Genomic DNA, 115,343 nt, shown 5'->3' with positions numbered 1-115,343 from the left:
CTGAACCAGATGCTGGTTGAGATGGACGGCTTCGAAGGTAACGAAGGTATTATCGTTATCGCGGCAACTAACCGTCCGGACGTACTCGACCCTGCGCTGCTGCGTCCAGGCCGTTTTGACCGTCAGGTTGTGGTCGGTCTGCCGGATGTTCGCGGTCGTGAACAGATTCTGAAAGTGCATATGCGACGCGTACCGCTGGCGCCAGATATCGACGCGGCAATCATCGCGCGTGGTACTCCAGGCTTCTCCGGTGCGGATCTGGCTAACCTGGTCAACGAAGCAGCACTGTTTGCCGCTCGCGGTAACAAGCGCGTGGTGTCCATGGTGGAATTCGAGAAAGCGAAAGACAAAATCATGATGGGTGCGGAACGTCGCTCCATGGTGATGACGGAAGCGCAGAAAGAGTCCACGGCATATCACGAAGCGGGCCACGCGATTATCGGTCGTCTGGTGCCGGAACACGATCCCGTACACAAGGTGACGATTATTCCGCGCGGTCGTGCGCTGGGTGTGACCTTCTTCCTGCCTGAAGGCGACGCGATCAGCGCCAGCCGTCAGAAGCTGGAAAGCCAGATTTCAACCCTGTACGGCGGTCGTCTGGCTGAAGAGATTATCTACGGTGCGGAACATGTTTCCACCGGTGCGTCGAACGATATTAAAGTGGCGACAAACCTGGCGCGTAACATGGTGACTCAGTGGGGCTTCTCCGACAAACTCGGTCCGCTGCTGTATGCAGAGGAAGAGGGCGAAGTATTCCTGGGCCGCTCCGTGGCAAAAGCGAAACATATGTCCGATGAAACGGCACGTATCATCGACCAGGAAGTGAAAGCGCTGATTGAACGTAACTACGCTCGCGCCCGTCAGATCCTGAACGACAATATGGACATCCTGCATTCGATGAAAGATGCGCTCATGAAATATGAGACCATCGATGCACCGCAGATTGACGACCTGATGGCGCGCCGCGAAGTGCGTCCGCCGGCAGGCTGGGAAGACCCAGGCGCGTCTAACAATTCTGACAACAATGGCACCCCGCGTGCGCCGCGTCCGGTCGATGAACCGCGTACGCCAAACCCGGGCAACACCATGTCAGAGCAGTTGGGCGACAAGTAAGTCACTGCTGTTGAAGCGTTTGTCTGTATCTCAAACCCTGGAGCTTGCTCCGGGGTTTTTCTTATCTGTTTAACCACATTAATTCCAGAGACTTCACCATGAAACTATTCGCCCAGGACTCGCATCTCGACCTTTCACATCCTCATGTGATGGGGATCCTGAATGTCACGCCTGATTCCTTCTCTGACGGCGGCACGCATAATTCGCTTATCGACGCGGTTAAACACGCGAATTTAATGATCAACGCGGGTGCCACCATCATTGACGTTGGAGGGGAGTCAACGCGGCCTGGTGCGGCGGAGGTTTCGGTGGAGGAAGAGCTGGCGCGCGTGGTGCCGGTGGTGGAGGCTATCGCCCGGCGCTTTGAAGTGTGGATCTCCGTTGATACCTCCAAACCCGAAGTGATCCGTGAAGTGGCGAGAGTTGGCGCTCACATTATCAATGATATCCGCTCGCTGACCGAGCCGGGCGCGATTGAAGCCGCCGCAGAAACCGGGCTACCGGTGTGTCTGATGCATATGCAGGGCCAGCCTAAGACAATGCAGGAGGCGCCAAAATATGACGATGTGTTTGCCGACGTCACCCGCTTCTTTATTGAGCATATCGAACGCTGTGAACGTGCGGGTATCGCAAAAGAGAAATTGCTGCTCGACCCGGGCTTCGGTTTCGGTAAAAATCTCTCACACAATTACGCGTTGCTTGCGCGCTTATCAGAGTTTCATCAGTTCGGCCTGCCACTGCTGGTGGGAATGTCGAGAAAATCGATGATTGGTCAGTTGTTGAATGTCGGGCCGAGCGAACGTCTGAGCGGCAGTCTGGCCTGCGCGGTGATTGCCGCGATGCAAGGTGCACACATCATTCGCGTCCATGACGTAAAAGAAACAGTAGAAGCCATGCGTGTGGTGGAAGCCACACTGGCAGCGAAGGAAAACAAACGCTATGAGTAATCGTAAATATTTTGGTACCGATGGCATCCGTGGGCGTGTAGGCGATGCGCCAATTACCCCTGACTTTGTCCTGAAGCTGGGCTGGGCGGCGGGTAAGGTACTGGCGCGTCATGGTTCCCGTAAGATCATTATTGGGAAAGATACCCGTATTTCGGGTTATATGCTGGAATCCGCGCTGGAAGCCGGGCTGGCGGCGGCGGGGCTTTCAGCTTCCTTTACGGGGCCAATGCCGACCCCTGCTGTTGCCTATCTGACCCGCACCTTCCGTGCGGAAGCGGGCATCGTCATTTCCGCTTCCCATAACCCGTTCTATGACAACGGTATCAAATTCTTCTCCATCGACGGCACCAAACTGCCGGATGACGTAGAAGAGGCGATTGAAGCGGAAATGGAAAAAGAGATCACCTGTGTTGACTCCGCTGAGCTGGGTAAAGCAAACCGTATTGTCGATGCCGCAGGCCGCTACATTGAATTCTGCAAAGGCACTTTCCCGAATGAGCTGAGCCTGGCACACCTCAAAATTGTGGTGGACTGTGCCAACGGTGCGACTTACCACATTGCGCCGAATGTGTTCCGCGAGCTGGGTGCGAAAGTGATCACTATCGGCTGCGAGCCGGACGGTCTGAACATCAACGAAGAAGTCGGCGCGACAGACGTGCGTGCCTTGCAGGCGCGTGTCCTGGCTGAAAAGGCCGATCTGGGTATTGCCCTGGATGGCGATGGTGACCGTGTGATCATGGTTGACCACGAAGGTAACAAGGTCGATGGCGATCAGATCCTCTACATCATTGCCCGTGAAGGCCTGCGTCAGGGGCAATTGCGCGGTGGCGCGGTGGGTACGCTGATGAGCAATATGGGCCTGGAACTGGCGTTGAAACAGCTGGGCATCCCGTTTGTTCGTGCGAAAGTGGGTGACCGCTACGTGCTGGAAAAACTCCAGGAGAAAGGCTGGCGTATTGGCGCGGAAAACTCCGGCCACGTGATCCTGCTCGATAAAACCACCACCGGTGACGGTATTGTGGCGGCGCTTCAGGTTGTTGCCGCGATGGCGCGTAACCATATGAGCCTGCACGATCTGTGCAGCGGCATGAAAATGTTCCCGCAGATTCTGGTCAATGTGCGTTTCACCGCGGGTAAAGGCGACCCGCTGGAAAATGATAACGTGAAAGCGGTGATGGCAGACGTGGAAGCGACTCTTGGCAGCCGTGGGCGCGTCCTGCTGCGTAAGTCGGGTACCGAGCCGCTGATCCGCGTGATGGTGGAAGGCGAAGACGAAGCGCAGGTAACCGAATTTGCGTACCGCATTGCGGATGCAGTCAAAGCTGCATAATCTTTCAGAATAAGTGTTTAAAAAGGCGGCGTTTGCCGCCTTTGTTTTAAGCAATGAATGGCTTTTTGCTGTTTTTTTCCGCAGTTGATACAATGCCTCGAAAATGCCCTTGCGAAGGTGATTCGCTTTGGTTAGTATTCACACCCGCTTCAGTGGGAAACAAAATCCTGCTAATTGGTCGAAGCATTGGTATGCGGCAAATCCGCAAGGAACAGGTTGATTATGTACGAAGCTCTTTTAGTTATTTTCCTTATTGTAGCCATCGCTCTCGTAGCGCTGATTATGCTACAGCAAGGTAAAGGCGCTGATATGGGAGCCTCCTTCGGAGCAGGCGCTTCCGGTACGCTGTTCGGTTCAAGTGGTTCTGCGAACTTCATGACCCGTACGACGGCGATTCTGGCTACGCTGTTCTTCATCATCAGTCTGGTGCTGGGCAATATCAACAGCAACAAGACCAGTAAAGGAAGCGAGTGGGAAAATCTGAGCGCGCCAGCAAAAACTGAGCAAACTCAGCCAGCTGCACCGGCTAAGCCAACCAGCGATATCCCGCAGTAAGTATTCCGTACCGAGGTGGTGGAATTGGTAGACACGCTACCTTGAGGTGGTAGTGCCCTAACGGGCTTGTGGGTTCGAGTCCCATCCTCGGTACCAATATTCCAGAAGAAAGACGTCGCAAGACGTCTTTTTTTTCGTCTGTACATTCTGTGTATCCGATCTTTTGTAGGGCGGGTAAGCGCAGCGCCACCCGCCGTTTTGCCCGGTGGCGCTGCGCTTACCGGGCCTACGAAGACCACAAAAAAGGCGCCCAATGGGCGCCTTTTTTATGACTTGCTGTCGATTATTTCTTATCGCTGTGTTCCAGGTTCTCAACCTGAGGGAGGCCATTACCGGAACTGGCGGAGAGCAGACCATTCTCAACATAGTTGAACAGCTTCTCACGGGTATCGGTGATGTCCAGGTTACGCATGGTCAGCTGGCCAATACGATCGTCCGGAGAGAACACTGACTCACCTTTCTCCATGGTCAGACGCTCTGCTTTATAGGTCAGGTTGTCAGACACGGTATTGAGGATGGAGTAATCATTGCCGCGACGCAGTTCCAGCGTCACTTCGCCGGTGATTGCGCTTGCCACCCAACGTTGCAGGGCGTCACGCAGCATCAGCGCCTGTGGATCAAACCAGCGACCCTGATACAGCAGTTTGCCCAGCTGACGGCCATGAGAGTGATACTGCTCGATGGTGTCTTCGTTGTGAATACCGGTCAGCAGACGCTCGTAAGCGATGTGCAGCAGCGCCATCCCCGGCGCTTCGTAAATGCCACGGCTTTTCGCTTCGATGATACGGTTTTCGATCTGATCGCTCATACCCAGACCGTGACGACCGCCGATGCGGTTTGCTTCCAGCATCAGTTCAACATCGTCGGAGAAGGTTTTACCGTTCAGGGCAACCGGATGACCACGTTCGAAACGCACGGTCACTTCTTCCGCCGGGATCTTCACGTTCTCATCCCAGAACTTCACGCCCATGATCGGGTTAACAATTTTTACGCTGGAGTTCAGGAATTCCAGGTCTTTCGCTTCGTGCGTCGCACCCAGCATGTTGGAGTCGGTTGAGTAGGCTTTCTCAACGGACATCTTGTAGTCAAAGCCGCAGGCAATCATAAACTCAGACATTTCATGACGGCCACCCAGCTCGTCGATGAAGTCGGTATCCAGCCACGGTTTGTAGATCTGCAACTCGGCGTTGGTCAGCAGGCCATAACGATAGAAACGTTCAATATCGTTGCCTTTATAGGTGCTACCGTCCCCCCAGATGTTCACGCCATCTTCTTTCATGGCGGCGACCAGCATAGTGCCGGTGACGGCACGACCCAGCGGGGTGGTATTGAAATAGGTCAGGCCGCCGGTCGTATTATGGAAAGCACCGCACTGGATCGCGGCAATCCCTTCGGCAACCAGCTGCTTACGGCAGTCGATCAGACGTGCGTTCTCTGCGCCATATTCCATGGCACGACGAGGGATCGCGTCATAATCTTCCTCGTCCGGCTGACCCAGGTTCGCAGTATATGCATAAGGAACCGCTCCCTTCTGGCGCATCCACAGCAGTGCAGCGCTGGTATCCAGGCCGCCAGAAAAAGCGATGCCAATACGTTGTCCTACCGGGAGATGCTTGAGAATCGTCGTCATATAATAAAACCCTGCTTGATTGACTGATTAGAGACCGCTTTCGCTCTCGATGCATGTTTATGCAAAATAAGTGAGTATTCATTTAATCATCTTTTATCGACGACCGAAAGAGACGTGTGCGTTTTTTGTAAAAATTTCCCTTTTATTGCCCTGGCTGAAGTTGGGTTGACAGGTGGGGTCAACTATCAATATACTGAACGCCGATTTTACGTCCCGTCTTCGGTACCAAATCCCAGCATTATTTGCAAATTCTGTCCAAAACGCGTAGAATTTGCCACGTTTCAGGCGCGGGGTGGAGCAGCCTGGTAGCTCGTCGGGCTCATAACCCGAAGGTCGTCGGTTCAAATCCGGCCCCCGCAACCACTTTCCCATAAAGTTCTTTTTCAAATATACTGTGAAGACTTAGAGCCTTCGTAGCTGGATTTGAAAAAATGCTTTCGGAGAGTGCTCCAGGCCACAGTTGTGGCTATAGGGTTCAGTTATCTAAAGCCCCGATTTATCGGGGTTTTTTGTTATCTGACTACAGAATAACTGGGCTTTACGCCCTTTTTTTATGTCTTGGGGGTGGGCTTGTCCACATTAGAGCAAAAATTAACAGAGATGATTACTGCGCCGGTCGAAGCACTGGGCTACGAACTGGTCGGCATCGAATTCGTTCGCGGCCGTACATCCACACTGCGCATCTATATTGATAGTGAAGATGGCATCAATGTTGATGATTGTGCTGATGTCAGCCACCAGGTGAGTGCGGTTCTTGATGTTGAAGATCCGATTACCGTTGCGTACAACCTGGAAGTTTCCTCACCTGGCCTCGATCGTCCGATGTTCACGGCCGAGCACTACGTGCGCTTTACCGGTGAAGAAGTGGCTCTCGTTCTGCGTATGGCCGTACAGAACCGCCGTAAATGGCAGGGAATTATCAAAGCCGTTGATGGTGAAATGATCACGGTGACAGTCGAAGGCAAAGATGAAGTGTTCGCGCTGAGTAATATCCAGAAGGCGAACCTGGTTCCCCACTTTTAACAGTCTGGATTGAGGTGAAAAGCCCGCGATGAACAAAGAAATTTTGGCTGTTGTTGAAGCCGTCTCCAACGAGAAATCACTGCCGCGTGAGAAGATTTTCGAAGCGCTGGAAAGTGCACTGGCTACAGCAACCAAGAAAAAATACGAACAAGAGATCGATGTTCGCGTAGAAATCGATCGTAAAAGCGGTGACTTCGATACATTCCGTCGTTGGGTAATCGTTGAAGAAGTGACCCAACCGACCAAAGAGATCACCCTGGAAGCGGCACGTTTTGAAGACGAAAGTCTGAACGTGGGTGACTACGTTGAAGATCAGATTGAATCTGTTACCTTCGACCGTATCACCACCCAGACCGCGAAGCAGGTTATCGTGCAGAAAGTGCGCGAAGCCGAGCGCGCGCTGGTTGTCGATCAGTTCCGCGATCAGGAAGGCGAAATCATCACTGGTGTGGTGAAGAAAGTGAACCGCGACAACATCTCTCTGGAGATCAAATCCGAAGGGCTGCCGGGTAACGCTGAAGCCGTGATCCTGCGTGAAGACATGCTGCCGCGTGAAAACTTCCGCCCAGGCGACCGTATTCGTGGTGTGCTGTATGCCGTACGTCCTGAAGCGCGTGGTGCACAGCTGTTCGTGACGCGTTCTAAACCAGAAATGTTGGTTGAACTGTTCCGTATCGAAGTGCCGGAAATCGGCGAAGAAGTTATCGAAATCAAAGCGGCGGCCCGCGATCCGGGTTCCCGTGCGAAAATTGCGGTGAAAACCAACGACAAGCGTATCGACCCGGTCGGTGCTTGCGTCGGTATGCGTGGCGCACGTGTTCAGGCGGTTTCTACCGAACTGGGCGGCGAGCGCATTGATATCGTTCTGTGGGACGATAACCCGGCGCAGTTCGTGATCAACGCAATGGCACCGGCTGATGTGGCGTCTATCGTTGTTGACGAAGACAAACACACCATGGATATCGCTGTAGAAGCGGGCAACCTGGCGCAGGCGATTGGCCGTAACGGTCAGAACGTACGTCTGGCGTCACAGCTGAGCGGCTGGGAACTCAACGTGATGACCGTTGATGACCTTCAGGCCAAGCATCAGGCTGAAGCCCACGCGGCGATCGATACCTTCACCAAATACCTGGACATTGACGAAGACTTCGCCACTGTGCTGGTTGAAGAAGGTTTCTCTACGCTGGAAGAACTGGCCTACGTGCCAATGAAAGAGCTGCTGGAAATTGACGGTCTGGATGAACCAACCGTTGAAGCCCTGCGTGAACGCGCTAAAAACGCACTGACCACCCTGGCGCTGGCTCAGGAAGAAAGCCTTGGCGATAAGAAGCCGGCTGATGACCTGCTGAATCTGGAAGGTCTTGATCGTGCGATTGCGTTCAAGCTGGCTGCCCGTGGTGTTTGTACGCTGGAAGATCTCGCTGAGCAAGGCGTTGATGACCTGGCCGATATCGAAGGTTTAACCGACGAGAAAGCCGGCGAACTCATCATGGCCGCACGTAATATTTGCTGGTTCGGCGACGAAGCGTAATAAACTGTAGCAGGAAGGAACAGCATGACTGATGTAACTGTAAAATCGCTGGCTGCTGAGATTCAGACCTCCGTGGACCGCCTGGTACAGCAATTTGCTGATGCAGGGATCCCGAAGTCCGCTGATGACTCGGTGACCGCGCAAGAAAAACAAACCTTGTTAGCGCACCTGAACCGTGAACACGGCTCTACGCCTGACAAGTTAACGCTACAGCGTAAAACGCGTAGCACGTTGAACATCCCTGGTACCGGTGGCAAAAGCAAGTCGGTACAAATTGAAGTCCGCAAGACGCGCACCTTTGTAAAACGTGATCCGCAAGAGGCAGAACGCCTTGCCGCGGAAGAGCAGGCACAGCGTGAAGCGGAAGAACAAGCTCAGCGTGAGGCAGAAGCCACTGCCAAACGTGAAGCAGAATTAAAAGCTGAACGTGAGGCCGCAGAAAAAGCGAAACGCGACGCCGGTGAAAAAGCGAAGCGTGACGCTGCGGAAAAAGACAAAGTGAGCAATCAACAGACCGACGAAATGACCAAAACTGCCCAGGCTGAAAAAGCCCGCCGTGAAAATGAAGCTGCCGAGCTGAAGCGTAAAGCGGAAGAAGAAGCCCGCCGCAAGCTTGAAGAAGAAGCTCGCCGCGTCGCCGAAGAAGCGCGTCGCATGGCAGAAGAAAACGAGAAGAACGGTGTGAATACCGCTGAACCAACTGAAGATACCAGCGATTATCACGTCACTACGTCTCAGCATGCGCGTCAGGCAGAAGACGACAACGACCGCGAAGTTGAAGGTGGTCGTGGCCGTACTCGCAGTGCAAAAGCTGCGCGTCCTGCGAAAAAAGGTAACAAACACGCTGAATCAAAAGCTGACCGTGAAGAAGCGCGTGCAGCGGTTCGCGGCGGTAAAGGCGGCAAGCGTAAAGGTTCCGCTCTCCAGCAGGGCTTCCAGAAGCCTGCTCAGGCCGTTAACCGTGACGTTGTGATCGGCGAAACCATCACCGTTGGCGAACTGGCTAACAAGATGGCGGTGAAAGGCTCTCAGGTCATCAAAGCGATGATGAAACTGGGCGCAATGGCCACCATCAACCAGGTCATCGACCAGGAAACCGCACAGCTGGTTGCCGAAGAGATGGGCCACAAAGTTATCCTGCGTCGTGAAAACGAGCTGGAAGAAGCAGTAATGAGCGACCGTGATACGGGCGCAGCGGCTGAACCGCGCGCACCGGTCGTGACCATCATGGGTCACGTTGACCACGGTAAAACCTCTCTGCTTGACTACATTCGTTCTACTAAGGTTGCCTCCGGCGAAGCGGGTGGTATTACCCAGCACATTGGTGCTTACCACGTAGAAACCGAAAACGGCATGATCACCTTCCTGGATACCCCAGGCCACGCAGCGTTTACCTCAATGCGTGCTCGTGGTGCTCAGGCAACGGATATCGTTGTTCTGGTTGTTGCTGCCGACGATGGCGTGATGCCACAGACCATTGAAGCTATCCAGCACGCGAAAGCGGCGCAGGTGCCTCTGGTTGTCGCAGTTAACAAAATCGATAAGCCAGAAGCCGATATGGATCGCGTGAAGAACGAACTGTCCCAGTACGGCGTTATGCCGGAAGAGTGGGGCGGTGAAGCGCAGTTCATCCCTGTATCTGCAAAAGCAGGTACCGGTATCGACGACCTGCTGAATGCTATCCTGCTTCAGGCTGAAGTTCTGGAGCTGAAAGCGGTTCGTAAAGGTATGGCGAGCGGCGCGGTAATCGAATCCTTCCTGGATAAAGGTCGTGGTCCGGTTGCAACCGTTCTGGTTCGCGAAGGTACTCTGCACAAGGGCGACATCGTTCTGTGTGGTTTCGAATACGGTCGCGTTCGTGCGATGCGTAACGAACTGGGTCAGGAAGTGCTGGAAGCGGGTCCGTCCATTCCAGTGGAAATTCTCGGCCTGTCCGGTGTTCCGGCTGCCGGTGACGAAGTCACCGTGGTACGTGACGAGAAGAAAGCGCGTGAAGTCGCTCTGTATCGTCAGGGTAAATTCCGTGAAGTGAAGCTGGCTCGTCAGCAGAAATCTAAACTCGAGAACATGTTCGCCAACATGACCGAAGGCGAAGTTCACGAAGTGAACATCGTTCTGAAAGCGGACGTTCAGGGTTCTGTGGAAGCGATCTCCGACTCCTTGCTGAAACTGTCTACCGACGAAGTGAAAGTGAAGATCATCGGTTCTGGCGTAGGTGGTATCACCGAAACCGACGCAACCCTGGCAGCAGCGTCCAACGCGATCCTGGTTGGCTTCAACGTTCGTGCTGACGCATCTGCGCGTAAAGTGATTGATGCTGAAAGCCTGGATCTGCGTTACTACTCCGTCATCTATAACCTGATTGACGAAGTGAAAGCAGCGATGAGCGGCATGCTGTCTCCTGAGCTGAAACAGCAGATCATCGGTCTGGCTGAAGTACGTGACGTGTTCAAATCACCGAAATTCGGTGCGATCGCGGGCTGTATGGTTACCGAAGGGACCATCAAGCGTCACAACCCAATCCGCGTACTGCGTGACAACGTGGTTATCTACGAAGGTGAGCTGGAATCCCTGCGCCGCTTCAAAGATGACGTTAACGAAGTCCGTAACGGCATGGAATGTGGTATCGGCGTGAAGAACTACAACGACGTTCGCGTTGGCGATATGATCGAAGTGTTCGAGATCATCGAAATTCAGCGTACCATCGCGTAATCTTCGTCAACTGAAGATTAATTAGCGTAGGCCGGGTAAGCGAAGCGCCACCCGGCAGTAATTTTAAAAAGGGGCTTAAGCCCCTTTTTTGTCTGGAGAATTTATTATGGCGAAAGAATTTGGTCGCCCACAGCGCGTCGCGCAGGAGATGCAGAAAGAGATCGCTCTCATTCTGCAACGTGAAATCAAAGATCCACGCGTGGGTATGATGACCACCGTGTCGGGCGTGGAAATGTCCCGCGACCTGGCGTACGCCAAAGTGTTTGTTACTTTCCTGAATGACCAGGATGAAGACGCCGTGAAGAACGGCATTAAAGCGTTGCAGGAAGCCTCTGGTTTCATCCGCTCTCTGCTTGGCAAAGCAATGCGCCTGCGTATCGTGCCAGAGCTGACCTTCTTCTACGACAACTCGCTGGTTGAAGGTATGCGTATGTCCAACCTGGTGACCAGCGTGGTGAAACATGACGATGAGCGTCGTGTTAACCCGGCGGACGACAGCAAGGAGGACTGATGAGTCGTCCTCGTCGTCGCGGTCGTGACGTGCATGGCGTGCTGTTGCTGGATAAACCACAGGGCGCATCCAGCAACGACGTACTGCAAAAAGTGAAGCGTATTTATAACGCCAACCGTGCAGGGCACACTGGCGCGCTGGATCCGCTGGCAACCGGCATGCTGCCGATCTGCCTGGGGGAAGCGACAAAGTTTTCCCAGTACCTGCTGGATTCGGATAAGCGCTACCGCGTGATTGCCAAACTGGGCCAGCGCACGGATACCTCTGATGCAGATGGCCTGGTGGTGGAAGAGCGCCCGGTGACCTTCAGCGCGGAGCAACTTGATGCGGCGCTGGACAGCTTCCGTGGTGATACGCTACAGGTGCCGTCGATGTATTCGGCGCTGAAATATCAGGGCAAAAAGCTCTACGAATATGCGCGTCAGGGCATTGAGGTTCCGCGTGAAGCTCGTCCGATTACCGTGTATGAGTTGCTGTTCATTCGCCACGAAGGTGATGAACTCGAGCTGGAAGTACACTGTTCGAAAGGGACCTATATCCGCACCATCATTGATGACCTCGGTGAAAAGCTGGGCTGCGGCGCGCATGTGATTTATCTGCGTCGTCTGGCGGTCAGCAAATATCCGGTCGAACGCATGGTGACGCTTGAGCATCTGCACGCCCTGGTTGAGCAGGCGCAAGCGCAGGGCGTTGCGCCAGCCGATCTGCTGGACCCGCTGCTGATGCCAATGGACAGTCCGGCAGTGGACTTCCCGGTTGTTAATCTTCCTTTAACATCGTCCGTTTACTTTAAGAACGGAAACCCGGTTCGCACATCGGGGGCGCCGCTTGAGGGCCTGGTACGCGTGACGGAAGGTGACGAAGGGAAATTCATCGGTATGGGCGAAATGGACGGCGAAGGGCGTGTGGCGCCGCGTCGTCTGGTCGTCGAATATCCGGTCGAAGCGTGACGGTGATAACGCCTCACCTTGCGATAAGCAGGGGAGACGAGTAGAATATCGCCGCTTAACGCCTGGTAAATTGTTTAACAATCTGCGGGGCGTACATGGGATAGCTGAATTAGAGATCGGCATCCTTACATTCTTTATACTTTGGAGTTTGAAAATGTCTCTAAGCGTTGAAGCTAAAGCTAAAATCGTTTCTGAGTTTGGTCGTGGTACTAACGACAGCGGTTCTACCGAAGTTCAGGTTGCACTGCTGACTGCACAGATTAACCACCTGCAAGGTCACTTTGCAGAGCACAAAAAAGATCACCACAGCCGTCGTGGTCTGCTGCGTATGGTTTCTCAGCGTCGTAAACTGCTCGACTACCTGAAGCGTAAAGATGTTGCACGCTACACCGCGCTGATCGAGCGTCTGGGCCTGCGTCGCTAATTCTTGCGAGTTTCAGAAAAGGGGGCCTGATGGCCCCTTTTTTCAACCAGACGGCAGCAATTCAATGGAAACTATTGTATTGTTGCTATAAATGATCTTCATTGCAGAGGTTCGCGCGGCTAATGAGAGGCTTCACCCATGAGGGTGTCGGTTGTCATTAGTCGCGAGGATGCGAAGAAGGTCGGGTTAAATCGTCAGCACACCTGAGGTGTGCTTTCAAACATTTAAGAAAGGACAGAATTTTGCTGAATCCGATCGTTCGTAAATTCCAGTATGGTCAGCATACCGTCACGCTGGAAACCGGCATGATGGCGCGTCAGGCTACTGCTGCCGTTATGGTAAGCATGGATGACACCGCTGTATTCGTTACCGTAGTTGGCCAGAAAAAAGCTAAACCAGGTCAGGACTTCTTCCCACTGACCGTTAACTACCAGGAGCGTACCTACGCTGCCGGTAAAATCCCGGGTGGCTTCTTCCGTCGTGAAGGCCGTCCAAGCGAAGGCGAAACCCTGATCGCGCGTCTGATTGACCGCCCGGTTCGTCCGCTGTTCCCGGAAGGCTTCGTAAACGAAGTTCAGGTTATTGCGACCGTTGTTTCCGTTAACCCACAGGTTAACCCGGACATCGTTGCTATGATCGGCGCATCTGCGGCCCTGTCACTGTCTGGTATTCCATTCAATGGCCCAATCGGTTCCGCGCGCGTTGGCTACATCAACGACCAGTACGTACTGAACCCAACTCAGGAAGAGCTGAAAGAGAGTAAGCTGGACCTGGTTGTTGCCGGTACTGAAGCAGCGGTTCTGATGGTTGAATCCGAAGCTGAACTGCTGAGCGAAGATCAGATGCTGGGCGCTGTGGTATTTGGCCACGAGCAGCAGCAGATCGTTATTCAGAACATCAACGACCTGGTGAAAGAAGCCGGTAAACCACGTTGGGACTGGCAGCCAGAAGCGGTGAACGAGGCGCTGAACGCACGCGTTGCTGCACTGGCAGAATCTCGTCTGAGCGACGCATACCGCATCACCGACAAACAGGAGCGCTATGCTCAGGTTGATGTGATCAAATCTGAAGTGACCGCGACCCTGGTTGCCGAAGACGAAACGCTGGACGCTAACGAGATTGGCGAAATCCTGCACGCCATCGAGAAAAACGTTGTTCGTAGCCGCGTCCTGGCAGGCGAGCCGCGTATCGATGGCCGTGAAAAAGACATGATCCGTGGTCTGGACGTGCGTACTGGCGTACTGCCACGTACTCACGGTTCTGCGCTGTTCACCCGTGGTGAAACGCAGGCGCTGGTAACCGCGACCCTGGGTACCGCACGTGACGCACAGATCATCGACGAACTGATGGGCGAGCGTACTGACAGCTTCCTGTTCCACTACAACTTCCCTCCGTACTCTGTGGGCGAAACCGGTATGGTTGGCTCACCGAAGCGTCGTGAAATTGGTCACGGTCGTCTGGCGAAGCGCGGCGTGCTGGCAGTGATGCCAGAAGCAGACAAATTCCCGTACACCGTACGTGTGGTGTCTGAAATCACCGAATCCAACGGTTCCTCTTCTATGGCTTCCGTGTGTGGTGCCTCTCTGGCGCTGATGGATGCAGGCGTGCCAATTAAAGCCGCCGTTGCGGGTATCGCAATGGGTCTGGTGAAAGAGGGCGACAACTACGTTGTTCTGTCTGACATTCTGGGCGACGAAGACCACCTGGGCGATATGGACTTCAAAGTAGCGGGTTCCCGTGACGGTATCTCTGCCTTGCAGATGGATATCAAAATTGAAGGTATCACCAAAGAGATCATGCAGGTTGCTCTGAACCAGGCTAAAGGTGCGCGTCTGCACATCCTGGGCGTGATGGAACAGGCGATTAATGCGCCGCGTGGCGACATTTCTCAGTTCGCTCCACGTATCCACACCATCAAGATCAATCCAGACAAGATCAAAGATGTTATCGGTAAGGGCGGTTCTGTTATCCGTGCACTGACCGAAGAAACGGGCACCACCATCGAAATCGAAGATGACGGTACTGTGAAGATCGCAGCAACCGACGGCGAGAAAGCGAAATACGCTATCCGTCGTATCGAAGAGATCACGGCAGAAATCGAAGTGGGCCGTATCTACAATGGTAAAGTGACCCGTATCGTTGACTTTGGCGCATTCGTTGCCATCGGTGGCGGTAAAGAAGGTCTGGTACACATCTCTCAGATCGCTGACAAGCGCGTTGAGAAAGTGACCGATTACCTGCAAATGGGTCAGGAAGTACCGGTGAAAGTTCTGGAAGTTGACCGCCAGGGCCGTATCCGTCTGAGCATTAAAGAAGCAACCGAGCAGTCTCAGCCTGCTGCGGCGCCGGAAGCTCCGGCTGCTGAACAGCAAGGCGAGTAAGGTTGCCATTTGCCCTCCGCGCAGGCGGAGGGCTTATTATCAGGCAGGACGCCTTGTTAAGCCGCCGGGGGACAGGACGTTCATCCAATAGTTGTCTTCGGGAGTGGGAAATGAAGCCTTTTTTGCGCTGGTGTTTCGTTGCGACAGCTTTAACGCTGGCAGGATGCAGCAACTCTGCCTGGCGTAAGAGCGAAGTCCTCGCAGTGCCATTGCAACCGACTTTGCAGCAGGAAGTCATTCTGGCACGCATGGAACAAATACTTGCCAGTCGGGCTTTAACCGATGACGAACGCGCACAGCTTTTATATGAGCGCGGAGTGTTGTATGATAGTCTCGGTCTGAGGGCACTGGCGCGAAATGATTTTTCACAAGCGCTGGCGATTCGACCTGATATGCCTGAAGTATTCAATTACTTAGGCATTTATTTAACGCAGGCAGGCAATTTTGATGCTGCCTATGAAGCGTTTGATTCTGTACTTGAGCTTGATCCAACTTACAACTACGCGCACTTGAATCGCGGTATCGCATTGTATTACGGCGGTCGTGATAAGTTAGCGCAAGATGATCTGCTGGCGTTTTATCAAGACGATCCTAATGATCCTTTCCGCAGCCTGTGGCTTTACATCGTTGAGCAGAAGCTCGATGAGAAGCAGGCCAAAGAAGCACTGAAACAGCGCTTCGATAAATCGGACAAGGAACAGTGGGGATGGAACATTGTCGAGTTCTACCTGGGCAACATTAGCGAAGCAACGCTGATGGAACGCCTCAAGGCGGACGCAACGGATAACACCTCGCTCGCTGAGCATCTCAGTGAAACCAACTTCTATTTAGGTAAGTACTACCTAAGTCTGGGGGATATGGACAGCGCTACGGCACTGTTCAAATTAGCGGTTGCTAACAACGTACATAACTTCGTTGAGCACCGTTATGCATTGTTGGAATTATCGCTCTTGGGCCAGGAGCAAGACGACCTGGCAGAATCGGACCAGCAATAGCTGACGACATAAACATCAGCCCGTAATCTTTTGATTGCCATCACCTTCACTGGTGAGGGCGTTGTTGTTCGTCAATACACCTAATTTGAGCCGGTTCACACTTTTCAATGAAAATTGCTAATCATTTTCACGATGAGCTAAGTAGACTGGCCGCCATTAATATCGAGGCACTTGTACTACATGGCTGAATTCGAAACCACTTTTGCAGATCTGGGCCTGAAGGCTCCTATCCTTGAAGCCCTTAACGATCTGGGTTACGAAAAACCATCTCCGATCCAGGCTGAGTGTATCCCACACCTGCTTTCTGGTCGTGACGTGCTGGGCATGGCCCAGACTGGTAGCGGTAAAACCGCAGCATTCTCGCTGCCGCTGCTGAACAACATTGATCCGGACCTGCGCGCGCCGCAGATCCTCGTCCTGGCTCCAACCCGTGAACTGGCTGTTCAGGTTGCTGAAGCCATGACGGAATTCTCTAAACATATGCGCGGCGTAAACGTGGTAGCCCTGTACGGCGGCCAGCGTTATGACGTGCAGTTACGCGCCCTGCGCCAGGGTCCACAGATTGTTGTCGGTACGCCGGGCCGTCTGCTGGATCACCTGAAGCGCGGTACCCTGGACCTCTCTAAACTGAGCGGTCTGGTACTGGACGAAGCCGATGAAATGCTGCGTATGGGCTTCATCGAAGACGTAGAAACCATCATGGCGCAGATCCCGGAAGGTCATCAGACCGCTCTGTTCTCTGCAACTATGCCAGAAGCGATCCGTCGCATTACCCGCCGCTTCATGAAAGAGCCGCAGGAAGTGCGTATTCAGTCCAGCGTGACCACTCGCCCGGACATCAGCCAGAGCTACTGGTCTGTATACGGCATGCGCAAAAACGAAGCGCTGGTGCGTTTCCTGGAAGCGGAAGATTTTGATGCGGCGATTATTTTCGTTCGTACCAAAAACGCGACCCTGGAAGTGGCTGAAGCCCTGGAGCGTAGCGGTTACAACAGCGCAGCGCTGAACGGCGACATGAACCAGGCCCTGCGTGAGCAGACTCTGGAGCGTCTGAAAGACGGTCGTCTGGATATCCTGATTGCAACCGACGTGGCAGCACGTGGCCTGGACGTTGAGCGTATCAGCTTGGTTGTAAACTACGATATCCCAATGGACTCCGAGTCTTACGTTCACCGTATCGGCCGTACCGGTCGTGCGGGTCGTGCAGGCCGTGCGCTGTTGTTCGTTGAGAACCGCGAGCGTCGTCTGCTGCGTAACATTGAACGCACCATGAAGCTGACCATTCCAGAAGCCGAGCTGCCAAACGCAGAACTGCTGGGCAAACGCCGTCTGGAAAAATTCGCCGCGAAAGTACAGCAGCAGCTGGAAAGCAGCGATCTGGATCAGTACCGTGCGCTGCTGTCCCAGATCCAGCCTGTCGCTGAAGGCGAAGAGCTGGACATGGAAACCCTGGCCGCAGCACTGCTGAAAATGGCGCAGGGCGAACGTAGCCTGATCGTGCCACCTGATGCGCCGATGCGTCCTAAGCGTGAGTTCCGTGACCGTGACGATCGTTTCGAACGTCGTGGCGACCGTAACGACCGTGGTCCACGCGGTGACCGTCCAGAGCGTGGTGGTGAAGACCGTCCACGTCGCGAGCGTCGTGACGCTGGCGAAATGGAACTGTATCGCATTGAAGTGGGCCGTGATGATGGTGTTGAAGTTCGTCACATCGTTGGCGCGATCGCTAACGAAGGCGACATCAGCAGCCGTTACATCGGTAACATCAAGCTGTTCGGTTCCCACTCCACCATCGAGCTGCCAAAAGGCATGCCGGGCGAAGTACTGCAACACTTTACTCGCACCCGCATCCTGAACAAGCCGATGAACATGCAGCTGCTGGGCGATGCACAGCCACGTCCTGACCGTGGCGGCGAACGTCGTGGCGGTGGTCGCGGTTTCGGTGGCGAGCGTCGTGAAGGCGGTCGCAGCGAAGGTCGCGGTGGTGAAGGCCGTCGTTTCTCCGGTGAGCGCCGCGAAAACCGTGGTCCACGCCGTGAAGAAGGCGCCAGCCGTCGTCGTTTCGGTGACGCGTAAGCCTTTCGCTTCTGACGTAAAGTAAAATATACAGCCCCGATAGTTGCTATCGGGGCTTTTTTTATTCCTTTTGTACTCTTGTACTGGTACAGTGCAACACACTAAAATGCAGAACCACATTTTTCACTGGAGATAAGGCCGCATGGCAACACTAACCACCACCCAAACGTCACCTTCGCTGCTTGGCGGCGTGGTGATCATCGGCGGAACCATCATTGGTGCCGGGATGTTTTCCCTGCCTGTGGTCATGTCCGGTGCGTGGTTCTTCTGGTCGCTGGCGGCGCTGGTTTTCACCTGGTTCTGCATGCTCCATTCCGGGCTGATGATCCTTGAAGCAAACCTGAACTACCGCATTGGCTCCAGCTTCGACACGATCACCCGGGATCTGTTGGGCAAGGGCTGGAACCTGGTGAACGGGCTGTCCATCGCGTTTGTTCTCTATATCCTGACCTACGCGTACATTTCAGCGAGCGGGTCGATTCTGCATCACACCTTCTCAGAGATGTCGCTGAACGTTCCGGCGCGTCTGGCGGGTCTCTGCTTCGCGCTGGGCGTGGCGTTTATCGTCTGGATGAGCACCAAAGCGGTCAGCCGCATGACAGCAATCGTGCTGGGCGCAAAGGTCATCACCTTCTTTCTGACCTTCGGCAGCCTGCTGGGGCACGTCACGCCGGCCACGCTGTTTAACGATGCGGAAGTGAACACCTCCTACACGCCGTACCTGCTGATGACGCTGCCATTCTGTCTGGCGTCGTTCGGCTACCACGGCAACGTACCGAGCCTGATGAAATACTACGGCAAGGATCCGCGCACCATCGTGAAATGCCTGGTTTACGGCACGCTGCTGGCGCTAGGGCTGTATGTGATCTGGCTGCTGGGGACGATGGGTAACATCCCGCGTCCGGAATTTATCGGCATTGCGCAGAAGGGCGGTAACATTGATGTGCTGGTACAGGCGCTGAGCGGCGTGCTGAACAGCCGCAGCCTGGATCTGCTTCTGGTGGTCTTCTCTAACTTTGCGGTGGCGAGCTCATTCCTCGGCGTGACGCTGGGCCTGTTTGACTACCTGGCGGATCTGTTTGGTTTTGATGACTCTGCGATGGGGCGCTTCAAAACGGCGCTGTTGACCTTCCTGCCACCGATTGTGGGCGGCCTGCTGTGGCCGAACGGTTTCCTGTACGCCATCGGCTATGCGGGACTGGCGGCCACCATCTGGGCGGCGATTGTACCGGCGCTGCTGGCGCGCAAATCACGTAAGCGCTTCGGCAGCCCGAAATTCCGCGTCTGGGGCGGAAAACCGATGATTGCGCTGATTCTGGTATTTGGTATCGGCAACGCGGTGGTCCACGTGCTGTCGAGTTTTAATCTGTTGCCTGTGTATCAGTAAAACGTGCGGTCTGAACCCCTCACCCCGGCCCTCTCCCCATGGGAGAGGGAGAAAAGAATGTAGGCCCGGTAAGCGAAGCGCCACCGGGCAAAGCAAAAAACTACCCCACCAACTCCTCTTTCACCTGCATCGCCAAATCAAACGAATGCAGACGCGCCTGGTGATCGAAAATCTGGCCGTTAACCATAATCTCATCCGCCTGGGTTTCACGCAGCACCGCCTCCAGCCCGTGACGCACTTTCGCCTTATCACCCACCAGCGACATACTCAGAGCCTGCTGCACGCCATACTGCTCGGAGGCCGACCACAGCTGATGCATATTCTCTACCGGCGGCGGCAACTGGCCCGTCTCGCCGCGACGCAGCTTCACAAACGCCTGCTGCATAGAGGTAAACAGGAATTCCGCGTCGCGGTTGCTGTCGGCGGCAATGATATTGATACACACCATCGCATACGGCTTCTCCAGACGTTCAGACGGTTTGAAGTGCGTACGATAAAGATGCAGTGCCTGATGCAGCATATCCGGTGCGAAGTGGGAAGCGAACGCGAACGGCAGCCCCAGCTGAGCGGCGAGCTGTGCGCTGTACAGGCTTGAGCCTAACAGCCATACCGGGATCTTTTCCCCGTACCCCGGCACAGGTCGCACGTGTGGGTTCGGATCCCGCGCGTCAAACCAGTCCACCAGCTCGGCCACATCGCGCGGGAAGTTATCGATATCGCCGCTCATATGGCGACGCAGGGCGCGCATGGTCGGCTGGTCGCTGCCCGGCGCGCGGCCAAGCCCTAGATCAATACGGCCCGGATAAAGGGTATTCAGCGTCCCGAACTGCTCGGCAATCACCAGCGGGGCGTGGTTCGGCAGCATCACACCGCCGGAGCCCAGGTGCAGAGTGGTGGTATTCGCCGCCAGATAGCCAATCAGCACCGAGGTGGCGGCGCTGGCGATGCCCACCATATTGTGGTGCTCCGCCAGCCAGTAGCGGTGATAGCCGCGCTTTTCGGCAAGCTGAGCAAGATCGAGAGAGTGCGTGAAGGCTTCTCTGGCCGAGGAGCCTTGTGGAATCGGCGCCAGATCCAGCACCGAAAACGGAATGGTTTTGTCAGTCATAACAGCTCACTTTGTCGACGGTCAATCTTTAATACTGCATTAAAAAATGATAACCGTTGTTAACAAAGTGAGCCTTTTTTACGCCTGCAATTCCAGCCCGGCGAGACGTCGCCAGTAACCGTTGCAGTCGCTGTTTGCCGTCAACGGCAGCGGTGAGGCGCCGTTTTCGTTGGCGCGGAAGGCGCCCAGCATCGCGAAAACGCCGGTATCAAGCGGCGAAAGACGCACCATATCCACCAGCCCGTGCATTGACGCCAGTTCGTTGCCGAGGTTATAGACGTAACCGCTCATGGTCTGAATGCCGTTGAGGACAAACACCTGCTGGTTCTCCTGCGACAGCATACTGCGGCCGTTCGGGTACTTAATGCAGCAGGTTTCGCACTCGTCTTTCGGGCGATCTTCGGAACGTGCGGTGAAGCAGCGGGCAGAGTAGGCCAGCGGCAGATGCCCATAGCTCAGGACTTCCACTTCAAACTTGTTGCGAATGCCCAGCTCTTCGCACTGTGTGAGCAGGTTGGCCAGCCAGTCGCGGGAGAGCTCTACTGGCATGCACCAGCGGGTCATCCCCTGTTTGAGCAACAGGCGCAGGGTCACCGCGTTATAGCAGTTCAGCGCATGTCCGGCGACAAACGGCAGCTTACGCTCGGCACACAGGTTTACCACGCCCAGGTCGCTCGCCTCCAGCAGGAACTCACCGTTTTCGACGTAGCGCTTCAGCTCGCCCAGTTCAGAGGACGCCTGCACCAGCGCCAGCGTCGAGAGCACCACCTGCTTGCCGCTGCCGGCCAGGTTTTTCGCCATATCCAGCCAGTCGCCCACTTTGGTGGCGCGGCGCTTGCTGCACACCGCTTCGCCGAGGTAAATCACATCGGCGCTGCTGTTAGCCGCCTGCTGGTAAAAATCTTCCAGCGTCTCTTTTGGCCAGTAGTAAAGCACCGGCCCTAATGAATATTTCATGATTATCTCACTGCCATTTACGGTGGTACGCGCCGAGCGTAGTTTGGGTGCCTTCAGACATCGCGCCGAGCGTCTCCATCCAAGCCGCTTGCGGGGCGTAGTTTTGCGGGTCCGCCATGCAGCGGTCGATGGCCTGACGCCACACCTTCGCCACCTGGCTCACGTAGGCCGGGCTGCGCTGGCGGCCTTCGATTTTCACCGAGGCAATGTTGGCGGCCAGCAGTTCCGGCAGCAATTCCAGCGTGTTGAGGCTGGTAGGCTCCTCCAGCGCGTGGTAGCGCTCGCCGTCTACCAGATAGCGGCCTTTGCACAGCGTCGGGTAGCCCGCGTTTTCACCGTCCTGATAGCGGTCGATTAACACATCATTCAGACGCGACTCCAGTCCCTGCGGCGTTTGCTGCCAGCGAACGAAGCGGGCAGGCGAGCAGGCACCGACGGTATTGGGCGATTCCCCGGTGAGATAGGAAGAAAGATAGCAGCGGCCTTCGGCCATGATGCACAGGCTGCCGAAGGCAAAAACCTCCAGCGGCACTGGCGTGACGCGCGCCAGTTGCTTAACCTGATGAATAGAGAGCACGCGCGGCAGCACCACGCGGGCTACGTCAAAGTGTCGATGATAAAAACGCACGGCCTCTTCATTGGTGGCCGATGCCTGAACAGAGACGTGGCGCTCAATATGCGGATAACGTTCTGCCGCATACTCAAGCATGGCGAGGTCGGCCAGGATCAGCGCATCGGCGCCCAGCTGTGCTGCCATATCCACGGCGCGCTGCCAGCGGGCATAGCCATCAGGATGGGCAAAGGTATTGATGGCGATGTGCAGTTTGCGCCGGTGCTGGTGAACGAAGTTAACGGCTTCCTGAAGCTTTTTCTCCGTAAAGTTAAGACCCGCAAAATGGCGGGCGTTGGTATCATCTTTCAGCCCGATATAGACCGCATCGGCCCCATTTTCGATGGCCGCCTTAAGCGCCGGAAGGTTTCCGGCAGGGCAGAGCAGCTCCATAATTTATCCCGATGTTGTCGATCGCAGGGATCGTAAAAAATGTTAACGAGCTGGGATTTTAATTAACCCATACGCGACAATTTTTGATTTAAGGCAGCTAATGGCGTATTGATGGCACCAATAATGAGGTATACCGGACAACGGTTTGTTGATTTACGCCGCTATCTTCTTGTCGGGATATGGCAAAATAGCAGGACTATAGCTATCAGGGAGTAAAGCTCGTGCTGGATAAACTGCGTTCACGTCTCGTACAATTTGGTCCATCAATGCTGAGCGTGCCGGTAAAACTGGCGCCGTTCGCGCTTAAACGCCAGGTGCTGGAACAGGTACTGAGCTGGCAGTTCCGCCAGGCGCTACAGGACGGTGAGCTGGAGTTTCTGGAAGGCCGCTGGTTAAAGATTGAAGTGCGCGATATCGGGTTGCGCTGGTTTACTTCCGTTGAGAACGATCGGCTGATCGTCCGTGAAACCGCCGAGGCGGATGTCAGCTTTAGCGCGGATGCCAGCGATCTGCTGATGATCGCCGCGCGCAAACAGGATCCGGACACCCTCTTCTTCCAGCGTCGTCTGGTGATTGAAGGCGACACGGAGCTCGGTCTGTACGTCAAAAATTTAATGGATGCCATTGAGCTGGAGCAGATGCCTAAAGCGCTGCGTATGATGTTGATGCAAATGGCAGATTTCGTTGAGGCGGGGCTAAAAACCCCGCCGGACAGTAAACACACTTCAGTAGGTGAGCCATGCTGATTCGAGTCGAAATTGGGATTGATGCGCCGGGTATCGATGCGTTGTTACGCCGCTCTTTTGCAGGCGACGCCGAAGCCCAACTGGTTCACGATCTTCGCGAAGATGGCCTGATTACGCTGGGCCTGGTTGCCACCGACGATGAAGGGCAGGTGGTCGGCTACGTGGCCTTCAGCCCGGTGATTGTGCAGGGTGAAGAGTTACAGTGGGTCGGCATGGCGCCGCTGGCGGTGGATGAAAACTACCGTGGCCAGGGCCTGGCTCGCCAGCTGGTCTATGAAGGGCTGGATTCACTGAATGAATTTGGCTATGCCGCTGTCGTCGTTCTGGGCGATCCGGCGTTCTACGAACGTTTAGGTTTTAAGCCAGCGTCCAGATACGATCTGCGCTGCCACTGGCCGGGCACGGAAACGTCTTTCCTGGTGCATCCTCTGGCGGATGATGCACTCGACGGCGTTACCGGTCTGGTGGAGTACCACGATCATTTCAATCGTTTTTAAGCAGGCTTTCGCGTAGCGCCTCGAAAGAGCCGTCCCCGTTGACGAGACGCTCTTTCTGGCGCTTCGTCAGCTGCTTGATGCGGTATTCCAGCCTGAGCGCCAGGGATCTGTCGCCCACGGCGGCTGAAAACGCTAACTGAAGTTCACCTTTCCCCCGCAGCGCCTTCGCCCCTTTCCCCGTTTGATGTTGTAAAAAACGCCGTGCCACATCGGTAGTGATCCCGGTGTAGAGTGCGTTATCAGCGGTTCGGACAAGATAGAGAAACCAGCACACGGTAAACAGATTCAGTATGTTAAGGTGAACGCACCATAGCATGAGAGAGAGCGAAAATGGAAACACTGGCCGCCATTAACCGCTGGCTGGCAAAGCAGCATGTCGTGACCTGGTGCGTCTGTAAAGACGAGGAGATGTGGTGCGCAAATGCCTTTTATTACTACGATCCCGAGCGCGTGGCCTTTTACGTGATGAGCGAAGATAAAACGCGGCATGCGCAGATGACGGGCCAGCGGGCAAAAGTGGCGGGCACGGTAAACGGTCAGCCTAAAACCGTTGCGCTGATCCGCGGGGTCCAGTTTAAAGGCGAAATTCGTCGCCTGGAAGGTGAGGAGAGCGACGCGCAACGTAAACGCTATACGCGCCGCTTCCCGGTGGCCGCGGCGCTAAAAGCCCCGGTGTGGGAAATCCGCCTTGATGAGCTGAAATTTACCGACAACACCCTGGGCTTTGGCAAGAAGCTGCACTGGTTACGCGCCGAGCAGGCGTAGCGCTTCACGGTTAAACGCTGGCAGATCGTCCGGTGTACGGCTGGTGATCAGCTGATCGTTATCGTTCACCACTTCCTGATCGTAGAACTCGGCTCCCGCGTTTTTCAGATCGATAACGATCGGCTTCACCGCGGTGAGCTTACGCCCGCGTACGACCTCGGCGCTGATCAGCAGCTGCGGACCGTGGCAAATGGCAAATACCGGTTTACCGGTGCCGACGAAGTCACGGGTAAAGGTGACGAAACGCTCGTCTCCGCGCAGGGAATCCGGTGAATGACCGCCCGGTAACAGCAGGGCGTCGAAATCCGACGGGCTGACGTTATCAATGGATTCGTCAATGGTCACGCTGGCTTCGCCCTTATGGCCCTTCACGGTTTTACCCGCTTCTTTCTCGATGGTGACCACCTCGTGGCCCGCCTTGCGGAATGCCTCTGCTGGCGACGTAAATTCTGAATCTTCAAACTCGTCGGTAATCAAGACTGCGATCTTTTTACCCATGCTTCCTCCGTTGTTTTCGCTTCAGACTGTTTTTTTCCCGTTTGTGGTAAATACTTACCGGTAACAGACTTTTAAGTGTGGTAGAGCAGGCTCAGAACGCAAACGGACAATTCTGTAAAGGGGATAAGATGAGTCAGGTACTGATTACCGGCGCAACCGGGCTGGTGGGTGGACATCTGCTGCGGCTGCTGATCCAGGATCGGCATATCAATTATATCGCCGCCCCGACGCGTCGCCCGCTGTTGGATATCACCGGCGTCTATAACCCGCACGATCCACAGCTCACCGACGCGCTGGCGCAGGTGCAGGATCCCATTGATATCGCCTTTTGCTGCCTTGGCACCACCCGACGGGAAGCGGGCAGTAAAGAAGCTTTTGTCCATGCGGATTACACACTGGTGGTGGATACCGCCCTGACGGCGAAAAAGCTGGGCGCAAAACATTTCCTGGTGGTCAGCGCGCACGGCGCGAACGCAGGCTCGCCGTTTTTTTACAACCAGGTGAAGGGCAAAATGGAAGAGGCGTTAATCGCGCAGAAATGGGAGCGCCTGACCATCGCGCGGCCTTCCATGCTGATGGGGCACCGTGACGAACGTCGTTTTAACGAGTCTATTTTCGCTCCGCTGTTTCGTATCCTGCCGGGTAACTGGAAGTCCATCGAGGCACGGGATGTCGCGCTGGCGATGCTAAAAGAGGCGCTGGCTCCGTCGCAGGAGGGGGTTAATATTATCCCTTCGGCAAAACTGCGTGAAATCGCGCAGGGCGAGGCGTAAACTTCCCCGGCTTATTAAATAACACCTTCCGGGGAATGGTATGACTGGTCAGTCTTCATCTCAGGCGGCAACACCTGTTCAGTGGTGGAAGCCCGCACTCTTCTTTCTCGTGGTCATCATTGGCCTCTGGTATGTGAAATGGCAGCCGTACTACGGTAAAGCCTTCACCGCCGCCGACACCCACAGCATCGGTAAATCGATTCTCGCGCAGGCCGATTCCAGCCCGCTACGCGCGGCGTGGGATTACGCCATGGTCTATTTTCTTGCCGTCTGGAAAGCGGCGGTATTGGGCGTATTGCTGGGCTCGCTGATTCAGGTACTTATCCCGCGTAACTGGCTGGTGAAAACCCTGGGACAGCCGCGCTTGCAGGGCACGCTGCTGGGGACGATTTTCTCCCTGCCGGGCATGATGTGCTCCTGCTGCGCCGCACCGGTGGCGGCGGGTATGCGCCGACAGCGCGTGTCGATGGGCGGCGCGCTTGCCTTCTGGATGGGTAACCCCCTGCTGAACCCGGCAACGCTGGTGTTTATGGGCTTCGTTCTCGGCTGGCATTTCGCGTTTATCCGTCTGGCGGCTGGCCTGCTGACGGTGGTGCTTGTCGCTACGCTGGTGCAGCACCTGGTGAAAGACAACGAGGCCGGGCCTGCCTCCGTTGAGCTGGACGTCAGCGAGCCGCAGGGCAGTTTCTTTGCTCGCTGGGGCAAAGCGCTGTGGCAGCTTTTCTGGAGCACCATTCCGGTCTATATCCTGGCCGTACTGGTGCTGGGGGCGGCGCGCGTCTGGCTGTTCCCGCATGCGGATGGCGCTATCGACAACACGCTGATGTGGGTGATTGCGATGGCGGTGGCCGGGTGCCTGTTTGTGATCCCAACCGCGGCGGAGATCCCGATTATTCAGACCATGATGATGGCTGGTATGGGGACCGCACCGGCGCTGGCGCTGCTCATCACGCTGCCGGCGGTGAGCCTGCCGTCGCTTATCATGCTGCGTAAGTCATTCCCGGCGAAAGCGCTGTGGCTGACTGCGGGGCTGGTGGCGTTGAGCGGAGTGATTGTGGGGAGTATGGCGCTTGTGTGAAAAAAAGCCCGGTGGCGCTAGCGCTTACCGGGCCTGTAGCCAGGTGGGAATTACTTAATGTAAGTAAAGGCGGTGGTGACGTGTTTCACGCCGCTCACCCGGCTGGCGATATCCGCTGCCGCTTTCCCTTCACGTTCCGTCACCAGACCCAGCAGGAACACTTCGCCGTTCTCCGTGGTCACTTTCACGTTTGAGGATTTCACCTGGTCGGTACCCAGCAGCTGGGAACGCACTTTGGTGGTGATCCAGGTATCAGATGACGCGGTGCCGAGACCAATCGGCTGGCCCTGGCGGATCTCGTTAAACACTTCCGCCGTACCTTCCACACCCATCGCAATCTGTTTGGCACGCGAGGCGAGTTCAGGATTTGGCGCCTGGCCTGCCAGCAGCACTTTGCCCTGATAAGCCGTCACGTTGATGCGTGCTTCCTTCTTGATCTGCTCGTCTTTCGACAGCGCACTGTTTACGCGCAGCTCAAGCGTACCGTCATCCACCTGCGTCCCAACGGTGCGCGGATCGGTCGCTGCTTTGGTGCCGACCGCTGCGGTGCCGACTACAGCGGCAGCGATGCATCCCTGAAGCAGTAATGCAGACATCACGACTGCAAGGGCCGATAAAACCTTCATGAGAACTCCTTAATCATCCTGGTGAGGGAAAAGCGTGTTATCGATCAGATCGCATAAGCAGTTCACCGTGAGCATATGCATCTCCTGGATGCGGGCGCTACGGTGCGAAGGAATGCGGATCTCCACATCCTGCGGCCCCAGCAGGCCAGCCAGCTCACCGCCGTCGTAACCGGTCAGGGCGACAATCGTCATATCCCGGGTCACGGCCGCTTCAACCGCCTTAACGATATCCCGGCTGTTACCGCGCGTGGAGATCGCCAGCAGCACGTCTCCGGCATGGCCTAAGGCGCGCACCTGCTTGGCGTAGATTTCGTCATGCAGACGATCGTTGGCAATCGCAGTTAAGACCACGTTATCGGTGTTTAGTGCAATGGCAGGTAAACTCGGGCGCTCGGTTTCGAAGCGATTAATCATGCTGGCAGCAAAATGCTGTGCGTTGGCGGCGGACGTGCCATTGCCACAACAGAGGATTTTGTTGCCGTTGAGCAGCGACTGAACCAGCGTCATCGCTGCACGCGAGATCGCGTCCGGAAGGGCTTCCGCCGCGGCAATCTGCGTTTGAATGCTTTCTGTGAAGCACACTTTAATTCGTTCGAGCACGGTATCCCTTTAAAATCTTATTTATGCGTCTTCGCCAAACGCGTTTTTAAGCCAGTCGATCGCATTTCCGGTGAAGGCTACCACATCGAAACGGCAATCCACAGTATCAAAACTCCCATTATGGCGGGCAAGCCACAAGTGGGCAGTCTGTAATAATTTTTGTTGTTTGGCGAGCGTCACGCTGGCGGCAGCACCGCCAAAACGGGACGACTGTCGGTAGCGAACTTCAACAAACACGATGGTCTGACCGTCTTTCATGATCAGGTCAATCTCGCCGCCGCGCCCGCGAACGTTGGCGGCGACAAAGCGCAGTCCTTTGCCTTCAAGCCAGCGACGCGCCTTTAACTCCCACGCGTCGCCGGTCTGTTTACGGCTTAACTGGCCGGGACAATCTGCCCCTGCTGGTATTTGAGCCATGATAACTTCCTGTTAATCACACAATCCTGATCGGCGGTCAGATCGCCGGTATTCCCGTTAAGCTCGAAGCCCGGTACCTGACGCATCTGGGTGAAGTGGTTTGCCAGCGCCCAGGCATCGACGCCCATCGCGTACAGACGCGCCAGGGAATAGTCATTGCGCACCGCGCCCAGCGCCTGCTGCATCAACTGCGGGTTGCTGCCTGCCAGCATGGGGATCTCGCTGTATTGCAGTCCTTCCATTTCCAGACGGAAATCCGGGCCTGCGGTACCCTGTGCGCTGCGTGAGCTGGCGTAGAGCGTTGCACCGCTCTGGCTGCCGTTACGCATGGCGATCATCGGTTTGATAAAGGCGATCTCTTCCGGCGTAGCGACGATGTACGCCGAATCCACTTTACCGCCGCCGCTGATTTGCGCGTCGGTAGGTGGTGCCGGGATCGTCAGACCGCCGATGGTGACGCTCTGCTGCTGCGGCAGGCTGGCGGATACCGGGCTACCGTTGAGGGCAATACCTGCCCCGCCGTTCACGCCCGCTCTCAGTTCGGAAGCTGAGCCAAATTTCTGCTGCAACACCACGCCACCGCCAAGGGTCTGCCACTCTTGCGCAAACGCGTTGGCAACGCGATCGCCCAGCGTGCTGCGTGGGATCAGCAGCAGCGGCGCCTGCTTGCCCTGCTCGTGAATATGGCGGGCCGCATCGCGGGCTTCATCCTCCGGAGAGAGGGCGAAGTAACAGATATTGGCGCGGTTCTGAACCTGCTCAGGCTGGTTAAGCGCCAGCACGTTCAGCGTGGTGTTGCTCTTCATCAGCGCTTCCACGTTGTTTTTCAACAGCGGGCCGACAACGATGCTGGCCCCGTCCTGCTGAACCTGCGCCAGCACCTGGTCAAGCGGCTGGGCGCTGGTGTCGTAGATTTTCAACTCTGCACCAGGATTAGCGCTGGTGGTGGCCACAGCCTGCGGCTGGGTTGCTGGCTGCTGTTCCGGCTGCGCGGTTTGCGGCTGAGGTTGTTCTGCCGTCGCGGGCGCCGGTGTTTCAGCCGGGGCCTGTGTTGCCGCAGGCGCTGGGGTAGCAGGCTGCGTCGTTGGGGCGGTAACCGGATTCTGCATGGTGCCCTGCGCAGGGGTTTGCGCGGTGGTCAGGTCGCTGGTTTCGGCGGCGGACGGGCTGACAACGTCATTCACATTCGCCGCCTGTGCAGCCTGCACCGGAACCGCGCTGCCGCTGACGGCGGTAGTGCCGTTTTTCGCGGCTTCAAAACCTTGCTGAATGGCGCGACCAAATACCGCTGCCTGGCCGTTTAACGGCAGCAGCAGGGCGATTTTGCTGGTGGAGGCGGGCTTAAAGTTTTGCACGTTCACCAGCTGCGTTGGCAGCATTTTCGCTCCCGGATTTTGCGGGTAACGCTTTTGCCAGTCGGTAATGCCGGCTTTCAGCATGTTCGGATCGCTGCGGTTGTTGAACCACATCTGTTGCAGATCCAGCCAGCCTTGCAGGACATTTTCATCGGCGTTGATGACCAGCGCTTTGGCCTGATCCTGGGTCATGGAGGCGAGCGCCTGCCAGGTTGCGTCAATATTTTTCTGCTTGTCCGCACCCGCGAGCAGAGGCTCCTGGGCAATCAGCGCGCGGAGTAGCGTCAGGGAAGGGCGACCCTGCTCAGCGGTGATACCGGCCTGCCAGAAACGGGCCTGCTGGTTTTTATCCAGCGCGCTGAGATCGATGGTGCCGAGGATCTTCTTCGCGCCGTCGTAATCTTTTTGCGCGACCTTCAGTTCTGCCGACAGCAGCGTCTGCTCATGGCGCTGAGTGTCGTTAAGATCCTGCGGCAGCTGGCTGAACAGCTCGGCGGCCTGCTGGGTTTTCCCTTCTTTCAGCAGTGCACGAATGGCGAGTAATTGCCAGTTGATCCTGGTATCATTTGTACTCTGCGACATTTGTTGCAGATAAAAGCCAGAATCAGCCTGAGCGGATCCCTGCATATGAGCAGTGCTCTGGTCAGGTGCCTGGGTGCCGCAGCCGGTAAAGATCAGGGCTGCCAGCAGGAGGGGCACGCTGTGCGCGGCTTTTTTTCGAAGAAACGTTAACGGTACCATACTGTATCCAGTGATTTTTTTACGCAATGCTCAATATTAAATCGGCAATACGGACGAAACAATGAAACAACACGAAACGGCAGATAATTCTCAAGGCCAGCTTTATATTGTACCTACTCCTATCGGGAATTTGTCTGATATTACCCAACGTGCGCTCATCGTATTGCAAGCTGTTGATTTAATTGCGGCTGAAGACACCCGTCATACCGGTTTACTGCTACAACACTTTGCCATCAACGCCCGTTTGTTTGCCCTGCACGATCACAATGAGCAACAAAAAGCCGAAACGCTGGTGGCGAAGCTTAAAGAAGGGCAGAACATCGCGCTGGTCTCCGATGCGGGAACGCCGCTGATCAACGATCCGGGCTACCATCTGGTACGCACCTGCCGGGAAGCAGGCATCCGCGTTGTGCCGCTGCCGGGGCCGTGCGCGGCGATTGCGGCGTTAAGCGCTGCGGGTCTGCCGTCCGATCGTTTCTGCTACGAAGGCTTCCTGCCTGCTAAATCCAAAGGCCGTCGCGATGTGTTAAAGGATCTGGAAGCTGAACCGCGTACGTTGATCTTCTACGAATCAACCCACCGTCTGCTGGAAAGCCTGGAAGATATGGTGACCGTCTGGGGCGAAGCCCGCTATGTGGTGCTGGCGCGCGAGCTGACCAAAACGTGGGAAACTATTCACGGTGCGCCGGTTGGCGAACTGCTGGCGTGGGTGAAAGAGGATGAAAACCGCCGCAAGGGCGAAATGGTGCTGATTGTTGAAGGCCACAAAGCGCAGGAAGACGCTCTGCCTGCCGATGCGCTGCGTACGCTGGTCCTGCTACAGGCTGAACTCCCCCTGAAAAAAGCGGCGGCGCTGGCGGCGGAGATCCACGGCGTGAAGAAAAATGCGCTGTATAAATATGCGCTGGAGCAGCAGGGGGAGTAAGACCCTGCCGCCTGTTTTGCCGGGTGGCGGCTTCGCCTTACCCGGCCTACACCGTGTCAAAGCCTCACTATTTCTCCGGCATCGCCTCAAACACCAGCGTTTCCAGCGGTTGCAGCGTAATCACCACAGCGTTTTTATACTCCTCTGGTACGGTCGAATTACTGCCGTACACGGCTTTCAGGGTAAACTGGGAACGCTCTCCTGCCGGGATCTCAAAATCTTTGGTTAAATCCAGGAAGTAACGTTGCGGCTTATCCGATGGGTTGCGTAAGCCAAAAATCGCTTTGTCTTTACTCCATGAGGCCCAGCCGTAAACCTCAAGCGAAGTTGGGTCACCGCCAATCCAGTGAGTATCCACCAGCACGCTGGCATTCTCACGCGACCATTTCGCCGCCTGCGCCAGGGTATCCCACTTCGCCTTATTCAGCATGGACGGCGTAATGTACAGCTCCTGAAGCTGAGTTCCGGTTGCGAAGTAGCTCCAGATCTGATCGGCAAAATCGCTGTCTGTCTGCACTTTTTCGAGTCCATAGTAAGCGTTCTCTGCGCTGACGATCCCGTGGTACATCAGTGAGTTCAGCGGGAACAGCGGACCTTTACGCACGATGGATCGCCAGGTTTCGGCATCGCGGTAGGTCATCCACTGCTGCACTGGCGTGCCGGGGCCGTACAGGTTGATATCATCGCCCTGACGCCAGATTGAATCAGCATAGAACAGCCAGGACGGGCTGGCGTCGGTGCCGGTGGTCAGGTTGATAAACAGGTTCGGATTTGCGCTGCGCATGTTGTGCAGCAGGGCAATGGACGCGTCAAAATCCGATGCAAATGGGCTGCCCTTGATATGCGAATTGGCGTTACCCATTCCGTCGAGCTTGAACGAGGTAATGTGCTCGTTTTTGATCAGCTTAATGATCTGATCGTTAAAGTTTTTAAAGTAGTTCGGCCCCGACAGCGCCAGCTTGCCGTCTACGGTTTCGAAACCATACTCTTTTGCATGCGAGACGCGAATATCGCGCGGCTTGTTGTAACCGCCCCACGGTGAAAGCCACAGCCCAACCGAGCTATGCAGGCTGTCGGCTTTTTCCCTGACTTTGCCAAAACCGTTGCTGAATGCCGGGCCAAACAGCCAGCGTCCGGTGCGATCGTCCCAGCCATCGTCCAGCAGGAACGCGTCCAGCGCCACCCCGCGTCCGGCAATAAATTCTTTATTCCATTCGTCCATCCGCCCAATGACATCCTGCTCGGAGTAAGGGGTAAAGAAGCCGATGTCCATCCAGCTGTTGTAGTGCAGGTAAGGCTTATAAGGCCGTGGACGCACGGCATCGATAAACTGGTTTACGCTGCGGCGCAGCTGATTAGTTTCCGGGAAAGTGCCGAACCAGGTGGTAAAACTAACCGGTGTCTCAGGCAGAATTGGCGTTTTTAGCTCCACGTTGAGGTTCGTGGTGGCTTCATAAGCGTAAGTATTCACAATCGGTTTGTCTGGCAGGATGAAGAACGAGTCGGCCACGATTGGCGAGCTGTTAATCGCCCCGTCAACGTAAGGTGCCTGAGACTGCTTCTTCGTCGGGAAGAAGGTAATTTTCGCTACGTCCCGCGGCTGCCCGACGGCGGCGATGGTGTAGCCGATGCTGGCGTATTTTCCCTTCACCAGGTTCAGTTTCACCGTTACGTTAAAATCCGGATGCGTAAAGTCGATGACTATCGCATTGTCCTGCTTTTCGACGTGCTTGATTTTGAAATCAGCGGTGTGGATTTTTGTTTCATCCGGTAGCGTCAGAAAGAACAACTCCTGGGGCGTGAGCGGATGGTTAGCTTTGCTGTCCGTTACCACTACCGTTGCGTTTGCATCATCAAACGAAAGGGCAATATTGTCGTTACTGAGCGCGTAGTTTGCTGCCGCCGCACCATGAGAAACACAGAGAGTCAGCAGCGAGAGAGTGAGCATTTTTTTCATCGGGGTAAGATCCTTATCAGTAATGCTTCAGCATTCGGTTGATGGACTGTTCCAGCCAGTAGCGCTGGGTGCCGAAGTTAATACGCAGGTAGTTTTCGCCGTTTTGTACGTAGTGGCTGCCATCTTCAATGACCACGCCAGCCTGTTTTGCGAAATGTTGAGTTAGCGCCGTCGCACTGCGATCGTCCGCACTGACGTCTATCCAGGCGAGATACGACGACTCCGGGTTCATCATCTTCCATGCAGGGAAATGGGTCTGGATGGCATCCGCAAGGTAGCGGGCATTGCCGCGCAGATAACCATTCAGCGCGTCGAGCCATGGCAGACCTTGCTGATAAGCCAGAATAATTCCCCACACGCCGAAGATATTGGGCGAGGTAATGGAGTTCTTCTCCAGCTGCTGGCGGAAACGCTGGCGCAGCGAATCGTCTGGAATCATTGAGTAGGATGTTTTTAGCCCGCCAAGGTTGAAGGCTTTATTGGGGGAGGTCAGCACAATCAGGTTGTCCTGGGCGGCACAGCCCGAAGTCAGACAACTGACGAATGTACCGTCCAGAATGTGCTCGGCGTGAACCTCATCAACCACCAGAATCGTGCCGTAGCGCTTACAGAGATCGGACACCTGACGTATCTCATCCGCGCGCCAGATTCGGCCCGAGGGGTTATGCGGCGAGCAGAAGAACCACAGTTTTGGACGGTGAGTTTTGAGCTGAACTTCAATCAGATTAAAATCCAGCTGATAGCGGTTTTCCTTCACGCTCAGCGGATTTGCAAGCACCCGCACGCCCTGTCGCTGTGTCGCCATCGCAAACGGGTCATACACCGGGGTATTCATCATCACGCAGTCGCCGGGTTTGCAGAACGCCTGAACCGTATAGTGCAGCGTGGAAACGGTGCCGTAGGTCAGGGTGATCCATGACTTATGCACCTCAACCTGATGACGGGTGCGCTGGAAGGCGATGACCGCATCGTAGAATTCGTCGAAGCACCAGGTGTAACCGAAGGTGCCATGCTCCACGATGCGCTGGAAGCCTTCAATCACGGCGGGTGGCGAGGTGAAATCCATGTCTGCTATCCACAGCGGGATAAATCCCTCCGGGACATCACCGAAACGCGAGCACACAAACGTATGATCCCATTTACGGCATTTATCGCTTTTACGCTCAATGATTCTGTCGAAATCAAACACAACGTCCCCCTGTTAAATTAAGGCTTCAATGCCGGATTTGACGCTCTGCACCTGCGGACCGATGATCACCTGAACGCTGTGGGCATCAAGCACCACTACTGACAAGGCGCCCGCGGCCTTCAGCGCCTGCTGGTCGATAAGCCCCATATCTTTTACCACCAGACGTAAGCGGGTAATGCAGTTGTCGAGCGACTCAATATTCTCTTTACCGCCAAGCGCGCGAAGAATAAGCCCATGATCGTATTTCGATTTTCCACGTGCCCGGGTATTGGCTTCCACCGCCTGGAGCGCACCCTGCGCGTCAACCTCACGGCCCGGCGTTTTAATATCGTGCCTGAGGATGTACCAGCGGAAGACGAAGAAGTAGATAGCAAACCAGGCGATACCCACCGGGAACAGCAGATACCATTTGGTCGACATCCCCTGCATGACGCCGAAGATCAGCAGATCCAGAATGCCGCCGTCGGTGTTGCCGATGGTGACGCCGAGCAGCGCCATCACCATCAGCGCCAGGCCAGACATAACGATATGAAACGCGTAAAGCACAGGGGCAATAAACAGGAACAGGAACTCAATCGGCTCTGAAATACCCGTGACAACTGAAACCAGCACGCCTGAAAGCAGCAGCCCTTTAATCACCGGACGGTTTTCCGGGCGCGCGGTGCGGTAGATAGCGTAAGCCACGGCAGGCAGGCCGAAGATAAATGTCGGCATAAACCCTTGCGATAAAAATGCCGTAACGTGCGGGCTAAACGGCAGGCCAGCTTTCAGCTCGGCGTAGAAAATGTTCAGCGCACCGGCCACTTCCTGGCCGTTAACCATCTCAATGCCGCCCGCCGGGGTGAAGCGCACCATCGCCAGCAGGATGTGGTGCAGGCCAAAAGGTTTGAGCAGCAGTACGCCTACGCCATACAGGAATGGCCCAAAGACGCTGGTGCTCTGGATGATATGACCAATCCCGGCAATGCCCATTGCCACATATTCCCACAGCAGGGGGATAAACAAGCCGACCAGCGACAGGGTGAGGGCGGTAATGATGGGCACAAAACGAATGCCGCTAAAGAAGGCAAACGCGTCGTGCAGCACCGTGTCCTGGAAACGTTCGTGCAGGAAGTAGGTGATCACCCCTACCACAATGCCGCCGAGCACGCCCATCTCCAGCGTTTGAATGCCAAGCACAATGGATTGTCCCACCTGTCTCATGGTGGCGGCATCCGCAAGCTGGTGGGTGGCGGTCAGGTAGTAGTTGATGCTCATGTTCATCAGCATGTAGCCAACGAATCCGGCAAAAGCGCCCACCGCTTTATTACGTCTGGCAAGGCCCATCGGGATCGCCATGGCAAACATCAGCGGCAGATAGGTAAAAGCAAAGCCGCCGACCATGGCGATAAAACCAAAGGTGAGCTGCGTTAACTCGCCGCCCAGAAAGGGAAAACTTTTGATGGTGGAAGGGCTGGTGACAGAACTACCGATACCTAACAACAACCCCATAAAGGCCAACAGTGAGACCGGGAACATAAACGTCTTTCCCAGGCTCTGGAAAAACTCCCACGCTTTCGATTTAAACGACTTTTCCTGTGTCATGTAGGGACTCCTCGGTTTTTTAGGATAATGGAAGGCGCTGTCCGGCTTAAGGACGCGCCTTCATATTTGCGAGGCTTATAGTTATTTTTTTAGGTACTAACGTTATGCGCGATGGGTTCAGGCTTCAGCCGCAAGCAGCAGCCGGTTCGCCGAGCCGCAAACGGTGATTTTGCTTCTGACCACCTCTTTCATGGCATCCATGCCGACGCGCATGTAGAAGCGCGGATCGTTGCCCTGTGGGTTCTCGGCAAACCAGGCTTTGACTGCGTCAGAGAAGGCGATTTTCAGCTCTGTTGCGACGTTAACTTTGCAGACGCCCAGCTCAATGGTGCGGCGCACATCCTCATCCGGCACATCACTCGCACCGTGCAGCACCAGCGGCACTGTCACTACCTCGCGGATCTCGGCCAGCCGCTGGAAGTCGATTTTTGGGCGTTTGGTATAAAGACCGTGCGCGGTACCGATGGCAACGGCGAGGCTGTCCACGCCTGTCATTTCGACAAAGCGTTTTGCTTCCTGCGGGTCGGTCAGGAACGCGCTTTCGGCGTCGACGCTCATGTCATCTTCCACTCCGCCCAGTCGGCCCAGTTCGGCCTCGACGCTACAGTCGTTGAGGTGGCAGAAATCGACGACCGATTTCACCAGCTTGACGTTTTGTTCGAAGGGGTAATGGCTACCGTCGATCATTGCGCTACGTACGCCGGCATGGACTTTGCGGCGAATGTCGTCCAGCGATTCGTGGTGATCGAGGTGTAGCGCCAGCGGCATGTCATAAGTAAGGGAATATGCGCTGCACAAGGCGTAGATCTCTTCCAGCGCAATATGTTTAAACGTCCCCGGCGTACCCGCGAGGATCACCGGCGATCGCATTTCGCTACAGACTTCGAGGATCGCCTGGATCGTCTCGGCGTTATGGATGTTAAAGGCCGGAACGGCATAGCCCTTCGCCTGTGCGTCCTGCAAAAGATATTTGGTAGAAATAATACTCATGAGCCTGTCCTCTTAAGCCTGCCACGGATGAATAACGACGCCCTGGACCACACGGTTAACCGTACCGCTGGCGGATGGCGTATCCGGCGTATTGCCAACGTGCAGAGACTGGGTCAGTGCGAAGACCTGGGCGTACATCAGGAAGCAGAACGCCTGCTCCATATCGTTAAATGAACGGGAAGGCGGCAGCAGGATATGCGGGCCAGCTTCAATGACCGGATCCGTTTCGGCTGCAATGGCTACCACGCGCATAGCCTGACGATCGCGTCGCAGCTCGGCGAGCAGATCCCGATCGTACTGACGCGTATACGGATGGCTGGAGACAAACACGACGACCAGCGTTTCGTTGTCTACCAGCGACTTAGGCCCGTGACGGAAACCCGTTGGCGAATCGTAGAATGCCGCCAGCTTGCCGGCGGTCAGCTCCAGCACCTTCAGCGCAGACTCCCGTGCGGCGCCCTGTAATCCACCGCTGCCCAGATAAACAATGCGTTTCCACGGTTCGTTACCAAAGACGCCGGGACTGAAATCGCCAAGCGATGTGAGGATCGCCTGACAGCGATCGGACACGTCGCGGAACGTTTTGCTGTTGATCGTTTCCGGTGCGAATACCGCCAGGCAGCTCGCCATCATGGTGGTGATGCTGCTTGTCATCGCGAACCCGCGATCGTGCGTTTCGGCTGGCATGAGTAGAGCGCAGGCGTTATCGCTGTCGACGGCATTCTGGTACAGGCTGCCTGCTTCATTACAGGTGATCGACAGGTGGTAGCACTCCGGTACAAACTGATTCGCCAGCTCAACGGCGGCGACGCTCTCCGGGCTATTGCCAGAACGGGCGAAAGAGACCAGCAGCAGCGGGTGCGAAGGGCTGAAATAATCCATCGGGTTGGTGACCAGATCGGTCGTAGGTATCGCGGTGATGTTTTTCCCCGTGTGGCTGGCAAGCCATGGCGCAATGATGTCGCCAATAAAAGCGGACGTGCCCGCGCCGGTCAGAACGATCCGCAGATCGGGCTTGCGCAACAGTGGCGTCAGAAAACTGTCGATCGACGCGCGCAGATTATCAATATTGTTGAGCGAGCGAAGCCAGCTGGCTGGCTGCTGGCGGATCTCTTTTTCGGTCCAGGTGCCGGTGGTGGCGATAGTGGTTTGTGGCATAACTCAGTCCTTAGTCGTGTGAATTCCACATCAGACGCTGGCAAATGTGTCGCTATCTTTCGTTTCGTTTCACTTGTTCACTTTAGCAGTTAAATAAAATTTATAGAAAAGAAATCGAAAGTTCAATGGCGAAAAAGAAATAAAACGAAAAGTGTGATCGCGAAAGGAAAGGCGAAAATCAAGGAAAGGAAAAGAAAGGCCTTACGATCGTCTTCCGTAAGGCCAACAGGGCACACTGTGAAGGGGCTACAGGGAAAGAGCCTGACCCTGGATCCAGATCTGCCGGAGGTGTAAACCCGCATCCAGCGCAAGAACATTGGCGCGTTTGCCTGGCGCTAACGTTCCCAGCAGGTGATCCATACCGAGCAGACGAGCAGGATGCAGCGAGGCCATATGGATTGCGTTTTCTGGGGCGATCCCCGTATGCTCCACCATATTTCGCACGGCGGCATCCAGCGCGAGCGTGCTGCCCGCCAGCCCGCCTGAGGCCGTGCGGACAACGCCGCCCTGCATCTCGACATTTTCACCACACAACGTATAGCGCCCATCAGGCATACCCGCCGCCTGCATGGCATCGGTAATCAGCACCGTACGATCCTTCGCGCAGCAACAACATAGCCGCATGGCTCCAGGATGAACGTGATGCCCGTCGGCAATAAGCTCCAGCCACGCGCGTGGGTCCGTAAGCCCGGCGCCAACCATGCCGGGCTCCCGGTGGTGTAACCCCGTCATGCCGTTGTAGCAGTGCACCAGCCCGGCTGCGCCTGCATCAAATGCGGCGAGGGTTTGCGCGTATATAGCGGCACTGTGGCCCAGCATGACGCGTATCCCTTTTTGCTTGAGGTGATGGATCGCCTTCAGGGCATCCACTTTTTCCGGAGCAAGCGCCACCACCCGCAGCGTGTTCTGCGAAACCGCAATCAGCTCATCAAGTTCCGCGAGATCCAGTTCGCGAAACAGTTCTGGCGGGTGCGCCCCTTTGTTCTGCGGCGTAAAGTACGGGCCTTCCAGATAGCTGCCCAGGATCTGCGCGCCGGGACCACCGGTATGACAGCGCCGGGCAATGCGCCGTAACGCGCCATGGATCGCCTCCAGCGGAGCGGTGACGGTGGTAGGCAGAAACGCCCCCACGCCTTCACGCGCTTTGTGCATGGCTAACCGGTCCAGCACGTCGGGCGCATCATCCATCACATCCACACCCGCGCCGCCGTGGACGTGGATATCAATGTATGCCGGGCAAAGCAGGTCTGCCTCACGGGTGTTAACCCCTGCCGGAATCGGCTCGATGGCGGTGATGACGCCTCTATCCATACGCAGCTGATGGTCATCCAGCCAGCCCTGCCCGGTAAGCAGACGACGCGCGCGCAGCAGCTGGCTCATATCCCTTCCTCGGCGGGCGCTTCCTCGCGACAGCGTGCAAGTTCATCCACCAGGCTGGTCAGGCCGCGATGGCCGCACTCCAGCGCCTGCAAACGAAAGGCTTCACTGCTTAATCCGTCGCGCTCCAGAACCATCTCCAGCAAAAGCTGGAGATTGGTGCCGGTGATCACTTCGCTGCCGGGGCGCTGCATCGCGAGGGTAGAGGCCACACGAAACGGCGTACCGCCGAGAAGATCGGTGAGAAACACGATATCGTGCTCTGCATCCAGTTCATTCACTGCCTGCTCAAGCTGCGCGGTCAGCCGCGCAGTGGTGGAGCTTTCCGGAAAATCGATGGCGATAAACTGCGGCTGTTCGCCGAGGATTTGCTTCATCGCCTGTTCCAGCCCGCTGGCAAAACCGCCGTGACCCGTCAAAATAATGCCTAACATCGCAACCTCTTTGCTTATTACAGGAAGTGACAGAATTTACCGACAACGCCCAGCACCACGGGGATACCAATCAGGCGCAGCGGGCTCCAGCCACGGCGTACCAGCCAGAACATGGTCAGGGTGTAGACCAGCGGCAGAAAGGCGGGCATCAGTTTGTCGATCACATCGGTTTGCAGTTTGACGACTGCATCCCCGGCTTTAATCTCGAGTGTGGTATTCAGGCGCACATAGGTTGCCACCAGCGCACCAATCACTGTCATGCCGACAATGGACGCAGCATGACCAACCTTTTTGGTGTTGGCCTTGATCAGCGGGATCGCGGCGACACCCATTCGATAGGCATAGTGCGCCAGACCAAAACGCAGGCCGAGATGCACCACGTTAAACAGCACGATAAAGACCACCGCGCCAAGAATGGAGCCTTGTAGCGCCAGGCTGGCGCCAATCCCCCCGCAGATGGGCAGCAGGGTCAGCCAGAACATGGCGTCACCAATGCCACCGAGCGGTGCGCCGACGGCAATTTTAGTGCTCTGGATGCTGTTCACATCCTGCTTGGAACGCTCCATTGCCAGAATAATGCCGATGACGAAGGTCACCAGGAACGGGTGGGTGTTAAAGAAACCCATATGGCCTTTCATGGCGCGCGCCAGGTCCCGCTTATTGGTGTGGATCTTTTTCAGCGCGGGCAGTAGCCCATACAGCCAGCCGGAGGCCTGCATACGCTCGTAGTTAAACGAGGCCTGTAGCAGCATGGAACGCCAGGCGACACGGTTAATATCCTTTTTCGTTAGCTCAGCGCCAATACTCTGGTCTTCGTAGACGTTTTCATTCACGCCGGTCAGCAGTGTCTCTTCACTTTCAGACACGCCCGGCAGGGTGGTGTGATTAGATGCCATCTTCAAATTCCTCTTTCTGGGCGGCAGGCGCCGTGGGTTCAGGCGATTTGCGCAGCAGGTCGATCAGCGCCATCGCCAGCGCAGCCGCGGCAATCGCCAGCACCGGGAGTTTCAGCCAGGCCGCGGCGACAAAGCCGATAATGAAGTAAGGGATGTAAACGTTTTTCATCATGATCTTCAGCAGCACGGCGAAGCCGATCGCTGGCATGATGCCGCCCGCGACGCCGAGACCGTCGATCAGACGTTCCGGCAGCACGTCAATGGCGGTTTTCGCATGTTCAGCCCCGAAGTAGATGGGCAGAAACGCGCACAGGAAGTAGAAGACGCCGAGCGCCAGCAGTGCCAGATAGTTGACCCGTTCAATACCACGGGTGTCTGCGTTAGCCGCCATGCGATCGCAGCGGGACATCACGCCGGACATCACCGAGAAGAGGAAGGTGATCCCCATCTGAACCGCCACGGCAAACGGCACGGCGACCCCAACGGCGACATCCGGCTTCACGCCTGTAGTAATGGCAAATGTGGTGCCAACGATGGTGCCGATAATCACGTTTGGCGGCTGCGCGCCCGCCAGCGGCGCGAGTCCCATCCAGACCAGTTCTAACGTACCGCCGGTCAGAATTCCGGTGTGCAGATCGCCCAGAATCAAGCCAACCAGTGGCCCGAGCACCACCGGACGGTGCATGTGTGTTAAGCCGTTAAACATATCCAGGCCCGCTATAAAGGCGAGAAGCCCCAGCGCGAAAGCCTGCAACAGACTGATTTCCATTGTGAATCCCTCAGAGCAGTTTAAAGAGATCCAAAGCAGTCTCTGTTGGAACGCCCTGAACGAAGCATTCCACTCCGGCCGCCTTCAGGCCGTTAAACGCGGCGATATCGTTCGCGTCTACAGATACCGTTTTGGCAATTTGCTGTTTGCCACTGGCGTAATGCATATTTCCGACGTTAATACGGGTGATGGGCACGCCGCCCTCGACCAGCGTTAAAAAATCAGCCGGTGTTTTACAGACCAGCAGAATTTTCTGCCGGTCGGCGGCGCGATGAATGTTGTCGATCACTTTTTGCAGGGACCAGAAACGCACGGCGATGCCTTCCGCCAGCACCATCTCCATCAGGTTTTGCTGAACCGGATCGTCTGCAACCTCGTCATTTGCCACCAGCACCAGGTTCGCCCCCGCAAACCCCACCCACTGTACGCCCACCTGACCGTGGATCAGGCGTTCATCAATGCGGCATAAGACAATGTTTGGCATAGCGTTTTCCTCTTTTTAATTATGCGTGTTGAGTCGTTACGCCTTCGCAGGCGGCATGGTACTGCTGGAGTATGTCCTGAATGTGGTCGAGGATGAGTTCCCGTGGTGTGGACCTGAGAGCGCCATCGCGAACTTTGCTGTACTGCAACGGCAGATACTGGCTGATCAGCGGCAGCGGGATCGGTTCATCCGCCAGGTTGCGTACCAGCCGCTCAAAGGCGTCGTCAATCTGGCTGTCTGGCCAGTAATAGCGCACGCGGTCGGAATAGCTGTAACCGCGCGCCAGGCGACGGGCATTGCCGTCGCCGTGATAGTGGCTTTGCCAGTATTCCGGGCGATCGAGCATCACGTTTTCCAGGACGTGACGCAGCCCTGAGCAGGCTTTTGCCGGCAGCAGCTCTTCTTCAATTGCTGCCAGTGAGAACAGCGCTTCGCGCAGCGCGAAGGTTAGCGCAGGGCCGACTTTCAGAATGGCGAAGTGATCTTTCACCAACTGGCGCAGCGCCTGCGGCGTCTGGTAATCGGTAGAGTGTGCTTCAAATACAAGCGTGTCGTAGGCTTCAACCATCTCGCTCAGCGCGACGGCTTTATGCGGTTGATAGTCACAAACCTGCGCATGGTCGAACTCAACGCCAGGCTGAACGACCAGGCCAATAATGCGCGGCCAGATGTCGCTTAACCCTTCCTTCTCGAATGCGTGGCGGTGTGCCTCAAGCGTGGCGCGTGCCGCCTCTGGCGTGGTGACCTCAAGCTCGGTCAGCGTCTCGTGTGCCCCACCGGGAACCGGAACTTCCGTGCCGATAACGTAGACCAGATCGGCTACGCCAAATTGCTCGAGACAGGTGGTTTCGGCAATTTTAGCCAGCCGAGCGGCACGCCCGGCAACGATTGCATCGGTTAACGGAACCGGGTCGTCTTCGCAGGACATGCTGCAATCGAGGTGAATTTTTTTAAATCCGGCCGCCACGTAGCTTCTGATCAGATTGTCGGCGTTCGCCATCGCCTGCGAAGCCGGCAGGTTTTGCCAGCGGTTTGGACCTAAATGATCGCCGCCAAGGATCAACTGCGAGGTGGGGAAACCAAGAGATCCCGCCAGCTTGCAGACAAACCCATAAAAATCGGCGGGCGTCATACCGGTATAACCGCCAAATTGATCCACCTGGTTTGAGGTGGCTTCAATCAGCAGAGGCGTCTGTTGTGAATGGGCGTAGCGTAGTGCAGCTTCAAGTACCAGTGGATGTGCGGAACAGACGGCATAAATCCCGTTTGTATTCCCCCGTTTATGTTGTTCCACCATTTCTGTCAGATGTTTCACTTTCCTCTCCATTTCGGATGGTGTTGGTATTCATCTTTCGTTTTGTTTCATTTGATACTGCATTATGGTGGGGTAAAAATAAAACGAAAGATAATAGTTTTCCGATCTGTTTCACAAAAGAAACATAATGAAAGGTTTCAGCGGCGGTAAAGCTTGCGTCTGCCCACCATACAGGGCTTGCATTCCCTCAAAAGAAAGGCGTTAATAAGCAAAACGAAATGAAACGAAAGTGTATTTACTAAGGAGCTCGTATGAGCAGCACCGATTCATCCGCAGAGAAGCGCATCACCGGCACCAGTGAAAGGCGAGAGCAGATCATTCAGCGGTTGCGGGCGCAGGGAAGCGTGCAGGTTAACGATCTTTCTCTTTTATACGGCGTGTCGACGGTGACGATCCGTAACGATCTGGCCTTTCTGGAAAAGCAGGGGATTGCCGTTCGCGCTTACGGCGGCGCGCTGATTTGCGAAGGCAATGCCCCCGGCGTGGAGCCGTCCGTTGAGGACAAAAGTTCCCTTAATACGGCAGTAAAGCGCAGCATCGCGCAGGCGGCGGCTGAACTGGTGAAGCCGGGTCATCGCATTATTCTGGACTCCGGCACCACGACCTTTGAAATTGCCCGCATGCTGCGCCAGCACACCGATGTCATTGCCATGACCAACGGGATGAATGTGGCAAACGCGCTGCTGGAAGCGGAGGGCGTAGAGCTGCTAATGACCGGCGGGCATTTGCGCCGTCAGTCGCAGTCCTTCTATGGCGACCAGGCGGAGCAGTCCTTACAGAATTACCATTTTGACCTGCTGTTCCTGGGCGTCGATGCCATCGATCTCGACCGGGGGGTGAGTACGCACAACGAGGATGAAGCCCGTCTGAACCGCAAAATGTGCGAGGTGGCGGAGCGTATTATCGTTGTCACGGACTCCAGCAAGTTTAACCGTTCAAGCCTGCATAAAATTATTGATACCCAGCGGATCGACATGATTATCGTTGATGAAGGCATTCCGGCGGAAAGCCTGGAAGGATTACGCAAAAGCGGGATCGATGTGGTGCTGGTCTAAAGGGGCTTTTCCCCTCACCCTAACCCTCTCCCCATAGGGAGAGGGTTCCCCAGTAATTTGAAAGCAAAAGCGATAACGTTGCCTCAGAATAACTGAGGGCTTTCAGCGATGCCTCGGTCCGGCTGTAAATCGCTGAGGCGTTTCCTGTAGGCCGGGGCGAGGCGCAGGGATGCGCCGAGAGGGCGGGCTTTACAGGGATGTTACCTCCGCCCGTCCCCGATAAGCCGGAAGGAATAAGCCGAAGGCACCGCGAAGCGGCGATTTTCCGCCGGAAGCCCGGGTCGCCAGGGTGGTGGCGACTGAGCCACCCTGGCACGTTCACCGGTCATGTCGTGACAGAGTAGCAAGGAACATAAAGTGAACGGAATGACCACCAGAGCCGTATGTTCCCCCTCACCCAGCCCTCTCCCCTGTGGGGAGAAGGCAGGATGAGGGGCCATCAGGTCACCGGCGCCGGGTTAAACACCGCCAGCGAGTTATGCAATCCCCATTGATCGGAGAAGGTTTTCTTCCGCCCGCTTGCCACATCCAGAATGAAGTGGAACAGCTTCCAGCCCACTTCTTCAATACTCTCTTCCCCGGTGGCGATGGTGCCCGCGTTGATATCCATTAAGTCATACCAGCGGTTTGCCAGCTCGGTGCGGGTCGCCATTTTGATCACCGGTACCGCCATCAGGCCGTACGGCGTGCCGCGCCCGGTGGTAAAGACCTGTACCGTAATGCCGGACGCCACCTGCTGGGTACCGCACACGAAATCACTGGCAGGCGTTGCCGCGTAGATCAGACCGCGTTTGGTTGGTCGCTGGCCAGGGGAGAGCACTTCCACAATCGCGCTCTGGCCGGATTTGGCAATCGACCCGAGGGCCTTTTCCACCACGTTGGCCAGGCCGCCTTTCTTGTTACCTGGAGACGGGTTGGCGCTGCGGTCGGTTTTGCCCATGTCGAGATAGTTATCGTACCAGGCCATCTCCTCCAGCAGGCGTTTGCCCACCTCTTCGTTGACGGCGCGCGGCGTGAGCAGGTGGATAGCATCACGTACTTCAGTGACTTCGGAGAACATCACCGTGGCGCCGCAGCGCACGAACAGATCGGAGGCATAACCGACTGCCGGGTTGGCGGTGACGCCGGAAAACGCATCGCTGCCGCCACACTGTGTCCCAACGACCAGTTCAGAGGCCGGGCAGGTTTCACGCTGGCGTTTGTTCAGCTTCTCCAGATGGTGCTCTGCCACCTGTAAAATGTCGTCGACCATCGATCTGAAGCCGACATGGTGTTCATCCTGAAGTCGCACAACACTGGCATCGTCAACCGGAATGGCTTTCACATCTTCCGTACCCTGCAACAGGCGTTCTGGCTGCAATTTTTCACAGCCGAGACCAATCACCATGACCTCACCGCCAAAGTTTGGGTTAAGGGCGATATTGTGAATCGTGCGGATCGGCACGACCGCTGCGGGCGCGTTGATCGCCACGCCGCAGCCGTACAGGTGGTTAAGACCCACCACGCCGTCAACGTTGGGGTATTTCGGCAACAGATCGCGCTCAATAATTTTCACCACATAATCCACTACGCCCGCCACGCAATGCACGCTGGTGGTGATGCCAAGCAGGTTTTTGGTTCCCACGCTGCCATCCGCGTTGCGGTAACCCTCGAAGGTATAACCCTCCAGCGGAGGCAACGGCTCAGGGACGCGGGTAGCCAGCGGCAACGACTCCAGCGGCGGGGCGGTGGGCAGCTCAACCAGCGACTCCTCAATCCAGCTACCCTGCGGGATAGCGCGCACCGCATAGCCGATGACTTCGCCGTAGCGCACGATTTCGCCCTGCGCCGGGATATCGACCAGTGCGACTTTATGCCCCTGCGGAATGTGCTCAATCAGCTCCAGGCCATCCGGAAAGCGGGTGCCAGCTTTTAAGCCATTGTCGTTGACAATAATCGCCACGTTATCGGTATCGTGCACTTTTATATAGAACGCCGTCGGCGACGCCTGTCGAATTTCAATATCGGCCATTGTTCACTCTTCTCCAGCAAAATATCTGATACTAAATATAGCCAGATGGTTAATTGTTTCTTATTGAGGAAATAAAGAATGCCAGGAGAGGAAAGGTGAGAATGTGATCGCGATCGCTCCCGAACCACTAATCGTTGATTCTGTGCATCAGCGCCCACTGTGTTGGGCATATGCTCAAAATAGCGTGCTACTCCCATTGGATAATTGAGCATTGAGACAATGTGCTGCCGGGTGGTGACGATTATACTGAATGACGATTTTATAACGCCAAAATTCAGTCAGGAAAATAAATATAATGCTGACGCTGAGTCGGAATAAATAAGAAAAGCTACTGGCTAAAACTGCGGAATTAAAAAAGGTATAAGTAATGAGTAACGACATCTTCCCGAATAAATTTAAAGCGGCCCTCGCGGCGCACCAGATTCAGATTGGCTGCTGGTCTGCGCTGGCCAACCCCATCAGCACCGAAGTGCTGGGCCTGGCCGGGTTCGACTGGCTGGTGCTGGACGGCGAACATGCGCCAAACGATATCAACACGTTTATTCCGCAGCTGATGGCGCTGAAAGGCAGCCACAGCGCGCCGGTGGTGCGTGTGCCCACCAACGAGCCGGTGATCATCAAGCGTCTGCTGGATATCGGCTTCTACAACTTCCTGATCCCGTTTGTTGAAACGGAAGAAGAAGCGGTGCTGGCCGTGGCGGCGACCCGCTATCCACCGGAAGGGATCCGCGGCGTGTCCGTCTCGCACCGCGCCAACATGTTTGGCACCGTGCCGGACTATTTCGCTCAGTCCAACAAGAACATCACCATTCTGGTTCAGATCGAGAGCCAGCAGGGGGTCGATAACGTCGACGCTATTGCCGCGACGGAGGGGGTAGACGGCATTTTCGTCGGCCCGAGCGATCTGGCGGCCGCCTTTGGTCATCTGGGCAACGCCAGCCATCCGGACGTGCAGCGCGCAATTCAGCACATTTTTGCCCGTGCCAAAGCGCACGGTAAACCGTGCGGCATTCTGGCGCCAGTGGAAGCCGATGCCCGCCGCTACCTGGAGTGGGGCGCAACGTTTGTCGCCGTGGGCAGCGATCTCGGCGTATTCCGCGCCGCCACGCAGAAATTAGCGGACGCTTTTAAAAAATAACCATCATTGAGGAAACAGATTATGACGCTGAAAGTGGGTTTTATTGGCCTGGGTATCATGGGCAAACCAATGAGCAAAAACCTCATCAAAGCAGGTTACTCACTGGTGGTTTTAGATCGTAATTCAGACGCGGTGGCAGAGGTGATTGCGGCTGGGGCAGAAACGGCGACAACCGCAAAAGCGATTGCTGAGCAGTGCGACGTGATTATCACCATGCTGCCAAACTCCCCGCACGTGAAAGAGGTGGCGCTGGGTGAGAACGGCATTATCGACGGCGCGAAGCCGGGTCTGGTGGTGATCGACATGAGTTCTATCGCACCGCTGGCAAGCCGCGAAATCAGCGAGGCGCTGAAAGTGAAAGGCGTGGAAATGCTGGATGCGCCGGTCAGCGGCGGCGAACCGAAAGCCATCGACGGCACCCTGTCGGTGATGGTGGGGGGCGATAAAGCTGTGTTCGACAAATACTACGACCTGATGAAAGCCATGGCTGGCTCCGTGGTGCACACCGGTGAAATTGGCGCAGGCAACGTCACCAAGCTGGCAAACCAGGTGATTGTGGCGTTGAACATCGCGGCCATGTCCGAAGCGCTGACGCTGGCCACCAAAGCGGGCGTTAATCCGGATCTGGTCTATCAGGCCATTCGCGGTGGTCTGGCGGGCAGCACCGTGCTGGATGCCAAGGCGCCGATGGTGATGGATCGTAACTTCAGGCCGGGCTTCCGCATCGATCTGCACATTAAGGATCTGGCGAATGCGCTGGATACCTCCCACGGCGTGGGCGCGCAGCTGCCGCTGACTGCCGCCGTCATGGAGATGATGCAGGCGCTGCGTGCGGACGGTCTGGGCACCGCCGATCACAGCGCGTTAGCGTGCTATTACGAAAAACTGGCGAAGGTTGAAATTGCTCGCTAATGACGTCCTGCCCGGTGGCGTTACGCTTACCGGGCCTACGGCTCAGGCATACAACTATGAAAATCGTAATCGCGCCAGACTCTTATAAAGAAAGCCTGTCTGCCACCGAGGTGGCGCAGGCGATAGAAAAAGGATTTCGGGAAATTTTCCCCGACGCTCATTACGTGTCTGTTCCCGTTGCTGACGGCGGAGAAGGTACAGTTGAAGCGATGATCGCTGCGACGCAGGGCACCTGGCAGCAGGCTGTCGTCACCGGCCCGTTAGGGGAAAAGGTGAAGGCCAGTTGGGGGATCTCGGGCGACGGTACCACCGCGTTTATCGAGATGGCCGCCGCCAGCGGCCTGGTGCTTGTTCCTCCCGCGCAGCGTAACCCGCTGGTCACGACGTCGCGCGGGACGGGGGAGCTGATCCTCAGCGCGCTGGATAAAGGCGCGCGCAACATCATTATCGGTATCGGCGGGAGCGCAACCAACGATGGGGGCGCAGGCATGATGCAGGCGCTGGGCGCGAAGTTTACGGATGCGAACGGGACGGAGATCGGCTACGGCGGCGGCAGCCTGATGGCGCTTAACCGGATTGATATTTCCGATCTCGATCCGCGTCTTCAGGGATGCGCAATCCGCGTCGCCTGTGACGTGACGAATCCGCTGGTCGGTGAAAGCGGCGCGTCGCGTATCTTTGGCCCGCAAAAAGGCGCCACGGAGGAGATGATCCTCGAACTCGACGCCAATCTTAGCCACTACGCCGGGGTGATCAAAAAATCGCTGCGCATTGACGTCAACCGGGTTCCGGGGGCTGGCGCCGCGGGCGGCATGGGCGCAGCGCTGATGGCCTTCCTGGGCGCTGAGCTGAAAAGCGGCATCGAGATTGTCACTCAGGCGCTCAATCTTGAAGAACATATTCACGACTGCACGTGGGTGCTGACCGGGGAAGGGCGCATCGACAGCCAGAGCATTAATGGCAAAGTGCCCGTCGGTGTGGCGAGCGTCGCCAAAAAATACCATAAGCCGGTGATCGGGATTGCCGGAAGTCTGACGCAGGATGTGGGTGTGGTGCATCAGTACGGCATCGACGCGGTGTTCAGCGTACTGACCCGCATCGGTTCACTGGAAGAGGCGTTCCAGGGAGCGTATGACAACATTTACCGCACCTCGCGGAATATCGCGGCCACATTGCAGGTAGGCATGCGTAGCCAGGGGTGACAGCGGCGCGCAAACCCTCTATACTGCGCGCCGAAGCTGACCAGACAGTCGCCGCTTCGTTGTCGTCCCTTTCGGGGGAGACGGGCGGAGGGGAGGAAAGTCCGGGCTCCACAGGGCAGGGTGCCAGGTAACGCCTGGGGGGGAAACCCACGACCAGTGCAACAGAGAGCAAACCGCCGATGGCCCGCGCAAGCGGGATCAGGTAAGGGTGAAAGGGTGCGGTAAGAGCGCACCGCGCGGCTGGTAACAGTCCGTGGCACGGTAAACTCCACCCGGAGCAAGGCCAAATAGGGGTTCACATGGTACGGCCCGTACTGAACCCGGGTAGGCTGCTTGAGCCAGTGAGCGATTGCTGGCCTAGATGAATGACTGTCCACGACAGAACCCGGCTTATCGGTCAGCTTCAACTTCTTACGAAACCCCGCTTCGGCGGGGTTTTTGCTTTCAGAAGGTTGCAGGCCGGGTAAGCGAAGCGCCAAACGACATCAATTCTCAATTTTGCGACGCTAAGCACATTTCACTATTTGCCTGACTGTGTGTTCCTCTCATCTGCTGCGCATGATCGTAATCACAAAATTTAACGCTATAAAATTAGAAAATTTTAGTGTTGAACAGATGTTGTGAATGTTGAATCAGTGATGCTGAATGTTATTCATTTGATAATTTAATATTGAATCTAAAAACATTCTTCTGGTGAATGTGTGATATATCCCACTCTTTAACCGGAAAGTGAATAAATATTCCTGGTAAAGTTGATAAACCACAAAAATGTTTTAAAGGAATAATGGTGTTTTATTAACCTTTAATTGCCTGAAAGATAGCCTTTATTAATATTTTTAAAGCAAAAAAATTCACGCTGGTTATTGCCATAAAATAAATTTATTACCGCGTTTTTTATTGATCGATATCAGCGTAAATGCGTATTTTTATTGTAATAACCATTTGATTTATAAAGACATAAATAGATTTCGGGTGCGATTGAAAACAGAGCGTCCTGGCAAATTGTGAGTAACAGCACATACCCCCTGAAACAATATTGGGTAGAATCCGCTGCGTCATAGGGAAATAAGCGCAGAATATTATGAATACTATTATTCTACCGAAAACACAGCACCTCGTGGTATTTCAGGAAGTCATCAAAAGTGGCTCCATAGGTTCTGCTGCAAGACAACTGGGGCTGACGCAACCTGCCGTCAGCAAAATCATCAGCGACATCGAATCCTACTTTGGGGTGGAAGTGATGGTGCGTAAGAACACCGGCGTAAAACTCACTGCCGCCGGTCAGGTGCTGCTGTCCTACGCTGAGTCGATCACCCGCGAAATGAAAAACATGGTGAGCGAGATTAACAGCCTCAGTTTCAGTACCGTCATGGACGTCTCTTTTGGCTATCCGTCGCTGATTGGCTTCACCTTCCTGTCCGGGATGATCAAAAAATTCAAGGAAGTGTTCCCGAAAGCGCGCGTCTCAATGTATGAAGCGCAGCTCTCTTCATTCCTGCCCGCCATTCGCGATGGCCGGCTGGATTTCGCCATCGGCACGCTGAGCGACGGGATGCAGCTTCAGGATCTTCACGTTGAGCCACTGTTTGAATCCGAGTTTGTGCTGGTGGCGAGTAAATCACGAACGTGCACCGGCCCGACCAGACTGGCATCGCTCACGCACGAGCAGTGGGTGATGCCGCAAACCGATATGGGCTACTACAACGAACTCCTGACCACCCTGCAAGACAACCACATCAGCATTGAAAACATCGTCCAGACCGATTCCGTCGTCACCATCTATAACCTTGTCCTCAATGCCGATTACCTGACGGTGATCCCCCGTGACATGATTGCGCCATTCGGCTCGGACCAGTTTATTGTTCTGCCGGTGGAAGATGAATTACCCGTGGCGCGTTATGCCGCCGTGTGGTCAAAAAATTACAGTATTAAAAAATCGGCGTCAGTATTAGTTGAACTGGCAAAACAATATTCGTCGATGAATATCGAAAAACGACGATAGAAATAATGATGATTTAAAACACCCGGAGCGACGCTTTTTAACGCTCTGATACCCTGACTTTGCCTGAAAACAATGAATTATTATAACGAGGATATTATGCACATTACATACGATCTCCCGGTGACCATTGAAGATATTCAGGACGCCAGAAAAAGACTGGCGGGAAAGATCTATAAAACCGGTATGCCGCGCTCGAATTATCTGAGCGAACGGTGTAAGGGTGAGATATTCCTGAAATTTGAAAATATGCAGCGTACCGGTTCGTTTAAAATACGTGGGGCTTTTAATAAATTAAGCTCGCTGACCGATGCGGAAAAACGCAAGGGCGTGGTGGCCTGTTCCGCAGGGAACCACGCGCAGGGGGTCTCTCTCTCCTGCGCCATGCTCGGCATCGACGGCAAAGTGGTCATGCCGATGGGCGCGCCGAAATCCAAGGTTGCCGCCACGCGTGACTACTCTGCCGAAGTGGTGCTGCACGGCGAGAACTTTAACGACACCATCGCCAAAGTGAGCGAAATCGTCGAGATGGAAGGGCGCATTTTTATCCCGCCTTACGACGATCCGAAAGTCATTGCCGGCCAGGGCACCATCGGCCTGGAAATCCTCGAAGATTTATATGACGTGGATAACGTGATTGTCCCCATCGGCGGCGGCGGTTTAATTGCCGGTATTGCGACAGCAATTAAATCCATCAACCCAACTATCAATATTATCGGCGTGCAGTCTGAAAATGTGCACGGAATGGCGGCATCGTATCAGGCCGGAGAAATAACCAGTCATCGTATTACCGGCACATTAGCTGACGGCTGCGACGTGTCTCGCCCAGGTAATTTAACCTTCGAAATTGTTCGTGAATTAGTCGATGACATTGTGCTGGTCAGCGAAGACGAGATTCGCAACAGCATGATCGCGCTTATTCAGCGAAATAAGGTGGTCACGGAAGGTGCCGGTGCGCTGGCGTGCGCGGCGTTATTAAGCGGCAAGCTGGACCACTATATTCAGGGCCGAAAAACCGTCTGCATTATTTCCGGCGGCAATATCGATCTCTCCCGTGTTTCCCAAATTACCGGCTTCGTTGACGCATAAAGGATGACTTATGAGCAACACAGAAAGCATTATCGTTGGCCAGACAAAAACGTCCACCTGGCGTAAATCGGATACTACCTGGACGCTCGGCCTGTTTGGTACCGCCATTGGCGCAGGCGTGCTGTTCTTCCCTATCCGCGCAGGCTTTGGCGGCCTGATCCCTATCCTGCTGATGCTGGTACTCGCGTTCCCGATTGCCTTTTACTGCCACCGCGCGCTGGCGCGTCTGTGTTTGTCCGGCAGTAACGTCTCCGGCAACATCACCGAAACGGTGGAGGAGCATTTTGGTAAGACCGGAGGGGTGGTGATCACCTTCCTCTACTTCTTTGCCATTTGCCCGCTGCTGTGGATTTACGGCGTCACCATTACCAACACCTTTATGACCTTCTGGGAAAACCAGCTCCAGATGCCCGCCCTGAACCGCGGCGTGGTGGCGCTGTTCCTGCTGCTGCTGATGGCTTTTGTTATCTGGTTCGGTAAAGACCTGATGGTGAAAGTGATGAGCTACCTTGTGTTCCCGTTCATCGCCAGCCTGGTGTTGATTTCTCTCTCGCTGATCCCGTACTGGAACTCGGCGGTGATCGACCAGGTTAACCTGAGCGATATCGCCTTCACCGGTCATGACGGCATTCTGGTCACGGTGTGGCTGGGGATCTCCATCATGGTCTTCTCCTTCAACTTCTCGCCTATCGTCTCCTCGTTTGTGGTCTCCAAACGCGAAGAGTACGAACCAGAGTTCGGGAAAGAGTTTACCGAGCAGAAATGTTCCAAAATCATTGGTCGCGCCAGCCTGCTGATGGTTGCCGTGGTGATGTTCTTTGCCTTTAGCTGCCTGTTTACGCTCTCTCCGCAGAACATGGCGGACGCCAAAGCGCAGAACATTCCGGTGCTCTCTTACCTGGCGAACCACTTCGCGTCGATGTCAGGCAGTAAATCCACGTTCGCCACGGTGCTGGAATACGGCGCCTCCATCATCGCGCTGGTCGCTATCTTTAAATCCTTCTTCGGCCACTATCTGGGCACGCTGGAGGGGCTGAACGGTCTGATCCTCAAGTTCGGTTACAAGGGCGACAAGAAGAAAGTCTCCGTGGGCAAGCTGAACACCATCAGCATGGTCTTCATCATGGGCTCCACCTGGATTGTGGCCTACGCCAACCCGAACATCCTGGACCTTATTGAAGCCATGGGTGCGCCAATTATCGCCTCTCTGCTGTGCCTGCTGCCGATGTACGCCATCCGCAAGGCGCCTGCGCTGGCGAAATATAAAGGCCGGACCGAGAACATCTTCGTAACCGTGGTCGGCCTGCTGACCATTCTGAACATCGTGTACAAACTGTTTTAAACCAAAGCTCAGGAAGAGCGGAGCCATACCATGATTGAGTTTCCGGTAGTACTGGTCATTAACTGCGGATCGTCCTCTGTTAAGTTCTCGGTGCTGGACGCCGCAGGCTGCGATGCCCTGATGACGGGCATTGCGGACGGCATCAACACAGAAAAAGCCTTTATTTCCGTGAATGGGGGTGAGCCGGTCAGACTGGCTCACCAGGACTACGAAGGGGCGCTGGCCGCCATCGCCCTGGAGCTGGAGAAACGCAACCTGATGGGCAGCGTGGCCTTGATTGGCCATCGCATTGCCCACGGCGGCGACCTCTTCAGCGAGTCGACCCTGATCACGGAAGAGGTGATGGCGCAGATCCGCGAGGTCTCCCCGCTGGCGCCGCTGCATAACTACGCCAACCTGAGCGGCGTGGAAGCCGCCGGGCGCCTGTTCCCCGGCGTGCAGCAGGTGGCGGTATTTGATACCAGCTTCCACCAGACCATGGCGCCGCAGGCGTATCTGTACGGCTTGCCGTACCGCTATTTTGAAGAGCTGGGCGTGCGCCGCTACGGTTTCCACGGCACCTCTCACCGCTACGTGTCGGCGCAGGCGCACGCGCTGCTCGGGCTCTCTCCCGATGACAGCGGCCTGGTGATTGCCCATCTCGGCAACGGGGCGTCCATCTGCGCGGTGCGTAACGGCGTAAGCGTGGACACGTCCATGGGGATGACGCCGCTTGAAGGACTGGTGATGGGCACGCGCTGCGGCGACGTGGATTTTGGCGCGATGGCGTGGATTGCCCGGCAGACCGGCCAGTCGTTCGAGGATCTGGAGCGCGTGGTCAACAAAGAGTCCGGGCTGCTGGGGATCTCTGGCATCTCCTCCGATTTGCGCGCGCTGGAGAAAGCCTGGCATGACGGCAACGAGCGGGCGCGGCTGGCAATAAAGACCTTCGTCCACCGGATTGCGCGACATATCGCCGGTCATGCCGCGTCCCTGCACCGTCTGGATGGCGTGGTGTTTACCGGCGGGATCGGTGAGAACTCCGTGCTTATCCGCGCGCTGGTGGTGGACCACCTGAAGGTGTTTGGCATCATCCTCGACGAGTCCAAAAATGCCCTGCCGGGCAGCGCGGGCGAGCGCGTGATCTCTACCGAGTCGTCCCGCGCGGCCTGCGCGGTGATCCCTACCAATGAAGAAAAAATGATCGCGCTGGACGCCCTCCGTCTTGGGAAGGTTACTCCGGCTGCGGCTTACGCCTGATAAAGCGAGAATCTGATGAAAGTAACAATCGATACGGGCGTCGCGCCTTACAGCGACGCATGGGCCGGGTTTCGCGGTGAAGAATGGAAAAACGCCATTAACGTGCGCGATTTTATTCAGCATAACTACACCCCTTATGAAGGCGATGAAGCTTTCCTCGCGCAGGCGACGCCAGCAACGACGGCGCTGTGGCAGAAGGTGATGGTCGGCATTCGTCAGGAGAATGCTACTCACGCCCCGGTGGATTTTGACACCAACATCGCCACTACTATTACCGCGCACGGGCCGGGCTATATTGATCAGGAGCTGGAGACGATCGTTGGCCTGCAAACCGACAAGCCGCTCAAGCGCGCCCTGCATCCGTACGGCGGGATCAACATGATCCGCAGTTCGTTCGAAGCTTACGGTCGCGAGATGGATCCGCAGTTTGAATATCTCTTCACAGACCTGCGCAAAACCCACAACCAGGGCGTGTTTGACGTTTACTCCCCGGAGATGATGCGCTGCCGCAAATCGGGGGTGCTGACCGGTCTGCCGGACGGCTACGGGCGCGGACGCATCATCGGCGACTACCGTCGCGTGGCGCTGTACGGCATCAGCTATCTGGTGCGCGAGCGTGAACTTCAGTTCGCCGATCTCCAGGGGAAACTGGAGCGCGGAGAAGATCTGGAGGCCACGATCCGCCTGCGCGAGGAGCTGGCGGAGCATAAACGTGCGTTGCTCCAGATCCAGCAGATGGCGGCGAACTATGGCTTTGATATTTCACGTCCGGCGATGAATGCGCAGGAAGCGGTGCAGTGGGTCTACTTTGCCTACCTTGCCGCAGTGAAATCCCAGAACGGCGGGGCGATGTCGCTGGGGCGCACGGCCTCGTTCCTTGATATCTACATTGAACGCGACATGCAGGCAGGAAGGCTGAATGAGGTGCAGGCCCAGGAGCTGATCGACCACTTCATCATGAAGATCCGCATGGTACGCTTCCTGCGCACGCCGGAGTTCGACACGCTCTTCTCCGGCGATCCGATCTGGGCCACGGAAGTGATTGGCGGCATGGGGCTGGATGGCCGTACGCTGGTGACCAAAAACAGCTTCCGCTACCTGCATACCCTGCACACCATGGGGCCTGCGCCGGAGCCAAACCTGACGATCCTCTGGTCCGAACAACTGCCGATCGCGTTCAAGAAATACGCCGCGCAGGTGTCGATCGTCACCTCCTCGCTGCAATACGAGAACGACGATCTGATGCGCGCCGACTTCAACAGCGACGACTACGCCATTGCCTGCTGCGTCAGCCCGATGGTGATCGGCAAGCAGATGCAGTTCTTCGGCGCACGCGCCAACCTGGCGAAAACGCTGCTGTATGCAATCAACGGCGGGGTGGATGAGAAGCTGAAGATCCAGGTGGGGCCGAAAACCGAGCCGCTGCTGGATGAGGTACTGGATTACGACACCGTAATGGCGAGCCTCGATCACTTCATGGACTGGCTGGCGGTACAGTACATCAGCGCGCTGAATCTCATTCACTATATGCATGATAAATACAGCTACGAAGCCTCGCTGATGGCGCTGCACGACCGGGACGTCTACCGCACCATGGCCTGCGGCATTGCCGGGCTGTCGGTGGCGGCGGATTCCCTGTCGGCCATCAAATACGCCACGGTAAAACCGGTGCGCGACCACACCGGTCTGGCGGTCGATTTCGTCATCGAAGGCGACTATCCGCAGTACGGCAACAACGACGATCGCGTGGACAGTATCGCCTGCGATCTGGTTGAGCGCTTTATGAAGAAAATCCAGGCGCTGCCGACGTACCGCAACGCGGTACCGACGCAGTCGATCCTGACCATCACCTCCAACGTGGTTTACGGGCAGAAGACCGGCAACACGCCGGACGGACGTCGCGGCGGCACGCCGTTTGCGCCTGGCGCCAACCCGATGCACGGGCGCGACAGAAAAGGGGCAGTGGCGTCGTTAACCTCGGTCGCCAAGCTGCCGTTCACCTATGCCAAAGACGGGATCTCCTACACCTTCTCCATCGTGCCGCAGGCACTGGGCAAGGACGAGCCGGTGCGCAAAACCAACCTTGTCGGGCTGCTGGACGGGTACTTCCACCACGAAGCGACCATTGAGGGCGGGCAACACCTGAACGTCAACGTGATGAACCGGGAGATGCTGCTGGATGCCGTCGCCCATCCGGAGAACTATCCGAACCTGACGATCCGCGTTTCTGGTTATGCGGTGCGGTTTAACGCCCTGACGCGCGAGCAGCAGCAGGACGTGATTTCGAGGACGTTTACGCAGGCGATGTAATACAGGCTTCATCTTCAGCCTCCTCAAATGGGGAGGCTTTTAATTTTTTGAACGCCGTCAATTTTAGAAAACTTACTCTCATTTCTGCTATCCTGAAGTAATATTATTCTCTCGCTTTAGAAAATCCCCATAAAAGTTGTGACTTTTTTCTCCCGCGCTCCGGATATGATCTTCCCATATCAATAACTCACACCTGCACCCTCTGACTCGCAATCGCTGGCGATCGGAACCTTATAAAAACAACCAGTTACCCTACAAAATAAGCGAGTGCCCAATGAATATGGCAACAAACAGCAGTGTGATTGTGAGTGATTCCCCTGCGGCAAGGCGGGCGGGAATGAGCGAAAGCGAATGGCGAGAGGCGATCAAATTCGACAGCACCGATACGGGCTGGGTCATCATGAGTATCGGGATGGCTATCGGCGCGGGCATCGTTTTTCTTCCTGTGCAGGTCGGGTTAATGGGGCTGTGGGTGTTTTTACTCTCGTCGATAATTGGTTATCCGGCTATGTACCTGTTCCAGCGCCTGTTTATTAATACGCTGGCGGAATCACCGGAATGCAAAGATTACCCGAGCGTCATTAGCGGTTATTTAGGTAAAAACTGGGGCATCCTTTTGGGTGCGCTTTATTTCGTGATGCTGGTGATCTGGATGTTTGTCTATTCCACGGCTATCACCAACGACAGCGCATCCTACCTACACACCTTCGGCGTAACCGACGGTTTGCTGTCGGAAAATCCGTTCTACGGCTTATTCCTGATCTGCATTCTGGTCGCCATTTCGTCGCGCGGTGAAAAACTGCTGTTTAAAGTCTCCAGCCTGATGGTGCTGACCAAATTATTTGTGGTAGCGGCGCTGGGGCTTTCGATGATTGGCCTCTGGCATTTAGCCAACGTCGGTATGCTGCCGCCGATGGGCCTGCTGATTAAAAACGCCATTATTACGCTGCCTTTCACCTTAACCTCCATTCTGTTTATTCAGACATTAAGCCCGATGGTGATTTCCTATCGTTCACGGGAAAAATCCGTTGAGGTGGCGCGTCATAAAGCGCTGCGGGCAATGAATATCGCCTTTGGCGTGCTGTTTGTGACGGTCTTTTTCTACGCGGTCTCCTTTACGCTGGCGATGGGGCACGACGAGGCGGTAAAAGCCTACGAGCAGAATATTTCCGCCCTGGCAATCGCAGCACAGTTCATCAGCGGTGACGGTGCGGGCTGGGTCAAAATCGTCAGCGTGATCCTCAACATTTTTGCCGTGATGACCGCGTTCTTTGGCGTCTATCTCGGCTTTCGTGAGGCGACGCAGGGCATCGTGATGAACATCCTGCGCCGCAAAATGCCGGCGGAGAAAATCAATGAAAGCACCGTCCAGCGCGGGATTATGCTGTTCGCTATCCTGCTGGCCTGGAGCGCGATTGTGTTAAACGCGCCGGTGCTGAGCTTCACCTCCATCTGTAGCCCTATTTTCGGGATGGTGGGCTGCTTAATTCCGGCGTGGCTGGTCTACAAAGTGCCCGCACTTCATAAATATAAAGGCGTATCGCTGGTGATTATTGTGATTACCGGGCTGCTGCTTTGTGTTTCTCCTTTCCTCGCCTTCTCATGAGGCTAAATAAGGTCGTAACGATGTCTGAGCAAATTAATCCTTTATGGAACCATTTTATTCGCGCTGTGCAGGAAGAGGTAAAGCCTGCGCTGGGCTGTACCGAACCCGTCTCGCTGGCGCTGGCGTGCGCGATGGCTGCCGGACAGCTTGACGGTGAGGTGACGCGTATCGAGGCGTGGGTATCGCCGAACCTGATGAAAAACGGGCTTGGCGTAACGGTGCCCGGCACCGGTATGGTCGGTTTACCCATCGCGGCCGCGCTGGGGGCGACAGGCGGTAATGCACACGCCGGGCTGGAGGTGTTGAAAGACGCGTCGGCCGAGGCGCTAACGCGCGCCAAAGCACTGCTGAACGCGGGTCTGGTGCAGGTGAAATTGCAGGAGCCGTGCGAGGAGATCCTCTATTCACGCGCCTGCGTTTACGTCGGTGAATCCTCGGCGACGGTGACCATCGCTGGCGGGCACACTCGCGTGGTGGAGGTAGTTTGTCAGGGCGAAACGCGCTTCAGGCTTGACGATCGTCAGAGCCAGAACAACGACGATCCGCTGGCGGTACTCTCGACCACCACGCTGTCGCAGATCCTTGAGTTTGTAGAGCAGGTGCCGTTCGACGCGATCCGCTTTATCCTCGATGCGGGGCGGCTGAACGATGCGCTCTCCCGCGAAGGTTTGCGTGGCAACTGGGGGCTGCATATTGGCGCGACGCTCAATAAACAGCGCGCACGCGGCTGGATGGCGCAGGATCTGGGTTCAGACATTATTATCCGCACCAGCGCAGCCTCGGATGCCCGCATGGGAGGCGCGACGCTGCCGGCGATGAGCAACTCGGGTTCCGGGAATCAGGGCATCACCGCCACCATGCCGGTAGTGGTGGTGGCTGAGCACGTTCAGGCCGATGACGAACGGCTGGCGCGGGCGCTGATGCTCTCGCATCTGTCGGCTATCTATATCCACTACCAGCTTCCGCGCTTGTCCGCGTTGTGCGCGGCGACAACGGCCGGAATGGGGGCAGCGGCGGGGATGGCGTGGCTGATGGGCGGATCTTACCAGACCATTGCCATGGCGATCGGCAGTATGATCGGCGACGTGAGCGGGATGATCTGCGATGGGGCCTCTAACAGCTGCGCAATGAAGGTCTCGACCAGCGTCACCAGCGCCTGGAAAGCCGTGATGATGGCGCTGGATGATACTGCGGTGACGGGTAACGAGGGGATTGTGGCGCACGACGTGGAACAGTCTATCTCTAACCTGTGCGCCCTGGCGTGCCGCTCAATGCAGGCGACGGACCGGCAGATCATTGAAATTATGGCGAGTAAGGTGTTGTGATTTAATCCAACCCGTTACCCCTCACCCTAACCCTCTCCCATAGGGAGAGGGAACCGATCGAGCGAGGGGGCGTGTTGATCTTAAACCGGCAAATCAATCAGCAGCGCGCGCAGCGGCGTATCGGCAACCAGGGTGATATTCGCTTCGTCACGAATAAACGCCCCGTCACCGCAGGTGAGCGCTTCTTTCTCTTCCGTATGCGTGACCGCATGCACCGTTCCGTGAATGGACTGCAAATAGGCACGCGGGCCATGAAGCTGGAAGCTCGCCTGTTCACCTTTTTTCAGTTCGATATGGTGCAGCCACACCTGCTGGCGCAACTGCAAGCTGCCTTTGCTGCCGTCTGGCGAGGCAATCAGCTGCTGTTTACCGCCCTTCAGATCGATTTTTTGCACCAGCGGATTTTCCCGCTCCGGACAGGCATCCAGCCACAGCTGCATGCGGGTCAGCGTTTTATCTTTGCTGAGGTTATGCTCGCTGTAGCTAATACCTGGCTGCGTGGAAATTAACAGCGCCTCGCCAGCCTTCGCCTGGACATGATTGCCCTCGCTATCGCGGTATTCTGCCTCGCCTTCCAGGATCAGGTTCAGGATATCGACTTTAGGGTACGTGCGCGGCTGGAAGGACGCGCCCGGGGCGAGCACTTCCTGATTCAATACGCGCAGTGAAGCGTAACCGAGGAGTTTAGGGTCAAAGTAGTGTCCAAAGGAAAAGGTGTAGCGGGCCTGCAACCAACCGAAATCGGCTTGTCCGCACTGTTTCGCTGTTCTTGTCGTAATCATAAACTTGACCTCTCTTTACACTAAATCAATGGTAAAGGTATGGACGCTGCATTGTTAGCCAGATATTCTGCCTGGTATGTTCAAATTTCCTGAATGAGAACGAGATGGCTAAAGAGAGAGCATTGACGCTTGAGGCGCTTCGCGTCATGGACGCGATTGACAGGCGCGGCAGTTTTGCCGCGGCGGCAGATGAACTGGGGCGCGTTCCGTCTGCCCTGAGCTATACCATGCAAAAGCTGGAAGAGGAGCTGGATGTGGTGCTCTTTGACCGTTCCGGTCATCGAACAAAATTCACCAACGTTGGGCGGATGCTGCTGGAGCGCGGCCGCGTATTGCTGGAAGCGGCGGATAAGCTCACGACGGATGCCGAAGCGCTGGCCCGCGGCTGGGAAACCCATCTGACGCTGGTGACCGAAGCGCTGGTGCCCACCGAGGCGCTGTTCCCGCTGGTGGACAGACTGGCCGCGAAAGCCAATACCCAGCTGTCGATCATCACTGAGGTGCTGGCCGGGGCGTGGGAGCGTCTTGAGACGGGCAGGGCGGATATCGTGATTGCGCCGGACATGCATTTCCGCTCATCGTCAGAAATCAATTCGCGCAAACTGTACAGCGTGATGAACGTCTACGTCGCCGCCCCGGATCACCCGATCCATCAGGAGCCGGAGCCGCTCTCTGAGGTCACGCGCGTGAAATACCGCGGTGTGGCGGTCGCGGATACCGCCCGAGAGCGCCCGGTGTTAACGGTACAGTTGCTGGATAAACAGCCGCGACTGACGGTAACGTCGCTGGAAGATAAGCGACAGGCACTCCTGGCGGGGCTGGGCGTGGCGACTATGCCGTATCCGTTTGTCGAAAAGGACATTGCAGAAGGGCGGCTGCGCGTCGTCAGCCCGGAATACACCAGCGAAGTGGATATCATTATGGCGTGGCGTCGCGACAGCATGGGCGAAGCCAAATCGTGGTGTTTGCGTGAAATTCCCAAGCTCTTTGCCCACCACAACAAATAAGCGTAGGCCCGGTAAGCGTATGCGCCACCGGGCAGAATTTACGCGCTTGCTTTAGGATCCGGACCAAAGCGGTTTTCGCCCGGCGTTCCGCTCTGACAGTTGAAAATCAAAATCACGATCCAGCCGATAAGCGGGATCAACAGCAACAGCAGCCACCACGCCGAACGATCGGTGTCGTGGAGACGACGAAACAGTACGGCCCATGATGGCAGCAGAACTAACACACCATAAATGGTGGTGAGAATGCCTTCACCCCCCTCGCGTTCCCAGCCGAGGATCTTGTCCACAATGCCCAGCACCATAATCAGGACGAAGTTCACCAGAACGAACATCCAGTACTCTTTACGGCGGGCACGGCCACCAAATCCAACGTAGTTGCGCAGTACCTTTAAATACCAGTCCATTTTTCCTTGCCTCTTAATCAGTCAATCACTTGTTTTCTAAGCGATCGAGGTAAGGATAGATGTATGCTGTGAATTAAAAAAGGGAATCAATTGATTCCCTAAATAATTATCCGAAACGCACGTCGCGCCCGTGCGGTTCATCCAGGTCCTGCCACGGGCCAATGGAGATAATGCCCGTTGGGTTGATGGTCTTATGACTGCGGAAATAGTGGGTGCGAATATGGTCAAAATTGACCGTCTCCGCAATCCCCGGCATCTGATAGATGTCGCGCAGGAAACCGTGCAGGTTCAGGTAATCACTGATGCGATGCTTGTCGCACTTGAAGTGGGTGACATATACCGGATCAAAGCGGATCAGCGTCGTCCACAGGCGGATGTCTGCTTCGGTGAGGCGATCGCCCGCTAAATAACGATGCTGGCCGAGGATCTGCTCCAGGCGCTCCAGGGATCCAAACACGTTGCCGACCGCTTCGTCGTACGCTTCCTGACTGGTCGCAAAGCCCGCTTTGTAGACGCCGTTGTTGACGTTGTCGTAGATCCAGCCGTTCAGCTCGTCAATTTTCTCGCGCAGCTCAACCGGGTAGTAATCCCCGGCGCGTGCACCGTGAGCGTCAAACGCGGTATTGAACATGCGAATGATTTCAGCGGATTCATTGCTGACGATCGTCTGGTTTTTCTTGTCCCACAGCACAGGCACCGTTACGCGTCCGGTGTAGTGCGGATCGGCGCGCAGATAGAGCTGATACAGGAAATCGTGATGATAAAGCTCATCACCCGTCGCGGCCGGGAAGCCACTGTCGAACGTCCAGCCGTTTTCCAGCATCAGCGGGTTGACCACCGAAACCGGAATTAACGATTCGAGACCTTTAAGTTTGCGCACAATCAGCGTGCGGTGCGCCCACGGACAGGCGAGAGAAACATACAGATGATAACGATCTTTTTCCGCCGCAAAGCCCCCTTCGCCACTCGGGCCGGGTGCGCCGTCGGCGGTCAGCCAGTTACGGAAGGCCGAAACAGAGCGCTTAAAGCGTCCACCGGTGGATTTGGTGTCATACCAGACATCCTGCCAGACGCCGTCTACGAGTTGTCCCATTTTTTACTCCTCCGTCAGATAGCAAAAGCGAGGAGATGTCTCCTCGCTTTGAATGTAATCAGTATAGCCTGCTTACCACTTCTTATTCAGAAGACGGTCGATGCTGTAGGCGCCCGGACCCGTGATAGCCAGCAGCAGGAAGCCGCCCGCGATGGTCAGGTTTTTCATGAACATCAGGGAGTTCACGCCTTCCGCAAAGTTGCTGTGGAAGATGAACGCGGTCAGCAGGGTAAAGCCTGCGGTGAACAGCGCCGTGGTGCGGGTCAGGAAACCGAACAGCACTGCCAGGCCGCCGCCGAACTCAAGCAGAATGGTCAGTGGCAGCAGGAACCCCGGCACGCCCATCGCTTCCATATACTGCTGAGTGCCCGCATAGCCGGTAATTTTGCCCCAGCCTGCGGTGATGAACAGAACAGGCATCAGAATACGCGCTACCAGTACACCAACATCTTCTAATTTTTTCATTTTACTCTCCAGGAAACCACATCAGCGGCTAAACGTTATTTGCGTGCAAATTCGGGTAGATACCGCGTCTTTGCTGTCGATGGAGAGGAGTGTAAACGGGGCGGATGGCAAATGTTAGCAAGGAAAACTGTTAATCTTCTTCAAAGATATTGAGTAAGGGAGGGGGTTTTGCCGGGTGGCGGCTACGCCTTACCCGGCCTACACGCAATCGTAGGCCGGGTAAGCGCAGCGTCACCCGGCAAGAGGGCTAGCGCAACTGCTGTTGTCGCAGCGTGGTTTTCACCAGACGCCAGGCGCTCCAGGCGCCAAAGCCGCGGCGTGCCCAGCGGATCAGCATGTTAGGATGCCGAACCGACCAGATCGCCATCACGCTGCTGCCGACCAGCGCCCATGAGCGCAGGCTCAGGACCGTGTTCCAGCCGCGGTCAAACCGATGCGTGGCTTCAACCCAGTCTCGACGGCTGGCAGACAAATCCAGCCGCTGCTGCTGGATTTGGCTCAACAGATACGCTTTCCGCTTTTGACGTTCGGCTTTGTCGCTCACGACTTATCATCCTCCAGCAGGGCGCGGTCGTTGGCCAGCTCCTGGCGCGTATGGCGCAGGAAGGTCGACGTGCGCGCTTTATGCAGGGTCCAGATACCGCCTATCAGCGCCGCCACCAGCAGAACCACGGTAGTCGCAATCATCGCGTTCAGACGATATTGGGGATCGATAGCCCAGATGATTAACACCATCAGGCTCATCAGACCAAACGCGGCAAAGAGCATCGTAAGCCCAAGCATGAGCAGCATCTGGAAGAGGTTGGCTTTCTCCTCTTCCAGCTCCACTACCGCAAGCCGGACGCGCGTTTCGGCAATCCCGACCAGCGTCGTAAGAATACGCTGGCCGATGCCGAGGACGTTTTTAGCAGGCCCTTGTGCGTGACGTGGATCTTCCATAATCAACGACGCGTCAGCAGGACACCCAGCACCACACCCACTGCGGCGCCAATACCTACACCCGTCCATGGATTATCACGTACATATTCGTCTGCGCGCGCTGCCGCTTCGCGGGTTTGTTTCGCCAGCGCATCACCGGTTTCGCCCAGACGGTAACGGCTCTCTTTCAGTGCCTGCTCCGCTTTGCTGCGCAGTTTACTTACTTCTTCTTTCGATTTATCCGCAGAAGAGTTCAGCACCTCTTCCAGGGTGTCCGCCAGGGATTTCAGTTCAGCGCGCAGATTTTCTGAAGTTGTATCTTTTGACATGATTCTCTCCTGTTGAGATTTCCGTTAACTCAATAATCGCGAGCTTCCAGCGCTTTCAGTTCGTCCTGCGCCTCTTGCAACTTCCTCTCGCGCTTGGCAATTTTTTCCGCATCACCTTTCTCTTTCGCTTCCTGTAGGTCTTGACGGCGCTCGGCTATCTCGTCCTTCTGTTCAGCGATTTTTTTCTGATGATCGGCACGCAGCTTGCTGTCCGTACAGTTGTCTTTCACTTCGCTCAACGCTTTTTTCAGCCCGTCGATCCGGTGCTGATTGTTATGCTTTTCGGCATAACTGATTTCGCGTTGGATATCCTGTTCTTTCTCCTGACAAAGAGACATAGCGAAGGAAGCTGTGCTTAAAGAAAAAAGGGCCAGAGCCAGAGTGATGCGGTATTTCATTATAGAAACCTTCCATTGTGTTACGGCGTAAACCGTGTTCCAGAACTATGCGGAGAACATCTGAGGGGTGCTCCGCGTACTTAAGCATAGTAAGTAAACGGGAGTTTCACCAAAGTAGGTGAAAATATTCGGAATCTTAGTCGTTAACCAAATCGATGCGACGTGTCGCGTAACCGTGACATCCAGGAGGCTACGTGGCTGTCATCATCCTGTTGCGCAATGATGTAACCCTGCGGCAGCGTGCGGTCCAGCACGGCTTTCGCCGCGGCGCTTTGCGCACTGGAGTCAAATTTTATCAGCAGCACATCGTCTTGCGGCGTGATGCTCTTAAAGCGGATCCCGTTTGCGTCCAGATGATGCCAGATGGAAAAACCATCCGGCACGCTGGTTCCCTGGCTCACAGGACGGATAGCCAGCGTCGACTCCTGATGCTGTAGCGCAGACCACAGCAGGATAAGAGCGCTGAACATCATCAGCGCGACGATAGCGTAAGAGAAGCGGCGCAGCGCGAGCGGGGAGATAACCATCGTTAACCCCTGGCTCCGTATTTCTTCTTCCACAGTACGACCAGGGACCCGACCAGGCCAAACACCAGCAGAACGACGGGCAGCAGCATCAGGCAAGACATCAGCTGATCTTCATATTTCATAAAGACCGGCGTTTTACCCAGCGCGTAGCCGAGCGTGGTCAGGATCAGCACCCACAGCAAGCCGCTCATCCAGTTAAAGAACTGGAAGCGCGTACTGCTCAGGCCGGACAAGCCCGCAATGGTGGGCAGCAGAGTGCGTACGAATGCGATAAAGCGGCCGATCAGTAAGGCGGAAAGCCCATGCTTATGGAAAAGGTGGTGCGCTCGCTGGTGGTAATGGGCCGGAAGGTGCGAAAGCCAGTTCTGAACGATTCGCGTGTTACCCAGCCATCGCCCCTGAATGTAACTCACCCAGCAGCCCAGGCTGGCGGCAATGGTCAAAAGCAGGACCGTTTGCGGGAAAGCCATCGCCCCTTTTGCACAGAGCACCCCGACCAGCACCAGCAGGCTGTCGCCGGGTAAAAAGGCAGCAGGCAGCAGACCGTTCTCAAGGAACAGGATCATAAATAACACAAAGTAGAGCATGCCAATCATGGACGGGTTGGCCAGCGTTTCGAAATCCTGAGCCCAGAGGGCGTTCAGTAGTTGGGTCAAAAGTTCCATTCAGTGTTCCTGGAAATCGGTTAACGTCACGCCTGTCATTCGGGAAAACAGCACGGCGACATTGTTATGATTTCATTATGGTCGCTCGCGGACACATTGATGTGTGGCCAACACTGTTCCCTGTTAATTGGCTGGTTAGCAAGCACTAACTTACAAAATAACGAAGTGAATCCAATTGTAACAAAGCCCGACGTTCTGCGTCACAGAATTTGAGGGGAAACACGATTTTGGCGTAAGCCACGGAGGGGAGCGAGAAATTTTACAAAGGCTGACACTATAGAGGTTTTCTTACCCTGTCTGGCCGGAAGGCGCAGCGGTGCGCCTGCCAGCAGTTCGGGGCGTTATTTTGCGAGATTGGTCGCGGTATCGAGGTGAACGACCGGATTATCGGCAAAAAGATAGCGGTCAGCGTTAAATTCAAAGTCATCACTTGTTTCATTAAACAGCATCTGTTTGGTGTTCTCCAGGTGCTGCCACATTGCCAGTTTCGCCGCATGCGGATCTTTACGAATCAGAGCCTTAAGAATCTGGTCGTGGTCGTCACACCAGTTGTCTACCGTGCGGGAATCAATGTGATCGTGTAATTTCTTCCAGTACGGGTTGTGAACGCGCTGAGTCCACATTTTTTCAACGATTGCCGCCAGCGCCGTATTCTGAGTCGCAAGGGCGACCTGGACGTGGAATTGCAGGTCCCATTCGGAATCGCGGAAACATTTTTCTTTACGCGCGTGATCCTGGATTTCCATCAGCTTCATGATGTCCTGTTTGGTCACCTGCGTCGCAGCAAATTCCGCAATGTTGCTTTCAATCAGCTGGCGAGCCTGGAGAAGCTCAAACGGACCGTAGCTGGCAAACTCCAGACTTTCGTCCGGGGTGGGGGAGTGTTTCGCCTGGCTGGAAATCACATGAATGCCGGAACCTTTGCGTACCTCAACATATCCTTCCACTTCCAGCATGATGATGGCTTCGCGGACCACCGTACGGCTGACGCTTTTTTCATCCGCAATGAAACGCTCAGCGGGAAGTTTATCACCGACAAGATAGACCCCTTGCTCGATGCGATCTTTCAGCTCGGCGGCAAGTTGTTGATATAAACGACGTGATTCGGTGATTTCCATATGCGCTCCAGGCAGGGTACGGCGAATGATTTGTTATACCACTTTTGCGTGCCACTCTCCATATTACGCCATGAAAAAAGCCGCCCGGAGGCGGCTTTTGAGAAGATTTAGCCGGGTGGCGCTTCGCTTGCGCGGGCCTATGGGTTTTGTAGGCCGGGTAAGGCGTAGCCGCCACCCGGCACAACAACGCTAACTCTGCGTCGCCGGTCCCCCAAGGGACTCTTTCGCCAGTTCATCGGCGGATTTGCTCTTCAGCACCGTCCAGATAACCACCGCACCCATCAGGTCGAAGATAGCCAGTACCGCGAACAGCGGGCTGAAACCAATCGTATCTGCCAGCGCGCCGACCACCAGCGCAAACAGGGTACTTGCGGTCCAGGCGGCCATCCCGGTCAGGCCGTTGGCGGTAGCGACTTCGTTACGACCAAACACGTCGGACGAGAGCGTAATAAGTGCACCGGAAAGAGACTGGTGAGCAAAGCCCCCGATACACAGCAGGGCGATAGCCACGTAAGGGCTGGTGAACAGGCCGATCATGCCCGGGCCGATCATCAGCAGGGCGCCCATGGTGACCACCATCTTACGGGACACAATCAGGTTCACGCCAAACCAGCGCTGGAACAGCGGTGGCAGGTAGCCGCCGACGATACAGCCCAGGTCTGCAAACAGCATTGGCATCCAGGCGAACATCGCGATCTCTTTCAGGTTAAAGCCGTAAACTTTAAACATGAACAGCGGGATCCAGGCGTTAAACGTACCCCAGGCCGGTTCTGCCAGGAAGCGTGGCAGAGCGATACCCCAGAACTGACGGGTGCCCAGGATCTGCCAGACGGACATCTTTTTGCCGTTGTCAGTCTGATGCTGGGATTCCTGACCATTAATAATGTAGTCACGTTCTTCGTCAGACAGCTTTTTCTGATCGCGCGGGTGTTTATAGAAGATCAGCCACGCCATGGCCCAGGCAAAGCTCAGCACACCGGAGATGATGAACGCCATCTGCCAGCTGTGCATCACAATCGCCCACACCACCAGTGGCGGAGCAATCATCGCCCCGATGGAGGAGCCTACGTTGAAGTAACCGACAGCGATTGAACGCTCTTTTGCCGGGAACCATTCAGAGCTGGCTTTCAGACCCGCGGGGATCATCGCCGCTTCGGCAGCACCTACCGCACCACGCGCCAGCGCCAGTCCGCCCCAGCTGCCGGCCAGCGCGGTCGCCCCACAGAAGACGGCCCAGGCTACAGCGAAGAAGGCATAACCAATTTTTGTACCCAGAATATCAAGAACATAACCTGCAACAGGCTGCATTACGGTGTAAGCGGCAGAGTAAGCCGCAATGATGTAAGAGTATTGCTGCGTGGAGATATGTAACTCTTCCATCAACGTTGGCGCCGCTGCTGCCACGGTGTTACGTGTCAGGTAGCCCAGCACGGTGCCGAGCGTCACCAGTGCGATCATGTACCAACGTAACCCTTTAATTTTACGCATGTAAAACCTCATCGTTATGTTATTTCCGTGTCGGGACACGGCAACAACTCAACCGTTGCCGGGAGTTGTTCTGTAACGGGAGGGGCGTAACCGGGAACCTGTCCCGGAACGGCCCGAACCTTGCCATAAGTAATCGTGCTAAGTCGGCTTCCGTACCGTTAAATCCGATGTCTCAAACACCGGTAATGCATTCCGTCGGCTTATAGTTTGCGACGGCGAAAAGATAACTTGTCATACAACTTTAAAAGGTGAGTGACATCACAAAAGTGTGAATCTTTGTAGGGACATTATGCGGCGCGCGCAAAGCCAGAACTGGCGCGGTCTGCGAGAGGGTTTACCCCTTTGAGGGTAATTTATTTGTCGACGTTTATTGATCTAACTCACGAAAAAAACGTCGGACTCTGGAAATTGGTGTGATAACTTTGCAGCATCTGAACATAAGCTTTCTGACGCTCCCGTAATGAGGAAGACGATAATGACACCGTTTATGACCGACGATTTTCTGCTAGATACCGAATTTGCTCGCCGCCTGTACCACGACTACGCAAAAGACCAGCCGATTTTCGACTACCACTGCCATTTACCGCCGCAGCAGGTTGCCGAAAATTACCGTTTCAAAAACCTGTATGATATCTGGCTGAAGGGTGACCACTATAAGTGGCGCGCAATGCGCACCAACGGCGTGGCCGAGCGCCTGTGTACCGGCGACGCGACCGATCGCGAGAAGTTTGACGCCTGGGCCGCTACCGTTCCTCACACCATCGGTAACCCGTTATACCACTGGACGCACCTCGAACTGCGTCGTCCGTTTGGTATCACCGGCAAGCTGCTCTCTCCCGCCACGGCGGATGAAATCTGGGATCAGTGCAACGAATTGCTGGCGCAGGATAGCTTCTCGGCGCGCGGCATCATGCAGCAGATGAACGTGAAGATGGTGGGCACCACCGACGATCCGGTCGACTCTCTGGAACATCACGCGGTTGTCGCGAAGGACAGCACGTTTGACATCAAAGTGCTGCCAAGCTGGCGCCCGGATAAAGCCTTCAACATCGAGCTGCCGACCTTTAACGACTACATGGCGAAGCTGGCGGAAGTTTCGGATACCGACATTCGTCGCTTTGGCGATCTGCAAACCGCGCTGACCAAACGTCTGGATCACTTTGCCGCACACGGCTGTAAAGTGTCTGACCACGCGCTGGACGTAGTGCTGTTCGCGGAATCCAGTGAAGCTGAGCTGGACAGTATTCTGGCGCGTCGTCTCTCCGGCGAAGCCCTGAGCGAGCACGAAGTGGCGCAGTTTAAAACCGCGGTGCTGGTGTTCCTCGGTGCGGAATATGCCCGTCGCGGCTGGGTTCAGCAGTATCACATCGGCGCGCTGCGTAATAACAACCAGCGTCAGTTCAAACTGCTGGGCGCGGACGTAGGCTTTGACTCCATCAACGACCGTCCGATGGCGGAAGAGCTGTCAAAACTGCTGAGCAAACAGAACGAGCAAAACCTGCTGCCAAAAACCATTCTGTACTGCCTGAACCCGCGCGATAACGAAGTGCTGGGCACTATGATCGGCAACTTCCAGGGCGAAGGGATGCCGGGCAAGATGCAGTTCGGTTCCGGCTGGTGGTTTAACGATCAGAAAGACGGCATGGAGCGTCAGATGACGCAGCTGGCGCAGCTCGGCCTGCTGAGCCGCTTCGTTGGCATGCTGACCGACAGCCGCAGTTTCCTCTCCTATACCCGCCATGAATATTTCCGCCGCATTCTGTGCCAGATGATTGGCCGCTGGGTGCACGCGGGCGAAGCGCCAGCGGATATCCAGCTGCTGGGCGAAATGGTGAGAAACATCTGCTTTAACAATGCGCGTGACTACTTCGCCATTGAACTGAACTAAGGCCGTTTGAGGTTGATATGCAATACATCAAAATCCATTCGCTGGATAACGTTGCCGTCGCGCTGGCCGATTTAGCCGAAGGGACGGAAGTGACCTTCGACAACCAGTCGGTGACGTTACGCCAGGCCATTGGACGTGGACATAAGTTTGCCCTGATCCCCATCGCGAAAGGGGAGAACGTGGTGAAGTACGGTTTGCCCATCGGTCATGCGCTGGCGGATATTGCGCCGGGTGAATACATTCATTCCCACAATACCCGCACCAATCTCAGCGATCTGGACGAGTACAGCTATCAACCTGACTTCCAGGCAGAAGAAGGACAGGCGGCCGATCGTGAGGTGCAGATCTACCGCCGCGCCAGCGGGGAGGTGGGGATCCGCAATGAACTGTGGATCCTCCCGACCGTCGGCTGCGTGAACGGGATCGCGCGTCAAATTCAGACGCGTTTCCTGAAAGAGACCAACAATGCTGAAGGCACCGACGGCGTGCATCTGTTCAGCCATACCTACGGTTGTTCCCAACTGGGCGACGACCACATCAATACCCGCACCATGCTGCAAAATATGGTGCGTCACCCGAACGCGGGGGCGGTGCTGGTGATTGGCCTCGGCTGTGAAAACAATCAGGTCGACGCCTTCCGCGACACGCTGGGCGAGTTCGATCCTGAGCGCGTGCACTTTATGGTGTGTCAGCACCAGGACGACGAAGTGGAAGCGGGCGTTGAACAGCTGCACCAGCTGTATGAGGTGATGCGTCACGACAAGCGCGAGCCGGGCAAGCTGAGTGAACTGAAGTTTGGCCTGGAGTGCGGCGGATCTGACGGGCTTTCCGGCATTACCGCTAACCCGATGCTGGGCCGCTTCTCAGATTACGTGATTGCCAACGGTGGCACGACAGTGCTGACCGAAGTGCCGGAGATGTTCGGCGCAGAGCGCATTCTGATGAGCCACTGCCGCGACGAAGAGACCTTTGAGAAGACCGTCACCATGGTCAACGATTTCAAACAGTACTTCATCGCCCATAACCAGCCGATTTATGAGAACCCGTCGCCGGGTAACAAGGCGGGCGGGATCACCACGCTGGAAGAGAAATCCCTGGGCTGCACCCAGAAAGCGGGCGCCAGCCAGGTAGTGGACGTGCTGCGCTACGGTGAACGGCTGAAAACGCACGGTCTGAACCTGCTGAGCGCACCGGGCAACGATGCGGTCGCCACCAGTGCGCTGGCGGGAGCGGGCTGTCACATGGTGCTGTTCAGTACCGGGCGCGGCACGCCGTACGGCGGATTTGTGCCAACGGTGAAAATCGCCACTAACAGCGAGCTGGCGGCGAAGAAAAAACACTGGATCGACTTTGATGCCGGCCAGCTGATCCACGGCAAAGCGATGCCGCAGCTGCTGAGCGAATTCGTGGACACGATTGTGGAATTTGCCAGCGGCAGGCAGACCTGCAACGAGAAGAACGACTTCCGCGAGCTGGCGATCTTTAAGAGTGGTGTGACGCTATAAGTGCTTTGTCGGGTGGCGCTAGCGCTTACCCGACCTACTAAACCCTGTAGGCCCGGTAAGGCGTAGCCGCCACCGGGCTTGTCTTTTTAACTGCGCAGCGCGTTCTTCGCTAAACGCGCGTCTTCCGCCTGACAGGCCGCTGCGGTAAACAGCACGTCGGTGGAGGAGTTCAGCGCGGTTTCGCAGGAATCCTGCAATACGCCGATAATGAAGCCGACCGCGACAACCTGCATGGCAATCTCGTTCGGAATACCGAACATGTTACAGGCCAGCGGGATCAGCAGCAGCGAGCCGCCCGCCACGCCGGATGCGCCACAGGCACACAGTGATGCAACGACGCTCAGCAGCAGCGCGGTTGGCAGATCCACCGGAATGCCCAGCGTATGCACCGCCGCCAGCGTCAGCACGGTGATGGTGATCGCCGCACCTGCCATGTTCACGGTTGCACCCAGAGGAATCGACACCGAATAGGTATCGCGATCCAGATTCAGCTTCTCCGCCAGCGCCATGTTGACCGGAATGTTTGCCGCCGAGCTGCGGGTGAAGAAGGCATACACGCCGCTTTCACGCAGGCAGGTCAGCACCAGCGGATACGGGTTGCGGCGGATCTGCCAGAACACCAGCAGCGGGTTGATCACCAGCGCCACCAGCAGCATACAGCCGACCAGGACGACCAGCAGCTGCGCGTAGCCCCACAGTGCATCGAAACCGGTGGTTGCCAGCGTGGAGGAGACCAGGCCGAAAATACCGATTGGCGCAAAGCGAATCACCAGCTTCACCATAAAGGTGACAGCGTTGGACATATCGTTCACCAGGTTTTTCGTGGTCTCGTTACCATGACGCAGCGCGAAGCCCAGACCGATCGCCCAGACCAGGATGCCGATGTAGTTCGCGTTCATCAGCGCGGTGACAGGGTTAGAGACCATGCTCATCAGCAGACCGCGAAGCACTTCCACAATCCCGGACGGCGGGGTGATATCACCGGCCGCGCTGGTCAGGTGCAGCGTGGACGGGAACAGGAAGCTAAACACCACGGCCGTTAAGGCAGCAGAGAAGGTTCCCAGCAGATACAGGAACAGAATAGGGCGAATGTTGGTTTTTTGTCCGTGCTGGTGGTTGGCAATCGACGCCATCACCAGCATCAGCACCAGTACCGGGGCGACGGCCTTCAGTGCGCCAACGAAAAGGGTGCCGAGCAGCCCCGTCGCTTCCGCGGCAGGTTTTGACACCATCGCCAGCAGAATACCCAGTACCAACCCGACCAGAATTTGTTTTACAAGACTGCCCTGCGCCAGGCGCGCGAACAGACCGCGTGATTGTGTGCTCATACGTTATTCCTGAGTGAAATTGCGTTCCATCCTGGATGTGCTCTAAGTCACATTTGTGTCCGGATGTAAGTATTTGTTTGCCTGGTTGAGTATCAGGGAAAGCAGCGAAAGGCGGAAGCGTAAAATGCTGGATTTTACGTGTTGTGTCATGTTTTTTAACTATTGCTTAACGAAAGTGCCGGGTGGCGCTACGCTTACCCGGCCTACATTGCATTTCCCCCTCTCCCTGTGGGAGAGGGTTGGGGTGAGGGCATCAGCCCGCACCGAACGTTGCACTAAGCCTGCTGCTTCTTATCGTGCTGGCGGTTAACCCAGGTATTGATAATCAGCGTCACCAGCAGAATGCCAAACACCACGCCGAGCGAAATGGCGATCGGAATATGGTAGAAATCGACGATCAGCATCTTGATACCGATAAACACCAGAATCACCGACAGACCGTACTTCAGCATTGAGAAGCGCTCTGCCGCACCCGCCAGCAGGAAATACATCGCACGCAGGCCGAGGATGGCGAACAGGTTAGAGGTCAGCACGATGAACGGGTCGGTAGTGACCGCGAAGATAGCCGGGATACTGTCCACCGCGAAAATCACGTCGCTCAGTTCGACCAGAATCAGCACCAGCAGCAGCGGGGTGGCGAACAGCAGGCCGTTCTTACGCACGAAGAAATGCTCGCTCTCGATCTTGTCCGTCATGCGCAGATGACCCCGGATCCACTTCACCAGCGGCTTATCACCGATACCGGTATCGTCTTCTTTCGCCAGCGCCATTTTTACCCCGGTGAACAGCAGGAACGCGCCAAACACATACAGCAGCCATTCGAACTGGGTAATCAGCCAGCTACCGGCGAAGATCATGATGGTACGCAGGACAATAGCGCCCAGCACGCCGTACACCAGCACGCGACGTTGCAGAGCCGCAGGTACGGCGAAGTAGCTGAACAGCATCAGCCAGACGAAGACGTTATCAACCGCCAGCGCTTTTTCAATCAGATAGCCGGTGAGGAAGGCGAGTGCCTGAGGATCGGCCACCGCGCGGCCTTCGGTTGAGGCCAGATACCACCAGAAGGCGGCGCAGAAGAGGAGTGAGAGGGTAACCCATACCAGCGACCAGACGGCGGCTTGCTTGACGCTCATGCCGTGCTCGCCGCGACGGCCCTGCAAAAAGAGGTCGATTGCCAGCATGATGAGCACGACAACCGCGAATCCGCCCCACAGCATTGGAGTGCCGACAGAATGCATACTATTTTCCTTACACATAAAAAACAAAAACGGCCATGGTCAGAAGACGATAGCCGTTAGCTTTTTATGCATAGACCTCGCCTTCCGGCAAGGTCTCACTTACAACCACGAAGGTTGCCCGGCGACCGGATGCGGTTTTGCACGCATCGTAATGACGATCCACCGGCGAAGAAGTTACTCCCCTTTGCAGGTAACAAATTATGTCAGACCATCGGTTTCGTCAATGGTCTGCACGATTTCATTACACAGTTTTACGCGACGGCTTCCACATTCACACCGTCTGCGGGGAAGATCACGCCAGTCTGTCGGCGGATCTCCGTTTGCAGCTTCGCCGTGGTGCGGCTGATCGCCAGCCCCGGGTGGTTCACTTCGTTGTCTTCTACCAGACGGGCGAAGACCTCTGCCTCATAGAGCATAGTGTTAATATGCTGAGGCTGCGTCAGCTCCTGCGCTTTGCCGCCGCGGGGAACGATGCTTAGCTTCTGGCATTCGGAGATTTTTTCGATCACCAGCGAGCCGTCTTCGCCCTGAATTTCGCTTGGCAGTACGGAGTCACTGACCTTCGAGTGCTGCAACGTCACGCTAAAATCACCGTAGTCCAGCACCACAACGCCGTGTGCATCCACGCCGCTCTCCAGCAGGCTGGCGGTGGCGGTTACGCCGTGCGGTTCACCCCACAGGGCGACCGCAGAGGCCAGGCAGTAAAAACCGATATCCATAATCGAGCCATTCGAGAAGGCCGGGTTAAAGGTGTTCGGGTTTTCGCCGTCCAGGTAGCGCTGGTAGCGCGAGGAATACTGGCAGTAGTTGATAAAGGCTTTACGCACTTTGCCAATTTTCGGCAGCGATTGCTGCAACAGCAGGAAGTTCGGCAGACTGGCGGTTTTGAACGCTTCAAACAGTACCACCTGGTTTTCGCGGGCAAGCGCAATGGCGGCTTCCACTTCCTCAATATTCGAGGCGAGCGGCTTCTCGCAGATCACATGCTTTTTGTGGCTGAGGAACAGCTTCGTTTGCGGGAAGTGCAGAGAATTCGGGCTGGCGATATAGACCGCGTCAATGGCGTCGCTTTGCGCCATCTCATCGAGCGAGGTGAACAGATGTTCAACCAGGTAGTCATTCGCAAAACTCTGCGCCTGCTCAAGGCTGCGGGAATAGACTGCGGTGAGCTTATATTTGCCGGTTTCGTGGGCGGCGTCGACGAACTGGCGCGTGATCCAGTTCGTACCGATGACTGCGAAACGTATCATAAACGTTTACGTACTCCGTAGCAGGGAACCTAAAGCCACTGTAGCACGTCATCATGACATTTCGCGTGCGCTACTGCGCATTACTCTTTAACGATAAATGCGTCAGCCACAAACGGGTATCAAACTCCAGCTGGTGGTACTGCGGCTCCATATGGCAGCACAGGGAGTAGAACGCTTTGTCGTGCTCTTTCTCTTTCAGGTGCGCCAGCTCGTGCACCACGATCATCCGCAGAAAGGCTTCCGGCGCATTGCGAAAGACGGTCGCGACGCGGATCTCCGCTTTGGCCTTCAGCTTGCCGCCCTGTACGCGGGAGATGGCGGTATGCAGGCCGAGCGCGTTTTTCAGCACGTGGATCTTGTTGTCGTACATCACCTTGTTGATCGGCGGGGCGCTCTTCAGATACTGGTTTTTCAGATCCTGCGTATACTGCCAGAGGGCTTTGTCAGTCGCGAAATCATGCGTACCCGGGTAGCGTTTTTCCAGCACCGCGCCGAGCTTTCCCCCGGCAATCAGGTCACGAACCTGGGAAAGTAAATGCTCCGGATAGCCCTGGAGATAAGTCAGCTGGTTCATCAAAACCCCAAAATAGTGTGAAAACGGGTATACTCACGCACCCTTTTCAGGGATACGCCAAATTTTACCATTCAGGAGGGCCGATGAGCCACTTAGACAACGGTTTCCGTTCACTCAACCTTAAACGTTTCCCGGAAACGGACGACGTTAACCCGCTTCAGGCGTGGGAAGCGGCGGATGAATATCTGCTGCAACAGTTGGATGGGACTGAAATCAGCGGCCCGGTTCTGATCCTGAATGACGCGTTTGGCGCGCTGGCCTGCGCGCTGGCGGAACATGCGCCTTACAGTATCGGCGATTCTTACTTAAGCGAGCTGGCGACGCGTGAAAACCTGCGTCACAACGATATCGAAGAATCCAGCGTGAAGTTCCTCGACAGCACCGCGGACTACCCGCAGGCGCCGGGCGTGGTGCTGATTAAAGTGCCCAAAACCATGGCGCTGCTGGAGCAGCAGCTTCGCGCGCTGCGTAAGGTCGTGACGCCGGATACGCGTATTATCGCGGGTGCCAAAGCGCGCGATATTCACACCTCGACGCTGGAATTGTTCGAGAAAGTGCTCGGCCCGACCACCACGACGCTTGCCTGGAAAAAAGCGCGCCTGATCAACTGTACCTTCAGCGCACCGGCGCTGGCCGACGCGCCGGAGACGCTGAGCTGGAAACTGGAAGGTACCGACTGGACCATCCACAACCACGCGAACGTTTTCTCCCGCACCGGTCTGGATATCGGCGCACGCTTCTTTATGGAACACCTGCCGGAAAACCTGGAAGGGGAAATCGTTGATCTCGGCTGCGGTAACGGCGTGATTGGCCTGACGCTGCTGGCGAAGAACCCGGAGGCCAGCGTGGTGTTCAGCGACGAATCGCCGATGGCGGTGGCCTCCAGCCGTCTGAACGTGGAAACCAACCTGCCGGAGGCACTGGATCGCTGCGAGTTTATGATCAATAACGCGCTGTCGGGCGTAGAGCCTTTCCGCTTCAACGCGGTATTCTGTAACCCGCCATTCCACCAGAAGCACGCCCTGACGGATAACGTCGCGTGGGAGATGTTCCACCACGCGCGCCGCTGCCTGAAAATCAACGGCGAGCTGTATATCGTGGCCAACCGCCACCTGGACTACTTCCACAAGCTGAAGAAGATTTTCGGCAACTGCGTCACCATTGCCACCAATAACAAATTCGTGGTGCTGAAATCGGTGAAGCTGGGGCGTCGTCGGTAAGATTGGGTATGTGCGGCCTGATGCCCGGTGGCGCTTCGCTTACCGGGCCTACAATGGCCTCGAACCCGTAGGCCGGGCAAGCGAAGCGCCGCCCGGCAATGCCCTAGATCGCCAGAGCTAACTTCGTCCCCTGCGCAATTGCCCGCCGCGCATCCAGCTCCATCGCCACATCGCACCCGCCGATCAAATGCACCGTTTTTCCCGCCTCACGCAGCGGATCCGCCAGATCCCGCTTCGGCTCCTGCCCGGCGCACAAAATCACATGATCCACGCGCAGCAGTTGCGGTTCGCCGCCGATCAGCACGTGCAGCCCGTCGTCGTCGATCTTCTGGTAGCTCACCCCCGGGATCATCTTCACCCCGCGCGAGAGCAGGGTGGCGCGGTGGATCCAGCCCGTGGTTTTCCCCAGCCCTTCACCCGGCTTGCTGGCTTTACGCTGGAGCATCACGATCTGACGCGGGCTTTTCGGCAGCTGCGGACCTTCCGGGCGTAAACCACCGGACTGACTGAGGCTGGTATCAATGCCCCATTCCACGCAGAACTCAGCGATGTTCTGGCTGGTGGCTTCGCCCGGCTGGCTTAAATACATCGCGGTATCAAAACCGATCCCGCCGCAGCCGATGATCGCCACCTTCTCGCCAACCGGCGCTTTGTCCCTTAATACATCCAGATAGCTCAATACCTTCGGATGATCGATGCCTTCGATCGCTGGCGTGCGCGGGGCGATCCCACTCGCGAGGATCACCTCGTCGAAACCGATCAGATCCGCCGCGCTGACAAACTGTTTAAGCCGCAGATCGACGCCCGTCACCTCGATCATCCGGCGGTAATAGCGCAGCGTTTCGTAGAACTCCTCTTTGCCGGGGATCTGTCTGGCGATAGTAAACTGCCCGCCGATTTCCGCCAGCGCATCAAACAGCGTCACGCTGTGCCCGCGCGAGGCGGCATTGACTGCAAACGCCAGGCCCGCCGGCCCTGCACCCACCACGGCCAGACGCTTCTTGTTGACCGCAGGAACGATCGGCATTTTGGTTTCATGGCAGGCGCGGGGGTTAACGAGGCAGGAGGTGACCTTGCCGACGAAGATCTGATCCAGACACGCCTGGTTGCAGCCGATGCAGGTATTAATCTCGTCCGCACGGCCGCTTTGCGCTTTGGAGAGCAGTTCGGCATCCGCGAGGAACGGGCGCGCCATCGATACCATATCGGCATCGCCGCGTGAGATCACATCCTCCGCCACCTGCGGATCGTTAATGCGGTTGGTGGTGACCAGTGGAACGGAGACTATGCCTTTCAGCTTGCGCGTTACCCAGCTGAACGCCGCGCGCGGCACCGGCGTAGCGATGGTCGGGATGCGCGCTTCGTGCCAGCCAATCCCGGTGTTGATGATGGTGGCGCCAGCGGCTTCAATCGCCTGCGCCAGCTGCACGGTTTCGTCGAACGTGCCGCCGCCCTCCACCAGGTCGAGCATCGACAGGCGGAAGATGATAATAAAATCCGCACCCGCACGTTCACGCACCGCGCGCACCACCTCCACGGCAAAACGCATCCGGCGGGCATAGTCGCCACCCCATTCGTCGTCGCGCTGGTTGGTGCGTGCGGCGAGGAATTCGTTGATCAGATAGCCTTCCGAGCCCATCACCTCAACGCCGTCGTAGCCCGCTTCCCGCGCCAGCGCCGCGCAGCGGGCAAAATCGTCTATCAGCGCCAGGATCTCGTCGTGGCTGAGGGCATGGGGAGTAAAGCGGTTAATCGGCGCCTGAATAGCCGAGGGGGCAACCAGGTTCGGCTGATAGCTGTAGCGCCCGGTATGCAGAATTTGCAGGGCGATTTTGCCGCCCTCGCGGTGGACCGCGTCGGTCACAATGCGGTGATGCGGCAGCTGTGACGCATCGTTCAACACTGCGCCGCCCTCCATCGTCACCCCGGAAGGGGCAGGGGCTACGCCGCCGGTGACAATCAGCGCCACCCCGTGGCGCGCGCGCTCGGCATAGAAGGCTGCCAGACGTTCAGCCCCGTCCGGACGCTCCTCCAGCCCGGTGTGCATCGAGCCCATCAGCACGCGGTTTTTGAGGGTGGTGAACCCCAGATCGAGAGGGGCGAATAACGACGGGTAGCGGCTCATAGTCTCTTCCAGTGTAAAATTATTGTTATGTGGTCGGATGAGTTACTAATTTAGCCAGCGGCAGCGGAAAGGTAAAAGCGGGATCGAATGATTGTGATAGATCTCAAAGAACTTCCCCGGTTGCGCTGCGCTTACCGGGGCTACAAACCGTAGGCCGGATAAGCGCAGCGCCATCCGGCGTATTTTACGGCGCCGCTGCCCGCACCAGCCCCGGTGCCTGCCACATCGACGTCGTCAGCCCGCTGTCCACCAGCCCAAGCTGGTCGGCATACACCGCCTGCCATTTCTGCATCATGCCGTCGTACAGCTCGCGGTGCTGCGGGTTCGGCGTGAACTCGCGGCTCCACTTCACCAGCCGCTCGCCCGTCGAAGCCATATCCGCAAACAACCCCGCGCCAGCACCTGCCGCAATCGCGCAACCCAGCGCCGTTGCTTCCTTCACTTCCGGCACGCGCACCGGCAGCCCGGTAACGTCGCTTAAAATCTGGCTCCACAGGGCGCCTTTGGCCCCGCCTCCCGCAAACACCAGGCTCTCAAACGTCACGCCGGAGAAGTGGGAAATCTGCGCCAGGTTGCAGGCCGAGACGATGGCCGCGTTCTCTTCCAGCGCGCGGAACAGCGTCGCTTTGTTGCACTTTTCCGGGTCGATGGAGAGGTTAATAAACGACGGCGCTGCGTGATACCACTGCTTAAAATGCATCGCGTCGGAGAAGATCGGCATCACGCCGTGGGAGCCCGCCGGGACGCGGCTCGCCATCTCTTCGAGCAGGGAGTAGGTGTCCATTCCCATTCGTTCGGCAATCAGCTTCTCTTCGGCGCAGAAGGCGTCGCGGAACCAGCGCATGGTTAGCCCGGTAAAGAAGCTGATCGACTCCGCCTGCGCCATGCCGGGGATGACGTGCGGGTTTACGCGGATGTTCATCTCAGGGTCGGTGCGCACCTGCGGCAGATTCACCACCTGCTGCCAGAAGGTGCCGCCGAGAACCGCCGTTTGTCCGGCGCGCACCACGCCCAGCCCCAGACAGCCCAGCTGCACGTCGCCGCCGCCCATCACCACCGGTGTGCCTTCGCGCAGGCCGCTCTGCTGCGCGGCCTCTTTGGTGACAGCGCCCAGCACGGTGCCGGTCTCTTTCACCGGGGAGAGGATATCGGCGCGCAGCCCGGCCATGTCGAGCAGCGCCGGACGCCAGTCGCGGGAGAAGAGATCCAGCATGCCGGTGGTGCCCGCATTGGACGGATCGACCGCCAGCTCACCGGAGAGCTTCGCCGCCAGCCAGTCGCTGATCATGGTGATGGTGGCGGCTTTACGATAAATATCCGGACGATGGTGCGCCAGCCACAGCAGGCGCGGCATGGCGCTGAGGGCAAGCGTCTGGCCGGAAACATCATACACTTCGGATTCAAACCGGTAGTCGTGGATCTCTTTGAGTTCAGCCACCTCGCGGCTGGCGCGGGCGTCGACGTTGGCGCAGGCCCAGATAGCCTCGCCGTTGCGGTCGTACAGCACAATCCCTTCGCGCATCGAGCAGCAGGCGACGGACTGAATATCCGCCGCGCTCAGGCGTGCGTGCTCCAGCGCCTGATGAATACACCGGCAGGCCAGCCGCCAGTTGGTGTCGAGGTCGAACTCCATCGAGCCCGGCACGTTCTCCACGCTCAGGTGCTTCCACTCGGCCTGGCCAACGGCAATCTGGTTGCCCTGTAAATCAAAAATCACGGCGCGAACGCTGCCTGTCCCTGCATCTAACGCTAAAAGGTAACTCATGAGCTTGCCTCGTGTCAGGCGCAGGGCTGCTCTTATCCGGCCAGAGCCAGCACCGCGCGGGCTGTCGTCTCTTCCGTCACCAGGCCATTAATACGGCGACCCTTCAGTGCGGCATAAATCGCATCGGCTTTCTCTTCCCCTCCGGCCACGCCTACGATGGTGGGCAGCTGCGCCAGTTCATCGAGCGTGACGCCCAGTAATTCTTTGTGGATCTCCAGCTCCTCAACGCATTCCCCTTCGGCATTAAGGAAATAGCCAAGGATATCGCCCACCGCGCCTTTACGGGCGTACATCAGCTGTTCACCTTCGCTGATATAGCCGGAGCGCAGTATCGTCGCGTCACGGCGCTGGTTTACCGAGCCAATCCCGACCACCGCCACGTCAGCCGCGGTGGCGGCGAGGATCACGTCCCGCACGCTGGTTTCGCGCTTTAAGATCCCGGCGACTTCAGCGGATGACACGCGAAGCGGGGCGGGGATCATGCTGACGCTACAGGCTGCATCCAGCTGGCCGATACCGGTCATGTACGGCCCGACGCCGCCGGAGAGCGTCACCAGGCGGATCTGCTGCGAGCTGATAAAGCCGCTTAAGTGTTGCAGACTGCTCATGGTGGTTTCACCGAAGCCCACCGCTAACAGCTGGCCGGGTTGCAGTACGCCCATCAGCGACTGTGCCGCGCCAATGCCCAGCCGCACGTTCATCGGCGGCGTATTCAGGGCGGGCATCACGCGCACCAGCTTCAGGCCAAATCGTTGTTGCAGCTCGGTTTCCAGCGCCAGGCAGCCCTCGTAGCGGGAGTTGATCTGCACGCGGATCACCCCGGACTGACGGCCTTTCTCCAGCAGGCGGGAGATCTTCAGGCGCGGCAGCCCGAGCCGTTCGCCGATGTCGTTCTGGGTCAGCCCGTCGTGGTAGTAGCACCAGGCCACGCGCGCCACCAGCTCCTCTTCCGCCAGTGCCAGCCCGGCAAACCGTCCTTCTTCCGCAGTGCGTTTATCGCTCATAATTGAACTCTTATAAAAATTTAGATCATATGTTCGTGATGGTGCGACGTGAAAATGTGAGCCACGCGACAAAACGGATCTTTTCGATCGTTTCCGCTTTATCTGAATCTCAATCGATAAAACTGTGATCCCTGCACGGTTGTAAATATAGTTCACCGTCTACGCTTTTGAACATTATTAAATCTAAAAATCATTTGTTCAATAGCGGAGCGATGATGACACCACTTCTCGACGCGCGTGATATCAGCAAGCAGTTTTCAGGCGTACCGGTCTTAAAAGGCATTGATTTCACGCTGCTTGCGGGGCAGGTGCATGCGCTGATGGGTGGTAACGGCGCGGGAAAATCGACGCTGATGAAGATCATCGCCGGGGTAGAAACCCCGGATAGCGGTGAACTTTCGGTGGCGGGTGAGTCTTTTGCACGGCTTACCCCGGCGCAGGCGCACAGGTTAGGCATTTATCTGGTGCCGCAGGAGCCGCTGCTATTTCCCAACCTGACGGTGCGGGAAAACATCCTGTTTCGTCTGCCGCGAGAGCGCGATCGGGAAAAACGCCTGGCGGAAAAACTCCGGCAGCTGCAATGCCAGCTTAACCTCGACGCTACCGCCAGCACCCTCGAGGTGGCGGACCAGCAGATGGTGGAGATCCTGCGCGGGCTGATGCGCAACGCCAGAATTCTGATCCTTGATGAACCCACGGCCTCGCTGACGCCCGGTGAAACCGAACGGTTGTTTCGCCAGATCCGCGCCTTGCAGGATCTTGGCGTCGGGATTGTTTTTATCTCGCATAAGCTGCCGGAGATTCGACAGCTGGCGAGTCACGTCTCAGTGATGCGCGACGGCGCGGTGGTGCTCAGCGGCGAAACTGCGCATTTTGACGATAACGCCCTGATCGCCGCCATGACGCCTGTAAGCCGGGAAGCATCCCTGAGCGATACGCAAAAGCTGTGGCTGGCGCTGCCGGGCAACCGCCGCACCCAGGCGCAGGATTTTCCCGTGCTGCGCGTGGAAGCGCTCACCGGGGAGGGCTTTATCGATCTCAGCCTTGAGATTTACGCCGGGGAGATCGTTGGTCTGGCCGGGCTGGTGGGGTCCGGGCGCACCGAGTTTGCCGAAACGCTCTACGGCCTGCGTCCGGTTCGCGGCGGGCGGGTGTGGCTGGAGAGCCAGGAGATCACCGCCGATCCGGTCAGTTCACGCCTGCAAAAAGGGCTGGTCTATCTGCCGGAAGACAGGCAGGTGTCCGGCCTGTTTCTCGACGCGCCGATCCGCTGGAACACCGTGGCGCTGAACGAGCCGTCGCTCTGGCAGCAGCGAAAGCGGGAGTCTGCGGTAGTGGAACGCTATCACCGGGCGCTGGGGATCAAGCTCAACCATGCGGATCAAACCGTGCGCACGCTCTCCGGTGGTAATCAGCAGAAGGTGCTGCTGGCGCGCTGTCTTGAGGCCAATCCGCTGCTGCTGATCGTCGATGAACCGACGCGCGGCGTGGACGTATCGGCGCGCGCTGATATTTATCAGCTGCTGAAAAGCGTGGCGGCGCAGAACGTGGCGGTGCTGATGATCTCAAGCGATCTCGATGAGTTTCCCGGCCTCGCGGATCGGGTGCTGGTAATGCACCAGGGCGTACTCAGCGGCGAGCTGCCGCGCCAGGCCGTCAGCCTCGACCGGATGATGGCGCTGGCGTTTGGAGGGCAATCATGAAGATCTTACTGAAAAACCGCGAGCTGAGCGCATTTCTCGCCATTCTGGCGCTCTTTGCCGTGCTGGTGGCGCTGAACCCGTCCTACCTGAGCTTACAGACGCTGGGGATGATATTCGCCAGCTCGCAGATCTTGATCCTGCTGGCTATCGGCGCGGCGCTGGTGATGCTGACCCGCAATATTGACGTCTCCGTCGGCTCCACCGTCGGGCTTTCCGCTATTGCCGTCGGCGTGGCGCTGAACGGCGGCTACAGCCTGCCCGTTTCCATTCTCTTCGCGCTGTCGCTCGGCGCGCTGGCGGGGGCGTTCAACGGTTTTCTGGTGGTGGGCCTGCGCATTCCGGCGATTGTCGCCACCCTCGGCACGCTGGGGCTGTATCGTGGGGCGATGCTGCTGTGGACCGGCGGGAAGTGGATAGAAGGGCTGCCGCCGGGGCTGAAATCTCTCTCTGAGCCCGCCGCCGTCGGCATTTCGCCGCTCGGCATACTGGTGTTGATTATCGCGGCCATCGGCGCGTGGACGCTGTCGCGCACCGCCTTTGGACGTGATTTTTACGCCGTGGGGGATAACCTCGCCGCCGCGCGCCAGCTGGGCGTGGCGGTGAACCGCACCCGCATGATCGCCTTTACCCTCAACGGCATGCTGGCGGCCTGCGCCGGGATTGTGTTTGCCTCACAGATTGGCTTCGTGCCGAACCAGACCGGCAGCGGGCTGGAGATGAAGGCCATCGCCGCCTGCGTGCTCGGTGGCATCTCGCTGCTGGGCGGCACCGGCACGCTGGTCGGCGCCTTACTCGGCGCGTTCTTCCTCACCCAAATCGATACCGTGCTGGTGCTGTTCAGGCTCCCGGCGTGGTGGAACGACTTTATCGCCGGGCTGGTGCTGCTGGGTGTGCTGGTGCTCGACGGGCGGCTGCGTCAGGCGCTCTCACGGCATCAGCGGGCGCTGAAATACAGCCGTTTCCAGCCGGGTAACAAAGGGGGAAAGCACGTTACCCCGTTTCCGAAACGCAAAAAAGAGGTGGCGTAAATGAGGCTTAACTGGGAAAGCGCGCTGCTGATTTTACTGGTGCTGGAGATCCTGCTCTTCGGCGCCATCAACCCGCGCATGCTTGATATCAACATGCTGCTGTTCAGCACCAGCGACTTTATCTGCATTGGCATCGTGGCGCTGCCGCTTACGCTTGTGATTATCAGCGGCGGGATCGATATTTCCCTCGGCTCAACCATCGGCCTGTGCGCCATCGCGCTGGGGGTGATGATGCAGGCAGGGTGGCCGATGGCGGTTGCCATCCCTCTGACGCTGCTGCTCGGCCTGCTGTGCGGGCTGGTGAATGCGGCGCTGATCCACTACACCGGCATCAGCCCGTTGGTCATTACCCTCGGCACGCTCTACCTCTACGGCGGCGGGGCGCTGCTGCTCTCCGGCATGGCGGGGGCGACGGGCTACGAGGGGATCGGCGGCTTCCCGGATGGCTTCACGGCGTTCGCTAACCTCACGGTGGTGGGCCTGCCGATCCCGCTGGTGCTGTTCGCGGTGATTACCGCTTTCTTCTGGCTGATTACCCACCGCGGGCGCTTTGGTCGGCATCTGTTTTTGATTGGGCAGAACCCGCGCGCGGCGCGCTATGCGGCGCTGTCGGTGAACGGCATGCCGTATGCGCTGTACGGCCTGGTGGGGGTAGCCTCGGCGGTTGCCGCCCTGGTGATGGTTTCCTATTTCGGTTCCGCGCGCTCGGATCTGGGGCGCGATTTACTCATGCCCGCGCTCACCGCCGCCGTACTCGGCGGGGCCAATATCTACGGCGGGTCAGGTTCGGTTGTCGGTACGGCGCTGGCGGCGTTGCTGGTGGGGTACCTGCAACAGGGTTTACAGATGGTCGGCATCCCCAACCAGGTGTCGAGCGCGCTGTCAGGGGCGCTGCTGGTTGTGGTGGTGATGGGACGTTCGCTGAGTCTGCACCGCGAATGGGTGCGTTCTCTCTTCAGAAAACTATCCGGAGCGTAAGATGAAAACAAAACTATTCGTCCTGGCAATGGCCCTCAGCTTCGCTTCGGCGCAGGCGGCGGACCGCATTGCCTTTATCCCGAAACTGGTAGGCGTGGGATTCTTCACCAGCGGCGGCAACGGCGCGAAAGAGGCGGGGAAAGATCTTGGCGTGGACGTCACCTACGACGGCCCGACCGAGCCGAGCGTCTCCGGCCAGGTGCAGCTCATCAATAACTTCGTCAACCAGGGTTATAACGCCATCATCGTCTCTGCCGTGTCGCCGGACGGTCTCTGCCCGGCGCTGAAGCGCGCGATGCAGCGTGGCGTGAAGGTCCTGACCTGGGACTCCGACACCAAACCGGAATGCCGCAGCATCTATATCAACCAGGGCACGCCGGAACAGCTCGGCGGCCTGCTGGTGGAGATGGCAGGCAAGCAGGTCACCAAACCGAACGCGAAAGTGGCGTTCTTCTACTCCAGCCCGACCGTTACCGACCAGAACCAGTGGGTGAAAGAGGCGAAGGCAAAAATCGAGAAAGATCATCCCCAATGGCAGATCGTCACCACCCAGTTTGGTTATAACGACGCCACCAAATCCCTGCAAACCGCCGAGGGGATCTTAAAAGCGTATCCGGATCTGGATGCGATTATCGCCCCGGACGCCAACGCCCTGCCAGCCGCGGCACAGGCGGCGGAAAACCTGAAGCGGGAAGGGGTGGCGATTGTCGGCTTCAGCACGCCGAACGTGATGCGTCCATATGTTGAGCGCGGCACGGTGAAAGCCTTCGGCCTGTGGGACGTGGTGCAACAGGGCAAAATTGCGGTCAATGTCGCCGATCGTTTACTGAAAAAAGGCGATCTTAACCCTGGCGACAGCGTCGACGTGAAAGATATCGGAACGCTGAAGGTCGAGCCGAACAGCGTGCAGGGCTACCAGTATGAGGCGAAGGGCAATGGCATTGTGCTGCTGCCGGAGCGGGTGGTGTTCACCAAAGAGAACATCAACAAATACGATTTCTGACGGGGGAGCAAATGGCTGATTTAGACGACATCAAAGACGGCAAGGATTTTGGCATCGGCACGCCGCAGCAAAATGTGCCGTACACCCTGAAGGGCTGCGGCTCGCTGGACTGGGGAATGCAGTCGAGGCTTTCGCGCATCTTCAACCCACAGAGCAACCGCACGGTGATGCTGGCCTTTGACCACGGCTACTTTCAGGGGCCGACCACCGGCCTTGAGCGTATCGATCTCTCCATCGCGCCGCTGTTTGGTGAAACCGACGTGCTGATGTGCACCCGCGGCATCCTCAGGAGCCAGGTGCCAGCCGCCACGAACAAACCGGTGGTGCTGCGCGCCTCCGGCGGTAACTCGATTCTGGGCGAGCTGTCCAACGAGTGCGTGGCGGTGGCGATGGAGGACGCGCTGCGCCTGAACGTCTGCGCGGTGGCGGCGCAGGTGTATATCGGAAGCCCGTTTGAGCATCAGTCGATCAACAACATCATCAAGCTGGTGGATGCGGGGGCGCGCTACGGCATGCCGACGCTGGCGGTGACGGGCGTGGGGAAAGAGATGGCGCGTGACGCGCGCTATTTCTCGCTTGCCAGCCGCATCGCCGCCGAAATGGGAGCGCAGTTCGTCAAAACCTACTACGTGGACGAGGGCTTTGAAAAAGTGACCGCCAGCTGCCCGGTGCCGATCGTCATCGCCGGGGGCAAAAAACTGCCAGAGCACGAGGCGCTGGAGATGTGCTGGCGGGCGATTGACCAGGGCGCGTCCGGCGTGGACATGGGACGGAATATCTTCCAGTCCAGCGCGCCACTCGCCATGCTGAAGGCGGTGAAGAAAGTCGTTCACGAGAACATGAGCGCCCGGGAGGCGTTCCAGTTCTGGCAGGAAGAGAAACAGGGAGAAGCAAAATGAACGTGACGCTGGTGGAGATTAATATTAAACCCGAGCGGGTGGACGAGTTTCTGGAGGTATTTCGCGCCAACCACGAGGGGGCCATCAAGGAGCCGGGAAACCTGCGCTTTGATGTCTTGCAGGACCCGCGGGTGAAAACCCGCTTCTTTATCTACGAAGCCTATAAAGACGAAGCGGCGGTGCTGGCGCATAAGCAAACGCCACACTATCTGGCGTGCGTGGATAAGCTTGAAGAGCTGATGTCAGAGCCGCGCAAAAAACGCTGTTTTGTGGGGTTGTTGCCGGAGTAGCGGCTTTGCCCGGTGGCGCTGCGCTTACCGGGCCTACGGGGGATGGTGCGATGTTTGCCCGGTGGCGCTGCGCTTACCGGGCCTACGGGGGCGAGATGGTGCGGTGTTTGCCCGGTGGCGCTGCGCTTACCGGGCCTACATATGCAGTATTTGTAGGCCGGGTAAGCGAAGCGCCACCCGGCGTTGTTCACGCCAGCTCCAGCAACTGAATACGCGCCGTCGCGCCCGGCATCAGCTTTTGCAGATTGCTCACCAGCTCATCGCCAGCTTCCTGTAATGCCGCCAGCGGCATCGACGGCAGGCTTTCGAGAATAAACCACATGGATTGCGCCTGGCTGTCCAGACGCGTGCGTACCCCCTGTCGCCAGTTCCAGCGGCGGCAGGTGACGCCGAGATCGTCACGCCAGATAACTTCGCCTGGCTCCGGATTTTCTACAACCGGCTCACCTTCTTTAAAGGTATCAAACGGCTCGCTGCCGTCGGCCAGCGTCAGGCGCGGCGCTCCCGAGTAAGCCGCCAGATTTTCTCCCCCTACCGGAATAGCGTAGCGGATACTGATGGCATTATAGATATCCACCACCGGGTCGAGCGGCGGCAGCGAACCGTCTCTCTTCACGCGCTTGCGCAGGGCCGAGGCCGAGCAGGGCGTACGTTTGGGTTTTGCACCAAAGGCTTTAAACACCTCATCCCAGGCGGCGAGATGATTTTCTGCCCAGGGCACATCATCATTGAGCATCTGCTGGCAGGCCTGCGCCAGCGCAGCGGGCGCAACCTCCGGTTGGGTAATCGGGGCAGCTTCAACCAGAATGCTCAGTGCCCGAAAGCCGGGCGCGATCCCGACAAGTCGCGAATCTATTGACGGTGTTAGAAGAGACATAAATAATCCTGTATTGACTGTTTTATACCATGGTAGTGACCAATGACTGATAAAGTCAATATAATGACCGATGCGGGCGCCGATGTTGCCCAGGTAAGCCTGGCCGTGGCGAACCGTATCCGCAGCTGGCGGAAAGAGAAAAAGCTGTCGCTGGACGAGCTTTCCCGCCGCGCCAGCGTCAGCAAAGGCATGCTGGTGGAGATCGAAAAAGGGGCTGCCAACCCCAGCATTGCCATTCTGTGCAAACTGGCCGCCGCGCTTGGCGTCTCGGTGGCAGATATCGTTAACGTCTCCAGCGAGCCGCAGGTACACATTATTCAGGAAGAGGCGATCCCGGTTCTGTGGCAGGGCGCACAGGGCGGTTATGCCAGATTGCTGGCAGGCACCGCAGGCCCGGACATGATTGAGCTGTGGCAGTGGGAGATGCAGCCGGGAGAGCGCTTTACCTCTTCGGGGCATCCGGCGGGAACCTTTGAGCTGCTGCACGTGAACGAAGGCATGTTAACCCTGACGGTGGACGAGACGGTGGTACAGGTTAATGCTGGCGCGTCGGCGGTGGCGAAAACGGAAGCCGCGCACGGCTATGCCAATGAGGGAGAAAAAGTGCTGCGCTTTACCATGACGGTAGCGGAGTTTCACCGCTAGTGTCGGTCCGCTGCCAGGATACCCCCGCGAGCAATTATTTCACCGTGCGGGCGATCGAGGGCAATATCCGCCCCTCGTCGCTCAGCGACTGCCAGGTGAGCTGGCACCTGGCAGTCGCTGAGCGACGAGGGGCGACAACGCCGGCGTTATCCACCCGCGTTCCGTTAACGGAAAGCTGATACAGCGTAACGTAATAAGGCGACGGGTTTTCAACCGTCAGCCCGTCGGCGGTCAGCTGCCAGCGTAGCTGACGATAGGCCAGCGCCGGTTCGCCCTGAATCCCCTCCGGGCGATAGATAAGCTTCATGCTGGAACGTACCGCCATCTGAACGTTATCGCTGTGACGCTGGCTGGCCGGAATGGAGGCAATGCTTAGCGTGAAAAGCGTTTCGCGATCGGCAGGAAGCGGCGCATCGGCGCGAAACAGACGGATCTTATTCTCACGTCCGGGCTGGAGTGCAAAAAGTGGCGGCGTCGCGGTAAACCACGCGGTGGCCGCTTCGGGGGGCTGCTGCGCCCCCGGCCATCGGCCGCCGCGATAAATTTTTGTGCCAATCAGATACGGCAGCGAGGACTTATTGCGCACGGTGACGCTGATAGCGCGCTGATCCTGAGGATAAACAAACCGCGTGCCGCCAATCACCACCCCGGCCTGAGCAGGCAAGAGCCAGAAAGACGCGGCGGTCAGCAGGGCTATCCCCGCTTTTTTCAGCAGGCTGGCCTCACGCATAGGTCAGCACAAAGGTGGCGGCAGCGTTAGCCACCCCCGGCGTAACGGCGTTCGTCACGGCGAGGTAGCGGGCGTAAAAATGCAGCGCCAGGGTGGTCTGGTCATTGCTTAGCGCGAACGGCAGGCTTTCATCCCCCATGGCGATCAGCGATTTATCAGGATTATAGAGGCCGATAGCCACGCCGGTTGCATAGTCCGGCCCGCCGGTCAGGGCCAGCAGATCGCTATTGTTACCGTCCGGCGTGCCTTCAAAATGGGTGCTGACGGCGGATAACCCGGCGCCGCAGGCTTCAAGGTTAATAGTGAACGGCTCATAGGGCGTTTCGTTTTTTTGCCCGGCCAGCTGGCGGGCCGCCACATCATGCATCTCCACTACCAGCTGTTCCGAGCCGGGGGAGACAATACAGGTTTTGCCTTTCACCACGCCGGTAATATAGACCGTGCCGTCATGGGCGAGCGTCTTGCCTGACAACAGCAGCGCGCAACAGATAAATAACCTGTTCAGGATCGTCATTCTGTCTCCTTACTGGTAAAGCAGATCGAAATACATCACGGCGGTGGCGTTGCCGGTGGTGACCGTCGGCAGCGTAGATTTATAGCGCAGGAAGAAGGTCAGCGTGTTATCGCCCGGCAGCAGGGGATATAGCGGCGACTCGGTATTATTGATCGGGACAGACGCCCGCGCGCTGTCGAGCAGCTCGACTGCCAGTCCGGTCGCCATCATGTGCTGCGTCCCTTTTCCCGTATCTGATAAGGCAAGCAGCGTGGGATCGTTGGCGTCCGCGTCGCCGGTAAACCAGACGGTCGTGCCGCCGATTGCGCGGGTGCAGTTTTTGAGCGTGATGGCAAACTGCTTTTCCGGTGTCGTGGCGCCCACGCGCGGAAATTCCTCTGTCGTAAATTCACCCAGGTCGATCGTTTGCTCTGCGCTGTTAGTATCGACGTTACAGGATTCCCCAACGATGGTGCCGATAAACTGCACGTTAAAGCTTGTGTCGTCAGCCTTCACCAGCGGCGGGTTTAACAGGGCCACGCTCAGCCATACGGTGTTTTTCCATGAAATGGTCATTACGCTTCCTCAGGCGAAATCAATGCGTAACAGCGCCAGCGCCCTGAAGACGCCCAGCTCTGGCGACTGCCCGGTGGTGCTGATGGGGTAGGCTTGCAGCGTCACGTCCGCGCGTCCTGACATATCCGTGGTAAAGGGGACGCTGCTTGAGAACACGTTTGGCCGCAGGATCTCGCCCTGCGGGCTGGTCACGACGACGGCCACGTCCGGGTTATCCGTCGCCAGCGCGTTGGCGAAACGAGCGTCTGCCGTCCCCTGTACCCGCAGGGTGAGCTGCGCCGGTGAGTTGACATCAGCGTTGCATTCGATCGGCACGGTAAAGGTTTTTGGCGCTACGCTGTCGGGTCGCTGTCCGGCCTGGGTGAAATCGCCGTGGTAGAGTGCCCCAAAATCGACGGTGACGGTTTGCCCGGCGTTAATCACGCAGTTTTGCGGGACGGTTATTACGCCGCTGTAGGTGATCTGATAAACGATTACGGTGGGCCGGTCATTTTCCGTCGTGGTGACATAGACGTTAAACATCAGTTTCGGCGGGATCACGACCGAGCCGATGAACGGCCTGACAATCTGTATTTTGAAGGTCAGATTGCTGTCGTTCACCGGGAAGACGCCGCCCGTATCCACCTCTTCGTGCCCCCCCATGTGGACATACTCCACCGGCGGATAAAAATCGCCGATGGTGGCATCATGGATTTTCATCGCACCGATAATATAATCCGGATCAAGCTGTAAATATTTCCACTCGCCTTCCGTTTTGACCACGGGGAAAGGTGAGATATAGGTACGATAGGTGCGCTTCTCCCAGTTGCCTGGGGGACAGGTGGCGTTGACGTGGATATCCTGGGTTCGGTTCAGCTCTGTACCGTTGCCCTTGATGTTTTGATCCGTGGTGAGCGTGGTGGTCAGATCGTAATTCACCATGGAAATTCCGCCGTTAGCGTTTTTGCACGTTGCGGCCAGGCTGCTCAGCGAAAAAAGTAGCCCAGCGGCAGAGAGAAGCATCATCCTTAATTTCATTTATGAACACTCCATGGTGATCCGCAGCAGCGGCTGTTTGCTTTCAGGTAAGTGGTAGTTGGCCGTACAGCGCTTATCCGCCCCTTCTCCCCATTGCGCCTTCAACACTCCCTTTTGGCTCAGGCCGGAGAGGTAGGTTTCGCCTTCTTCGCCTACGATGGTGTCGCTGCCGTTATCGTCGCGGGAAACCATGGCGCCAAACGGCACCGGCTTGCCGTGGTAGCGCAGCGTTACCAGCGCGCGTGCGCCCAGACGGGCGTTAAACGTGGCGCGCACGATGGCGCCGTGGGTCGGCACCACGCTGGTGACGGCATCATCGATATCCATGGCGTCTGAGAGGGAGTTAATGTCCAGCGCCATCCTGTTCAGATGGTAGGCCGAGGCGTAAGGCACCACCGCATAGCCGCGTCCGTCGGTATGGATACCGGGTTCATTCTCGACGCTGACGTCCGCTGCGCCCGGTACGGCAATCAGCACGTTGGTATCACCCAGTGGCTGGCTTAAGGTGATGCCGTTGCGGTGGGCTACCACGCCTCCGCTCAGGCCGTAGGTCACTTCCCGATAATCGCCGTTATCGCTGTAGTTGTAGCCCAGGCTGGCGTTGCCGTAGGCGGCATCGTATTCCAGACTGGCGGAACCTTGCGAGCCAGCCCCCTGGCTGGCATAACCTTCCTGCACGCTGTAGTTAAGGTTGTTCTCCGCCAGCAGCGTGCCGTTAATCCCCGCGTTCTGAGACGTTTCTCCATGTTTATTGGCGCTCATGCCGTAGGTGGCATAGGCGTAGTTCCGCTTCTGGCTGACGTCATTGGCAGGTGAAAGCCACTGGCTAAGCGGGAAGGAAAGGTTAATTGCATAAATCTCATCGCTATCCGACATGCCCGGCGATTTGTTGTAGTTGTAGGTCAGGCTGTATGAGATCCCGGCCCAGGTACCGCTGTATCCCACCTGGACGAGCGTGTTTTTGTCGTCCGTGTGCCAGTAGCTCTGCTGGCTTCCGGTCACGAACAGCGAGCCGAGCCTGCCTAGCTGCTGCGAAATATTGAATTGAAGCTTGCCGCGTTTAGTCCAGTTGAGGTTGTAGTAGTCCAGCCAGTTCGTGGCCTCATTCGCGTCATCCTGCTCCGCATCGCCCGTATAGCCCTGCATATGTGTGTAGGTTGTCTCATCCAGGTTATAGAACCCGGACGTGGAGTAGCGGTAGCCCAGCAGCTGGAAGTTCGTACCCATCTTGTTGAGGGATTTGGCATACAGGAAACGAAGAGACTGCCCCGTATGGCTGGTGTCGTCGGCCAGCGTACTGCGCGCGTGGGTAACGTCGAAAGAGACGGCGCCAAAGTTGCCCATATTGAGGCCAGCGCCAAGAGCCAGCGCGTAATAATCGCCGGAAAGCTGTGAGCCGCCATAGACGGTTACGCCCTGCGGTAGCCCCCAAATCAGCGTGCCCTGGGCAAAATTCACCTCGTCCTGCTGACCGTTATTGCTGCGGTACTGTGCCGCCGTCAGGGCATACTTCACCCGCCCTTCGCGCTGGAGGAGCGGTACGGCGGAGTAAGGAACGGAATAGCGGGAGATACTGCCGTCCGTCTCCTTCACTTCTACCGTGAGGTCGCCGCTGGAGGAGGTTGGGAAGAGATCGTTAATGGCGAAGGCGCCGGGCGGAACGTAGCTCTGGTAAAGACTATAGCCGTTCTGCTTGATGGTGACCTGCGCGTTGCTTTTGGCAATCCCGCGAATGGTGGGCGCAAAGCCTTTCATGCTGTCTGGCAGCATGTTGTCGTCCGAGGCGATCTGCGCGCCGCGAAAGGGAAGGCTGTCGAAAATTTCCGACGAGGTATAGCTATCGCCCACCGTCAGTCTGCCCTTTAGCGGAATCACCGTCCGCTCAAGATAGGTGTTGATATGTTCCCATTCGCTATGGCGGTTCTCGTCGCTGTTATAGTAGTTCCACGTCGAGTAGTCCCGCAGACGCCACGCACCAAGATTCACCCCGCTGTTCAGGCCGAGGAAATAGCTTTTGTGGGGTGTGCCGTTTTCGCTGCGATCGCGGCTGTATGAGCCGCTAAAGTTATAGTTCAGCAGCAGAGCGTTAATACCTTCATCCCACTGCTCTGGCGGGATATAGCCGCGCGCGTTGTTGCGTAATGCGGCCTGCGGAATGCTGATTTCCAGACGCTGCTGTTCGAAATTAAAGAGAGTGGCAGCGGCCGGAATAATGGCGGCAATGTCCACGCAGCTGTCGGCTTTCGCGGCGGCCAGCGCCGGGAATGCCTGAACGTTGACGCCCAGGTTTTCATACGCTTTGGGCGTCAGGCAGGCCATTAGCCCCGTGTCGTCGCCCTGTACGGCTCCGTCCGTTACGGTTCTGGCGATAAAGTTGATATCGCGGGTGGTGACAAATGTTCCATTCAGCCAGAGATCCACGCGATAGACGCCCGGCGCCTGGCCATTTGTTGAAAAACGGGAGAGATCCGCCACGGCGGAAGGATCGCTCGACAAAAATGCCGGGTTAAAAAAATACTCCGCGCGCACGGTGATGGACGAAAGGAGTCCCGCAATCGTCAACGCCAGCGGCGTTAGCGACGCTCTGACGAGCGCGTTAAATCTTCGTGGCTGAACACGCTTCATGTCTTCCCTTACCTGCGAGGCTTTTAATGACAAAACGTCATACGTAACGCCGTATACGACTTATTTCGCGCATGACTGAACGGGCGTGTTGGCACCAAAGTCATTAACGGTCTGAAACCTCACGCTGCCAGTGCCGCCACCGGGGATCTCCACCACCAGGTTATTTTTGGGCGCTACCATGTTATTTGCCAGTTGCGTGCTGCCGACGAAAAACTGAACCAACGAAACGTAATAAGGCGATGGATTGGTAATAGTGACTTTTCCATTGGTGACTGAGCAGGTTAATGTTTTGGGCGCATCAATAGAGAGCGACGGCAATTTTTTCGGCCGGATAAAAAGTTTAATAACGCTCTGGGTGGCAATTTGTAGCGTATTACCGGAAAGCTTATTTTTCTCGACGGAAGGAATGGCTTTGCTGTTCAGATAAAAAACGCTTTCACGATCGACAGGCAGATCGGGGCCCACGTACATAATACGCAGGGTATTCTCTTTTTTAGGATGGATAACAAACAGCGGCGGCGTAATGACAAAATCCGCTGATTTTGCCCCTTCGGCGTTGGACACCCAGCTCTGAATTAAAAAAGTGGTATTCGTTGAAGAATTAATAATGGCTAATGAAGCCTGCTTATCACCCTGGGGATAAATCACCCGGGTTCCCCCGAGCGCGATACCGCCTGCGCTGGCAGAACCGGCCATCCCCATCGCGAACAGAGCCGTTAGCGCGCCAGCTATCAGACAAGTCAGTTTACAGCGTGATGTAATGATACGCATTGTTCCCTCAGTTTCTCATGTGTCAGGCTTCTTGCCTGTGAGTCAGTTATTGGTAAAAAACGATGAACCAGACCTGCGCGTTCGCGGTACCAGCGTTGACGCTATCTTCGGTGGCGCGATACCTGGCGATATAGCTCAGCCGGTTTTCACCGTCCTGCAAAGGTCTGTACCAGGGGGGCGCGGTGTCTGGCTTTACCAGGTTCCCCATCGCATCGAATAGACCGATACCAATCCCGGTGGCGGCGCCAGGCCCATAGCCCGCGCGAAAAACCTGGGGATCGTTGCCGTCAGACTCGCCGCTAAACAGCACCCCGGCGCGCTGGCTTACGCTGGTGTCGCATGCTTCCAGCGTGATGAAGAAGGGTACCGGTTTGGCCCAGTCACCGGCGGCGATGAACTGGCTATTGCGTACCTGTCCCATATGCACGATTTGATCCTGGGAATCCATGCTGACGGAACAGGCCGCATTGACGACCTGACCCTGAAAGGTCACGCTTCCATCGTCCTTTGCCGCGGCTGGCAATACGGCAAAAAGCGCAGTGCCGGCTATCAGCAGCGCCCGATTTATGGATTGCTGCATTGCGAACTCTCTAACGCTTGCCGGACAACGCTTCTCCGCCCGCAGGCGAAGAAGCGAGATCGGCTAACGAATCAGGAATAAACCATCTGGAACGTTGCGACGGAGGAGACGTTGCCCGGCTCGGCCGCGCCTGTGGCCACGTAATCCACGCTCAGCGGGATGATGTTTTCGCCGTTGATCAGCTTAACGTTGGAGGAGGTATCGCCAATGTTCAGCGCCTGGCCGTCCGGCCCGAACAGTTGCAGCGCAACGTTTTTGGCCGAGCCTGCGCCAGCGGTGTTCGCCAGGCTGCCTTCTACAGCAGGGTCCTGCTGGCCGTTAAAGATCACGGCGGCATTCTGGCTAACGGTGGCGTCGCAATCTTCCAGAACGATTTTAAAATCTTCTTTCTGGTTGGCCTGCATGCCGACCGTTGTCAGCTTGACGGTACGCACCTGGCTCAGGGTAACGGTCTGGTCTACGGAGTCAGCCGCGACGGAACAGGCGGCGTTTACCACCTGGCCGACAAAGTTGACGGTCCCGCCGGAAACGGTAACGGTATCGGCCTGCGCATTAATTGCCATGCCACCAGCCAGCGCGCCGGCAACAGCCATTGCTATAACTTGCTTTTTCATACAAATCCTTTTTAGATAAACATCATGCTGTCAATTGAAATAATATATTCACAATGTCATGTGAATCTTTTTTCGAGGCAGTGGTATAGGATATGTTTTTAGATTAATATATTATTTTTACCCAGGGCGTTGTTACTGGTTTTATATCATCCGCCACTGCGCTGATGAATGAGGGGATTCTACGGATTAAATAATATTATATCAATGTGATAATGGGTTGATGTTTTATTAGTTTTACTAAATATAAAATTAACTCATAATTTATTTGTTTGAATGATATTGCACGCCGTCAGAACCGCATTTCTATTCGCTGGTCGGTTTTATTAATGTCTGCGATGAATGTCATCGTGGTTTTGTTAATAATGCAAGACGTTACGGCTGTCATTATTCGGACATGCGTTGGGAATGCGGTGGTGTTATTATCCGGCTGCTTTTACAATCTGATATTACATAAAGAAATATTTTAAATTTATATGATGAACCGTGTTTGCACTTATGCACATTATTCCTCAGTCTGACTGCATAAAGAAATCCCTGGCGTATCCCAGGGATTTCTTTGCATATCGCCCTGATACTGCTAAAAGGGCAGGAAAAATAAATGCTCAGGCGGATGTTACGGCAATATGTAATGCCGCCAGCGCCTTACGCGCCGCCTTCAGCACCTGCTCACACTGCTCAATGGTAAGCGTCAACGGTGGCTCAATGCGGATGGTTTTCGAGTTGTTGAGCGTGCCGGCCACCAGCACCCGCTGGCGGAACATCTCGCTCGCGAAGCTATAACCGGTTTCGTTATCAACGAACTCAATCGCCATCAGCATCCCTTTCCCGCGCGCATCCTGTACCAGATCCGGATATTCCCGGCCCAGCTGACGGAAGCCGTCCAGCAGCATGTCGCCTTTCTGCTCCGCTTGCGCGGGCAGGTTTTGCTCCAGCAGCACGTTGATGGTGGCCAGCGCCGCCGCACAGGCCAGCGGGTTACCGCCAAAGGTGGTGGTATGTAAGAACGGGTTATCGAACAGCACCGAGAAGACCTCCTCAGTGGCGACCGTTGCGCCAATCGGCATCACGCCGCCACCGAGCGCTTTCGCCAGGCACAGAATGTCCGGCTGAACGTTCTCGTGCTCGCAGGCGAACATCTTGCCGGTGCGCCCCATCCCGGTCTGCACTTCGTCGAAGATCAGCAGCGCGCCGAACTCATCGCACAGCTGACGCACGGCGGGCAGATAGCCCTGCGGCGGGAGGATCACGCCGCCTTCACCCTGAATCGGCTCCAGGATCACCGCCGCCACGTCGTCGCCGGTTTTACGGCATTCACTCAGCACGGTGCGCATGGCGTTGATGTCGCCAAATGGCACGTGGCGGAAGCCCGGCAGCAGCGGCATAAACGGTTTGCGGAAGGTTGATTTAGCGGTCGCCGACAGTGCGCCCAGGGATTTCCCGTGGAACGCGCCGCTGGTGGCGATAAAGGTAAATTTCCCGCGCGGTGACTGGTACGCTTTGGCGAGTTTAATCGCCGCTTCGACCGATTCGGTGCCGCTGTTGCTGAAGAAGCTGTATTTCAGCTTGCCGGGCGTTAAGGCTGCCAGCGTTTTCGCGAGCATGGCGCGAAGCGGATCGAGCAGTTCCTGGCTATGGAGAGGTTGTTTCGCAAGTTGATTCTGTACGGCGGAAACCACAACTGGATTACGGTGCCCCACGTTGAAAATACCAAAACCCCCCAGGCAATCGATAAACTCCTGTCCCTGGGTGTCGACAAGCGTATTCAGACTGCCCGCTTGCCACTCTACGGCTCCGTAATCCCCGCCGGCGGTAACAGATTTGCGATACTCCAGAAAACCTGGATTCACATGCTCCTTAAAGTAATCAATGACCTCACGGTTAAGTTGTTTCATCTCCTCATGATCAAGCGTTCGCTTCTCAATGAGATTCAGTGCGTGCGCGGTACAGGCAAGAGCCGAGGCGCTGGAAGGTAACCTGTTCAAAATATGCTCCCGGGGATCGCGTATCACATGATACTGAGTTAAGTATTGCAGGGATTACGCCACCTCAGATGCCTTAACAAAAATCGGGATAAACGCCAGGTGAAATCAAAGTTGCACAATATTTAATCATGCCATCGCGCGCCGCACGGGATAAGGGATAACGAGCCGGGGATGGGGTGTCGTCAATTGCACTGCTCCAGGGCAGGGAATGCGCCTTAAGTGTGCACCGGGGTATCATGCTTTGTAGGTAGTTTCATGCCGAAAGTATTTTAAATCAATTAATTAGAAAAACGTACGAAAAGTGCGGTTTAACCGAGATTTGCGATCTCAATCATATTTAACAACTAAAGATAAATTTTTTATCGCCGAAAAAAAATAAGCCACAAAATTAACATTCAAATAACCTGCAAGGGATGCTCACTATGTCCTCTCCTGACTATGTCACCCAGAATGAATATCCGCTGGACGATGACACCACGCTTATGTCGACCACCGACCTCCACAGCTACATGACCCACACTAACGACACCTTTGTGCAAGTGAGCGGCTTTACGCTCCAGGAGCTGCTCGGGCAACCGCACAACATTGTGCGTCATCCGGATATGCCGAAAGCGGCTTTTGCCGACATGTGGTACACGCTGCAAAAGGGCGAACCCTGGAGCGGGATTGTCAAAAACCGACGTAAAAATGGCGATCACTATTGGGTACGTGCCAATGCGGTACCAATGGTGCGTAACGGCCAGATGACGGGCTATATGTCCATTCGTACCCGCGCCACGCAGGACGAGGTCGCCGCGGTGGAGCCGCTTTATAAGGCGCTCAACGAAGGACGCTGCAAAAAACGCATTCATAAAGGGCTGGTGGTGCGCAAAGGTTGGCTCGGCAAATTACCGGCGATGCCGCTGCGCTGGCGCGTGCGTAGCGTAATGGCGGTACTTTTCGCGGTGATGGCCGCAACGCTGGTTGCCAGTGCCGCGGGCTGGGCTTCGCTGGCGGCGGCAGCCGTGGTGATGCTGCTTGGCACCCTGGTGTTTGAGCAACAGATTGTCCGCCCGGTGGAAAACGTCGCACGGCAGGCGCTCAGGGTCGCTACCGGAGAGCGTAACAGCGTGCAGCATCTTAACCGCAGCGATGAACTGGGGCTGACGCTGCGGGCCGTCGGACAGCTGGGGCTGATGTGCCGCTGGCTGATCAACGACGTCTCCAGCCAGGTGGTGAGCGTGCGCGACGGTAGCGACAGGCTGGCGCAGGGCAATGAAGATCTCAACGACCGCACGCGCCAGACCGTGGCTAACGTGCAGCAGACCGTGGCAACAATGAACCAGATGGCGGCGTCGGTGCAGAGTAACTCTGAGACCGCAGCCGAAGTCGACAAGCTATCGATGGCCGCCAGCAGCGCGGCCACGCAGGGGGGCACCGTGATGCAGACCGTGGTGAAAACCATGGATGACATTGCCGACAGTACCCAGCGCATTGGCTCTATTACCTCACTTATCAATGACATCGCCTTCCAGACCAATATTCTGGCGCTGAACGCCGCGGTTGAGGCGGCACGCGCGGGCGAGCAGGGTAAAGGTTTTGCGGTGGTGGCGGGCGAAGTGCGTCATCTTGCCAGCCGCAGTGCGAACGCGGCTAACGATATTCGCAAGCTGATCGACGCCAGCGCCAGCAAAGTGCAGTCGGGCGCCGAGCAGGTCCACGCCGCGGGACGTACTATGGATGATATTGTCGAGCAGGTGAAAAACGTCACGCAGCTTATCGCGCAGATCAGTCACGCCACCTCAGAGCAGGCGACAGGCCTGACAGAGCTGACCCGTGCCGTGGCAGAGCTGGACAGCATTACGCAGAAAAATGCTGACCTGGTCGAAGAGAGCGCGCAGATTTCCGCGATGGTTAAGCACCGGGCCGGACGCCTTGAAGATGCGGTTACCGTGCTGCATTAAGAAATGCATGCTTCGATAAAGCCGTTTATTCCTCCTGGGTAAACGGCTTTTTGGTTTTTCAGAATAAGTTATGTTGTTAATGAAATATTAAGTAACTAAAAAAAGCGCCCGGTTTTTAATTGTTACGATCCAGATTCATTGAGAGTGAAAAATAAAAAAACGATCAAAGTCATAAAGTTAGCGTGTTTCCTGTCGATAACAGCGATCGTCTGAGAAATAATCACATCGATGGGGTAAATATGTTCATACATGACGTAAAGATCGGCACGAAATTATTTCTGGCGTTTGGATTATTTATTGTCCTGATGGTCGTCAGCGCAAGCTTGTCTCTGATGAGCCTGAATCGGGCAAACAATGGAATGCAAACCATCCTTACCAGCGACTATCCAACGACGGTAAAAGCGAACCAGTTAATCGACAACTTCCAGGAATTTATAAGCACGCAGCAGCTCATGCTGCTGGACGAACAGGGAACGTACACGGCGCAATCAGAGCAGCGTCTGAAGGCGATCAGCGAGCGCATCTCCTCAATCCTGAGCGAGCTGGACAACGCTCTCAAGGATAAAAAATCCCAACAGGTGCTGGCCGATATCCACGGCGTACGCCAGCAATATCTTGACTCGCGCTACCGCATTTTGCAGGCCGTGCAGAATAACGACCGTGCGGGCGCGATAAACGAAATGATGACCAACACCCTGAATCTGCAACAGTCCTATAAAGCGAAAGTGCAGGCGCTGATTGCGATCCAGGACCATGAAATGCAGAGTGCGGGCGAGCAGGTGGAAGGCGATTTCCGCACCAATCGTCTCCTGCTGGTCCTGATTACGCTTTTCAGCGTCGCGGCAGCCAGCCTGACTGGCTGGTTCATTGTGCGATCCATTACCCGACCGCTGAACGACGCGGTGAATTTTGCGGAGGCCATTGCCGATGGCGATCTCACCGGCAGCATTATCTCGCACGGTAAAGATGAAACCGGACTGCTACTCACCGCACTGATGGAGATGAAAACGCGCCTGCTGGAGATTGTGCAGCAGGTGCAAACCGGATCGGAAAACATCTCCAGCGCCGCCGCGCAAATTGTCGCGGGCAACCAGGATCTGGCTGCCCGCACGGAGGAGCAGGCCAGTTCCGTTGAACAGACGGCCGCGTCGATGGAGCAGATCACCGCTACGGTGAAGAACACCGCGTCCCACACCGGAGAAGCGACGAACCTGTCTGCCGATGCGGCTGCTGTGGTCAAAAACAACGGCGAGATGATGAAGCAGGTCACCAGCAAGATGCGCCTGATTAACGAAACATCGAACAGGATGTCCGACATTATCGACCTGATCGACGCCATTGCCTTCCAGACTAATATTCTGGCGCTGAATGCGGCGGTCGAAGCGGCGCGCGCGGGTGAGCATGGTCGTGGCTTTGCGGTGGTGGCGGGCGAGGTACGCCAGCTCGCGCAGAAAAGTGCAACATCTGCGAGTGAGATCCGCCAGCTGATTGAAAGCTCCACAAGCCAGACGCAGGACGGCATGAACCTTGTGGAGAAGGCCAGCGGGCTTATCAACGGCATGGTCGGCAACGTAGAGGAGATGGACGTAATCCTGCGTGAGATTCGCCAGGCCAGCCACGAACAGACGGAAGGCATCTCGCAGATCAACAGCGCGATTGGCCTGATAGACGCCACCACCCAGCAGAACTCCGCGCTGGTGGAGGAGTCCGTTGCGGCGGCGGCATCCCTTAACGAACAGGCCATGCACCTGAAAGAGCTGGTTCGCGTGTTCCGCGTGAGCGACGGCGTGCTGGCTTAATCCAGCTGGGAGATCTCCAGCGCCGCGCGGTCAATCACGCCGATAATCTGTTTCAACTGCGCGTCGCTGAGCTCTCCCTGATTAACCTTCAGATCCAGTACCGCTTTGAAGTTATCCAGCGCCCGCTTCATCTGCGGGTTTTTGCGCAGCTGGAAACCGACGGAGCGCGCCTTGATACGCGTCTGGATCTGCTCCAGCTGTTCCCGGTTGTCATCCAGCCACTGTTCTCCGGCGGCGTTAATCGCAATCCGCTTACGGCCGTTCTCTTCTTCGGTAATGGTGATAAGCGCCTGATCCTGCAAGTAATCCAGCGTCGGATAGATCACGCCAGGGCTTGGCGTGTAATGTCCCTGCGTCAGGTTTTCGATCTCTTTGATCAGTTCGTAACCATGGCTCGCGTTGCGGGTCAGGATATCCAGGATCACCAGCCGCAAATCGCCATGGCCAAAAAATCGTGGCCGGCGTCCGCCGCCGTCGTGTTTGTGTCGCATGTTTTTTCCTTAATTTGATATATCTAAACTATATCTAAGATATATTCAGATGCAATCTAAAAAATCTTGATTTCTTAGTTAATAGCAATCATTATCATTAAGAATTCATTCCGATATATCGTATTCACCTGAGAAGGGCATCAACATGGCATCTACCCGTTACCCTCAACGTGTCCGCAATGACCTGCGTTTTCGTGAGCTGAACGTGCTGCGCACTGAGCGAGTCAGCGCAGGATTTCAGCGCATTGTGCTAGGCGGCGAGGCGCTGGAGGGCTTTAGCTCTCGCGGCTTTGACGACCATACCAAAGTCTTTTTCCCGGCACCGGGCACCACTTTCGTGCCGCCTGTGGTGACCGATGAAGGCATCGACTGGGGCGACGGCGTGCGTCCGCAGGCGCGTGACTATACCCCGCTGTACGATGACGAAAAACATGAGCTGGCGCTCGATTTCTTCGTTCATGATGGCGGCATTGCCAGCAACTGGGCGGTGGAGGCTAAGGTGGGCGACAAGCTGACCATCGGCGGGCCGCGCGGTTCGCTGGTGGTGCCGGAAGATTACGCCTGGCAGCTGTACGTGTGCGACGAGTCGGGGATGCCCGCGCTGCGCCGCCGTTTAGAAGGCATCGCAAAACTGCCTGTTCGCCCGACGATCCACGCCATCGTCACCGTGGGCGATGCGGCGTATCAGGACTATCTGGCGCACCTGAGCGGGTTCAACATCACCTGGGTTATCGGCCACAACGAGCAGGCGGTGGCCGACCATCTTGCAGCGCTGGCCGTGCCGGAAGAGGATTACTTTATCTGGCTGACCGGAGAGGGGAAGGTGGTGAAACGCCTGAGCCGTCAGTTTGAAAGCGACGCAATTGACCCGCAGCTGGTGCGTGCCAGCGCGTACTGGCACGCCAAATAATCAGGCAGCGGGATCCAGCTGCGCTTCGCTCACCTGATGTTCGAGCGAGGCGCATACCTCTTTCAGCGCTTTCTCCTGCTGGGCAAAGTAGGCTTCCATATTGCTGAGCGACGAGACGAGCAGCCAGGACTCTTCCTTCTCCAGCTCTGCCAGCTCGTTCACCAGAGTGTCGATTTGCTCACGCACCTGCGCCATCTTTTTACGAATACGTTCCAGGTCGTTCAGTCTGTCGCTTGCCATCATCGGTTCGAATCCTTGTTGCAGACGGGCGACCAGCGAGCGAATGGCCTTCACGTCGCCGCGTTGTTTGGCCTGGTTGAGTTGCACCATCATCCTGTTGGCTTCCTCTTTTAAATCATCGGCAACCAGATCCGGGTGGCATAGCTTGCTCGCCTGACGCCAGAGCCGCTTCAGCTCGTTCCGATCCTCTTCAGAGAGATCCTTGCCTTTACGCAGGCGAACTTCGGCATCATGATGCTGTTCGCGATACTTCTTGTACTCTTCGTTGGCCTCATCGCGCGCCTGACGTGCCGGCTCTTCCTCACGCGTTAAACCGGTCTCCAGCTCCATTGCTTCGGCCAGCAGGTTGGCAATCAGATTGCTTTGCTGCTGAAGATGTTTGCGCGCCTCTGCCGCCTGAACGGAATCCGCAGGCAGATCTCGCCAGCGCCGGGTGAGCGTTGTCAGAACCTCTACGGCCTGCGCCATATAGTCCTGGCAGCGGCGGTAATCCTCTTCCCGACGACGCGTCTCCGCCTGCTGACGACGCAGGTTAAGCTCCGCCAGCGTTTTACGCAGGGCGAGGATCTGCTGCATCAACGGCCCTAGGCGGGAGAAATAGAGATCGTTGAACTCATCAAGCTGCTGTACCCGGGCGTTACGGCGATCAATCAGATCGCGCAGACGCTCTTCCAGGGCTTTCAGCTCCAGCTTGCTGGCCGCCAGCTGCGGGTCATGCCACGGGGTAACGGCGCGCTGGCTTTGCAGCCAGGCGGTAATAGCGCGAAGGGCTGCAGTGTAGTTTTTCTGCTCAAGCGCCGCGACGATGGACAGGAGATCATCGTCAAAGGCTTCCTCTTTGAGACGTTTCAGCTGGCTCCGGATGATGTCGTCATCTTCCAGCTCAATGGCATTTTTAATGATTTCTAGCCGTTTGATCGGTGTGCTCATGATGCCTTTCGCTCTGGCGCTTAAGTATTTGAGTTAAGGTTAGTTGTTGTAAAAGCTACAGGAAATAATACACACGGATGATGATCGGCGCGATGGGGGATTTCTTTAGTTTTTAGGGTTTGTGAGGGGAAGCGGCAGGCCGGGCTACGTGTGGTGGATTACTTACAAAAAAGCCACTCAATTGAGTGGCTTAACTGGATGATTCTAAAGCTAAAATTTGGTGGCCCCTGCTGGACTTGAACCAGCGACCAAGCGATTATGAGTCATAAAATCGGCATGCTTCTAATCGTTCGCTATTGACGCTTATTGTATTTTTAATTGTCTATAATCAATCAGTTATGATGTTGTTTTTGTTTCTGATTGGTTGTCTCGTCTCCTCATTGTACTATCGTTACCTGACCCATTACCTGACCCAAAATGGGCATCGGGTCAGGTAACGCTTATCCTTAGAAAGGTAACCTCATGGCCGCTAATCTTACCGAGACTGCTATACGTGGATTGAAGACAAAAAGCACGTCGTACTACGTGTGGAGCAACAGTGCTCAGCGTGGTACCGGCAGGCTTGGCGTTAAGGTTCAGCCTTCAGGCAGCAAAGTTTTTTATTTCCGTTACTACGTTGAGAAAGGGAAGAAAGAGAAATTCATTCAGTTGGGCATCTGGCCTGAGATGAAACTGGTGACGGCCAATGAGCTGGCGAAAAAATATGGAGCCTGGCTTGTTGAAGGAAAAGAGCCGCAGCAAGAGCTTGAGCAACAGCGCCTGGCCGAGCAGCACATTATGCAGATCCATCGCTCGCAGGGCTCGTTTAAAGAGCTGGTACATGGCTACGTTAACAAGATGAAGCTCGACAATAAGCGGACCTGGGCTGATGTCCTGAAGCGTCTTGAAAAAGAGTGCTACACGGTTATCCCTCGAGAAACCAAAGCGAAAGATGTAACACCTCTGCAGATCAAAACCATCCTCTCAGGCATTATCCAGCGTGATGCGGTGGTCCATGCGAACCGAATTCGTTCCTACCTGATGGCGGCATTCAACTATGGGCTTAAAGCCGTTAACGATCCGATGAATACCAGCGTGGGCATTACGTTCGGGCTTGAAGTTAATCCGGTATCGGCCATACCAAAGCAATCCTCGGCGGAGAAAGTTGGTGACACATGGTTAACGCTGGAAGAGCTACGTATTGTCATGGAGCAGTTCGACCAGGCAACTAACGTTGGGTCGTTGATGCAGCATCTTATTCGCTTCTGTGTTTATGCAGGCGGGCAGCGCCCGTTTGAAATGATTGCCAGCCAGTGGAGCGCAATTGACTGGCAGCAAAAAACTTTACTTGTAATAGCAGATGTATCGAAAAATAAGCGTGATCATCTGGTGCCATTGACAGAATCGGCATTACAGGAATTAGCATCAGTGAAAGAGTTGACTAAGGAAAGTAACAGTCCTTATATTTTCCCTCTCTCGACAGACGGCAAGCGACCGGTGCGTACCGACAGTCTGGCGCGTTCCATCATGTATTTTAGGGCCTTTAATCCTGAGTTTAAAGTATTCACGGCGCGAGATTTGCGTCGTACCTGTAAAACGCTGATGGGGGAGGCCGGGATCAGTAAAGAGATCCGAGATCGTATCCAGAATCACGCTTTGAATGATGTCAGCTCGAAACACTATGATCGCTATGATTACCTGACTGAAAAGCGCAGGGCGCTTGAAATTTGGGAGGAACGGGTTAATAACTATCAGCGACACCAGGAAAACAACGTGGTAAGTCTCTTCAAAAGAACATAGTAAGTTATACTCCCGAGTAGTGAAATATAAGATGGATCACTTTTTAGGGGCGATTGCTGTGTCAGGCGACACTTAATTTGTTATTATCGACAAATGATAAGTGTCTGCCTGATGGGAGAGAGGGATGAATTCTAATTTTTTTTCGTTGTCAAAAATAACTGATCAGCATATCGTTCAGAAAATACTGGATGCATGGTTTTCTAAACGTATACAACTTTTTTTGTATTTTGGCGGAAATGGCAAAAAATATAGATTGTCACGCTGTATTTCGCCTTCGCTACATATAGGCGGAGAGCAGCTTATTAGTAATGGGGATGAATTTTACCTGTCAGAAGACAGTAAGGCACATTCAATTTTAAAATTCATCCCTGACCTGCCGCTAAGGAAGGTGCGAATAAGCGGGGAAATTCTTCTCGGCTGACTCAGTCATTTCATTTCTTCATGTTTGAGCCGATTTTTTCTCCCGTAAATGCCTTGAATCAGCCTATTTAGACCGTTTCTTCGCCATTTAAGGCGTTATCCCCAGTTTTTAGTGAGATCTCTCCCACTGACGTATCATTTGGTCCGCCCGAAACAGGTTGGCCAGCGTGAATAACATCGCCAGTTGGTTATCGTTTTTCAGCAACCCCTTGTATCTGGCTTTCACGAAGCCGAACTGTCGCTTGATGATGCGAAATGGGTGCTCCACCTTGGCCCGGATGCTGGCTTTCATGTATTCGATGTTGATGGCCGTTTTGTTCTTGCGTGGATGCTGTTTCAAGGTTCTTACCTTGCCGGGGCGCTCGGCGATCAGCCAGTCCACATCCACCTCGGCCAGCTCCTCGCGCTGTGGCGCCCCTTGGTAGCCGGCATCGGCTGAGACAAATTGCTCCTCTCCATGCAGCAGATTACCCAGCTGATTGAGGTCATGCTCGTTGGCCGCGGTGGTGACTAGGCTGTGGGTCAGGCCACTCTTGGCATCGACACCAATGTGGGCCTTCATGCCAAAGTGCCACTGATTTCCTTTCTTGGTCTGATGCATCTCCGGATCGCGTTGCTGCTCTTTGTTCTTGGTCGAGCTGGGTGCCTCAATGATGGTGGCATCGACCAAGGTGCCTTGAGTCATCATGACGCCTGCTTCGGCCAGCCAGCGATTGATGGTCTTGAACAATTGGCGGGCCAGTTGATGCTGCTCCAGCAGGTGGCGGAAATTCATGATGGTGGTGCGGTCCGGCAAGGCGCTATCCAGGGATAACCGGGCAAACAGACGCATGGAGGCGATTTCGTACAGGGCATCTTCCATGGCACCGTCGCTCAGGTTGTACCAATGCTGCATGCAGTGAATACGCAGCATGGTCTCCAGCGGATAGGGCCGTCGGCCATTGCCCGCCTTGGGATAAAACGGCTTGATGACAGCGGTCATATTCTGCCATGGCAGAATCTGCTCCATGCGGGAGAGGAAAATCTCTTTTCGGGTCTGACGGCGCTTAGTGCTGAATTCACTATCGGCGAAGGTGAGTTGATGGCTCATGATGTCCCTCTGGGATGCGCTCCGGATGAATATGATGATCTCATATCAGGAACTTGTTCGCACCTTCCTAAGGCTTTTCTCAAAACAGCAAGAATCGACACTTGTAGGCTCAGAGGCTCACGATCTTTACTGTTGGATAAAAGAATATTGCGTGAGAAATACGATCCCTTATCTCAGAAAAAACACGATATTGCAGTATGGCCCCAATCGGTTCAGAAACAGAGCGACAGTGAGCGAATTACTAAGCACTCTTTACTCACAGCGTAAGATAATGGCTGCGAAGCGAGGTAAAACTATATTTATCCAGCCTGTGGAGACCACTGATTTGGTTTGATTCCATCAGAAATATTATTTTTTCTCGAAGCTAATTGCAGAGTGACTTTTAAACAGCCATCACAGGCTGGGGCTACCTTCGTCTCAGATTTAGATGTTGGATAGGTATTATAATGGCATTGTATACCCTTACTACCTGTATTAACCAGTAGGGGTAGTAATCAGATCAGTATGTGCGTACTAAGATCTGATACCAGTATATACCGACAACAGTGACCAGGAATAGCCCTGCCTGTATGGCATCCCTATACGGTCTGTTATAGACCGTAGGACCAACTACAGGTTTATATGATGAAAACATATCAAGGTACTCATGGAGTTCATATCCTTGAATATCAGAGCAAGATTAATAAATTATTATGTTACTTGACTAACCGTTACCCCAGGCTAACGGCGGTACGTGTCGATCTCCACTATCCGAAGATAGTTGATGACGGTGACAATATTTGTTGCTTCCCTAATCTGGAGCCTGGGGTGATATCCCGGATGCGTGAATCCCTCAGAGCTAAGCTGGAGGCTGATCGTACCCGTAAGGAGCGTGAAGGTAAACGCATCTACCGTTGCCCTTTATTCATTATATGGGCGAAAGAGTATTCTGAGTCAGGTAAATGCCACTATCACATTTGCCTGTTGTTCAACAAAGACGCTTACTACCACCTCGGGGATTACGATCAGGACGATAACCTTAGAGGGATGATCACAGGAGCCTGGTACAGCGCCCTGAGACTGGAGAGAGACGATCACCCTGGTCTGGTCCATTTTCCTGAAAACTGTAAGTATGTGCTAGACACCAATAGTACTGACTTCCAGCAGAACTACCAGGCGCTGTTAACCCGACTGGACTACCTGACCAAAGTTGAAAGCAAAGTGTTTGGTGAAGGAGACCGTAACTTCGGCTGTAGCCAAATCGAACTGTAAGTCGGTAATGGCCTTCTCAGTGAGAAGGCCTTATTTGTATTGTTTCAAAAAATTACTAAAATGCAGTTTCGTTACGCAATTTTCTATAGATTACTGATAGTCATCAGCAAGTCCGCTACTAAATAACGTTTCTGCATTTTCAGCGGTAGCAACAGCATCCTGCACATCCTGCCGTTTCAAATCTAACACTCGTAATTTACCCTTTACTTCGGCGACAGATTCGATTCGCCTGTAAGCATCAGAATGATGTTCGGCATATAGCGCAAGTCCTTTCAGTTTGGGCAAAGCATCAGCCAGATGTAGGCTATGTGGATCTACCAGGTCCACAACCATTTTGCCATCCTGTTCGGCAAAGAACAGGAAATCGGGACGAACAATCTTGTACTGTTCAGCTTCAACATAAGCGATTCCCAGTGACGACTGCCCTGTGTACTGTGGATTACGATACCAGAAAGCAAATCCTTCACGTTTGGTTTCGATCTCAAAAACCTTGGTTTCCCAATGGTTCAACAGAGCCGGATAGTTCCCGTTTTCGTCACACAACAAATGGTGTTTCCAGACTGGAAGGTCAGCTTCCTTTTCACCTTCACGCACCCTGGTCATTTCAAACTTGTTCGCCGGCCTGACCAGATCCACATCCTGCGGTTCGGTACTCATTTCGACGATTTGACGATAGGCCTCTTTACGCTCATCTTTCAACGACTTGATTTGCGGTGTGTACTCGGCCAGCCACGCCTTCGCCAGTCTATCGGCCTCGCCATCTAAGTAATCCTGCACCTCCATCACCAGCCCCATGCCAGCAACGGTAACACGAGCCTCCATGATTGCTTCCAGATATTCCTCTGCATCCTCTTCTCGATCCGCAACCTTATCGGCCAGATATTCGACAGCAACTGGTGCATTCGCAGGCGTACTGGCATAGCAAATAATCGGCAGTGTGGTAAACCCGGATGGCGGCGCGTTGCGCCTTCTCCGGGCTACCTTTCAATGGTGTTATGTCGCCCCGGTAAGCGCAGCGCCACCGGGTGAGGCTTAGCGTTCCGCCAGCGCCTTAAACACCATCGCCACCGCGTGGGCGCCGGGGTCCATATTGCCGAGCAGGCTCTCGCTATTGAGATAGGAGGCGCGTCCGGCGCCGGCTTTGCTCGACTGGCAGGTGCGATCCGCGCCGGCCTGCGCCGCGGCGAAAGCGGCCTGCAGATTATCCGGTTCGGCCAGCAGCGCCGCCAGCGCCGGCTGTAGAGCGTCAATCATCGTCCGGTCGCCCTCATCGGCGCCGCCGTAAAATTTCATCTGCCCCAGACCGGCGTTCAGCGCTTCCGCCATGCTGGCGCCTTGCTCCAGCTTCTGCCCGGCGGCGGTGAAGAAAATCGACATCAATACGCCGCTGGAGCCGCCCATCACCACCGTCAGGCGTTCGCCAATTAGCGCGAACAGCGTGGGTAAATCATTGAGCGGCAGTTGCTGGCGTTGCAATAGAGCGGCAATCTCACGCGCGCCAGCGGCGAAAGTGGAGCCGGTATCGCCGTCGCCCACTTTGGCGTCAAGCGCGTTGAGATGGGTTTCGAGGCCGGAGAGGGTGCTGGTCACCTGCGCCACGTAATCGCCCACCTGCGGGTTGGCCGATGGCGTAAAGGCGACGCGTGCGCTGGCGAGCGCGGACGGCATGATATTAACAGCCCGCGGCTGCACCGGCTTCTGCCAACTGGCGGTTTCGACATCCGACAGCAGCGCCTTTTCAATGCTCTCTTCCAGCACGATAGTGGTCAGCGAGAAGCCTTTCATATCCAGCGCCGTTACCAGCGAAGCCGGGCCAATCAACCAGTCAACGCGCGCATGGAGTGGGGTGTTGGCCAGCTCGCGGGTCAGAATCGCCATCTCGGCCACCGACACGCCGCCGAGATTATTGAGCATCACCGCCAGGCGGCCGGTTTCAGGTAGGGCGGCGGTCAGCTTCTCTACCATAATCTGCATGATTTCCGCGCTGTTATGGGTCGCGATCGTCGAGGCTCCCGGTTCGCCGTGGATGCCCATCCCCAGCTCGGCGTGGCCGGGCTGATGGCGCGGCGCGCTTTCCGCTTCCTGCGGCAGGTGACAGCTGGCCAGCGCCACCCCGATGCTGGCGGTATGGTTGGCGGCGTATTGCGCTTCACGCAGGACGGTGGCGAGGTTGAAGCCGCGCTCGGCGAAATAGCCCGCCACCTTATGCACAAGAATAGTCCCGGCGATACCGCGCGGCTGTTTGTTATCCGGCAGCGAAATATCGTCGCCGACGATCAGCATCTCTACGTTATAGCCAAGACGGCGCGCTTTCTCCGCCGCGAGGCCGAAGTTAAGCCGATCGCCGGTGTAGTTTTTAACGATCAGCAGACAGCCCGCCTCGCCGGTCACCGCCTGAATCGCGGTGAGTACCGCATCGACGCTCGGCGAGGCGAACAGATCGCCGCAGACCGCGGCGGTCAGCATGCCTTTACCAATAAAGCCGACGTGCGCCGGTTCATGGCCGGAGCCGCCGCCGGAAATCACCGCCACGTTGTTTTTATTCAGATCGCGGCGTACCACTACACGGATCGCCGGGTCGCTCTCCAGGCGGGCGAGGTTGTTCCACGGGCTGGCAATAATGGTTCCCTCGATCACGTCGTTAACGAGGCTGGCGCGCTGGTTAAAAAAGAATTGAGACATAGTGGTTCCTGATCAGTAAGCGAAAACTCACCCTCCGGAGGCGGGCCCCCGGAGTGGTAACGGTCAAAGTGGATTTAGCGACGAATAAGACGTTGCAGACGCATATCGAGCGTGATGGCTTCGCCAGGCTGAATATCATTCAGCGCTTCGCCCTGCTGGCATAGCCAGGCGATCCCCGCCGCGCGGGCGATAATCGCGCCGTGGGCCTGTTCGCTGCCGTCGCGCAGGCACAGGCCGGTGACCTTGCTGGCATCCAGTTGGAGTACAGTCGAGGGATAAATATTGTCGGCGATAATAATCGTCGGCTCACTGGCGAATGGCAGCGTCTCCTTAATACCCTGCAGATGGCGCAGCGTGCGCTGCAGAATATCGTCGACATCGATATAACGGGCCTGCAGATAGGCGTCATCCAGCTGACGATACTGCTGGCTGAGCTCCATCAGCACTTGATGCCACGCCCATTCCGCCGAGCACTGTTCGGTGAGCAGGCGATCGTTGGCGGCATCAAACAGATCTTCATCGTCGAGCAAGGTGTGATGACCGGCGAAGATCGCCGCGATATCGGCGTTAAATTTGTGTTCCGCCAGCTCGGTGAGCGCATTGAGATCGGCCAGCGTCTGGTCGATCGCCTGGCGCAGGCGCTGCTGCTCGCGGGCGATGTCGGCGGCGGCGGGGAGCGCCGGTTGGATCGGCGCCTGCGGATAAAGCATCGCGGCGCCTTCAACACGCGCAGGTATGGCGGGTTCCGCTGTCGGCTGCGCCTCCGGCGACTCGCCGAAGTTATCGGCGGCCAGCGCCTGAAACGCCGCCAGCGCCGCATCGGCGTCCGGACCGCGGGCCAGCAGGCGCAGCTTATCGTGGCGGCGCA

General features: G+C 56.2%; 105 protein-coding genes, 2 tRNA genes and 1 other RNA gene (2 of these 108 cut by a window edge). 51 read left to right on the top strand and 57 right to left on the bottom strand.

All coding sequences use genetic code 11. The annotated features are described in order from the left end of the window. The 5 genes from ftsH to L379_RS03105 form a co-directional block, all read left to right on the top strand. Nucleotides 1-1,113 carry the 3' portion of an ATP-dependent zinc metalloprotease FtsH gene (gene ftsH / locus L379_RS03085; RefSeq protein WP_003861810.1) on the top strand. The gene continues 822 nt to the left of window position 1, outside the view, so 1,113 of the gene's 1,935 nt are visible here — the last part of the coding sequence; the start codon falls outside the window, past its left edge; it ends in the stop codon at nt 1,111-1,113. Between the two features lie 98 nt (nt 1,114-1,211). Further along, complete coding sequence (folP, locus tag L379_RS03090) at nt 1,212-2,060, top strand: dihydropteroate synthase (protein ID WP_032655232.1); 849 nt, start codon at nt 1,212-1,214, stop codon at nt 2,058-2,060. Next, a complete protein-coding gene (glmM, locus tag L379_RS03095) occupies nt 2,053-3,390 on the top strand; it encodes a phosphoglucosamine mutase (RefSeq protein ID WP_032655228.1) in 1,338 nt (445 codons plus the stop codon). The genes folP and glmM overlap by 8 nt, the downstream gene beginning before the upstream one ends. Nucleotides 3,391-3,612: 222 nt before the next feature. After that, nucleotides 3,613-3,945, top strand: a complete 333-nt coding sequence (secG, locus tag L379_RS03100; RefSeq protein ID WP_003861803.1) for a preprotein translocase subunit SecG — start codon at nt 3,613-3,615, stop codon at nt 3,943-3,945. A 9-nt stretch (nt 3,946-3,954) separates the two neighbouring features. Further along, nucleotides 3,955-4,041 (top strand) — tRNA-Leu (locus L379_RS03105). Between the two features lie 187 nt (nt 4,042-4,228). Here L379_RS03105 and argG read toward each other — a convergent pair. Continuing rightward, nucleotides 4,229-5,575: an argininosuccinate synthase gene (argG, locus tag L379_RS03110; RefSeq protein ID WP_015571974.1), complete on the bottom strand. Its 1,347-nt coding sequence runs from the start codon at nt 5,573-5,575 to the stop codon at nt 4,229-4,231. 286 nt (nt 5,576-5,861) lie between these two features. Between argG and L379_RS03115 the strand changes: the two genes are divergently transcribed. From L379_RS03115 to mtr, 12 genes are all read left to right on the top strand, one after another. Next, nucleotides 5,862-5,938 (top strand) — tRNA-Met (locus tag L379_RS03115). A 207-nt stretch (nt 5,939-6,145) separates the two neighbouring features. Continuing rightward, nucleotides 6,146-6,598: a ribosome maturation factor RimP gene (gene rimP / locus L379_RS03120; RefSeq protein ID WP_014833432.1), complete on the top strand. Its 453-nt coding sequence runs from the start codon at nt 6,146-6,148 to the stop codon at nt 6,596-6,598. A gap of 28 nt (nt 6,599-6,626) precedes the next feature. Beyond that, nucleotides 6,627-8,129 (top strand): transcription termination factor NusA, encoded by a 1,503-nt coding sequence (nusA, locus tag L379_RS03125; protein WP_003861798.1) that lies wholly within the window; start codon nt 6,627-6,629, stop codon nt 8,127-8,129. Between the two features lie 24 nt (nt 8,130-8,153). Continuing rightward, entirely contained in the window at nt 8,154-10,841 is a 2,688-nt protein-coding gene (infB, locus tag L379_RS03130) for a translation initiation factor IF-2 (protein WP_006812117.1), read from the top strand. A gap of 106 nt (nt 10,842-10,947) precedes the next feature. Further along, on the top strand, nt 10,948-11,352 hold the full coding sequence (gene rbfA / locus L379_RS03135; protein WP_003861793.1) for a 30S ribosome-binding factor RbfA: 405 nt from the start codon (nt 10,948-10,950) through the stop codon (nt 11,350-11,352). Continuing rightward, nucleotides 11,352-12,302, top strand: coding sequence for a tRNA pseudouridine(55) synthase TruB (gene truB, locus L379_RS03140; RefSeq protein WP_017693918.1), 951 nt, complete (start codon nt 11,352-11,354; stop codon nt 12,300-12,302). The genes rbfA and truB overlap by 1 nt, the downstream gene beginning before the upstream one ends. Before the next feature lie 154 nt (nt 12,303-12,456). Next, nucleotides 12,457-12,726, top strand: coding sequence for a 30S ribosomal protein S15 (rpsO, locus tag L379_RS03145; RefSeq protein ID WP_003861789.1), 270 nt, complete (start codon nt 12,457-12,459; stop codon nt 12,724-12,726). A 242-nt stretch (nt 12,727-12,968) separates the two neighbouring features. After that, entirely contained in the window at nt 12,969-15,107 is a 2,139-nt protein-coding gene (gene pnp, locus L379_RS03150) for a polyribonucleotide nucleotidyltransferase (RefSeq protein WP_017693919.1), read from the top strand. A gap of 110 nt (nt 15,108-15,217) precedes the next feature. After that, nucleotides 15,218-16,102 carry a lipoprotein NlpI gene (gene nlpI, locus L379_RS03155; protein ID WP_017693920.1) on the top strand — a complete coding sequence of 295 codons (885 nt, stop codon included), beginning with the start codon at nt 15,218-15,220 and terminating at the stop codon, nt 16,100-16,102. A 107-nt stretch (nt 16,103-16,209) separates the two neighbouring features. After that, on the top strand, nt 16,210-16,290 hold the full coding sequence (yrbN, locus tag L379_RS25965) for a protein YrbN (protein WP_097397692.1): 81 nt from the start codon (nt 16,210-16,212) through the stop codon (nt 16,288-16,290). Continuing rightward, nucleotides 16,283-18,178 (top strand): DEAD/DEAH family ATP-dependent RNA helicase, encoded by a 1,896-nt coding sequence (locus L379_RS03160; RefSeq protein WP_003861780.1) that lies wholly within the window; start codon nt 16,283-16,285, stop codon nt 18,176-18,178. The genes yrbN and L379_RS03160 overlap by 8 nt, the downstream gene beginning before the upstream one ends. Before the next feature lie 142 nt (nt 18,179-18,320). Then, nucleotides 18,321-19,565 (top strand): tryptophan permease, encoded by a 1,245-nt coding sequence (gene mtr, locus L379_RS03165; RefSeq protein ID WP_032655224.1) that lies wholly within the window; start codon nt 18,321-18,323, stop codon nt 19,563-19,565. A gap of 100 nt (nt 19,566-19,665) precedes the next feature. Here mtr and L379_RS03170 read toward each other — a convergent pair whose 3' ends face one another. From L379_RS03170 to L379_RS03180, 3 genes are all read right to left on the bottom strand, one after another. Continuing rightward, nucleotides 19,666-20,673: a luciferase-like monooxygenase gene (locus L379_RS03170; protein WP_006812112.1), complete on the bottom strand. Its 1,008-nt coding sequence runs from the start codon at nt 20,671-20,673 to the stop codon at nt 19,666-19,668. Nucleotides 20,674-20,751: 78 nt separating this feature from the next. Further along, a complete protein-coding gene (locus tag L379_RS03175; protein ID WP_032655220.1) occupies nt 20,752-21,630 on the bottom strand; it encodes a U32 family peptidase in 879 nt (292 codons plus the stop codon). 7 nt (nt 21,631-21,637) lie between these two features. Further along, nucleotides 21,638-22,633: a ubiquinone anaerobic biosynthesis protein UbiU gene (locus tag L379_RS03180; RefSeq protein ID WP_003861773.1), complete on the bottom strand. Its 996-nt coding sequence runs from the start codon at nt 22,631-22,633 to the stop codon at nt 21,638-21,640. A gap of 221 nt (nt 22,634-22,854) precedes the next feature. On the opposite strand from L379_RS03180, the gene L379_RS03185 reads away from it, so the two are divergent. Together L379_RS03185 and L379_RS03190 are read left to right on the top strand one after the other, a co-directional pair. Beyond that, a complete protein-coding gene (locus L379_RS03185) occupies nt 22,855-23,379 on the top strand; it encodes a ubiquinone anaerobic biosynthesis accessory factor UbiT (protein ID WP_003861771.1) in 525 nt (174 codons plus the stop codon). Then, nucleotides 23,373-23,876: a GNAT family N-acetyltransferase gene (locus L379_RS03190; protein WP_015571968.1), complete on the top strand. Its 504-nt coding sequence runs from the start codon at nt 23,373-23,375 to the stop codon at nt 23,874-23,876. Before L379_RS03185 ends, L379_RS03190 begins: the two co-directional genes overlap by 7 nt. Here L379_RS03190 and L379_RS03195 read toward each other — a convergent pair. Then, the gene (locus L379_RS03195) at nt 23,863-24,192 is read right to left on the bottom strand and encodes a GIY-YIG nuclease family protein (RefSeq protein ID WP_003861768.1); all 330 of its coding nucleotides are present in this window, start codon (nt 24,190-24,192) and stop codon (nt 23,863-23,865) included. The genes L379_RS03190 and L379_RS03195 overlap by 14 nt on opposite strands. A gap of 14 nt (nt 24,193-24,206) precedes the next feature. Between L379_RS03195 and L379_RS03200 the strand changes: the two genes are divergently transcribed. Beyond that, on the top strand, nt 24,207-24,641 hold the full coding sequence (locus L379_RS03200) for a YhbP family protein (RefSeq protein WP_015571966.1): 435 nt from the start codon (nt 24,207-24,209) through the stop codon (nt 24,639-24,641). Here the strand turns inward: L379_RS03200 and L379_RS03205 are convergent. Next, on the bottom strand, nt 24,621-25,139 hold the full coding sequence (locus L379_RS03205; RefSeq protein ID WP_015571965.1) for a type 1 glutamine amidotransferase domain-containing protein: 519 nt from the start codon (nt 25,137-25,139) through the stop codon (nt 24,621-24,623). The two genes, L379_RS03200 and L379_RS03205, sit on opposite strands and share 21 nt — an antisense overlap. 128 nt (nt 25,140-25,267) lie before the next feature. Between L379_RS03205 and L379_RS03210 the strand changes: the two genes are divergently transcribed. After that, the gene (locus L379_RS03210) at nt 25,268-25,912 is read left to right on the top strand and encodes an NAD(P)H-binding protein (RefSeq protein ID WP_023295493.1); all 645 of its coding nucleotides are present in this window, start codon (nt 25,268-25,270) and stop codon (nt 25,910-25,912) included. Between the two features lie 40 nt (nt 25,913-25,952). Beyond that, the gene (locus tag L379_RS03215; RefSeq protein WP_023295492.1) at nt 25,953-26,990 is read left to right on the top strand and encodes a permease; all 1,038 of its coding nucleotides are present in this window, start codon (nt 25,953-25,955) and stop codon (nt 26,988-26,990) included. A 50-nt stretch (nt 26,991-27,040) separates the two neighbouring features. Here L379_RS03215 and dolP read toward each other — a convergent pair whose 3' ends face one another. The 4 genes from dolP to L379_RS03235 are packed head-to-tail and all read right to left on the bottom strand — an operon-like array spanning nt 27,041 to nt 30,729. Further along, nucleotides 27,041-27,616: a division/outer membrane stress-associated lipid-binding lipoprotein gene (dolP, locus tag L379_RS03220; RefSeq protein WP_006812102.1), complete on the bottom strand. Its 576-nt coding sequence runs from the start codon at nt 27,614-27,616 to the stop codon at nt 27,041-27,043. Between the two features lie 9 nt (nt 27,617-27,625). Beyond that, complete coding sequence (diaA, locus tag L379_RS03225) at nt 27,626-28,216, bottom strand: DnaA initiator-associating protein DiaA (protein ID WP_003861754.1); 591 nt, start codon at nt 28,214-28,216, stop codon at nt 27,626-27,628. A gap of 21 nt (nt 28,217-28,237) precedes the next feature. Then, a complete protein-coding gene (locus L379_RS03230) occupies nt 28,238-28,633 on the bottom strand; it encodes a YraN family protein (protein ID WP_003861751.1) in 396 nt (131 codons plus the stop codon). After that, the gene (locus L379_RS03235; protein ID WP_032655217.1) at nt 28,591-30,729 is read right to left on the bottom strand and encodes a penicillin-binding protein activator; all 2,139 of its coding nucleotides are present in this window, start codon (nt 30,727-30,729) and stop codon (nt 28,591-28,593) included. Before L379_RS03235 ends, L379_RS03230 begins: the two co-directional genes overlap by 43 nt. Nucleotides 30,730-30,790: 61 nt before the next feature. On the opposite strand from L379_RS03235, the gene rsmI reads away from it, so the two are divergent. After that, entirely contained in the window at nt 30,791-31,654 is an 864-nt protein-coding gene (gene rsmI, locus L379_RS03240) for a 16S rRNA (cytidine(1402)-2'-O)-methyltransferase (RefSeq protein WP_032655214.1), read from the top strand. 67 nt (nt 31,655-31,721) lie between these two features. Here rsmI and L379_RS03245 read toward each other — a convergent pair whose 3' ends face one another. The 11 genes from L379_RS03245 to kbaZ all read right to left on the bottom strand — a co-directional run bounded on the left by L379_RS03245 (nt 31,722) and on the right by kbaZ (nt 43,819). Further along, the gene (locus L379_RS03245) at nt 31,722-33,611 is read right to left on the bottom strand and encodes an alpha-galactosidase (protein ID WP_032655211.1); all 1,890 of its coding nucleotides are present in this window, start codon (nt 33,609-33,611) and stop codon (nt 31,722-31,724) included. A gap of 16 nt (nt 33,612-33,627) precedes the next feature. Continuing rightward, a complete protein-coding gene (locus L379_RS03250; RefSeq protein ID WP_023304486.1) occupies nt 33,628-34,800 on the bottom strand; it encodes a MalY/PatB family protein in 1,173 nt (390 codons plus the stop codon). 12 nt (nt 34,801-34,812) lie between these two features. Then, nucleotides 34,813-36,384: a maltose/glucose-specific PTS transporter subunit IIBC gene (gene malX / locus L379_RS03255; RefSeq protein ID WP_017382443.1), complete on the bottom strand. Its 1,572-nt coding sequence runs from the start codon at nt 36,382-36,384 to the stop codon at nt 34,813-34,815. Between the two features lie 117 nt (nt 36,385-36,501). Beyond that, nucleotides 36,502-37,374, bottom strand: coding sequence for a tagatose-bisphosphate aldolase subunit KbaY (gene kbaY / locus L379_RS03260; protein WP_032104419.1), 873 nt, complete (start codon nt 37,372-37,374; stop codon nt 36,502-36,504). A gap of 12 nt (nt 37,375-37,386) precedes the next feature. Then, nucleotides 37,387-38,532, bottom strand: a complete 1,146-nt coding sequence (locus L379_RS03265) for an SIS domain-containing protein (protein WP_015571960.1) — start codon at nt 38,530-38,532, stop codon at nt 37,387-37,389. A gap of 246 nt (nt 38,533-38,778) precedes the next feature. After that, the gene (gene nagA, locus L379_RS03270) at nt 38,779-39,912 is read right to left on the bottom strand and encodes an N-acetylglucosamine-6-phosphate deacetylase (protein WP_032655209.1); all 1,134 of its coding nucleotides are present in this window, start codon (nt 39,910-39,912) and stop codon (nt 38,779-38,781) included. Then, entirely contained in the window at nt 39,909-40,343 is a 435-nt protein-coding gene (gene agaF, locus L379_RS03275; RefSeq protein WP_017382441.1) for a PTS galactosamine/N-acetylgalactosamine transporter subunit IIA, read from the bottom strand. Before agaF ends, nagA begins: the two co-directional genes overlap by 4 nt. 17 nt (nt 40,344-40,360) lie before the next feature. Beyond that, the gene (gene agaE / locus L379_RS03280) at nt 40,361-41,239 is read right to left on the bottom strand and encodes a PTS N-acetylgalactosamine transporter subunit IID (protein ID WP_032655207.1); all 879 of its coding nucleotides are present in this window, start codon (nt 41,237-41,239) and stop codon (nt 40,361-40,363) included. After that, nucleotides 41,229-42,008 (bottom strand): PTS N-acetylgalactosamine transporter subunit IIC, encoded by a 780-nt coding sequence (gene agaW / locus L379_RS03285; protein WP_003861730.1) that lies wholly within the window; start codon nt 42,006-42,008, stop codon nt 41,229-41,231. Before agaW ends, agaE begins: the two co-directional genes overlap by 11 nt. Nucleotides 42,009-42,018: 10 nt before the next feature. Next, nucleotides 42,019-42,492 (bottom strand): PTS N-acetylgalactosamine transporter subunit IIB, encoded by a 474-nt coding sequence (gene agaV / locus L379_RS03290; RefSeq protein ID WP_003861728.1) that lies wholly within the window; start codon nt 42,490-42,492, stop codon nt 42,019-42,021. Nucleotides 42,493-42,511: 19 nt separating this feature from the next. After that, complete coding sequence (gene kbaZ, locus L379_RS03295) at nt 42,512-43,819, bottom strand: tagatose-bisphosphate aldolase subunit KbaZ (RefSeq protein ID WP_032655203.1); 1,308 nt, start codon at nt 43,817-43,819, stop codon at nt 42,512-42,514. Between the two features lie 239 nt (nt 43,820-44,058). Between kbaZ and L379_RS03300 the strand changes: the two genes are divergently transcribed. Continuing rightward, entirely contained in the window at nt 44,059-44,862 is an 804-nt protein-coding gene (locus tag L379_RS03300) for a DeoR family transcriptional regulator (protein WP_015571958.1), read from the top strand. 439 nt (nt 44,863-45,301) lie between these two features. Here the strand turns inward: L379_RS03300 and garD are convergent, their stop codons facing one another. Then, complete coding sequence (garD, locus tag L379_RS03305; protein ID WP_015571957.1) at nt 45,302-46,873, bottom strand: galactarate dehydratase; 1,572 nt, start codon at nt 46,871-46,873, stop codon at nt 45,302-45,304. Nucleotides 46,874-47,240: 367 nt separating this feature from the next. Here garD and garL point away from each other — a divergent pair, with 367 nt between their 5' ends. The 11 genes from garL (at nt 47,241) to L379_RS03355 (ending at nt 61,035) form a co-directional block, all read left to right on the top strand. Beyond that, nucleotides 47,241-48,011, top strand: coding sequence for a 2-dehydro-3-deoxyglucarate aldolase (gene garL / locus L379_RS03310; protein ID WP_003862676.1), 771 nt, complete (start codon nt 47,241-47,243; stop codon nt 48,009-48,011). 21 nt (nt 48,012-48,032) lie between these two features. Next, on the top strand, nt 48,033-48,923 hold the full coding sequence (gene garR / locus L379_RS03315) for a 2-hydroxy-3-oxopropionate reductase (protein ID WP_015571956.1): 891 nt from the start codon (nt 48,033-48,035) through the stop codon (nt 48,921-48,923). 56 nt (nt 48,924-48,979) lie between these two features. Continuing rightward, nucleotides 48,980-50,125: a glycerate 2-kinase gene (gene garK, locus L379_RS03320; protein WP_032655201.1), complete on the top strand. Its 1,146-nt coding sequence runs from the start codon at nt 48,980-48,982 to the stop codon at nt 50,123-50,125. Between the two features lie 32 nt (nt 50,126-50,157). Then, an RNA gene (gene rnpB / locus L379_RS24615) (RNase P RNA component class A) lies at nt 50,158-50,534 on the top strand. Nucleotides 50,535-51,206: 672 nt separating this feature from the next. Next, the gene (gene tdcA / locus L379_RS03325; RefSeq protein ID WP_006812085.1) at nt 51,207-52,127 is read left to right on the top strand and encodes a transcriptional regulator TdcA; all 921 of its coding nucleotides are present in this window, start codon (nt 51,207-51,209) and stop codon (nt 52,125-52,127) included. 96 nt (nt 52,128-52,223) lie between these two features. After that, entirely contained in the window at nt 52,224-53,213 is a 990-nt protein-coding gene (gene tdcB / locus L379_RS03330; protein WP_032655731.1) for a bifunctional threonine ammonia-lyase/L-serine ammonia-lyase TdcB, read from the top strand. Between the two features lie 10 nt (nt 53,214-53,223). Further along, the gene (gene tdcC / locus L379_RS03335; RefSeq protein ID WP_006812083.1) at nt 53,224-54,555 is read left to right on the top strand and encodes a threonine/serine transporter TdcC; all 1,332 of its coding nucleotides are present in this window, start codon (nt 53,224-53,226) and stop codon (nt 54,553-54,555) included. A 30-nt stretch (nt 54,556-54,585) separates the two neighbouring features. After that, nucleotides 54,586-55,794, top strand: a complete 1,209-nt coding sequence (tdcD, locus tag L379_RS03340; protein WP_017382433.1) for a propionate kinase — start codon at nt 54,586-54,588, stop codon at nt 55,792-55,794. 15 nt (nt 55,795-55,809) lie between these two features. Beyond that, nucleotides 55,810-58,104, top strand: coding sequence for a formate C-acetyltransferase (gene pflB / locus L379_RS03345; protein WP_017693941.1), 2,295 nt, complete (start codon nt 55,810-55,812; stop codon nt 58,102-58,104). A 274-nt stretch (nt 58,105-58,378) separates the two neighbouring features. Then, nucleotides 58,379-59,710, top strand: a complete 1,332-nt coding sequence (locus tag L379_RS03350) for an SLC5/6 family protein (protein ID WP_017693942.1) — start codon at nt 58,379-58,381, stop codon at nt 59,708-59,710. Nucleotides 59,711-59,730: 20 nt separating this feature from the next. Beyond that, nucleotides 59,731-61,035 carry an L-cysteine desulfidase family protein gene (locus L379_RS03355; RefSeq protein ID WP_032655199.1) on the top strand — a complete coding sequence of 435 codons (1,305 nt, stop codon included), beginning with the start codon at nt 59,731-59,733 and terminating at the stop codon, nt 61,033-61,035. Nucleotides 61,036-61,115: 80 nt separating this feature from the next. On the opposite strand, the gene L379_RS03360 is transcribed toward L379_RS03355, so the two are convergent. Beyond that, a complete protein-coding gene (locus L379_RS03360; RefSeq protein WP_017382430.1) occupies nt 61,116-61,817 on the bottom strand; it encodes a pirin family protein in 702 nt (233 codons plus the stop codon). A 104-nt stretch (nt 61,818-61,921) separates the two neighbouring features. On the opposite strand from L379_RS03360, the gene yhaJ reads away from it, so the two are divergent. Further along, complete coding sequence (gene yhaJ / locus L379_RS03365) at nt 61,922-62,824, top strand: DNA-binding transcriptional regulator YhaJ (RefSeq protein ID WP_003862655.1); 903 nt, start codon at nt 61,922-61,924, stop codon at nt 62,822-62,824. A gap of 38 nt (nt 62,825-62,862) precedes the next feature. Here the strand turns inward: yhaJ and L379_RS03370 are convergent, their stop codons facing one another. The 11 genes from L379_RS03370 to L379_RS03420 form a co-directional block, all read right to left on the bottom strand. Then, nucleotides 62,863-63,228, bottom strand: coding sequence for a DUF805 domain-containing protein (locus tag L379_RS03370; RefSeq protein ID WP_015571946.1), 366 nt, complete (start codon nt 63,226-63,228; stop codon nt 62,863-62,865). Nucleotides 63,229-63,334: 106 nt separating this feature from the next. Further along, nucleotides 63,335-64,321 carry a glutathione S-transferase family protein gene (locus L379_RS03375; RefSeq protein ID WP_017382429.1) on the bottom strand — a complete coding sequence of 329 codons (987 nt, stop codon included), beginning with the start codon at nt 64,319-64,321 and terminating at the stop codon, nt 63,335-63,337. A 72-nt stretch (nt 64,322-64,393) separates the two neighbouring features. Continuing rightward, on the bottom strand, nt 64,394-64,786 hold the full coding sequence (locus L379_RS03380; RefSeq protein ID WP_006812075.1) for a DoxX family protein: 393 nt from the start codon (nt 64,784-64,786) through the stop codon (nt 64,394-64,396). A 247-nt stretch (nt 64,787-65,033) separates the two neighbouring features. Beyond that, a complete protein-coding gene (locus L379_RS03385; protein ID WP_003862649.1) occupies nt 65,034-65,330 on the bottom strand; it encodes a YqjK-like family protein in 297 nt (98 codons plus the stop codon). Beyond that, on the bottom strand, nt 65,327-65,725 hold the full coding sequence (locus tag L379_RS03390) for a phage holin family protein (protein ID WP_003862647.1): 399 nt from the start codon (nt 65,723-65,725) through the stop codon (nt 65,327-65,329). The genes L379_RS03385 and L379_RS03390 overlap by 4 nt, the downstream gene beginning before the upstream one ends. 2 nt (nt 65,726-65,727) lie before the next feature. Beyond that, nucleotides 65,728-66,033: an ElaB/YgaM/YqjD family protein gene (locus L379_RS03395; protein ID WP_003862645.1), complete on the bottom strand. Its 306-nt coding sequence runs from the start codon at nt 66,031-66,033 to the stop codon at nt 65,728-65,730. Nucleotides 66,034-66,062: 29 nt separating this feature from the next. Beyond that, on the bottom strand, nt 66,063-66,431 hold the full coding sequence (locus L379_RS03400; protein ID WP_032655197.1) for a DUF1090 domain-containing protein: 369 nt from the start codon (nt 66,429-66,431) through the stop codon (nt 66,063-66,065). A 143-nt stretch (nt 66,432-66,574) separates the two neighbouring features. After that, nucleotides 66,575-66,958, bottom strand: coding sequence for an EnvZ/OmpR regulon moderator MzrA (gene mzrA, locus L379_RS03405; protein WP_003862640.1), 384 nt, complete (start codon nt 66,956-66,958; stop codon nt 66,575-66,577). Between the two features lie 2 nt (nt 66,959-66,960). Then, nucleotides 66,961-67,623 carry a DedA family general envelope maintenance protein YqjA gene (yqjA, locus tag L379_RS03410; RefSeq protein WP_003862638.1) on the bottom strand — a complete coding sequence of 221 codons (663 nt, stop codon included), beginning with the start codon at nt 67,621-67,623 and terminating at the stop codon, nt 66,961-66,963. A gap of 341 nt (nt 67,624-67,964) precedes the next feature. Next, complete coding sequence (exuR, locus tag L379_RS03415; RefSeq protein ID WP_003862635.1) at nt 67,965-68,741, bottom strand: transcriptional regulator ExuR; 777 nt, start codon at nt 68,739-68,741, stop codon at nt 67,965-67,967. A 189-nt stretch (nt 68,742-68,930) separates the two neighbouring features. Beyond that, nucleotides 68,931-70,229: an MFS transporter gene (locus L379_RS03420; RefSeq protein WP_015571942.1), complete on the bottom strand. Its 1,299-nt coding sequence runs from the start codon at nt 70,227-70,229 to the stop codon at nt 68,931-68,933. A 475-nt stretch (nt 70,230-70,704) separates the two neighbouring features. On the opposite strand from L379_RS03420, the gene uxaC reads away from it, so the two are divergent. Together uxaC and L379_RS03430 are read left to right on the top strand one after the other, a co-directional pair. Beyond that, on the top strand, nt 70,705-72,117 hold the full coding sequence (gene uxaC / locus L379_RS03425; RefSeq protein WP_017382427.1) for a glucuronate isomerase: 1,413 nt from the start codon (nt 70,705-70,707) through the stop codon (nt 72,115-72,117). Nucleotides 72,118-72,134: 17 nt separating this feature from the next. Then, complete coding sequence (locus tag L379_RS03430; protein ID WP_015571940.1) at nt 72,135-73,622, top strand: UxaA family hydrolase; 1,488 nt, start codon at nt 72,135-72,137, stop codon at nt 73,620-73,622. A gap of 86 nt (nt 73,623-73,708) precedes the next feature. Here L379_RS03430 and sstT read toward each other — a convergent pair whose 3' ends face one another. The 4 genes from sstT to L379_RS03450 all read right to left on the bottom strand — a co-directional run bounded on the left by sstT (nt 73,709) and on the right by L379_RS03450 (nt 78,015). Continuing rightward, nucleotides 73,709-74,950 (bottom strand): serine/threonine transporter SstT, encoded by a 1,242-nt coding sequence (gene sstT / locus L379_RS03435; protein WP_032655194.1) that lies wholly within the window; start codon nt 74,948-74,950, stop codon nt 73,709-73,711. 275 nt (nt 74,951-75,225) lie between these two features. After that, a complete protein-coding gene (locus tag L379_RS03440; protein ID WP_017382424.1) occupies nt 75,226-76,191 on the bottom strand; it encodes a TerC family protein in 966 nt (321 codons plus the stop codon). A gap of 251 nt (nt 76,192-76,442) precedes the next feature. Continuing rightward, a complete protein-coding gene (locus tag L379_RS03445) occupies nt 76,443-77,441 on the bottom strand; it encodes a Gfo/Idh/MocA family protein (protein WP_003862623.1) in 999 nt (332 codons plus the stop codon). A 70-nt stretch (nt 77,442-77,511) separates the two neighbouring features. Beyond that, entirely contained in the window at nt 77,512-78,015 is a 504-nt protein-coding gene (locus L379_RS03450; protein ID WP_032655191.1) for a YgjP-like metallopeptidase domain-containing protein, read from the bottom strand. A gap of 83 nt (nt 78,016-78,098) precedes the next feature. On the opposite strand from L379_RS03450, the gene rlmG reads away from it, so the two are divergent. Beyond that, on the top strand, nt 78,099-79,235 hold the full coding sequence (rlmG, locus tag L379_RS03455; RefSeq protein WP_015571936.1) for a 23S rRNA (guanine(1835)-N(2))-methyltransferase RlmG: 1,137 nt from the start codon (nt 78,099-78,101) through the stop codon (nt 79,233-79,235). A gap of 103 nt (nt 79,236-79,338) precedes the next feature. On the opposite strand, the gene L379_RS03460 is transcribed toward rlmG, so the two are convergent. The 3 genes from L379_RS03460 to lsrR all read right to left on the bottom strand — a co-directional run bounded on the left by L379_RS03460 (nt 79,339) and on the right by lsrR (nt 84,129). Further along, nucleotides 79,339-81,360 carry an NADPH-dependent 2,4-dienoyl-CoA reductase gene (locus tag L379_RS03460; protein WP_015571935.1) on the bottom strand — a complete coding sequence of 674 codons (2,022 nt, stop codon included), beginning with the start codon at nt 81,358-81,360 and terminating at the stop codon, nt 79,339-79,341. A gap of 184 nt (nt 81,361-81,544) precedes the next feature. After that, the gene (lsrK, locus tag L379_RS03465; protein WP_032655188.1) at nt 81,545-83,125 is read right to left on the bottom strand and encodes an autoinducer-2 kinase; all 1,581 of its coding nucleotides are present in this window, start codon (nt 83,123-83,125) and stop codon (nt 81,545-81,547) included. 32 nt (nt 83,126-83,157) lie between these two features. Beyond that, complete coding sequence (gene lsrR, locus L379_RS03470; protein ID WP_015571933.1) at nt 83,158-84,129, bottom strand: transcriptional regulator LsrR; 972 nt, start codon at nt 84,127-84,129, stop codon at nt 83,158-83,160. Between the two features lie 215 nt (nt 84,130-84,344). On the opposite strand from lsrR, the gene lsrA reads away from it, so the two are divergent. From lsrA to lsrG, 6 genes are read left to right on the top strand one after another with little or no spacing between them, the layout of a single operon-like run. Then, nucleotides 84,345-85,832: an autoinducer 2 ABC transporter ATP-binding protein LsrA gene (gene lsrA / locus L379_RS03475; protein ID WP_032655185.1), complete on the top strand. Its 1,488-nt coding sequence runs from the start codon at nt 84,345-84,347 to the stop codon at nt 85,830-85,832. Beyond that, nucleotides 85,829-86,860, top strand: coding sequence for an autoinducer 2 ABC transporter permease LsrC (lsrC, locus tag L379_RS03480; protein WP_032655182.1), 1,032 nt, complete (start codon nt 85,829-85,831; stop codon nt 86,858-86,860). The genes lsrA and lsrC overlap by 4 nt, the downstream gene beginning before the upstream one ends. After that, nucleotides 86,861-87,838 (top strand): autoinducer 2 ABC transporter permease LsrD, encoded by a 978-nt coding sequence (gene lsrD / locus L379_RS03485; RefSeq protein WP_032655179.1) that lies wholly within the window; start codon nt 86,861-86,863, stop codon nt 87,836-87,838. A gap of 1 nt (nt 87,839) precedes the next feature. Further along, nucleotides 87,840-88,841 (top strand): autoinducer 2 ABC transporter substrate-binding protein LsrB, encoded by a 1,002-nt coding sequence (gene lsrB / locus L379_RS03490; RefSeq protein ID WP_015571929.1) that lies wholly within the window; start codon nt 87,840-87,842, stop codon nt 88,839-88,841. A gap of 11 nt (nt 88,842-88,852) precedes the next feature. Continuing rightward, entirely contained in the window at nt 88,853-89,740 is an 888-nt protein-coding gene (gene lsrF, locus L379_RS03495) for a 3-hydroxy-5-phosphonooxypentane-2,4-dione thiolase (RefSeq protein WP_022649459.1), read from the top strand. Continuing rightward, complete coding sequence (gene lsrG, locus L379_RS03500) at nt 89,737-90,030, top strand: (4S)-4-hydroxy-5-phosphonooxypentane-2,3-dione isomerase (protein ID WP_023295476.1); 294 nt, start codon at nt 89,737-89,739, stop codon at nt 90,028-90,030. The genes lsrF and lsrG overlap by 4 nt, the downstream gene beginning before the upstream one ends. A gap of 187 nt (nt 90,031-90,217) precedes the next feature. On the opposite strand, the gene L379_RS03505 is transcribed toward lsrG, so the two are convergent. Next, nucleotides 90,218-90,907 (bottom strand): B3/B4 domain-containing protein, encoded by a 690-nt coding sequence (locus L379_RS03505; RefSeq protein WP_032655176.1) that lies wholly within the window; start codon nt 90,905-90,907, stop codon nt 90,218-90,220. A gap of 42 nt (nt 90,908-90,949) precedes the next feature. On the opposite strand from L379_RS03505, the gene L379_RS03510 reads away from it, so the two are divergent. Then, entirely contained in the window at nt 90,950-91,552 is a 603-nt protein-coding gene (locus tag L379_RS03510) for a helix-turn-helix domain-containing protein (RefSeq protein WP_032655173.1), read from the top strand. A 34-nt stretch (nt 91,553-91,586) separates the two neighbouring features. Here L379_RS03510 and L379_RS03515 read toward each other — a convergent pair whose 3' ends face one another. The 9 genes from L379_RS03515 to ygjG form a co-directional block, all read right to left on the bottom strand. Beyond that, nucleotides 91,587-92,282 carry a fimbria/pilus periplasmic chaperone gene (locus tag L379_RS03515; RefSeq protein WP_050597049.1) on the bottom strand — a complete coding sequence of 232 codons (696 nt, stop codon included), beginning with the start codon at nt 92,280-92,282 and terminating at the stop codon, nt 91,587-91,589. Next, nucleotides 92,275-92,796 (bottom strand): fimbrial protein, encoded by a 522-nt coding sequence (locus tag L379_RS03520; protein WP_017692635.1) that lies wholly within the window; start codon nt 92,794-92,796, stop codon nt 92,275-92,277. Before L379_RS03520 ends, L379_RS03515 begins: the two co-directional genes overlap by 8 nt. A 9-nt stretch (nt 92,797-92,805) precedes the next feature. After that, the gene (locus tag L379_RS03525; RefSeq protein ID WP_015571924.1) at nt 92,806-93,351 is read right to left on the bottom strand and encodes a fimbrial protein; all 546 of its coding nucleotides are present in this window, start codon (nt 93,349-93,351) and stop codon (nt 92,806-92,808) included. Between the two features lie 9 nt (nt 93,352-93,360). Then, entirely contained in the window at nt 93,361-94,368 is a 1,008-nt protein-coding gene (locus L379_RS03530) for a fimbrial protein (protein WP_023295472.1), read from the bottom strand. Then, the gene (locus L379_RS03535; RefSeq protein ID WP_032655169.1) at nt 94,369-96,993 is read right to left on the bottom strand and encodes a fimbrial biogenesis usher protein; all 2,625 of its coding nucleotides are present in this window, start codon (nt 96,991-96,993) and stop codon (nt 94,369-94,371) included. Between the two features lie 60 nt (nt 96,994-97,053). Beyond that, nucleotides 97,054-97,764, bottom strand: coding sequence for a fimbria/pilus periplasmic chaperone (locus L379_RS03540; RefSeq protein WP_045333633.1), 711 nt, complete (start codon nt 97,762-97,764; stop codon nt 97,054-97,056). 46 nt (nt 97,765-97,810) lie between these two features. Continuing rightward, nucleotides 97,811-98,344 (bottom strand): fimbrial protein, encoded by a 534-nt coding sequence (locus L379_RS03545; protein ID WP_017382406.1) that lies wholly within the window; start codon nt 98,342-98,344, stop codon nt 97,811-97,813. Between the two features lie 71 nt (nt 98,345-98,415). Beyond that, nucleotides 98,416-98,958: a fimbrial protein BcfA gene (locus L379_RS03550; RefSeq protein ID WP_017382405.1), complete on the bottom strand. Its 543-nt coding sequence runs from the start codon at nt 98,956-98,958 to the stop codon at nt 98,416-98,418. A 602-nt stretch (nt 98,959-99,560) separates the two neighbouring features. Then, nucleotides 99,561-100,940, bottom strand: a complete 1,380-nt coding sequence (gene ygjG, locus L379_RS03555; RefSeq protein WP_032655166.1) for a putrescine aminotransferase — start codon at nt 100,938-100,940, stop codon at nt 99,561-99,563. Between the two features lie 422 nt (nt 100,941-101,362). On the opposite strand from ygjG, the gene L379_RS03560 reads away from it, so the two are divergent. Both L379_RS03560 and L379_RS03565 read left to right on the top strand, forming a co-directional pair. Further along, entirely contained in the window at nt 101,363-102,883 is a 1,521-nt protein-coding gene (locus L379_RS03560; protein ID WP_032649597.1) for a methyl-accepting chemotaxis protein, read from the top strand. 239 nt (nt 102,884-103,122) lie between these two features. Next, nucleotides 103,123-104,682: a methyl-accepting chemotaxis protein gene (locus tag L379_RS03565; RefSeq protein ID WP_032618958.1), complete on the top strand. Its 1,560-nt coding sequence runs from the start codon at nt 103,123-103,125 to the stop codon at nt 104,680-104,682. Here the strand turns inward: L379_RS03565 and L379_RS03570 are convergent. Next, nucleotides 104,679-105,173, bottom strand: coding sequence for a PadR family transcriptional regulator (locus tag L379_RS03570; protein ID WP_032655163.1), 495 nt, complete (start codon nt 105,171-105,173; stop codon nt 104,679-104,681). The genes L379_RS03565 and L379_RS03570 overlap by 4 nt on opposite strands. A 145-nt stretch (nt 105,174-105,318) precedes the next feature. Here L379_RS03570 and L379_RS03575 point away from each other — a divergent pair, with 145 nt between their 5' ends. Further along, nucleotides 105,319-106,083, top strand: coding sequence for a siderophore-interacting protein (locus L379_RS03575; RefSeq protein WP_032655160.1), 765 nt, complete (start codon nt 105,319-105,321; stop codon nt 106,081-106,083). Here L379_RS03575 and L379_RS03580 read toward each other — a convergent pair whose 3' ends face one another. Continuing rightward, nucleotides 106,084-107,253, bottom strand: a complete 1,170-nt coding sequence (locus L379_RS03580; protein WP_032655157.1) for a DNA repair protein — start codon at nt 107,251-107,253, stop codon at nt 106,084-106,086. A gap of 462 nt (nt 107,254-107,715) precedes the next feature. Here L379_RS03580 and L379_RS03585 point away from each other — a divergent pair, with 462 nt between their 5' ends. Then, complete coding sequence (locus L379_RS03585; RefSeq protein WP_032655153.1) at nt 107,716-109,032, top strand: tyrosine-type recombinase/integrase; 1,317 nt, start codon at nt 107,716-107,718, stop codon at nt 109,030-109,032. Between the two features lie 529 nt (nt 109,033-109,561). On the opposite strand, the gene L379_RS03595 is transcribed toward L379_RS03585, so the two are convergent. Beyond that, nucleotides 109,562-110,542 carry an IS5-like element IS5 family transposase gene (locus L379_RS03595; RefSeq protein ID WP_001575870.1) on the bottom strand — a complete coding sequence of 327 codons (981 nt, stop codon included), beginning with the start codon at nt 110,540-110,542 and terminating at the stop codon, nt 109,562-109,564. A 624-nt stretch (nt 110,543-111,166) separates the two neighbouring features. Between L379_RS03595 and L379_RS03600 the strand changes: the two genes are divergently transcribed. Beyond that, nucleotides 111,167-111,793 carry an inovirus Gp2 family protein gene (locus tag L379_RS03600; RefSeq protein WP_032655145.1) on the top strand — a complete coding sequence of 209 codons (627 nt, stop codon included), beginning with the start codon at nt 111,167-111,169 and terminating at the stop codon, nt 111,791-111,793. Nucleotides 111,794-111,883: 90 nt separating this feature from the next. Here the strand turns inward: L379_RS03600 and L379_RS03605 are convergent, their stop codons facing one another. The 3 genes from L379_RS03605 to dhaM form a co-directional block, all read right to left on the bottom strand. Beyond that, the gene (locus tag L379_RS03605; protein WP_032655142.1) at nt 111,884-112,615 is read right to left on the bottom strand and encodes a protein YagJ; all 732 of its coding nucleotides are present in this window, start codon (nt 112,613-112,615) and stop codon (nt 111,884-111,886) included. Between the two features lie 210 nt (nt 112,616-112,825). Continuing rightward, the gene (locus L379_RS03610; RefSeq protein WP_007372177.1) at nt 112,826-114,475 is read right to left on the bottom strand and encodes a glycerone kinase; all 1,650 of its coding nucleotides are present in this window, start codon (nt 114,473-114,475) and stop codon (nt 112,826-112,828) included. A 74-nt stretch (nt 114,476-114,549) separates the two neighbouring features. Next, nucleotides 114,550-115,343: the 3' portion of a dihydroxyacetone kinase phosphoryl donor subunit DhaM gene (dhaM, locus tag L379_RS03615; RefSeq protein WP_023336797.1), read on the bottom strand. It continues 625 nt past the right edge of the window; only the last 794 of its 1,419 coding nucleotides appear in the window; its start codon lies off the right edge, out of view; the stop codon is at nt 114,550-114,552.

It is taken from the genome of Enterobacter sp. MGH 33 (genome assembly GCF_000534535.1).
Taxonomy (GTDB): Bacteria; Pseudomonadota; Gammaproteobacteria; order Enterobacterales; family Enterobacteriaceae; genus Enterobacter; species Enterobacter hormaechei_C.
This window is presented reverse-complemented; position numbering and strand designations above follow the sequence as displayed.

What these genes read in the sequence shown, in the direction of transcription:
- lsrR (WP_015571933.1), bottom strand. Translation starts at nt 84,129, where the DNA reads ATGAGCGATAAACGCACTGCGGAAGAAGGACGGTTTGCCGGGCTGGCA.
- garK (WP_032655201.1), top strand. Translation starts at nt 48,980, where the DNA reads ATGAAAATCGTAATCGCGCCAGACTCTTATAAAGAAAGCCTGTCTGCC.
- tdcC (WP_006812083.1), top strand. Translation starts at nt 53,224, where the DNA reads ATGAGCAACACAGAAAGCATTATCGTTGGCCAGACAAAAACGTCCACC.
- L379_RS03505 (WP_032655176.1), bottom strand. Translation starts at nt 90,907, where the DNA reads ATGTCTCTTCTAACACCGTCAATAGATTCGCGACTTGTCGGGATCGCG.
- L379_RS03575 (WP_032655160.1), top strand. Translation starts at nt 105,319, where the DNA reads ATGGCATCTACCCGTTACCCTCAACGTGTCCGCAATGACCTGCGTTTT.
- uxaC (WP_017382427.1), top strand. Translation starts at nt 70,705, where the DNA reads ATGACACCGTTTATGACCGACGATTTTCTGCTAGATACCGAATTTGCT.
- L379_RS03420 (WP_015571942.1), bottom strand. Translation starts at nt 70,229, where the DNA reads ATGCGTAAAATTAAAGGGTTACGTTGGTACATGATCGCACTGGTGACG.
- rbfA (WP_003861793.1), top strand. Translation starts at nt 10,948, where the DNA reads ATGGCGAAAGAATTTGGTCGCCCACAGCGCGTCGCGCAGGAGATGCAG.
- L379_RS03180 (WP_003861773.1), bottom strand. Translation starts at nt 22,633, where the DNA reads ATGGAGCTGCTCTGCCCTGCCGGAAACCTTCCGGCGCTTAAGGCGGCC.
- kbaZ (WP_032655203.1), bottom strand. Translation starts at nt 43,819, where the DNA reads ATGGAGAGGAAAGTGAAACATCTGACAGAAATGGTGGAACAACATAAA.
- L379_RS03430 (WP_015571940.1), top strand. Translation starts at nt 72,135, where the DNA reads ATGCAATACATCAAAATCCATTCGCTGGATAACGTTGCCGTCGCGCTG.
- tdcB (WP_032655731.1), top strand. Translation starts at nt 52,224, where the DNA reads ATGCACATTACATACGATCTCCCGGTGACCATTGAAGATATTCAGGAC.
- mtr (WP_032655224.1), top strand. Translation starts at nt 18,321, where the DNA reads ATGGCAACACTAACCACCACCCAAACGTCACCTTCGCTGCTTGGCGGC.
- L379_RS03510 (WP_032655173.1), top strand. Translation starts at nt 90,950, where the DNA reads ATGACTGATAAAGTCAATATAATGACCGATGCGGGCGCCGATGTTGCC.
- L379_RS03265 (WP_015571960.1), bottom strand. Translation starts at nt 38,532, where the DNA reads ATGCCACAAACCACTATCGCCACCACCGGCACCTGGACCGAAAAAGAG.
- pflB (WP_017693941.1), top strand. Translation starts at nt 55,810, where the DNA reads ATGAAAGTAACAATCGATACGGGCGTCGCGCCTTACAGCGACGCATGG.
- dolP (WP_006812102.1), bottom strand. Translation starts at nt 27,616, where the DNA reads ATGAAGGTTTTATCGGCCCTTGCAGTCGTGATGTCTGCATTACTGCTT.
- L379_RS03350 (WP_017693942.1), top strand. Translation starts at nt 58,379, where the DNA reads ATGAATATGGCAACAAACAGCAGTGTGATTGTGAGTGATTCCCCTGCG.
- L379_RS03390 (WP_003862647.1), bottom strand. Translation starts at nt 65,725, where the DNA reads ATGGAAGATCCACGTCACGCACAAGGGCCTGCTAAAAACGTCCTCGGC.
- lsrG (WP_023295476.1), top strand. Translation starts at nt 89,737, where the DNA reads ATGAACGTGACGCTGGTGGAGATTAATATTAAACCCGAGCGGGTGGAC.
- tdcD (WP_017382433.1), top strand. Translation starts at nt 54,586, where the DNA reads ATGATTGAGTTTCCGGTAGTACTGGTCATTAACTGCGGATCGTCCTCT.
- L379_RS03170 (WP_006812112.1), bottom strand. Translation starts at nt 20,673, where the DNA reads ATGACTGACAAAACCATTCCGTTTTCGGTGCTGGATCTGGCGCCGATT.
- yrbN (WP_097397692.1), top strand. Translation starts at nt 16,210, where the DNA reads ATGAAAATTGCTAATCATTTTCACGATGAGCTAAGTAGACTGGCCGCC.
- lsrA (WP_032655185.1), top strand. Translation starts at nt 84,345, where the DNA reads ATGACACCACTTCTCGACGCGCGTGATATCAGCAAGCAGTTTTCAGGC.
- nagA (WP_032655209.1), bottom strand. Translation starts at nt 39,912, where the DNA reads ATGAGCCAGCTGCTGCGCGCGCGTCGTCTGCTTACCGGGCAGGGCTGG.
- malX (WP_017382443.1), bottom strand. Translation starts at nt 36,384, where the DNA reads ATGACACAGGAAAAGTCGTTTAAATCGAAAGCGTGGGAGTTTTTCCAG.
- L379_RS03585 (WP_032655153.1), top strand. Translation starts at nt 107,716, where the DNA reads ATGGCCGCTAATCTTACCGAGACTGCTATACGTGGATTGAAGACAAAA.
- L379_RS03355 (WP_032655199.1), top strand. Translation starts at nt 59,731, where the DNA reads ATGTCTGAGCAAATTAATCCTTTATGGAACCATTTTATTCGCGCTGTG.
- truB (WP_017693918.1), top strand. Translation starts at nt 11,352, where the DNA reads ATGAGTCGTCCTCGTCGTCGCGGTCGTGACGTGCATGGCGTGCTGTTG.
- lsrF (WP_022649459.1), top strand. Translation starts at nt 88,853, where the DNA reads ATGGCTGATTTAGACGACATCAAAGACGGCAAGGATTTTGGCATCGGC.
- L379_RS03395 (WP_003862645.1), bottom strand. Translation starts at nt 66,033, where the DNA reads ATGTCAAAAGATACAACTTCAGAAAATCTGCGCGCTGAACTGAAATCC.
- folP (WP_032655232.1), top strand. Translation starts at nt 1,212, where the DNA reads ATGAAACTATTCGCCCAGGACTCGCATCTCGACCTTTCACATCCTCAT.
- L379_RS03570 (WP_032655163.1), bottom strand. Translation starts at nt 105,173, where the DNA reads ATGCGACACAAACACGACGGCGGCGGACGCCGGCCACGATTTTTTGGC.
- L379_RS03580 (WP_032655157.1), bottom strand. Translation starts at nt 107,253, where the DNA reads ATGAGCACACCGATCAAACGGCTAGAAATCATTAAAAATGCCATTGAG.
- L379_RS03450 (WP_032655191.1), bottom strand. Translation starts at nt 78,015, where the DNA reads ATGAACCAGCTGACTTATCTCCAGGGCTATCCGGAGCATTTACTTTCC.
- exuR (WP_003862635.1), bottom strand. Translation starts at nt 68,741, where the DNA reads ATGGAAATCACCGAATCACGTCGTTTATATCAACAACTTGCCGCCGAG.
- sstT (WP_032655194.1), bottom strand. Translation starts at nt 74,950, where the DNA reads ATGAGCACACAATCACGCGGTCTGTTCGCGCGCCTGGCGCAGGGCAGT.
- rsmI (WP_032655214.1), top strand. Translation starts at nt 30,791, where the DNA reads ATGAAACAACACGAAACGGCAGATAATTCTCAAGGCCAGCTTTATATT.
- L379_RS03360 (WP_017382430.1), bottom strand. Translation starts at nt 61,817, where the DNA reads ATGATTACGACAAGAACAGCGAAACAGTGCGGACAAGCCGATTTCGGT.
- agaF (WP_017382441.1), bottom strand. Translation starts at nt 40,343, where the DNA reads ATGTTAGGCATTATTTTGACGGGTCACGGCGGTTTTGCCAGCGGGCTG.
- mzrA (WP_003862640.1), bottom strand. Translation starts at nt 66,958, where the DNA reads ATGGTTATCTCCCCGCTCGCGCTGCGCCGCTTCTCTTACGCTATCGTC.
- L379_RS03300 (WP_015571958.1), top strand. Translation starts at nt 44,059, where the DNA reads ATGAGCAGCACCGATTCATCCGCAGAGAAGCGCATCACCGGCACCAGT.
- rpsO (WP_003861789.1), top strand. Translation starts at nt 12,457, where the DNA reads ATGTCTCTAAGCGTTGAAGCTAAAGCTAAAATCGTTTCTGAGTTTGGT.
- L379_RS03215 (WP_023295492.1), top strand. Translation starts at nt 25,953, where the DNA reads ATGACTGGTCAGTCTTCATCTCAGGCGGCAACACCTGTTCAGTGGTGG.
- L379_RS03605 (WP_032655142.1), bottom strand. Translation starts at nt 112,615, where the DNA reads ATGGAGGCTCGTGTTACCGTTGCTGGCATGGGGCTGGTGATGGAGGTG.
- L379_RS03535 (WP_032655169.1), bottom strand. Translation starts at nt 96,993, where the DNA reads ATGAAGCGTGTTCAGCCACGAAGATTTAACGCGCTCGTCAGAGCGTCG.
- L379_RS03195 (WP_003861768.1), bottom strand. Translation starts at nt 24,192, where the DNA reads ATGCTATGGTGCGTTCACCTTAACATACTGAATCTGTTTACCGTGTGC.
- tdcA (WP_006812085.1), top strand. Translation starts at nt 51,207, where the DNA reads ATGAATACTATTATTCTACCGAAAACACAGCACCTCGTGGTATTTCAG.
- agaE (WP_032655207.1), bottom strand. Translation starts at nt 41,239, where the DNA reads ATGGCATCTAATCACACCACCCTGCCGGGCGTGTCTGAAAGTGAAGAG.
- L379_RS03565 (WP_032618958.1), top strand. Translation starts at nt 103,123, where the DNA reads ATGTTCATACATGACGTAAAGATCGGCACGAAATTATTTCTGGCGTTT.
- L379_RS03520 (WP_017692635.1), bottom strand. Translation starts at nt 92,796, where the DNA reads ATGACGATCCTGAACAGGTTATTTATCTGTTGCGCGCTGCTGTTGTCA.
- L379_RS03545 (WP_017382406.1), bottom strand. Translation starts at nt 98,344, where the DNA reads ATGCAGCAATCCATAAATCGGGCGCTGCTGATAGCCGGCACTGCGCTT.
- L379_RS03235 (WP_032655217.1), bottom strand. Translation starts at nt 30,729, where the DNA reads ATGGTACCGTTAACGTTTCTTCGAAAAAAAGCCGCGCACAGCGTGCCC.
- L379_RS03175 (WP_032655220.1), bottom strand. Translation starts at nt 21,630, where the DNA reads ATGAAATATTCATTAGGGCCGGTGCTTTACTACTGGCCAAAAGAGACG.
- garL (WP_003862676.1), top strand. Translation starts at nt 47,241, where the DNA reads ATGAGTAACGACATCTTCCCGAATAAATTTAAAGCGGCCCTCGCGGCG.
- L379_RS03190 (WP_015571968.1), top strand. Translation starts at nt 23,373, where the DNA reads ATGCTGATTCGAGTCGAAATTGGGATTGATGCGCCGGGTATCGATGCG.
- L379_RS03440 (WP_017382424.1), bottom strand. Translation starts at nt 76,191, where the DNA reads ATGCATTCTGTCGGCACTCCAATGCTGTGGGGCGGATTCGCGGTTGTC.
- rlmG (WP_015571936.1), top strand. Translation starts at nt 78,099, where the DNA reads ATGAGCCACTTAGACAACGGTTTCCGTTCACTCAACCTTAAACGTTTC.
- L379_RS03375 (WP_017382429.1), bottom strand. Translation starts at nt 64,321, where the DNA reads ATGGGACAACTCGTAGACGGCGTCTGGCAGGATGTCTGGTATGACACC.
- yhaJ (WP_003862655.1), top strand. Translation starts at nt 61,922, where the DNA reads ATGGCTAAAGAGAGAGCATTGACGCTTGAGGCGCTTCGCGTCATGGAC.
- lsrK (WP_032655188.1), bottom strand. Translation starts at nt 83,125, where the DNA reads ATGAGTTACCTTTTAGCGTTAGATGCAGGGACAGGCAGCGTTCGCGCC.
- L379_RS03160 (WP_003861780.1), top strand. Translation starts at nt 16,283, where the DNA reads ATGGCTGAATTCGAAACCACTTTTGCAGATCTGGGCCTGAAGGCTCCT.
- L379_RS03600 (WP_032655145.1), top strand. Translation starts at nt 111,167, where the DNA reads ATGAAAACATATCAAGGTACTCATGGAGTTCATATCCTTGAATATCAG.
- L379_RS03205 (WP_015571965.1), bottom strand. Translation starts at nt 25,139, where the DNA reads ATGGGTAAAAAGATCGCAGTCTTGATTACCGACGAGTTTGAAGATTCA.
- kbaY (WP_032104419.1), bottom strand. Translation starts at nt 37,374, where the DNA reads ATGAGTATTATTTCTACCAAATATCTTTTGCAGGACGCACAGGCGAAG.
- agaW (WP_003861730.1), bottom strand. Translation starts at nt 42,008, where the DNA reads ATGGAAATCAGTCTGTTGCAGGCTTTCGCGCTGGGGCTTCTCGCCTTT.
- lsrC (WP_032655182.1), top strand. Translation starts at nt 85,829, where the DNA reads ATGAAGATCTTACTGAAAAACCGCGAGCTGAGCGCATTTCTCGCCATT.
- L379_RS03460 (WP_015571935.1), bottom strand. Translation starts at nt 81,360, where the DNA reads ATGAGCCGCTACCCGTCGTTATTCGCCCCTCTCGATCTGGGGTTCACC.
- infB (WP_006812117.1), top strand. Translation starts at nt 8,154, where the DNA reads ATGACTGATGTAACTGTAAAATCGCTGGCTGCTGAGATTCAGACCTCC.
- L379_RS03595 (WP_001575870.1), bottom strand. Translation starts at nt 110,542, where the DNA reads ATGAGCCATCAACTCACCTTCGCCGATAGTGAATTCAGCACTAAGCGC.
- L379_RS03540 (WP_045333633.1), bottom strand. Translation starts at nt 97,764, where the DNA reads ATGCGTATCATTACATCACGCTGTAAACTGACTTGTCTGATAGCTGGC.
- L379_RS03445 (WP_003862623.1), bottom strand. Translation starts at nt 77,441, where the DNA reads ATGATACGTTTCGCAGTCATCGGTACGAACTGGATCACGCGCCAGTTC.
- nusA (WP_003861798.1), top strand. Translation starts at nt 6,627, where the DNA reads ATGAACAAAGAAATTTTGGCTGTTGTTGAAGCCGTCTCCAACGAGAAA.
- L379_RS03210 (WP_023295493.1), top strand. Translation starts at nt 25,268, where the DNA reads ATGAGTCAGGTACTGATTACCGGCGCAACCGGGCTGGTGGGTGGACAT.
- L379_RS03550 (WP_017382405.1), bottom strand. Translation starts at nt 98,958, where the DNA reads ATGAAAAAGCAAGTTATAGCAATGGCTGTTGCCGGCGCGCTGGCTGGT.
- L379_RS03560 (WP_032649597.1), top strand. Translation starts at nt 101,363, where the DNA reads ATGTCCTCTCCTGACTATGTCACCCAGAATGAATATCCGCTGGACGAT.
- lsrD (WP_032655179.1), top strand. Translation starts at nt 86,861, where the DNA reads ATGAGGCTTAACTGGGAAAGCGCGCTGCTGATTTTACTGGTGCTGGAG.
- garD (WP_015571957.1), bottom strand. Translation starts at nt 46,873, where the DNA reads ATGGCCGATATTGAAATTCGACAGGCGTCGCCGACGGCGTTCTATATA.
- agaV (WP_003861728.1), bottom strand. Translation starts at nt 42,492, where the DNA reads ATGCCAAACATTGTCTTATGCCGCATTGATGAACGCCTGATCCACGGT.
- garR (WP_015571956.1), top strand. Translation starts at nt 48,033, where the DNA reads ATGACGCTGAAAGTGGGTTTTATTGGCCTGGGTATCATGGGCAAACCA.
- L379_RS03610 (WP_007372177.1), bottom strand. Translation starts at nt 114,475, where the DNA reads ATGTCTCAATTCTTTTTTAACCAGCGCGCCAGCCTCGTTAACGACGTG.
- L379_RS03380 (WP_006812075.1), bottom strand. Translation starts at nt 64,786, where the DNA reads ATGAAAAAATTAGAAGATGTTGGTGTACTGGTAGCGCGTATTCTGATG.
- lsrB (WP_015571929.1), top strand. Translation starts at nt 87,840, where the DNA reads ATGAAAACAAAACTATTCGTCCTGGCAATGGCCCTCAGCTTCGCTTCG.
- nlpI (WP_017693920.1), top strand. Translation starts at nt 15,218, where the DNA reads ATGAAGCCTTTTTTGCGCTGGTGTTTCGTTGCGACAGCTTTAACGCTG.
- L379_RS03530 (WP_023295472.1), bottom strand. Translation starts at nt 94,368, where the DNA reads ATGAAATTAAGGATGATGCTTCTCTCTGCCGCTGGGCTACTTTTTTCG.
- secG (WP_003861803.1), top strand. Translation starts at nt 3,613, where the DNA reads ATGTACGAAGCTCTTTTAGTTATTTTCCTTATTGTAGCCATCGCTCTC.
- glmM (WP_032655228.1), top strand. Translation starts at nt 2,053, where the DNA reads ATGAGTAATCGTAAATATTTTGGTACCGATGGCATCCGTGGGCGTGTA.
- L379_RS03515 (WP_050597049.1), bottom strand. Translation starts at nt 92,282, where the DNA reads ATGCGTGAGGCCAGCCTGCTGAAAAAAGCGGGGATAGCCCTGCTGACC.
- L379_RS03400 (WP_032655197.1), bottom strand. Translation starts at nt 66,431, where the DNA reads ATGAAATACCGCATCACTCTGGCTCTGGCCCTTTTTTCTTTAAGCACA.
- L379_RS03200 (WP_015571966.1), top strand. Translation starts at nt 24,207, where the DNA reads ATGGAAACACTGGCCGCCATTAACCGCTGGCTGGCAAAGCAGCATGTC.
- L379_RS03525 (WP_015571924.1), bottom strand. Translation starts at nt 93,351, where the DNA reads ATGACCATTTCATGGAAAAACACCGTATGGCTGAGCGTGGCCCTGTTA.
- yqjA (WP_003862638.1), bottom strand. Translation starts at nt 67,623, where the DNA reads ATGGAACTTTTGACCCAACTACTGAACGCCCTCTGGGCTCAGGATTTC.
- argG (WP_015571974.1), bottom strand. Translation starts at nt 5,575, where the DNA reads ATGACGACGATTCTCAAGCATCTCCCGGTAGGACAACGTATTGGCATC.
- L379_RS03245 (WP_032655211.1), bottom strand. Translation starts at nt 33,611, where the DNA reads ATGAAAAAAATGCTCACTCTCTCGCTGCTGACTCTCTGTGTTTCTCAT.
- L379_RS03230 (WP_003861751.1), bottom strand. Translation starts at nt 28,633, where the DNA reads ATGGCTCAAATACCAGCAGGGGCAGATTGTCCCGGCCAGTTAAGCCGT.
- L379_RS03370 (WP_015571946.1), bottom strand. Translation starts at nt 63,228, where the DNA reads ATGGACTGGTATTTAAAGGTACTGCGCAACTACGTTGGATTTGGTGGC.